This window comes from Pantoea sp. X-Soil-TKNS-1207 (genome assembly GCF_059730485.1).
In genome coordinates, this window is the sequence record NZ_AP035958.1 from 632,573 (window position 1) to 746,764 (window position 114,192).

General features: G+C 56.2%; 105 protein-coding genes, 4 tRNA genes and 1 other annotated feature (1 of these 110 running past the window's edge). Of the genes, 65 read left to right on the forward strand and 44 right to left on the reverse strand.

Annotated elements, in window-relative coordinates:
• Positions 1 to 190: 190 nt before the first annotated feature.
• Positions 191 to 1,291, forward strand: a complete 1,101-nt coding sequence (gene lptF / locus AC6I8V_RS02820) for an LPS export ABC transporter permease LptF (RefSeq protein WP_497844416.1) — start codon at positions 191 to 193, stop codon at positions 1,289 to 1,291.
• Complete coding sequence (gene lptG / locus AC6I8V_RS02825) at positions 1,291 to 2,367, forward strand: LPS export ABC transporter permease LptG (protein ID WP_497844417.1); 1,077 nt, start codon at positions 1,291 to 1,293, stop codon at positions 2,365 to 2,367. Before lptF ends, lptG begins: the two co-directional genes overlap by 1 nt.
• A 160-nt stretch (positions 2,368 to 2,527) precedes the next feature.
• Here lptG and AC6I8V_RS02830 read toward each other — a convergent pair whose 3' ends face one another.
• The 3 genes from AC6I8V_RS02830 to AC6I8V_RS02840 all read right to left on the reverse strand — a co-directional run bounded on the left by AC6I8V_RS02830 (position 2,528) and on the right by AC6I8V_RS02840 (position 7,020).
• Positions 2,528 to 3,805 (reverse strand): DUF445 domain-containing protein, encoded by a 1,278-nt coding sequence (locus AC6I8V_RS02830; protein ID WP_497844418.1) that lies wholly within the window; start codon positions 3,803 to 3,805, stop codon positions 2,528 to 2,530.
• 19 nt (positions 3,806 to 3,824) lie between these two features.
• Positions 3,825 to 5,327, reverse strand: coding sequence for a helicase HerA-like C-terminal domain-containing protein (locus AC6I8V_RS02835; RefSeq protein ID WP_497844419.1), 1,503 nt, complete (start codon positions 5,325 to 5,327; stop codon positions 3,825 to 3,827).
• A gap of 121 nt (positions 5,328 to 5,448) precedes the next feature.
• Complete coding sequence (locus AC6I8V_RS02840) at positions 5,449 to 7,020, reverse strand: ABC transporter substrate-binding protein (RefSeq protein ID WP_497844420.1); 1,572 nt, start codon at positions 7,018 to 7,020, stop codon at positions 5,449 to 5,451.
• 532 nt (positions 7,021 to 7,552) lie between these two features.
• On the opposite strand from AC6I8V_RS02840, the gene AC6I8V_RS02845 reads away from it, so the two are divergent.
• Genes AC6I8V_RS02845 through AC6I8V_RS02855 form a run of 3 tightly spaced genes read left to right on the forward strand, consistent with a single transcriptional unit; the run spans position 7,553 to position 11,351 of the window.
• Positions 7,553 to 8,284: a gluconate 2-dehydrogenase subunit 3 family protein gene (locus AC6I8V_RS02845; protein WP_497844421.1), complete on the forward strand. Its 732-nt coding sequence runs from the start codon at positions 7,553 to 7,555 to the stop codon at positions 8,282 to 8,284.
• Positions 8,285 to 8,320: 36 nt separating this feature from the next.
• Positions 8,321 to 10,090 (forward strand): GMC family oxidoreductase, encoded by a 1,770-nt coding sequence (locus tag AC6I8V_RS02850; RefSeq protein WP_497844422.1) that lies wholly within the window; start codon positions 8,321 to 8,323, stop codon positions 10,088 to 10,090.
• Positions 10,091 to 10,094: 4 nt separating this feature from the next.
• A complete protein-coding gene (locus AC6I8V_RS02855) occupies positions 10,095 to 11,351 on the forward strand; it encodes a c-type cytochrome (protein ID WP_497844423.1) in 1,257 nt (418 codons plus the stop codon).
• A 54-nt stretch (positions 11,352 to 11,405) separates the two neighbouring features.
• Here AC6I8V_RS02855 and AC6I8V_RS02860 read toward each other — a convergent pair whose 3' ends face one another.
• From AC6I8V_RS02860 to AC6I8V_RS02870, 3 genes are all read right to left on the reverse strand, one after another.
• Entirely contained in the window at positions 11,406 to 12,083 is a 678-nt protein-coding gene (locus AC6I8V_RS02860; protein ID WP_497844424.1) for a MarC family NAAT transporter, read from the reverse strand.
• Positions 12,084 to 12,178: 95 nt separating this feature from the next.
• On the reverse strand, positions 12,179 to 12,817 hold the full coding sequence (locus AC6I8V_RS02865) for a hypothetical protein (protein WP_497844425.1): 639 nt from the start codon (positions 12,815 to 12,817) through the stop codon (positions 12,179 to 12,181).
• 196 nt (positions 12,818 to 13,013) lie between these two features.
• Positions 13,014 to 13,520, reverse strand: a complete 507-nt coding sequence (locus AC6I8V_RS02870) for a YjjA family protein (protein ID WP_497844426.1) — start codon at positions 13,518 to 13,520, stop codon at positions 13,014 to 13,016.
• A 247-nt stretch (positions 13,521 to 13,767) separates the two neighbouring features.
• On the opposite strand from AC6I8V_RS02870, the gene AC6I8V_RS02875 reads away from it, so the two are divergent.
• The 4 genes from AC6I8V_RS02875 (at position 13,768) to AC6I8V_RS02890 (ending at position 15,927) form a co-directional block, all read left to right on the forward strand.
• Positions 13,768 to 13,852: transfer RNA gene (locus tag AC6I8V_RS02875), tRNA-Leu, on the forward strand.
• Positions 13,853 to 14,376: 524 nt separating this feature from the next.
• Entirely contained in the window at positions 14,377 to 14,874 is a 498-nt protein-coding gene (locus AC6I8V_RS02880) for a hypothetical protein (RefSeq protein ID WP_497844427.1), read from the forward strand.
• 94 nt (positions 14,875 to 14,968) lie between these two features.
• Positions 14,969 to 15,571 (forward strand): hypothetical protein, encoded by a 603-nt coding sequence (locus AC6I8V_RS02885; protein WP_497844428.1) that lies wholly within the window; start codon positions 14,969 to 14,971, stop codon positions 15,569 to 15,571.
• Positions 15,572 to 15,627: 56 nt separating this feature from the next.
• Positions 15,628 to 15,927 carry a hypothetical protein gene (locus tag AC6I8V_RS02890; protein WP_497844429.1) on the forward strand — a complete coding sequence of 100 codons (300 nt, stop codon included), beginning with the start codon at positions 15,628 to 15,630 and terminating at the stop codon, positions 15,925 to 15,927.
• 39 nt (positions 15,928 to 15,966) lie between these two features.
• Here AC6I8V_RS02890 and AC6I8V_RS02895 read toward each other — a convergent pair whose 3' ends face one another.
• Entirely contained in the window at positions 15,967 to 16,164 is a 198-nt protein-coding gene (locus tag AC6I8V_RS02895) for a hypothetical protein (protein WP_497844430.1), read from the reverse strand.
• Between the two features lie 987 nt (positions 16,165 to 17,151).
• On the opposite strand from AC6I8V_RS02895, the gene AC6I8V_RS02900 reads away from it, so the two are divergent.
• The 7 genes from AC6I8V_RS02900 to AC6I8V_RS02930 all read left to right on the forward strand — a co-directional run bounded on the left by AC6I8V_RS02900 (position 17,152) and on the right by AC6I8V_RS02930 (position 22,425).
• Positions 17,152 to 17,874 carry a hypothetical protein gene (locus AC6I8V_RS02900; RefSeq protein WP_497844431.1) on the forward strand — a complete coding sequence of 241 codons (723 nt, stop codon included), beginning with the start codon at positions 17,152 to 17,154 and terminating at the stop codon, positions 17,872 to 17,874.
• Between the two features lie 2 nt (positions 17,875 to 17,876).
• A complete protein-coding gene (locus tag AC6I8V_RS02905) occupies positions 17,877 to 18,344 on the forward strand; it encodes a hypothetical protein (RefSeq protein ID WP_497844432.1) in 468 nt (155 codons plus the stop codon).
• Positions 18,345 to 18,581: 237 nt separating this feature from the next.
• Positions 18,582 to 19,538 carry a nickel/cobalt transporter gene (locus AC6I8V_RS02910; RefSeq protein ID WP_497844433.1) on the forward strand — a complete coding sequence of 319 codons (957 nt, stop codon included), beginning with the start codon at positions 18,582 to 18,584 and terminating at the stop codon, positions 19,536 to 19,538.
• A gap of 93 nt (positions 19,539 to 19,631) precedes the next feature.
• On the forward strand, positions 19,632 to 20,027 hold the full coding sequence (locus tag AC6I8V_RS02915) for a DUF6088 family protein (protein WP_497844434.1): 396 nt from the start codon (positions 19,632 to 19,634) through the stop codon (positions 20,025 to 20,027).
• Positions 20,020 to 20,967, forward strand: a complete 948-nt coding sequence (locus AC6I8V_RS02920) for a nucleotidyl transferase AbiEii/AbiGii toxin family protein (protein WP_497844435.1) — start codon at positions 20,020 to 20,022, stop codon at positions 20,965 to 20,967. The genes AC6I8V_RS02915 and AC6I8V_RS02920 overlap by 8 nt, the downstream gene beginning before the upstream one ends.
• A gap of 114 nt (positions 20,968 to 21,081) precedes the next feature.
• A complete protein-coding gene (locus tag AC6I8V_RS02925) occupies positions 21,082 to 21,951 on the forward strand; it encodes an AraC family transcriptional regulator (RefSeq protein WP_497844436.1) in 870 nt (289 codons plus the stop codon).
• A gap of 144 nt (positions 21,952 to 22,095) precedes the next feature.
• Entirely contained in the window at positions 22,096 to 22,425 is a 330-nt protein-coding gene (locus AC6I8V_RS02930; protein ID WP_497844437.1) for a DUF1493 family protein, read from the forward strand.
• A 12-nt stretch (positions 22,426 to 22,437) separates the two neighbouring features.
• Here AC6I8V_RS02930 and AC6I8V_RS02935 read toward each other — a convergent pair whose 3' ends face one another.
• Complete coding sequence (locus AC6I8V_RS02935) at positions 22,438 to 23,217, reverse strand: NAD(P)H-dependent oxidoreductase (RefSeq protein ID WP_497844438.1); 780 nt, start codon at positions 23,215 to 23,217, stop codon at positions 22,438 to 22,440.
• A gap of 90 nt (positions 23,218 to 23,307) precedes the next feature.
• Here AC6I8V_RS02935 and AC6I8V_RS02940 point away from each other — a divergent pair, with 90 nt between their 5' ends.
• Positions 23,308 to 24,198 (forward strand): LysR family transcriptional regulator, encoded by an 891-nt coding sequence (locus AC6I8V_RS02940; protein ID WP_497844439.1) that lies wholly within the window; start codon positions 23,308 to 23,310, stop codon positions 24,196 to 24,198.
• Positions 24,199 to 24,279: 81 nt separating this feature from the next.
• Positions 24,280 to 25,329: a DUF1176 domain-containing protein gene (locus AC6I8V_RS02945; protein ID WP_497844440.1), complete on the forward strand. Its 1,050-nt coding sequence runs from the start codon at positions 24,280 to 24,282 to the stop codon at positions 25,327 to 25,329.
• 31 nt (positions 25,330 to 25,360) lie between these two features.
• Here AC6I8V_RS02945 and AC6I8V_RS02950 read toward each other — a convergent pair whose 3' ends face one another.
• The gene (locus tag AC6I8V_RS02950) at positions 25,361 to 26,035 is read right to left on the reverse strand and encodes a YecA/YgfB family protein (RefSeq protein ID WP_497844441.1); all 675 of its coding nucleotides are present in this window, start codon (positions 26,033 to 26,035) and stop codon (positions 25,361 to 25,363) included.
• Positions 26,036 to 26,215: 180 nt separating this feature from the next.
• Between AC6I8V_RS02950 and AC6I8V_RS02955 the strand changes: the two genes are divergently transcribed.
• The 5 genes from AC6I8V_RS02955 to AC6I8V_RS02975 all read left to right on the forward strand — a co-directional run bounded on the left by AC6I8V_RS02955 (position 26,216) and on the right by AC6I8V_RS02975 (position 31,231).
• Complete coding sequence (locus AC6I8V_RS02955; protein ID WP_497844442.1) at positions 26,216 to 27,271, forward strand: hypothetical protein; 1,056 nt, start codon at positions 26,216 to 26,218, stop codon at positions 27,269 to 27,271.
• A 160-nt stretch (positions 27,272 to 27,431) separates the two neighbouring features.
• Positions 27,432 to 28,451 (forward strand): isopenicillin N synthase family dioxygenase, encoded by a 1,020-nt coding sequence (locus tag AC6I8V_RS02960; protein WP_497844443.1) that lies wholly within the window; start codon positions 27,432 to 27,434, stop codon positions 28,449 to 28,451.
• Between the two features lie 17 nt (positions 28,452 to 28,468).
• Positions 28,469 to 29,251: a MetQ/NlpA family ABC transporter substrate-binding protein gene (locus AC6I8V_RS02965; RefSeq protein ID WP_497844444.1), complete on the forward strand. Its 783-nt coding sequence runs from the start codon at positions 28,469 to 28,471 to the stop codon at positions 29,249 to 29,251.
• Positions 29,252 to 29,401: 150 nt separating this feature from the next.
• Positions 29,402 to 30,595, forward strand: coding sequence for a serine hydrolase domain-containing protein (locus AC6I8V_RS02970; RefSeq protein ID WP_497844445.1), 1,194 nt, complete (start codon positions 29,402 to 29,404; stop codon positions 30,593 to 30,595).
• Positions 30,596 to 30,766: 171 nt separating this feature from the next.
• Complete coding sequence (locus AC6I8V_RS02975; RefSeq protein ID WP_497844446.1) at positions 30,767 to 31,231, forward strand: RcnB family protein; 465 nt, start codon at positions 30,767 to 30,769, stop codon at positions 31,229 to 31,231.
• Here the strand turns inward: AC6I8V_RS02975 and pdxR are convergent.
• Positions 31,221 to 32,672: a MocR-like pyridoxine biosynthesis transcription factor PdxR gene (pdxR, locus tag AC6I8V_RS02980; protein WP_497844447.1), complete on the reverse strand. Its 1,452-nt coding sequence runs from the start codon at positions 32,670 to 32,672 to the stop codon at positions 31,221 to 31,223. The genes AC6I8V_RS02975 and pdxR overlap by 11 nt on opposite strands.
• Before the next feature lie 104 nt (positions 32,673 to 32,776).
• Between pdxR and AC6I8V_RS02985 the strand changes: the two genes are divergently transcribed.
• Entirely contained in the window at positions 32,777 to 33,487 is a 711-nt protein-coding gene (locus AC6I8V_RS02985; protein WP_497845751.1) for a GNAT family N-acetyltransferase, read from the forward strand.
• Here the strand turns inward: AC6I8V_RS02985 and AC6I8V_RS02990 are convergent.
• From AC6I8V_RS02990 to AC6I8V_RS03005, 4 genes are all read right to left on the reverse strand, one after another.
• Positions 33,484 to 33,942 (reverse strand): hypothetical protein, encoded by a 459-nt coding sequence (locus AC6I8V_RS02990; protein WP_497844448.1) that lies wholly within the window; start codon positions 33,940 to 33,942, stop codon positions 33,484 to 33,486. The genes AC6I8V_RS02985 and AC6I8V_RS02990 overlap by 4 nt on opposite strands.
• A 185-nt stretch (positions 33,943 to 34,127) precedes the next feature.
• A complete protein-coding gene (locus tag AC6I8V_RS02995; protein ID WP_497844449.1) occupies positions 34,128 to 35,729 on the reverse strand; it encodes an APC family permease in 1,602 nt (533 codons plus the stop codon).
• 321 nt (positions 35,730 to 36,050) lie between these two features.
• Positions 36,051 to 38,348 (reverse strand): phosphatidylglycerol--membrane-oligosaccharide glycerophosphotransferase, encoded by a 2,298-nt coding sequence (opgB, locus tag AC6I8V_RS03000; protein ID WP_497844450.1) that lies wholly within the window; start codon positions 38,346 to 38,348, stop codon positions 36,051 to 36,053.
• A 212-nt stretch (positions 38,349 to 38,560) separates the two neighbouring features.
• The gene (locus AC6I8V_RS03005; RefSeq protein WP_497844451.1) at positions 38,561 to 38,950 is read right to left on the reverse strand and encodes a tautomerase family protein; all 390 of its coding nucleotides are present in this window, start codon (positions 38,948 to 38,950) and stop codon (positions 38,561 to 38,563) included.
• Between the two features lie 120 nt (positions 38,951 to 39,070).
• Between AC6I8V_RS03005 and AC6I8V_RS03010 the strand changes: the two genes are divergently transcribed.
• Positions 39,071 to 39,994 carry a LysR family transcriptional regulator gene (locus AC6I8V_RS03010; RefSeq protein ID WP_497844452.1) on the forward strand — a complete coding sequence of 308 codons (924 nt, stop codon included), beginning with the start codon at positions 39,071 to 39,073 and terminating at the stop codon, positions 39,992 to 39,994.
• Here the strand turns inward: AC6I8V_RS03010 and AC6I8V_RS03015 are convergent.
• The gene (locus tag AC6I8V_RS03015) at positions 39,968 to 40,987 is read right to left on the reverse strand and encodes a glycosyltransferase family 32 protein (protein ID WP_497844453.1); all 1,020 of its coding nucleotides are present in this window, start codon (positions 40,985 to 40,987) and stop codon (positions 39,968 to 39,970) included. The genes AC6I8V_RS03010 and AC6I8V_RS03015 overlap by 27 nt on opposite strands.
• Positions 40,988 to 41,391: 404 nt before the next feature.
• Here AC6I8V_RS03015 and AC6I8V_RS03020 point away from each other — a divergent pair, with 404 nt between their 5' ends.
• Entirely contained in the window at positions 41,392 to 42,345 is a 954-nt protein-coding gene (locus AC6I8V_RS03020) for a beta-propeller fold lactonase family protein (RefSeq protein ID WP_497844454.1), read from the forward strand.
• Here AC6I8V_RS03020 and AC6I8V_RS03025 read toward each other — a convergent pair.
• Positions 42,342 to 42,896 carry a histidine phosphatase family protein gene (locus AC6I8V_RS03025; RefSeq protein WP_497844455.1) on the reverse strand — a complete coding sequence of 185 codons (555 nt, stop codon included), beginning with the start codon at positions 42,894 to 42,896 and terminating at the stop codon, positions 42,342 to 42,344. The two genes, AC6I8V_RS03020 and AC6I8V_RS03025, sit on opposite strands and share 4 nt — an antisense overlap.
• Before the next feature lie 587 nt (positions 42,897 to 43,483).
• Between AC6I8V_RS03025 and AC6I8V_RS03030 the strand changes: the two genes are divergently transcribed.
• The 4 genes from AC6I8V_RS03030 to AC6I8V_RS03045 all read left to right on the forward strand — a co-directional run bounded on the left by AC6I8V_RS03030 (position 43,484) and on the right by AC6I8V_RS03045 (position 48,463).
• Positions 43,484 to 44,878 carry an MFS transporter gene (locus AC6I8V_RS03030; RefSeq protein ID WP_497844456.1) on the forward strand — a complete coding sequence of 465 codons (1,395 nt, stop codon included), beginning with the start codon at positions 43,484 to 43,486 and terminating at the stop codon, positions 44,876 to 44,878.
• A gap of 121 nt (positions 44,879 to 44,999) precedes the next feature.
• A complete protein-coding gene (locus tag AC6I8V_RS03035; protein ID WP_497844457.1) occupies positions 45,000 to 46,022 on the forward strand; it encodes a LacI family DNA-binding transcriptional regulator in 1,023 nt (340 codons plus the stop codon).
• Between the two features lie 8 nt (positions 46,023 to 46,030).
• The gene (locus AC6I8V_RS03040) at positions 46,031 to 47,014 is read left to right on the forward strand and encodes a nucleoside hydrolase (RefSeq protein WP_497844458.1); all 984 of its coding nucleotides are present in this window, start codon (positions 46,031 to 46,033) and stop codon (positions 47,012 to 47,014) included.
• A gap of 228 nt (positions 47,015 to 47,242) precedes the next feature.
• Complete coding sequence (locus tag AC6I8V_RS03045) at positions 47,243 to 48,463, forward strand: MFS transporter (protein WP_497844459.1); 1,221 nt, start codon at positions 47,243 to 47,245, stop codon at positions 48,461 to 48,463.
• Here the strand turns inward: AC6I8V_RS03045 and AC6I8V_RS03050 are convergent.
• The 3 genes from AC6I8V_RS03050 to AC6I8V_RS03060 form a co-directional block, all read right to left on the reverse strand.
• Positions 48,460 to 48,924: a YbaK/EbsC family protein gene (locus AC6I8V_RS03050; protein ID WP_497844460.1), complete on the reverse strand. Its 465-nt coding sequence runs from the start codon at positions 48,922 to 48,924 to the stop codon at positions 48,460 to 48,462. The genes AC6I8V_RS03045 and AC6I8V_RS03050 overlap by 4 nt on opposite strands.
• 95 nt (positions 48,925 to 49,019) lie before the next feature.
• Complete coding sequence (gene fhuF, locus AC6I8V_RS03055; RefSeq protein ID WP_497844461.1) at positions 49,020 to 49,814, reverse strand: siderophore-iron reductase FhuF; 795 nt, start codon at positions 49,812 to 49,814, stop codon at positions 49,020 to 49,022.
• Positions 49,815 to 49,924: 110 nt separating this feature from the next.
• A complete protein-coding gene (locus tag AC6I8V_RS03060) occupies positions 49,925 to 51,019 on the reverse strand; it encodes a diguanylate cyclase (RefSeq protein ID WP_497844462.1) in 1,095 nt (364 codons plus the stop codon).
• A 230-nt stretch (positions 51,020 to 51,249) separates the two neighbouring features.
• On the opposite strand from AC6I8V_RS03060, the gene AC6I8V_RS03065 reads away from it, so the two are divergent.
• Positions 51,250 to 51,534: a DUF1435 domain-containing protein gene (locus tag AC6I8V_RS03065; protein ID WP_497844463.1), complete on the forward strand. Its 285-nt coding sequence runs from the start codon at positions 51,250 to 51,252 to the stop codon at positions 51,532 to 51,534.
• Positions 51,535 to 51,615: 81 nt separating this feature from the next.
• Here AC6I8V_RS03065 and AC6I8V_RS03070 read toward each other — a convergent pair.
• From AC6I8V_RS03070 to rsmC, 4 genes are all read right to left on the reverse strand, one after another.
• Positions 51,616 to 51,702, reverse strand: a tRNA-Leu gene (locus AC6I8V_RS03070).
• Positions 51,703 to 51,730: 28 nt separating this feature from the next.
• Positions 51,731 to 51,817: transfer RNA gene (locus tag AC6I8V_RS03075), tRNA-Leu, on the reverse strand.
• A 33-nt stretch (positions 51,818 to 51,850) separates the two neighbouring features.
• Positions 51,851 to 51,937, reverse strand: a tRNA-Leu gene (locus AC6I8V_RS03080).
• Between the two features lie 142 nt (positions 51,938 to 52,079).
• Positions 52,080 to 53,111, reverse strand: coding sequence for a 16S rRNA (guanine(1207)-N(2))-methyltransferase RsmC (gene rsmC / locus AC6I8V_RS03085; RefSeq protein WP_497844464.1), 1,032 nt, complete (start codon positions 53,109 to 53,111; stop codon positions 52,080 to 52,082).
• Positions 53,112 to 53,217: 106 nt separating this feature from the next.
• Between rsmC and AC6I8V_RS03090 the strand changes: the two genes are divergently transcribed.
• From AC6I8V_RS03090 to yjjG, 3 genes are read left to right on the forward strand one after another with little or no spacing between them, the layout of a single operon-like run.
• Complete coding sequence (locus tag AC6I8V_RS03090; protein ID WP_497844465.1) at positions 53,218 to 53,628, forward strand: DNA polymerase III subunit psi; 411 nt, start codon at positions 53,218 to 53,220, stop codon at positions 53,626 to 53,628.
• Positions 53,600 to 54,040 carry a ribosomal protein S18-alanine N-acetyltransferase gene (gene rimI, locus AC6I8V_RS03095; RefSeq protein ID WP_497844466.1) on the forward strand — a complete coding sequence of 147 codons (441 nt, stop codon included), beginning with the start codon at positions 53,600 to 53,602 and terminating at the stop codon, positions 54,038 to 54,040. The genes AC6I8V_RS03090 and rimI overlap by 29 nt, the downstream gene beginning before the upstream one ends.
• Before the next feature lie 20 nt (positions 54,041 to 54,060).
• Positions 54,061 to 54,744 carry a pyrimidine 5'-nucleotidase gene (yjjG, locus tag AC6I8V_RS03100; RefSeq protein WP_497844467.1) on the forward strand — a complete coding sequence of 228 codons (684 nt, stop codon included), beginning with the start codon at positions 54,061 to 54,063 and terminating at the stop codon, positions 54,742 to 54,744.
• Between the two features lie 142 nt (positions 54,745 to 54,886).
• Here the strand turns inward: yjjG and AC6I8V_RS03105 are convergent, their stop codons facing one another.
• On the reverse strand, positions 54,887 to 55,552 hold the full coding sequence (locus AC6I8V_RS03105; protein ID WP_497844468.1) for a YtjB family periplasmic protein: 666 nt from the start codon (positions 55,550 to 55,552) through the stop codon (positions 54,887 to 54,889).
• Between the two features lie 107 nt (positions 55,553 to 55,659).
• On the opposite strand from AC6I8V_RS03105, the gene serB reads away from it, so the two are divergent.
• The 3 genes from serB to nadR all read left to right on the forward strand — a co-directional run bounded on the left by serB (position 55,660) and on the right by nadR (position 59,406).
• Positions 55,660 to 56,637 (forward strand): phosphoserine phosphatase, encoded by a 978-nt coding sequence (serB, locus tag AC6I8V_RS03110; protein WP_497844469.1) that lies wholly within the window; start codon positions 55,660 to 55,662, stop codon positions 56,635 to 56,637.
• A 13-nt stretch (positions 56,638 to 56,650) separates the two neighbouring features.
• Entirely contained in the window at positions 56,651 to 58,033 is a 1,383-nt protein-coding gene (radA, locus tag AC6I8V_RS03115; RefSeq protein WP_497844470.1) for a DNA repair protein RadA, read from the forward strand.
• Between the two features lie 134 nt (positions 58,034 to 58,167).
• Positions 58,168 to 59,406 carry a multifunctional transcriptional regulator/nicotinamide-nucleotide adenylyltransferase/ribosylnicotinamide kinase NadR gene (gene nadR, locus AC6I8V_RS03120; RefSeq protein ID WP_497844471.1) on the forward strand — a complete coding sequence of 413 codons (1,239 nt, stop codon included), beginning with the start codon at positions 58,168 to 58,170 and terminating at the stop codon, positions 59,404 to 59,406.
• A gap of 31 nt (positions 59,407 to 59,437) precedes the next feature.
• Here the strand turns inward: nadR and AC6I8V_RS03125 are convergent, their stop codons facing one another.
• The 3 genes from AC6I8V_RS03125 to ettA all read right to left on the reverse strand — a co-directional run bounded on the left by AC6I8V_RS03125 (position 59,438) and on the right by ettA (position 63,795).
• Positions 59,438 to 60,724 carry an MFS transporter gene (locus AC6I8V_RS03125; RefSeq protein WP_497844472.1) on the reverse strand — a complete coding sequence of 429 codons (1,287 nt, stop codon included), beginning with the start codon at positions 60,722 to 60,724 and terminating at the stop codon, positions 59,438 to 59,440.
• Positions 60,717 to 61,874, reverse strand: a complete 1,158-nt coding sequence (locus tag AC6I8V_RS03130) for a mandelate racemase/muconate lactonizing enzyme family protein (protein WP_497844473.1) — start codon at positions 61,872 to 61,874, stop codon at positions 60,717 to 60,719. The genes AC6I8V_RS03125 and AC6I8V_RS03130 overlap by 8 nt, the downstream gene beginning before the upstream one ends.
• 253 nt (positions 61,875 to 62,127) lie before the next feature.
• Entirely contained in the window at positions 62,128 to 63,795 is a 1,668-nt protein-coding gene (ettA, locus tag AC6I8V_RS03135) for an energy-dependent translational throttle protein EttA (protein ID WP_497844474.1), read from the reverse strand.
• Positions 63,796 to 63,981: 186 nt separating this feature from the next.
• Here ettA and AC6I8V_RS03140 point away from each other — a divergent pair, with 186 nt between their 5' ends.
• A complete protein-coding gene (locus tag AC6I8V_RS03140) occupies positions 63,982 to 64,929 on the forward strand; it encodes a 2-hydroxyacid dehydrogenase (protein WP_497844475.1) in 948 nt (315 codons plus the stop codon).
• 3 nt (positions 64,930 to 64,932) lie between these two features.
• Here the strand turns inward: AC6I8V_RS03140 and deoR are convergent, their stop codons facing one another.
• Together deoR and deoC are read right to left on the reverse strand one after the other, a co-directional pair.
• Positions 64,933 to 65,697 carry a DNA-binding transcriptional repressor DeoR gene (gene deoR, locus AC6I8V_RS03145; RefSeq protein WP_497844476.1) on the reverse strand — a complete coding sequence of 255 codons (765 nt, stop codon included), beginning with the start codon at positions 65,695 to 65,697 and terminating at the stop codon, positions 64,933 to 64,935.
• 16 nt (positions 65,698 to 65,713) lie between these two features.
• On the reverse strand, positions 65,714 to 66,394 hold the full coding sequence (gene deoC / locus AC6I8V_RS03150; protein WP_497844477.1) for a deoxyribose-phosphate aldolase: 681 nt from the start codon (positions 66,392 to 66,394) through the stop codon (positions 65,714 to 65,716).
• 178 nt (positions 66,395 to 66,572) lie between these two features.
• Here deoC and rbsK point away from each other — a divergent pair, with 178 nt between their 5' ends.
• From rbsK to AC6I8V_RS03165, 3 genes are read left to right on the forward strand one after another with little or no spacing between them, the layout of a single operon-like run.
• A complete protein-coding gene (gene rbsK / locus AC6I8V_RS03155; protein ID WP_497844478.1) occupies positions 66,573 to 67,490 on the forward strand; it encodes a ribokinase in 918 nt (305 codons plus the stop codon).
• Positions 67,491 to 67,499: 9 nt separating this feature from the next.
• On the forward strand, positions 67,500 to 68,825 hold the full coding sequence (fucP, locus tag AC6I8V_RS03160; RefSeq protein ID WP_497844479.1) for an L-fucose:H+ symporter permease: 1,326 nt from the start codon (positions 67,500 to 67,502) through the stop codon (positions 68,823 to 68,825).
• A complete protein-coding gene (locus tag AC6I8V_RS03165; RefSeq protein WP_497844480.1) occupies positions 68,822 to 69,835 on the forward strand; it encodes an aldose 1-epimerase family protein in 1,014 nt (337 codons plus the stop codon). The genes fucP and AC6I8V_RS03165 overlap by 4 nt, the downstream gene beginning before the upstream one ends.
• 27 nt (positions 69,836 to 69,862) lie before the next feature.
• Here the strand turns inward: AC6I8V_RS03165 and urtE are convergent, their stop codons facing one another.
• The 8 genes from urtE to atzF form a co-directional block, all read right to left on the reverse strand.
• Positions 69,863 to 70,561, reverse strand: a complete 699-nt coding sequence (urtE, locus tag AC6I8V_RS03170; protein WP_497844481.1) for an urea ABC transporter ATP-binding subunit UrtE — start codon at positions 70,559 to 70,561, stop codon at positions 69,863 to 69,865.
• A 1-nt stretch (position 70,562) separates the two neighbouring features.
• Positions 70,563 to 71,354 (reverse strand): urea ABC transporter ATP-binding protein UrtD, encoded by a 792-nt coding sequence (gene urtD, locus AC6I8V_RS03175; protein ID WP_497844482.1) that lies wholly within the window; start codon positions 71,352 to 71,354, stop codon positions 70,563 to 70,565.
• Positions 71,347 to 72,423, reverse strand: coding sequence for an urea ABC transporter permease subunit UrtC (gene urtC, locus AC6I8V_RS03180; protein ID WP_497844483.1), 1,077 nt, complete (start codon positions 72,421 to 72,423; stop codon positions 71,347 to 71,349). The genes urtD and urtC overlap by 8 nt, the downstream gene beginning before the upstream one ends.
• Positions 72,423 to 73,988 (reverse strand): urea ABC transporter permease subunit UrtB, encoded by a 1,566-nt coding sequence (gene urtB / locus AC6I8V_RS03185; RefSeq protein WP_497844484.1) that lies wholly within the window; start codon positions 73,986 to 73,988, stop codon positions 72,423 to 72,425. The genes urtC and urtB overlap by 1 nt, the downstream gene beginning before the upstream one ends.
• Positions 73,989 to 74,107: 119 nt before the next feature.
• Entirely contained in the window at positions 74,108 to 75,376 is a 1,269-nt protein-coding gene (gene urtA / locus AC6I8V_RS03190; protein ID WP_021184799.1) for an urea ABC transporter substrate-binding protein, read from the reverse strand.
• 30 nt (positions 75,377 to 75,406) lie between these two features.
• Positions 75,407 to 76,108: a GntR family transcriptional regulator gene (locus tag AC6I8V_RS03195; RefSeq protein ID WP_497844485.1), complete on the reverse strand. Its 702-nt coding sequence runs from the start codon at positions 76,106 to 76,108 to the stop codon at positions 75,407 to 75,409.
• A 9-nt stretch (positions 76,109 to 76,117) separates the two neighbouring features.
• On the reverse strand, positions 76,118 to 79,744 hold the full coding sequence (gene uca / locus AC6I8V_RS03200) for an urea carboxylase (protein ID WP_497844486.1): 3,627 nt from the start codon (positions 79,742 to 79,744) through the stop codon (positions 76,118 to 76,120).
• 2 nt (positions 79,745 to 79,746) lie between these two features.
• Positions 79,747 to 81,543, reverse strand: coding sequence for an allophanate hydrolase (gene atzF / locus AC6I8V_RS03205; protein ID WP_497844487.1), 1,797 nt, complete (start codon positions 81,541 to 81,543; stop codon positions 79,747 to 79,749).
• A gap of 259 nt (positions 81,544 to 81,802) precedes the next feature.
• Between atzF and sltY the strand changes: the two genes are divergently transcribed.
• Both sltY and trpR read left to right on the forward strand, forming a co-directional pair.
• Positions 81,803 to 83,722: a murein transglycosylase gene (gene sltY, locus AC6I8V_RS03210; RefSeq protein WP_497845752.1), complete on the forward strand. Its 1,920-nt coding sequence runs from the start codon at positions 81,803 to 81,805 to the stop codon at positions 83,720 to 83,722.
• 44 nt (positions 83,723 to 83,766) lie between these two features.
• Positions 83,767 to 84,090 carry a trp operon repressor gene (gene trpR, locus AC6I8V_RS03215; RefSeq protein ID WP_497844488.1) on the forward strand — a complete coding sequence of 108 codons (324 nt, stop codon included), beginning with the start codon at positions 83,767 to 83,769 and terminating at the stop codon, positions 84,088 to 84,090.
• On the opposite strand, the gene yjjX is transcribed toward trpR, so the two are convergent.
• The gene (gene yjjX, locus AC6I8V_RS03220) at positions 84,091 to 84,609 is read right to left on the reverse strand and encodes an inosine/xanthosine triphosphatase (RefSeq protein WP_497844489.1); all 519 of its coding nucleotides are present in this window, start codon (positions 84,607 to 84,609) and stop codon (positions 84,091 to 84,093) included.
• Between the two features lie 51 nt (positions 84,610 to 84,660).
• Between yjjX and gpmB the strand changes: the two genes are divergently transcribed.
• Positions 84,661 to 85,308, forward strand: coding sequence for a 2,3-diphosphoglycerate-dependent phosphoglycerate mutase GpmB (gene gpmB, locus AC6I8V_RS03225; RefSeq protein WP_497844490.1), 648 nt, complete (start codon positions 84,661 to 84,663; stop codon positions 85,306 to 85,308).
• 95 nt (positions 85,309 to 85,403) lie between these two features.
• On the opposite strand, the gene robA is transcribed toward gpmB, so the two are convergent.
• The gene (robA, locus tag AC6I8V_RS03230) at positions 85,404 to 86,285 is read right to left on the reverse strand and encodes an MDR efflux pump AcrAB transcriptional activator RobA (RefSeq protein WP_497844491.1); all 882 of its coding nucleotides are present in this window, start codon (positions 86,283 to 86,285) and stop codon (positions 85,404 to 85,406) included.
• 194 nt (positions 86,286 to 86,479) lie between these two features.
• Between robA and creA the strand changes: the two genes are divergently transcribed.
• Positions 86,480 to 86,953, forward strand: coding sequence for a protein CreA (creA, locus tag AC6I8V_RS03235; RefSeq protein ID WP_497844492.1), 474 nt, complete (start codon positions 86,480 to 86,482; stop codon positions 86,951 to 86,953).
• A gap of 80 nt (positions 86,954 to 87,033) precedes the next feature.
• Here creA and arcA read toward each other — a convergent pair whose 3' ends face one another.
• The gene (gene arcA, locus AC6I8V_RS03240; protein WP_497844493.1) at positions 87,034 to 87,750 is read right to left on the reverse strand and encodes a two-component system response regulator ArcA; all 717 of its coding nucleotides are present in this window, start codon (positions 87,748 to 87,750) and stop codon (positions 87,034 to 87,036) included.
• Between the two features lie 608 nt (positions 87,751 to 88,358).
• On the opposite strand from arcA, the gene AC6I8V_RS03245 reads away from it, so the two are divergent.
• From AC6I8V_RS03245 to thrC, 5 genes are all read left to right on the forward strand, one after another.
• On the forward strand, positions 88,359 to 89,063 hold the full coding sequence (locus AC6I8V_RS03245) for a tRNA/rRNA methyltransferase (protein WP_497844494.1): 705 nt from the start codon (positions 88,359 to 88,361) through the stop codon (positions 89,061 to 89,063).
• 186 nt (positions 89,064 to 89,249) lie between these two features.
• Positions 89,250 to 89,321, forward strand: a complete 72-nt coding sequence (gene thrL, locus AC6I8V_RS03250; protein ID WP_128601299.1) for a thr operon leader peptide — start codon at positions 89,250 to 89,252, stop codon at positions 89,319 to 89,321.
• Positions 89,257 to 89,379 (forward strand) — a sequence feature (Thr leader region). Its footprint overlaps the gene before it by 65 nt.
• A 26-nt stretch (positions 89,380 to 89,405) precedes the next feature.
• A complete protein-coding gene (thrA, locus tag AC6I8V_RS03255; RefSeq protein WP_497844495.1) occupies positions 89,406 to 91,868 on the forward strand; it encodes a bifunctional aspartate kinase/homoserine dehydrogenase I in 2,463 nt (820 codons plus the stop codon).
• Between the two features lie 2 nt (positions 91,869 to 91,870).
• Entirely contained in the window at positions 91,871 to 92,800 is a 930-nt protein-coding gene (thrB, locus tag AC6I8V_RS03260) for a homoserine kinase (RefSeq protein WP_497845753.1), read from the forward strand.
• A gap of 3 nt (positions 92,801 to 92,803) precedes the next feature.
• Positions 92,804 to 94,090: a threonine synthase gene (thrC, locus tag AC6I8V_RS03265; RefSeq protein WP_497844496.1), complete on the forward strand. Its 1,287-nt coding sequence runs from the start codon at positions 92,804 to 92,806 to the stop codon at positions 94,088 to 94,090.
• Positions 94,091 to 94,159: 69 nt separating this feature from the next.
• Here the strand turns inward: thrC and yaaA are convergent, their stop codons facing one another.
• Positions 94,160 to 94,936: a peroxide stress protein YaaA gene (yaaA, locus tag AC6I8V_RS03270; RefSeq protein ID WP_497844497.1), complete on the reverse strand. Its 777-nt coding sequence runs from the start codon at positions 94,934 to 94,936 to the stop codon at positions 94,160 to 94,162.
• A gap of 215 nt (positions 94,937 to 95,151) precedes the next feature.
• Between yaaA and tal the strand changes: the two genes are divergently transcribed.
• The 3 genes from tal (at position 95,152) to AC6I8V_RS03285 (ending at position 98,239) form a co-directional block, all read left to right on the forward strand.
• The gene (gene tal, locus AC6I8V_RS03275) at positions 95,152 to 96,105 is read left to right on the forward strand and encodes a transaldolase (RefSeq protein ID WP_497844498.1); all 954 of its coding nucleotides are present in this window, start codon (positions 95,152 to 95,154) and stop codon (positions 96,103 to 96,105) included.
• A gap of 123 nt (positions 96,106 to 96,228) precedes the next feature.
• Positions 96,229 to 96,816 carry a molybdopterin adenylyltransferase gene (mog, locus tag AC6I8V_RS03280; protein ID WP_497844499.1) on the forward strand — a complete coding sequence of 196 codons (588 nt, stop codon included), beginning with the start codon at positions 96,229 to 96,231 and terminating at the stop codon, positions 96,814 to 96,816.
• 112 nt (positions 96,817 to 96,928) lie between these two features.
• Positions 96,929 to 98,239 (forward strand): MFS transporter, encoded by a 1,311-nt coding sequence (locus AC6I8V_RS03285; RefSeq protein WP_497844500.1) that lies wholly within the window; start codon positions 96,929 to 96,931, stop codon positions 98,237 to 98,239.
• Positions 98,240 to 98,275: 36 nt separating this feature from the next.
• On the opposite strand, the gene satP is transcribed toward AC6I8V_RS03285, so the two are convergent.
• On the reverse strand, positions 98,276 to 98,842 hold the full coding sequence (satP, locus tag AC6I8V_RS03290) for an acetate uptake transporter (protein WP_497844501.1): 567 nt from the start codon (positions 98,840 to 98,842) through the stop codon (positions 98,276 to 98,278).
• A 291-nt stretch (positions 98,843 to 99,133) separates the two neighbouring features.
• Between satP and dnaK the strand changes: the two genes are divergently transcribed.
• From dnaK to nhaR, 4 genes are all read left to right on the forward strand, one after another.
• Positions 99,134 to 101,044, forward strand: a complete 1,911-nt coding sequence (gene dnaK, locus AC6I8V_RS03295) for a molecular chaperone DnaK (protein ID WP_497844502.1) — start codon at positions 99,134 to 99,136, stop codon at positions 101,042 to 101,044.
• 100 nt (positions 101,045 to 101,144) lie between these two features.
• Positions 101,145 to 102,287 (forward strand): molecular chaperone DnaJ, encoded by a 1,143-nt coding sequence (gene dnaJ / locus AC6I8V_RS03300; RefSeq protein WP_497844503.1) that lies wholly within the window; start codon positions 101,145 to 101,147, stop codon positions 102,285 to 102,287.
• A gap of 143 nt (positions 102,288 to 102,430) precedes the next feature.
• Positions 102,431 to 103,633, forward strand: a complete 1,203-nt coding sequence (nhaA, locus tag AC6I8V_RS03305; RefSeq protein WP_497844504.1) for a Na+/H+ antiporter NhaA — start codon at positions 102,431 to 102,433, stop codon at positions 103,631 to 103,633.
• Positions 103,634 to 103,654: 21 nt separating this feature from the next.
• Positions 103,655 to 104,554, forward strand: coding sequence for a transcriptional activator NhaR (gene nhaR, locus AC6I8V_RS03310; protein ID WP_497844505.1), 900 nt, complete (start codon positions 103,655 to 103,657; stop codon positions 104,552 to 104,554).
• 51 nt (positions 104,555 to 104,605) lie between these two features.
• Here the strand turns inward: nhaR and rpsT are convergent, their stop codons facing one another.
• The gene (gene rpsT / locus AC6I8V_RS03315) at positions 104,606 to 104,869 is read right to left on the reverse strand and encodes a 30S ribosomal protein S20 (protein WP_013507813.1); all 264 of its coding nucleotides are present in this window, start codon (positions 104,867 to 104,869) and stop codon (positions 104,606 to 104,608) included.
• Positions 104,870 to 105,187: 318 nt separating this feature from the next.
• Here rpsT and ribF point away from each other — a divergent pair, with 318 nt between their 5' ends.
• The 6 genes from ribF (at position 105,188) to dapB (ending at position 111,954) form a co-directional block, all read left to right on the forward strand.
• Positions 105,188 to 106,126 carry a bifunctional riboflavin kinase/FAD synthetase gene (gene ribF, locus AC6I8V_RS03320; RefSeq protein WP_497844506.1) on the forward strand — a complete coding sequence of 313 codons (939 nt, stop codon included), beginning with the start codon at positions 105,188 to 105,190 and terminating at the stop codon, positions 106,124 to 106,126.
• Between the two features lie 27 nt (positions 106,127 to 106,153).
• A complete protein-coding gene (gene ileS, locus AC6I8V_RS03325) occupies positions 106,154 to 108,973 on the forward strand; it encodes an isoleucine--tRNA ligase (protein WP_497844507.1) in 2,820 nt (939 codons plus the stop codon).
• Complete coding sequence (lspA, locus tag AC6I8V_RS03330) at positions 108,973 to 109,479, forward strand: signal peptidase II (protein WP_497844508.1); 507 nt, start codon at positions 108,973 to 108,975, stop codon at positions 109,477 to 109,479. Before ileS ends, lspA begins: the two co-directional genes overlap by 1 nt.
• A 3-nt stretch (positions 109,480 to 109,482) precedes the next feature.
• Complete coding sequence (gene fkpB / locus AC6I8V_RS03335) at positions 109,483 to 109,953, forward strand: FKBP-type peptidyl-prolyl cis-trans isomerase (protein ID WP_497844509.1); 471 nt, start codon at positions 109,483 to 109,485, stop codon at positions 109,951 to 109,953.
• A complete protein-coding gene (ispH, locus tag AC6I8V_RS03340; RefSeq protein WP_497844510.1) occupies positions 109,934 to 110,887 on the forward strand; it encodes a 4-hydroxy-3-methylbut-2-enyl diphosphate reductase in 954 nt (317 codons plus the stop codon). The genes fkpB and ispH overlap by 20 nt, the downstream gene beginning before the upstream one ends.
• 251 nt (positions 110,888 to 111,138) lie before the next feature.
• Positions 111,139 to 111,954 carry a 4-hydroxy-tetrahydrodipicolinate reductase gene (gene dapB, locus AC6I8V_RS03345; protein ID WP_497844511.1) on the forward strand — a complete coding sequence of 272 codons (816 nt, stop codon included), beginning with the start codon at positions 111,139 to 111,141 and terminating at the stop codon, positions 111,952 to 111,954.
• Positions 111,955 to 112,068: 114 nt separating this feature from the next.
• On the opposite strand, the gene AC6I8V_RS03350 is transcribed toward dapB, so the two are convergent.
• A complete protein-coding gene (locus AC6I8V_RS03350; protein WP_497844512.1) occupies positions 112,069 to 112,248 on the reverse strand; it encodes a hypothetical protein in 180 nt (59 codons plus the stop codon).
• A 177-nt stretch (positions 112,249 to 112,425) separates the two neighbouring features.
• On the opposite strand from AC6I8V_RS03350, the gene carA reads away from it, so the two are divergent.
• On the forward strand, positions 112,426 to 113,574 hold the full coding sequence (carA, locus tag AC6I8V_RS03355; protein WP_497844513.1) for a glutamine-hydrolyzing carbamoyl-phosphate synthase small subunit: 1,149 nt from the start codon (positions 112,426 to 112,428) through the stop codon (positions 113,572 to 113,574).
• Positions 113,575 to 113,587: 13 nt separating this feature from the next.
• Positions 113,588 to 114,192, forward strand: partial view of a carbamoyl-phosphate synthase large subunit gene (gene carB, locus AC6I8V_RS03360; RefSeq protein WP_497844514.1) — the 5' portion only. The gene runs 2,620 nt beyond the window's last position; the window shows 605 of its 3,225 coding nt (coding positions 1-605); its start codon is at positions 113,588 to 113,590; its stop codon lies off the right edge, out of view.

Sequence of the window (114,192 nt, forward strand, 5' to 3'; positions counted from 1 at the left end):
GATGCCATGACATTTAAACGCCGGCGGTCATAATGAGTTAAGGTGGCAATGTGTTGTTTTTTCACCACCCTGACGCGTTCGTTATACTATTTTAGCTGCGATGACGGCCATTGATGAAGAAAAATGGCTGATAAGCGTTGAAACTAGCGATTTTCCTGCAAAAAGACAAGTTATCACAGGCGTACTAAGCGTGATCATCATTAGATATCTGGTTCGGGAAACGCTCAAAAGCCAGCTGGCTATCCTGTTCATCCTGCTACTGATCTTCTTTTGTCAGAAGTTAGTGAGGATCCTGGGTGCAGCGGTGGATGGCGAGATCCCCACAAACCTGGTTCTGACATTGTTAGGACTTGGCGTGCCTGAAATGGCACAACTTATCCTGCCCCTAAGCCTGTTTCTGGCGATTTTGATGACCCTTGGGCGGCTTTACACCGAAAGTGAAATCACGGTGATGCATGCCTGTGGCCTGGGCAAAAGCGTGCTGGTGAAAGCGGCCATGATTTTGATGTTGCTCACGTCTATCGTGGCAGCCATCAACGTGACATGGCTGGGACCCTGGTCCTCGCGCTATCAGGACGAGGTCACGCAGAACGCCAAAGCTAACCCAGGCGCGGCGGCACTGGCGGCGGGTCAATTCCAAAGCTCCAGCGATGGCAATGCGGTGCTATTTGTCGAAGACGTGAAGGGCAATAAGTTCGGCAACGTCTTCCTCGCCCAGCTGCGTCCGAAGGGTAACGCCCGCCCATCCGTGGTGCTGGCAGATAGCGGGCATATGGAGCAGCGCGCGGACGGCTCACAAATCGTGACGCTGGATAAAGGCACGCGCTTTGAAGGCACGGCGATGCTGCGTGATTTCCGCATCACCGACTTCATCAACTATAAAGCGCTGGTTGGCTACAAAGAGGCGGTGCTCGATCCGAATGATTCCGATCAGGCGGATATGGTCACGCTGTTCAAAAACAAAACTCCGCAGTTCCAGTCTGAATTGCACTGGCGTCTGACGCTGGTGTTCGCGGTACTGGTAATGGCGTTGATGGTGGTACCGCTGAGCGTGGTGAACCCCCGTCAAGGGCGCGTGCTGTCGATGCTGCCAGCGATGCTGCTGTATCTGATTTTCTTCCTGCTGCAAAGTTCGCTGCGGTCCAACGCGGCCAAAGGTAAGTTCGATCCGGCCATCTGGATGTGGGTGGTGAACTTCTCTTATCTGGCGCTGGCGATTGTTCTGAACATGTGGGATACGGTGCCGATGCGTCGTCTTCGCGCCCGATTTAGCCGGGGAGGGTCAGTGTGATGTTTAAGGTACTTGACCGCTACATCGGTAAAACCATCTTTAACACCATCATGATGACGTTGTTCATGCTGGTGTCGCTGTCGGGCATCATCAAGTTCGTTGATCAGCTGCGTAAAACCGGGCAGGGCGCCTATACCGCGCTCGATGCGGGTTACTACACCCTGCTTAGCGTGCCGAAAGATATCGAGATTTTCTTCCCGATGGCGGCACTGCTCGGCGCGTTGCTGGGGCTGGGTACGCTGGCGCAGCGCAGTGAGCTGGTGGTGATGCAGGCATCGGGCTTTACCCGTATGCAGGTGGCCTTTGCGGTGATGAAAACCGCGATTCCGCTGGTGTTGCTCACCATGGCGATCGGTGAATTTGTCGCGCCGCAGGGCGAGCAGATGGCGCGTAACTATCGTGCGCAGCAGCTCTACGGCGGTGCGCTGGTCTCGACGCAAAACGGTCTGTGGGCGAAAGATGGCAACAGCTTTATCTATATCGAACGCATCAAGGGCGATAACGAGATCGACGGCGTCAGCATCTACAACTTCAACGATCAACGTCGCCTGCTGAGCGTACGCTATGCGGCCACCGCCACCTGGGATAACGCGAAGAAGCGCTGGATATTGTCGCAGGTGGATGAATCTGACCTGAACGATCCGAAGCAGATTAGCGGTTCACAGAGCCTGAGCGGCGAATGGAAAACCAACCTGACGCCGGACAAGCTGGGCGTGGTTGCGCTGGACCCGGATGCGCTGTCGATTCGTGGTCTCTACAACTACAGCAAATATCTGAAGCAGAGTGGCCAGGTGTCCGGTCGTTATCTGCTGAATATGTGGAGCAAAATCTTCCAGCCGCTGTCGGTGGCGGTGATGATGCTGATGGCGCTGTCGTTTATCTTCGGACCGCTGCGTAGCGTGTCGATGGGGGTACGCGTGGTGACCGGTATCAGCTTCGGCTTCCTGTTCTACGTGCTGGACCAGATTTTCGGCCCGCTGAGCCTGGTATATGGTTTGCCGCCGATTATGGGCGCGATTCTGCCAAGCGGGGCGTTCTTCGCGATAAGCCTGTTCCTGTTGCTGAAACGCCGTTAATTTCCGGTCGGCAATCAATGCCGACCCTACAGATTCCGCGATAACCGTCCGGTCGGCATCAATGCCGACCCTACAGATTCCGTGATAACCGTCCGGTCGGCATCAATGCCGACCCTGCAAATCGCACCGTTACCGTAGGGTCGCCATTGATGGCGACCTTTTAACTTAACCGCTGAATCAACCCCGGCAGCTGCGACAACAAAAACAACACCAATCCAATCGATCCCCCCACCAGCGTGCCGTTGATACGAATAAACTGTAAATCGCGCCCAATGTTCAGCTCAATCTGCTGCGACATTTCACGCGCATCCCAGCTTTTCACCGTATCGGTGATATGGCGTGTCAGGAACTCAGCGAACTCCGGCGCGACGCTGCGCGCGGCATCTTCCAGATGATGATTCATAGAGGTACGCAGCGCCTCATCCGCAGCGAGGGTTTCCCCCAGCCACAGCGCTGCCAGCCGTACACGCTCCTGCACGCGCGACTGGTCGCTATTCAGATCCTCTTTCAGCCAGCTGCGCAGATCCTGCCACAGCTCACCGATATAGCGATTCAGCGACTCATCTTCCTTCAGCCAGCTTTTGATTACCTCGGCGCGTTCCGCCATTGCTGGATCGTTTTTCAGCTTCACAATCAGCCGCTCCACCGCGCGGTTAAAACCGAGGCGGAATTCATGGCCCTGATCGAGTGCCACTTCGTCGAGAATGGAATCCACCGCATTAGCCACCAGGTCGGCGCTGTGTTCGCCCAGCCATTCGGTTGGCAGCATTTTGGCTTTGATGGGATGCTCGCGCTTCAGCCAGCGCACAATCTGCATGGCGATAAACTCACGCGTGCCGGGTTTATGCAGCACCCGCAACAATTGCTCTACGGCGGCATCCAGTAATTCCTGATGACGATTGTTTTTGGTCAGGCTTTCCAGCAACAGTGCGCCAGACTGGGTGAGATCAACCTTGTCGAGGGCGCGATGCACCGCGCGCCGCAGAAACTGCTGAATACGTGCATCGTCGGTGAGATCGAGAAAACCGCGCATCAGCTGCAACAGATGGCGGCCAATGCGATCGGCGTTGCCAGGCGCATTCAGCCACTGCGCCAGCATCTGCGACGGATCGTGGCGGCGGATCAGCGCCAGCAGCGAATCGGTATCGAGGAATTTCTCCTGCACGAAACGACCCAGGTTTTCGCCAATGCGATCCTTATTGCGCGGGATGATCGCCGTGTGGCGCGAAATAAACGGGACTGGCACCCGGCGAAACAGCGCCACCACGGCAAACCAGTCGGCCAGCGCACCGACCATCGCCGCTTCCGCAATTGCCTTGATGCCGCTGACCCAAAAATTGGGTGGCAGAAACAGCGTGATGACAAAAATCGCAGCGGCAATCAGCAGCAGCGACAACGCCAGGCGCTTGCTCCGTTTTAGTTGTTGATGTTTATCCATATTTTTTCCGTTTTATCGCTTAGCGACGACGTCCTCCCATCAGGCTGCCAAGTACGCCACGAATAATTTGATTGGTGATCTGTCGCGTGGCGCTTTTTGCCATGGTCTGCACCACGCCGTCATGTTTGCCGCCGCGCGGGCCGGTGCTGCCAAACAGAATCTCCTTCAGGCCACCGAGAATGCCGTCGTCGACGGCGACGTTATTGCCTTTGGCTTGCGGCGCGTTGGCCTGTTCAGTGGCGACCTGTACCCCTTTTTGCAGCATCTCAAAGGCGGATTCGCGATCGATTGCGGTGTCGTATTTGCCATACAGCGGCGAATGGTTGATCAAACCGTTGCGTTCATCGCTGCTGACGGGACCCATGCGGGAACCCGGCGCAATCACCATCGCACGCTCGACCATCGACGGGCTGCCTTTCTCATCCAGCAGCGAGATCAACGCCTCGCCGGTGCCCAAAGCCTGAATCGCCTCGACGGTATTAAATGCCGGATTGGCGCGCATGGTCTCGGCGGCGGTTTTCACCGCTTTCTGATCTTTTGGGGTGAAAGCCCGCAGCGCATGTTGCACGCGATTACCCAGCTGGCCGAGCACGCTGTCGGGAATATCGCCGGGATTCTGCGTGACAAAATAAACGCCAACGCCTTTGGAGCGAATCAGACGGATCACCTGTTCCACTTTTTCCAGCAGCACCGGCGGGGCGTCGTTAAACAGCAGGTGGGCTTCGTCGAAAAAGAACACCATTTTCGGTTTATCCAGATCGCCCGCCTCCGGGAGTTGTTCGTACAGCTCCGCCAGCAGCCACAGCAGGCTGGTGGCGTAGAGTTTCGGCATCTGATACAGCTTTTCGGCCGAGAGAATATTGATGAAGCCTTTGCCCTGATCGTCACAACGCATCCAGTCGCGGATATCCAGCATCGGCTCGCCAAAGAAATGCTCGGCTCCCTGCTGCTCCAGCGTCAGCAGACCACGCTGAATCGCCCCGACTGAGGCGCTGTTGATGTTGCCGTACTGCGTCTGGAACCCTTTGGCGTTATCACCGATATATTGCGTCATGGCGCGCAAATCTTTGAAATCGAGCAGCAGCAGGCCCTGGTCATCGGCGATGCGGAAGATAATTTGCAGCACGCCGCTTTGCACATCATTCAGGTTAAGCAGACGCGCCAGCAGCAGTGGCCCGAGATCGGACACCGTGGCGCGAACCGGGTGGCCTTTTTCACCAAAGATATCCCACAGCATCACCGGGTTGCGCTGCGGCTGCCAGTCGGTGACGCCAATCTTCGCCAGACGCGCCAGTAGCTTCTCCGACTCTTCGCCCTCGGCGGCCACGCCACTCAAATCACCTTTCACATCGGCCATAAAAACCGGTACGCCAATTGAGGAAAACGATTCCGCCAGTTTTTGCAGCGTCACGGTTTTGCCGGTGCCGGTCGCGCCCGTGATCAGGCCGTGGCGGTTGGCCATTTGCGGCAACAGCTGCAATTTCACTTCCGGTGTTTGTGCGATGAGCAACGGGGTGGTCATGATTTTTCTCTTTCAGGCAAGTGGTGATGCCTGAAAGGATAGCAAAGCTGGGCATTTGCCGTAGCGGCGCGATAAGTCGCGCGGGTTTTGACAGCGATAAATCGCGCCGCTACGGGAATGGTTATTGTTTAGTGACGGTATCGAAATACAGCAGGCTGACGCCGATGCCCTGCTGCACATGCTCAATATTGTTGCGCACCGCCACCTGCTGCGCGCCCTGTAGCGTGACCACAAACGGCGAGTTCTGCTGGAGTGACTGCTGCAATTCCGTGTAGAGCTGACGGCGTTTCACGGCATCGCTTTCGCCTGCGGCGGCGCGGGTTTTGGCGCTCAAATCCGGGATTTCCCAGCCGACGCGCCATGCGAGGGTTTTTGAGCCGCCTGGGACGTTGTAAGCAAAGGCGCTGGCGTTGGTGTTGGGATCGACATAGTCAGCGCCCCAGTAAATGAAGATCGACTGGAAATCGCGGCCGCGCATTTTGCTCCACAGCTCCGATTCCGCCACCGGTTGCAGCTCGATTTGCAGATCGGCTTTGGCAAAGCTGGCCTGCAACGCCTGGGCCACATCGATATAGGGCGGCTGGTTGATCACCGTCAGCGTAAAGTGGCTGCCCGGCTTGATGCCGCCTTGTTGCAGAATCTGCTTCGCTTTCGCGACATCGTAATGGAACGGCTGGTTCTCCAGCGCGCCGTCAAAGCCCTGCGGCAGGAAGCTCTGATGAATGCTGTACTGGCCTTTTAGCAACTGATCGGCGATGGCGTGGTAATCCACCAGCCAGCGCGCCGCCTGCCACAGCGCCGGATTACCCAGCGCGGGTTGCGCCTGGTTTTGCGTGTTGAAGCCGAGGTAGTACACCAGGCTGGACGGGAAGGCATCGATGCGCAGATTTTTATCGCTTTTCAGCGCGGCAATCTGGTCCGGGCCGAGCTGGTAAGCCACATCGACGTCGCCCTGCTGGATCAGCAGGCGACGCGCACCCGCATCGGCGACCCCTTTCAGCAGGATACGTTGCAGATGTGGCTGCGGTTGTGCCTGGGCATTGGCGTGCAGCACCAGCGCCTGCTGCGGTACATACTGCTGGATGACAAAGGCGGCGCTGCCTGCGGAATGGGTATGCAGCCAGCCATTGCCGAGATCGTTATTGCTGGCGTGTTGCTGCACGGTTTTGCTATCGACAATCGACGCCACCGGTGCGGTCAGCAGGCGCAATGCCAGATTTTGTCCAATCGCCGCGGGCCACTGAATTTCCAGCTGGTGGTCGTTCAGCACCTTAAACTGTCCGGCGATGTTATCCGGCGTCCAGCCAAACTCGGCGAGGATAAAAGAGGGCGCCTTGTTGAGTTGCACCGCACGGGTTAACGAAAACACCACATCCTGCGCGGTTACCGGATTGCCGCTGGAGAAATGCGCGCCAGGTTTCAGGCTGAATACCAGACTGTGCGGCGTGCTGCCGGGTTGCCAGTGGGTTGCCAGCAGTGGCGCGAGTTTCTGCGGGGTATCACGATCCGCTTCCACCAGCGTCTGATACAGGTTGCGCTGCACGCTGTTGCTGACGGTTTCAAAACTTTCGGCCGGGTCAAAGCTGATAATGCCGTCGAGCGGCACAGCGACAACCAGGGTATCTTTCGGCGTCGCCGCCTGTAGCGCAAAGGCGCTACCCCACAAGGCAAAAAACAGAATCAATGAGCGCATTATTGTCATCCTGAGTGATTGATTAACTGACTCTATCGCTGAGGCGGCGCTGGCAAAATGCCGGTTTGTTCTGAGCTGTGCCGGAAATTAACAATTCATTTCAGCTGGCAGTTATTCCGCTTATTTTGTGCGCGGTCTGTCATATTTCAGAAATAGATATTTGGAGTGTGTTTCTATCAGGTAAATAAGATGTTATTAATGAGAATAATTCTCTTGTATGGAAGTATGATTTCTTTTTATCGATTAATTTACGGTACTATTACATTCCGTGAACGATTTTGGTCATTTGCCCGTACCACGCGCACAAAAACCTGACATTTGTACGGTTAAAACGGAAATTCCCGCCACCAAAGCCCTTTACCAGCCTGTAACCAAAATTCAACATGATGATGGATTCTCATCAAAACACATTATTAATTCAATTTTTACACTCTGAAATATTTGTATCCCTAAGATTGCCAGGTTGTTTACCGATGAATTAAACCATTAACAAAAATAATTATCTTTCTTAGCAAGTGAGAGTCGTCAAGCCATGCTTCTACAAAAACCGACCACCAGACGAAAGTTTCTGCTTGGGTCGCTTTTGGCATTGCCATTAAGTGACCTGGTATTTAAGGGATTAACTGCGGCGCAGGCTGCGGAAATGGCAGCACCGGAACTTGCCGACTATAAACCGATCTTTTTCAGCGCCGACGAGTGGCAATTTATTCTTGCCGCCACCGATCGCCTGATCCCCGCCGGGGGGAGTGGCAAAGCGCCGGGCGCGCTGGAAACGAACGTACCGATCTTTATCGACCAGCAGCTGCACAACCCCGAGTTCGGCGACGAAATCTATATGCAGGGTCCGTTTAACGTTCATGCGCCCGCCACCATGGGCTACCAGATTCCGTTCACGCCGCAGCAGATGTATCACACCGGCATCCGGCTGGTGAATCAGTGGACGCAGGGCAGTTTCCAGAAAGCGTTCCACGAGCTGACGCTGGAAGAGAAAGACGCGGTTCTCACCAAAGTGAACAAAAATGACGGCATCGACTTCGCTGCACTCGGCGAACCGAACCTGAAAGCCTCCCAGTTCTTCAGCCAGCTGCTTTCAGATACCAAACACGGCTACCTCGCTGATCCGATGTACGGCGGCAACAAGGGCATGAAAGCCTGGATCGCCATCGGCTTCCCTGGCGCCCGCGCCAGCTTCACCGAGTGGGTTAAACAGCACAACGTACCTTACCCGCTTGGCCCGGTCAGCATCATGGGTGAACGCGCGTAATGGCGTTTCGCATCAGGTATTTGAGACAGGATTATCATGGCACAGATTACTAAAAAAGAAGTCGACGTCGTTGTCTGCGGCCTCGGCTGGGCAGGCTCGTTAATGAGCATTGAGCTGGCGCTGGCTGGCTTAGAAGTCCGCGCGCTGGAGCGCGGCGGTGAGCGCGATTATCCCGAGTTCGCCTACCCGAAACCGGCCGACGAATACGCCTACAACGTGCGTAACAAGGTGTTTGCCACCCCGAAAGAAGTGGCGGTTACCGTGCGTTACACCATGGATCAGACCGCGCTGCCGACCCGTAAATGGGGCGCGTTTGCGCCAGGCACCGGCGTTGGCGGGGCAGGTATGCACTGGACGGCGGTACTGATTCGTCCAACCCCGACCGATATCAAACTGAAAAGCTACGTCGATCAGGCGTACAAGCCGGGCATTTTGCAGGAAGATATGCGCGTGATGGACTTCCCGTTCACCTGGGAAGAGATCGAGCCGTATTACTACAAGTTCGAGCTGATTTGCGGCCAGTCGGGCAACACCGGCAACCTGCGCGGCCAGATCCTCGAAGGCGGCGACCCGTTTGAAGGCCCGCGTTCAGAGCCATACCCGCTGCCTGCGCTGGAAGACACGCTGAACAACGTGATGTTCAAAGAAGCGGCGACGAAACTGGGTTATCACCCGTTCCCGAACCCGTCGGCCTGCGTCTCGCGCGCCTGGAAAAACCCGTACGGTAACCAAATCGCCCCTTGTAACTACTGTGGTTACTGCTCGAAATATCCGTGCCTGAACTACTCCAAAGCCTCACCGCAGACTGCCGTGATGGACGCGCTGAAGCGGATGCCTAACTTCTCCTACGAAGTACACGCGGAAGTGGTGAAAGTGGTGCTGCACGACGATCAGAAAACCGCGAAGGGCGTGATTTACTACGACGTCGACGGCAACGAAGTGTTCCAGCCCGCGAAGATCGTGGTGCTCTCCAGCTTCCAGCTGTACAACGTGCGTCTGATGCTGCTCTCCGGCATTGGCAAACCGTACAACCCGATCACGGAAGAGGGCGTGGTGGGCCGTAACTACGCGTTTCTGTCGAACGGCGGCGCGACCCTGTTCTTTAAAGACAAAAACTTCAACTCCTTCGCCACCGCAGGCGCCACCGGCCAGATGTTCAACGACATCTCCCCAGGCAACTTCGATGGTCCGGGCCTTGGCTTCCTCGGCGGCGCGAAAATTCACAGTTCGCAGGCGACCGGTACGCCTATCGCTACCTCACTGCCGAAAGGCACGCCGAGCTGGGGGATGGGTTACAAAGAGGGTCTGGAGCAGTGGTACAACCATTCCATGAAGATCAGCATCACCACGACCTGCCAGTCGTATCGTGATATCTACCTGGATCTCGACCCGCATTACACCGACCACCGCGGCCTGCCGCTGCTGCGCATGACCTTCAACTGGAAAGAGAACGAGTTGAAACTGCAACAGCATCTGAAAGGCATCGTGGGCAACATCGCCAAAGAGCTGAATCCCGACAGCATGAGCATGGGCTTCCTGCCAATGGGCGCTGACTTTGACCTGACCAAATACGTTTCCACCCATAACGTGGGCGGCGCGGTGATGGGCGACAACCCGAAAACCTCAGCGCTGAACAAGTATCTGCAAAGCTGGGACGTGCATAACGTGTTTGTACCGGGCGGTAACGCCTTCCCGCAGAACTTCCAGGCGAACCCGACCGATACCATCGGCGCGATTACCCTGATGGCGGCACAGGCAATCAAAGAACAGTATCTGAAAAACCCCGGCCCACTGGTACAGGCATAAGCATATGAAATTAAAATCATTGTTAATGGCGAACGCCGTGTTGCTGGGAAGCATTGCGGCGCAGGCTCACGCGGCAGATGATGCGCAACTGATCAAAAAGGGTGAGTACCTGTCGCGACTCGGCGACTGTATGGCCTGCCACTCGGTCGCCGGGAAGCCGGATTACGCCGGTGGCCTGGCGATTGAGTCGAATCTCGGCACGATTTACTCCACCAACATCACGCCGGATAAAGAACAGGGTATCGGCAACTATAGCGAGCAGCAGTTCTCCGATGCAGTACGCAAAGGCGTGCTGCCGGATGGCTCGCGCCTCTACCCGGCGATGCCTTACCCGGATTACGCCAAAATCAGCGATGAAGATATGCACGCGCTGTATGTCTACTTTATGCAGGGCGTGAAACCGAGTGCGTCGCAGCCGCCAGAAACCCATCTGAGCTTCCCGTTCAGCCAGCGTTGGGGGATGCGCTTCTGGAATTGGGCGTTCACGGCGGACAAACCGTTCCAGCCAATTGGCGGGGCGTCGGAAGAGGTGAACCGCGGCGCGTATATCGTGGAAAGCCTCGGCCACTGCGGCAGCTGCCATACGCCGCGTGGCATCGGCATGAACGAGAAAGCGCTCGACAGCAGCGACGATCAGTTCCTCGCTGGCGGCAGCCTGAATAACTGGGATGTGCCGTCGCTGCGCGGTCTGCCGCGCTGGAGCGAGCAGGAGATTGTTGATTACCTGCAAACCGGTCGTAACGACAAAGCGGCGGTAGGCGGTGAGATGAAGTCGGTGATTGAGCACAGCAGTTCGCACATGACCGATGCCGATGTGAAAGCGATTGCCGCCTACCTGAAATTCCTCGGCGGCAACCCGCCGTTGCAGGCATACAACGTGCAGGCGCAGCAGGCGACGGAAGCGAAACTGACGGCAGGGAAAAATTTGTCGGAAGGTGAGCGTCTGTATCTCGACAACTGTGGCGCGTGCCACTTTGTCACCGGTAAAGGTGCGCCGGGCGCGTTCCCGGAACTGGATCAGGCAACCATTGTTAACGCCAATGATCCCACCGGGCTGATCCACACCATTCTGGCCGGCGCCCAGCAGCCATCAACGGCGAAAGCCCCGTCAGTGCTGATGATGCCAGGTTTTGCCAGCCGTCTGAGCGATGATGAAGTGGCGCAGCTGGCGACCTTTATCCGTCAGGGATGGAGTAACAAGGCACCGGCAGTGACCAAAGATCAGGTTGCTGATGTGCGCAAGACTCTGAAGCACGAATGATCGTTGGGGCGGCACTCAGGCCGCCCCTGTCATTCTTTATCGCGCAGGCAGGATTTAATGGTAGGTATGAATCACTTCCAGTACGCCGTTAATAATAAATTGCACGCCCATACACACCAGCAAAAAGCCCATCAGACGTGAGATCGCCTCGATACCGCCTTTTCCCACCAGCTTCATAATCGCCCCGGAACTGCGCAGCGAGATCCAGAGGATCAGCGCCACTAAAAAGAAGATCGTCACCGGTGCCACCATGATCACCCAGGGCGAGAAATCGACACCGCTTTTTATCGTCGAAGCCGAGCTGATGATCATCGCAATGGTGCCTGGCCCTGCGGTGCTGGGCATCGCCAGCGGCACAAAAGCAATATTTACCGTTTCGTGGTGGCTGTCGCTGGCGTCCAGCTCATCCTGCTTGTGCTCCGCCTCCACGGAATGTCCCACCGGCTTAGCGGGAAATAACATGCGGAAGCCGATAAACGCCACAATCAATCCGCCCGCCATGCGCAGACCGGGAATAGAGATACCAAAGGTATGCAGCACCGCATTGCCTGCGTACCAGGCGACCATCATGATAAAGAAAACGTACACCGACGCCTGAAAAGCCTGACGATTGCGTTCCTGGAAATTCATATCACCGGCAAGGCCAAGAAATAGCGCCACGGTGGTGAGCGGGTTGGCAAGGGGAAGAAGCACCACCAGCCCGAGGCCGATAGCTTTGAATAATTCCAGCATGTCGATTCCTTGTGATCAAAACGCGCCGATAGTATATCGACGCGTGGCACAGCTTAAGGAGACAGGGTGGGCAAATCTTGTTTAAAGGTGTGTGCTTAGTGTTTCGGGCGATCCAGCGCTTCGATCAGCTCCGGGAAAAAGTCTTCCAGCAGCTCCGGCGTCATCAGATCCGGATACTGAATCAGATGCTCGCGAATGCGTTCGTTCAGATCCGGCAACAGGCGTTGTGCCGCATCAGTGGCGCTGATTTTTTTCTGTTTCATCAGGCGCAGCACGTTGTCCGGCAGACCGTCTTCATCATCTTCGACGTCTTCCACCGCTTCCAGCTCGTCCAGTTCGTCCAGCAGATCCATCAGCGCTTCAATTTGCGGCGTGCGGGATTGATACTCAGGCGGCTTCTCGTTTTCCAGATAGCGCAGTAGGGCGCGCACTGGCGATCCATCCGGCGTGGACGGCGGTTCGCTGGCAAACCAGCTCAATAAATCATGTTGGGTCACCTGATGGACGTGATAACCATTGTCCACCAGCTCATCAGCGAGGATATCGGCCGTGTCATGTTCAATCAGGCAAATATGGGTGCGATTGGGTGTGAACTGCTCCAGCCACTGATAAATCGCTTCAATCACGCTGTCGTCGTAACTGAAATTCTGGCTGAGATAGCTGCCGTCCTGTTGATGTACGCAAATGCGAATCAGGTCGGGATCGAAGTAAATCGCAATGTTGATGCCTTTCATGCGCGCTGTCCTGTGAGTGCCAAAATGTCACTATAGCGTTAATGGAGAGGCGGGGAAATCATCGTGCATCGGGGGGCGGGTTTTTACTGCGGGACGGCGCCTTAGCGCGCTTTTTTGCGTTTGCGGGATAGGGGCAGCGCGCATGGTCGCCGGCAAGGGACAGCTTACCTGGCTCCCTGCGCTGCCCCGAACTCAGTTACATCCCGATATATTTCTTGCCCTGTTTCAGGACCACATCACAGGCTTTGGTTTTCAGCTTCTCGCCCATGGGGGAGTTGCTCAGACTTTGCAGGTTCAGCTGCTGACCGTTGCCGGTATTCAGCAAACCCTGTAAACCCTGCTGGTAATCCGTTTTCTGCTCCTGCGCGGCGCTGCTGCTCAGACCCAGTTTGCTCATCACCTGATCTTTCACCGATTGCACATTGTTTTGCACCACGTTGTGCTCAACGCAATACTGCATCACCCCTGCGGCATTGGTCATGCTGTTGGCGCTCACCGCTTTATCGCCGCCGTTCAGCAGCCCGGTTATGGACGAAAGCGACAGCCCGCCGCTCTGCGTATTGCTGGTGCCGCTGTTCTGCTGGCTCAGCTGCGATGCAGCGCTGCTCAGTTGATCCTGCCAGCTCGCCGCTGATGCGCTACCCGCAACCAGTGCCGCAGCGAGGCCCCACCCCCAAATCACGCGTTGTGTTGTGTTATTCATCTCAACCTCATTTTTTCTTTAATGGCTGACTGTTGTCAGTTTTGCTTAAGAGACGTCAGATCCGAGAAAGTTCCGGGCGGAAGGGGAGATTGGGAGTGTTCTGGTTTTAACGGGAAATAGCGACGGGACCGCTGGCGGCACGGGCAGCGCTGCTTTTTTCAACGCTTAGCGCACATCCCCATCGATTCCGGTTGCGCACCTTGTCTGTAACGGTATAATCCCCAACGTTTTCCGCATCCTCTTCAGTGCCGAAGTGGCGAAATCGGTAGACGCAGTTGATTCAAAATCAACCGTAGAAATACGTGCCGGTTCGAGTCCGGCCTTCGGCACCATTCACTTTAATTTCTTATTAAACAGTGAGTTAGACGTAAAATCCTATCTCTCTTGCATGTAAGAAATGATCTAAAGTTTCACCAGAAATTGCCGCTTGGTTAGTAGTGGCAGATCTTCGGGAATACTATCTCATAGCGGCGTGTAGTTCCAAGCTTCAAACACGTACAGTTCTCAACTTGAACAGCTATGACGTTGCCCACGTCTCTAAACCTCCCAAAACTTTCATTCGTTCCACACTTTGCGCGGTGTTCCGTAATGCCATGTCGTGAGACAGCACAGGGAATAAACAGGCGATAGATGGGAATCCTAACCAGATCGGGAAAGTATCTGGCTCTGCCACGGTTTCAGCCACCGGACTATAACGGCTACCTGATAAGAGAATGAGTGAAAGCAGAACACAGATGACGCCTACGGCACTGATCGATGGATACCCCATCACGGCGCATTAGGTTTCCTATGCCTTGATTTCGGCTGACTAAGTTTTAAGATGTTTCTTAAATCGACAAACTGTTAAGGAAGCGAAATGAAAAAAATCATGGTAGCAGCAGCTTTTCTTGTCATGCCTATGTTGGCTTATGCTGGCGGTGCTGGTTATGGCAATACCAAATGGGATATGAGACCGTCAGAAGTAGTAGCGGCCCAAGGAAACGGGGCACACTTGATTGCACCTGAAAAATACAAAGGTAGTGTTGGGAAGGTTCGTATCGACAATGTTGACATTGGCAGTGGGCTTTACAATGTTAACTTCCTTTTTGATAATTCAGATCGTTTAGTGCAGACGAATGTTACCAGTGTGGAACAGATGAATGAAGGTATCATTGTGCGTCAGTTTAACACTCTGAACCAATTGTTAACTCAGAAGTATGGTAAACCTGAGTTCGCTAATTCAGATAGCGTTACATGGAAGCTTCCCTCTACCACAGTCGAATTAAGCAAAATGGTTATTTCCGGGGTCATGGCACAAACGGTAATCCGCTACATTCCCACTAGCAGAGTTACTCATGATACGTCTAATCTTTAAGTCAACTAGAAATATTAAACAATTTGACTTTTAATCTAGCTGTAAAGTTATGCTTGTCTGTGATTATGGTAATGTTCTCAAAGGATAGGGGCGTATGTCAGATAGCTATATAGGATTAATTGGCGCGGTAGTTGGAGCTGTTATTACAGGTGGCTTCACTTTTTTCACCGACTGGCTTAAAAATAGAAACAAGAATAAAAAAGACTTGGAAGTTCTAGCTCTTAAGGTTACATACAAATTAGAACTATATGCAGCACAGTGTCTTGAATGTTATAAAGATGATGGAGAAGAGGCCTGCGAAGACCAAGATGGCGTTTGTTACGGGGGAATATTTAAAGGTTATGAGATCGATTTCCCAGATTTTACTCTTGGTAATCTGGGTGATATTGATTGGAAACTCCTTCCTGTTAAGTTAATGCATGAAATCTTCATTCTTCCGGCATCAGTCAGCAATGCAAAGGTGCGTGTGTCAAAAGAACTTGAAGAATATTTAACTCATGATAATAGTGAATACCCTACAACATTAAGAGCAAAGCAACTAATTGACGTAGCTTTAAATTTTTATGCTATCTCATATGAGCTACGGAAGGTTTCAGGCCTACCATTACCTAATGATTCAATTGTAATCGACACCCTGCATAAAAGTAAATCCACAACTGATGAAGATTATAATCGGTTGTTTATTAGAAAAGAATGAGTTTGTTTGGTCTGTAATAATACCTTTACCATCAACTTAAATTTGAGAATTAAAAAATGGATGAGAATAAAGATTGCTACGTGATACAACAGCAGGACGGTGGATTAGACTATGGTTGTCTTGTGAATGAGGATGATGAATGGTTCTATGAAAAGCCTGGATATTCCTCTTTTAGACCGAAACATAAGTTAAACAAGAATCAGTTTACACTTCAACCTAATGAAAAATATTTATCATCTTCAGTCATAAAATCTTCTGTAACTGCTCAAGTAGATTGGGAAAAGTTAGTTGTAACAGATGCTGATGGGAATGAATATAAGCTTTTACCCTGTTTGTCATCCCTTGATAGAGGCTGATATTTCCTTGACAGACATTCGAGGAGGTTAGCTGTATTATTAATCATCAAACGTTTTGGTGTGGTGGCAGGGCGCAGACTTTGCCACTTTGATTTCACGGCTCTCTTGAGCATTCTCATACACACATAATTTCCCATCTGACACTTCCACTTCTTCAGACAGAATCAATGTAACTTGCACCGCTGATACCTTAACAGCAGCCAGGCACAATAGAAGGGTGGTTAAGGTTCTTTTCATCTCTGTTCCTTTTCTATAGTCAATAACGGGTAATTAAGGGATATAAAAGCATATATTAAGCTATTTAAATATGAATTAATTCACACTTATATTGATGCGTACATAGTAATAATTACACTAAGATTTTATGTGAACATGAATAATATCAGTAACTTATGTTTATTTTTGGCATTGGCGGTTGAATCTTGTCTCCATCATACCCCCTCAATAAAAAATTATTTCTCCATTGTCTCATTCCTATCCTTTCCTTCTGTAAATATCCCGGCTCTATTGTTTCAGTATCGAGCATAACCCATACACGATTCTCATTTATGGTTGAATTGCAGAAATATCGTAGGCCTGTTTGCACGTTCTGAGAGCAATCTAAGGCACCTAACGCTGACTGCATTCAATAGCGTCTCAACACCGCCTGCACTGGTTAAATTAGTTTTAATGGTGTTTTTAGTGCACGAAAAGTGAGCCATTTAACATAATAGGCATTACAATGGCCATATTGTTTGTGTGTCTTTGTCAATCCGAGGGCATTCACGCGACGGCGTCACGCTGATGCATGTTTAATACCGTGATCACCATTGGTAGCCCCACTTTGCTGGCAAGATAAGTTGTTCAGTAATTTCGTTCGACATTTGGCGCACTGCACCGAATATCCAGTTTCAACCCGTTGGCGTCAGCCAAGTTACAGGCGGCACATTTCCATTACTTCACCTTCCGGCAGCGGCTGTATGAAGTCATCAACACAGTAATCGACGGTTCGCGGTTCGGCTGTTGGTTATTCCGATGATCGGTTGTGCGGTGCGTCGTCGATTTCTTCGCGGTTATCCGCCACCCTTTACTCATTCGTTACCACTTAATGCATTGTCTGATATTGATAAAATCGCAAAGCGTAGCGTGTGAAGGATTATTTGATAAATCTTTTTTAATGCTTCGTTTTTTTATTCTGTGTATGTTTTGCTAGAGTCGTTCCAGGCATAAGATAAGGAACCGAAAATGGATACTTCCCTTTTAAACTCAGTGAACAGCCAGGGACGTGAGCAGTTTGAATCTGCTATTAATGCTCTTCAGGGAGACATATCAGCTGCCGCTGCCCGCCTGCAAATTGATCCTCGTCTGCGTCTGGAGTATTCGAAACGCATTAAAGAGATGGCCGACGATCTCCGCTCAAGAGCAAATATTGGTCTCATCAGTTGGGAGCAGGCAGCACAGGAAGCGCAGGAAACACGCAATCTGATCATGGATCTGGTCAGAACGCGTAGTACTCCACTCGGACGTGCAATGGCTCAACAGATGAAGACATCGGGTAAAACACTCAATGAATTAGTGGCTAAGAAAGCTATTTCTCTGTTTGGACCTCGCACTAACTTCAACACGCTTTCCGAAGTTCAGAAAAATCAGGTTTATGCCGGCATTGTTGAATCTGCGGGGAAATCAAATCCCCTGGTTAACCTGAGAATGCTGAAGCTGTCGCGGGTGGGAAAAGGGCTTGTAGTCCTTTCAATCGCCGTGTCCCTTTACGAAATTTATACCTCGGATCATAAGGTCGCAGAAACTGGGCGTCAGCTGGCAATCAATGGCGCTGGTATTGCAGGAGGAGCGGCGGGAGGCATGGTAGCGGGTCTGGTGTGTGGTCCGGGAGCACCTGTTTGTGTTCTTATCGGTGGATTCATCGGTGGTGCGCTTGCCGCATGGGAAATGGGATATTTTTGGAGATAATCATGCAACAGCTCAGCACATTATCGCTGGTCGAACATGCCAGGCAAACAGAGTTCTCTCAGGCGCGTTCAGAGGTTTATTTTGATGGTAAGCCATCTGGAATGATTATTCCCGGAAAGGTACTGGAAGCGGCTTTTAGGGTGGATGAAGATAGATATTTGATCTTTACTACCGATGACGTTCTGTTTGAAGAGTCGCTGACTATTGCCTTGATAAGCCATGAACAAGGCGTTGTTGAGGTTGCCCATCTTGGCGGGGAATATGCTTCGGGCACTTTTGAAAATCCCTCCACAGATAAAGATGGTGTGCATTTTCAGTTTATTGATGATGTCAGATGGAGCATAAAAATTTCTAAATCAGCCCATTTGCGCATTCCTTTCCTGTCTGATCCGCGCGGTGTGAAACGCACCTCTGGATTAAAAACATACATGACATTTTCGACAAACCCGGTGCCGGAAAGTGTGAAATGAAAACCGAGAGGACCACTCAACCCGAAGCCGGTATGTTTGGCTGCCTGTGAGGCAGGTTAAATATCGGAGAGATTAGGCCCTGCATGCAAAATAAAGTCGCTAAACAGCGGCTTTTTTTTATGTCTGCAATTCAGCCCGCTTATCTCACCATCACTGCTAACAAAAACCCTATAGCATTCATTCCAAAGTGGTACTAGCATTCCCGACATCTTGTTGGTCATTTATCCAGGCAAAACCGTGACAACCCGAATCCTCACCCGAGACTGGCGCCTGCCCATCGCCGGATTATTAATCCTGACGTTGTTGATTATCGGCGGCACGCTTTACGCTCACTGGGGCGCATTTCTTCAGTGGAGCCTCGCCACGCAAATCTCGCTGCATCGCAGGCTGGTAACGCATCTGCTGCAACTCAATAGTCACGATTACAACGGCGGACTGTGGCTGCTGGTCGGCGCATTTATCTACGGTGTGCTCCATGCGATAGGGCCGGGCCACGGTAAATTTATTATCACTACCTACCTCAGCACCAATAAAGAGAGCGAGCTGGCGGCACGCGTGGTGCCTTTTCTCGGCAGCCTGATGCAGGGCATCAGCGCGATTCTGTTCGTCTATATTTTGGCGGTGGGATTTAACCTGGCCGCTGGCGATTTGAGTATCAGTCGCTGGTATGTGGAGAAAATCAGCGCGCTGCTGATTGGCGTTTTCGGCGCATTTGTTATCTATCACACGCTGAAAAACGCGCGGCCACGCAGCATGTCCATCACCTCACTCAAACCATTGCATCACCATTCCGATCAATGTGGCTGCGGGCATCACGGCGTGGGTGCGGATCTGACGCAGGGTGACTGGAAAACCCGACTGGGGGTGATTCTGGCGATTGGAGCCAGGCCCTGTAGCGGGGCGATAATGATTTTGTTGTTCTCGAATACGCTGGGGATTGTCAGCTGGGGCATTGCCGCGGTGATGACCATGTCGCTGGGAACTGCGGCGTCGATTTTGTCTCTGTCGCTGGCGGTGCGCTATGCGCGCAATCGTACCGTCACCTTCTTCAGCCGCGACAACGAAAATCTCAGCTGGCTGGTTCCGGCCGCCAAAATTGCGGGCGGCATCGTTTTGATCCTCTTTGCCACCGTGCTGTTTCTCACGGTGATCCCGATCAGTCCTAACGGCGATTATATTGCTGCGGGATGCTAAGAATAACGCCTGAGCCTATGTCTTGTGTCGTATGTTTGCTGTCAAAATTGTCGTATGTTTGCTATGATGAAAAAATGTTCAAAGGAGGATGGCATGACGATAAAAGCCGTTATTCAGTCACGACTGAAACGCTCAAAGCGTTATGTATTCACCCGTGACGATTTCAAAGATCTGGCAGGTTACGATCAGGTTGGCAGGGCACTACGCGAGCTGGTGAAGGAAGGGCTGTTGCTTAAAGTCGGCTATGGTGTCTACACCAAAGCCCGCCAGAATGCGATCACCGGTAAATTAATGCCTGCGGCACCTGGTGGATCGGCTGCGGTAGTCATCGAGGCGCTGGAACGGCTTAAAGTCGATTACCGGCTGGTTGGCGCGGCAGATGACTACAATAGTGGCAAGTCCACTCAGATTCCTGCTTCACTGGAAATTAAAACCTCTCCGCGGTTCAAAAGAATTTTGTCTGTAGGGAATAGCAAATTAAATGGATGATTTAACAAATTTATTTCCGGATGCGGCGGATGCATTGGGAATTGCATCCGTCGCAATTGTAGAGAAAGACCATTATATCGTTGAATTATTGCGTTTGATTCAGCCATTGACGTTTGATACTCATCAACTGGTTTTTGCTGGGGGGACTGCGCTATCTAAAGCGGGGATATCCTTGAACAGAATGTCAGAGGATGTCGATATCAAACTGGTTCCTTGTGCTGGTTTTACTCAGCAATATTCCAGAAGCCAGCGTAAGAATATCCGTAAAAGTATTATTCAGGTTATTAGCGAAACGATAAAAGCGTCAGATACGTTTCGTTTTGATGAGAACTATCCCAGCCTTGTTCGTGATGAGTATCGTTATGTTGAGATACCAGTGCGTTACCCGCAAGAGTTCGCACAAGCTCCCTGCTTGCGGCCATTTATCAAACTCGAGCTGATGGAAACGGATTTGCTTGAAGCCTCAGAATGTCGTGATGTTTACTCCCTGATAACGGCTCTGACAAAGAAGGGGGCAATCGTGGCAGCTTTTCCCTGTGCAACGATTGGCAGTACCCAGGCTGAAAAGCTGGTTTCGATGATGCGAAGAACCGCGGCTGGTTTGCGCAATCTGGAACAGGCTATCGACGAATCACTGGTGCGCCATATTTACGACAACTTTTGTATTGTCAGAGAAAAAGGGGCGGATATTCCGCGATTAAAACGCTTCGTGCAGGATTGTATTAAGCAGGATATTGAACGTTACGGTAATCAGTATCCACATTTCTGCGAAGCACCCATTGAAGAGTTAAAAATGGGGCTGGAGGAACTAATAAGGAATCCTGTCTATAAGCAGCGTTATCAACAGTTCGTCACGCCAATGGTGTTTGGTAAAGCTCCTGTGTCATGGGAAGACGCTTATGCTTGTTTCCGGCAAACAGCCCTGGATGTGCTGGTTTGAGGATGGGAGTCCCGTGGCATAATAAAACGTTTGATTGATTCCCCTCCAACTCCGCAAGATCCGTCAGGCCAGCCCCTCTCGCGCTCAGGCATAGTCAGCGGCAAGGAGAATGCTATGCCAGCCAACAAACCCGATACCTACCGTCAGCGCTTCAACAGGGTGTTCGATTATATCGATCAACATCTCGATGACGCGCTATTGCTGGAACGACTGAGTGAAGTCGCCCATTTTTCGCCTTACCACTTCCACCGGCAATTTAGCGGGTACTGTGGCATGACGCCGGGACGCTACATTCAGCTGATGCGCCTGAAACGCGCGTCGTATCGGCTGGCATTCAATCCCTCCGAGAAAATCATCGACATAGCGCTGGATGCCGGGTTTCAGCATGCCGAATCGTTCAGTCGTGCTTTCAAACAGGTGTTTGCGATGACGCCGAGCGAATTTCGTCAGCAGCCCGCCTGGGTGACCTGGCACCAGCGTATGCCGCCGCTGCAACCAAAACGGAGAGAGAGTATGCCCGTCGCAATTAACGATTTTCCCACCACCCCGGTGGCGATGCTGTCCCATTACGGCCAGCCGGAGCGCATTATGGAGACGGCCGCGCGTTTTATCGCATGGCGTAAAAGCAGCGGATTGTCGCCGATTGCCAGTAGCCAGACTTACGGCGTAGCCCCGCATGATCCCATCACCACGCCAGCGGAGACGTTCCGCTTTGATATCTGCGGCTCGGTGACATCGCCGATAGCGGAGGAGAACCCCTTTGGCGTGGTCAATGCGATCATTCCCGGTGGCCGTTGCGCCGTGCTGCGTCATCATGGTTCGCATGATGCGCTCACGGAAAGCGCGCGTTCGCTATATCGCGACTGGCTGCCCGCCAGCGGTGAAGAGTTACGTGATTTTCCGCTGTTCTTCCATTATCTGAACTTCATTCATGATGTACCGGAACATGAACTCATCACTGACATCTATCTGCCACTGAAATAACCGAAAATCCCGGCTGCCTGCGCAGTCGGGAGCACCACATTTACCCTGCGTGCGACACCCGGCGCCTTAATCGATACGTTTCGCTCATAACGTGGCAGAATAGCCGCCCGCCCCATCACAATTCGCGCGAGGAGAGGAGAGGTTATGTCAGATGAAATCGAACAGCGTATCTATGAGCTGGTCCGTCGTTACGATGGCGTATATCTGTTTAAGCAAAAATTGCTGACGCCACAGATAGATATCGATACCGATCTTAACTTTGAACACGAAGAAGCCGCCGCGCTGATGGACGAATTTTTTGCCGAATTTAATGTGGCGCGCGACGGATTTACTATCGAGACCTATTATCCGCCTGAGCCTTCCCTGAGCGCGATCCTGAATCCGTTCAATAAACGCGAAGTGCCGGTGGTGCCGGATTTCACGCTGGGGATGCTAATCGAATCCGCTAAGGCCGGGCGCTGGTTATATGAATAAGTCGATTGCCGGTTAGCGCTGCCGATGCACGCTATATCCGGTTTCGCCGGGTGCAATCTCTTCCTTCAGCGTCAGTGCCGGAATCACATAATCACCGCCATTCTGCCGACGAAAGGCAATCGGCTCGCACTGCCACAGCCTATCCAGTCGTGTCGCCAGCGTATCGCACCAGCTGCGGTAACGCGTTTCGGCAGATTTCTGCACCTGATAAAACACCACCGGCGGTAGCACGCTGAAGCCAGGATAGAACAACATGCCGTGCTGAATCGGGAACAGCAGATCATCGATGGGGCCATTGATGCCGCGCGGGCTGAAGTGCGATTCCCAGCCGCCGGTGGTGACCACTAACATCGCCCGTTTGCCCACCAGATTGCCTTCTCCGTAGCGCTCGCCCCAGCGCTCCTCGCTGTGCTCACCCACGCCATAGGCAAAACCACAGGCGTAGACACGGTCAAACCAGCCTTTCAGGATGGCGGGCATCGAAAACCACCACAGTGGAAACTGAAAAATCACTGCATCAGCCCAGCGCAATTTTTCCTGCTCGGCGGCGATGTCAGCGGCCTGCTGCTGGTGGTCATAGGCAAATCTGGAATCCAGCGAAGCCTGAAAATGCGCACCCACCAGTGGGGCAAGGGTGTCAGCGGCATCCAGCTGCGCTTTCCAGTTCATGGCATAGAGATCGGAGACCTGTACCTGATGACCGGCGTTTTGCAGATGCTGCACGCTAAAATCTTTTAACGATCCGTTGAGCGAATGCGCTTCCGGATGGGCATACACAATCAATACATTCATGGCGTAATCCTGTTGGAAGAAATCAGGTGCAGGCTACGGCAGGACTACCTATAGTAGAAATCAATTACTGTTATTTAAGGTATAGTTACAGTGAATATCGGCACCCTGGATTTAAATCTCCTTCTTACCCTTGATGTGCTGCTGACGGAGCTGAACGTGACGCGTGCGGCGCGGCGTCTGCATCTGTCGCAGCCGTCGGTGAGCGCGCAGCTGGCGCGGCTGCGTACCCTTTTCGACGATCCGCTGCTGCTGCCAGGGCCGCGCGGCATGTTGCCGACAGCGCGCGCCGCGGCGCTGCGGGAGCCTTTACGGCTGGCGCTGGCATCGCTGCAACAGGCCGTTGCGCCACCGCAGGCGTTCAATCCGGCCACGGCGCAGCTGACCTGGCGTATTGCCGCCACCGATTACACCTCTTCTGCGGTTATGTTGCCTGCGATCAGCAACTTACGCGTCGCAGCGCCAGATTGTCGGGTGGCGATATTCAGCCTTAACCCGCCGCAGGTGGCGCAACAGCTGGAGAAGGGCGAGCTGGATGTGGTTTTTCATACCGGCGAACGCGTGCCACAGACGCTGCACCAGCGCAGATTATTCACCGAACGTTACGTGCTGGCCGGGCGTATTGATCATCCACGGCTGCACGCGAAAATTACCCTCGATGAGTTTTGCCAGCTGGAACATCTTATCGTTTCACCCGACGGCGGTGGCTTCAGCGCCGCCACCGACAGCGCACTGGCGCAGCTGGGCCGTTCGCGCCGCGTGGTGCTGTCGGTGCCGCATTTTCTTTTTATGCTGGAGATGCTGGCGAATAGCGATTTGGTGGCGGTGTTGCCGGAGCGGCTGGTGCGATCATCGCCGCTGTTGCAGGTGATCGCTCCGCCGGTTGCGGTGCCAGGGTTTGAGATTCTGATGTTGTGGCACGAACGCGTGCAGCGCGATCCGGCGCATCAGTGGCTGAGGCAGCAGATTATGGCGGTGGTTTAGCCACAAAATCGCCAAAAATTCACTTCTCCCCGCCCGAAAAACTGCGCAAACTAGCCGCCTTAACCATTAAGGAGAGATGGCATGAAATCCCCCTACCTGCTGGCGTTTATGCTTCTGAGCAGCGTCAGTATGCCGTTGCTGGCAGACGACAGCGGCGTTTCCTTTAGCCATAAAGACTGGGAACTGGCGTGCGATAACACACTCACCTGCCGCGCGGCGGGCTATAGCACCGAAGAGGGCGCGGGTGGATCGGTACTGCTGACGCGCCAGGCGGGGCCGAATACCGCCGTAAGCGGCCGGGTGGTGCTGGCGGACGCGATGGATGAAGATCCCAAGCCGGTGGATGTCCTGTCGTTGTGGATCGATGAGGAAGAACAGGGTGAGCTGCAAAAAGTCGATATCGACGAATGGCGCTTAACCGACGCTCAGACCCAGGCGGTGATCGCCGCCGTGAAAGGCAATGGCAAAGTCGAGTTTCGCGGCGGTGAAGAACCCTTCGAGCTTTCCGATAATGGCGCGTTCGCCACTTTGCTGAAGATGGACGAGGCGCAGGGCCGTCCCGATACGCCGGGCGCGCTGATCAGAAAAGGCGACAAGCCGGAGAGCAGCGTACTGGCGGCGGTTGTTCCGCCGATCATTCAGCAGGTTAAAGTCGCAGACGCCCAGCCACGTCCGTTAAGCGCGCAGGAGCTGGCTTCGGTCAAACCGCAGCTGATTGCCTCACTCACCGACGATGACAGCTGCGACACATTGCAGCCCTCCGACGACCAGCCGGAAGAGGGTGCCGAACCCATTACCCTGACGCCGGTAGACAGCAGGCATGTGCTGATTTCCGCGCTATGCTGGCGCGGGGCCTACAACGAAGGTTATGGCTACTGGCTGATGGATAAGCGATTGCAGCAGAAGCCGGAGTTGATCACGGATTCCGCTTCGGATTACAGCGAAGGCGTAATTTCGCTGGCGCAGAAAGGGCGCGGCATCGGCGATTGCTGGAGCACCGCCGACTGGGTGTGGGATGGCAAAGATTTCCAGCAGAGCAGCGAAGCCACCACCGGCATGTGTCGCGCCATCCGCGCAGGTGGGCCGTGGCAGTTGCCGACGCTGGTGACGGATGTGAAACCCGCCAAATAAAAAAGGTGCGCTCAGCGCACCTTCTTCGTCCTTATTTCATGCAGCACTGCTTGTACTTTTTGCCGCTGCCACAGGGGCAGGGATCGTTGCGGCCAACCTTCTCACCCGCGAAGTAGGGCAGCTGAGGTTCCGGTTCCGGCTGCGCCAGGCGCTGTTCCTGCCAGTAATCATGCAGTTGTAGAGCCGCAGGGCGAATCGCTTCGATGCTGGCTTCGAACTGCTCCGGGGTGAAGCCGTCCAGCGTGGCGAAATTCGCCTCGCTGCCGTGCAGGGCAATGGCATCCAGCGCCGGTTGCTGCGCTTCCGGCAGCGCCGACCAGTCATCCAGCGCGATACCGCGCATATAACCGAAGCACCACTCTTCCACCACGGTGAACTCCTGGCCTTCCATCTCCTGGGTGCCAAACAGCGGATCAAACTGCTCCGGGAATTCACTCAGACGCTCGGCGATATCATTCATATGCTGGAAGGTCAGGGTCATAAAGCGGTCCATTTCGCGTTCACTGGACCATTTCGGAATGAATTTCTGGCCGCCCCACATCGCCACCAGCCACTCGCTCGGTTCGATGTCATTCGGGCCAGAGAGCAGCGCCGTCAGCATCCCATCGAGTTCGGCAACATCGACGACGGAGTGTTCGTTGCCGTATTTCTCCAGCATCTCTTCAAGCCAGTTCAGCTCTTTTTCGGTTAACGGGCCCTGGTTCATACGGCGTCTCCTGCGGTGTGTGCTTATTGGCGGGCAAGCTGCCCAAAGTCGATAACGCGGGATTATAGCCGGAAGAAGGGGGGTGTGACAGGGCGGGCGAGATTTGACACACCCGATCAGGATGATTAGTTTTGAGGCTGCGCACTGACACAGATTACTTCGTCTCTTAGGGAAAAGAATATGGATAAAAAGCGGGAAGATAATAAGCCCAGCCGTGGTTACGAAACCTTTAAAGAGTATCTCGATATTATCGGTAAACTTATTCCGGTCGTTATCTTCGTCTCAACGCTGTATGGCGCATGGCAACTCTTCTCCTTTGCGCGGACTTACGGCATTCGGTTTATCGATCTGGTAAAAAGTAATGTGGTGATCACCTTTGGTACTTTGTCATTCTTTCTGATTATCGTTATGGCGATGGTGGTTATCGCGGTGATGTTTGTACAGCATATTGAAGCGCGTTTTGTGGTGCGTAATCTTATTCAGAAATCTAAATTTCCCCTGATTCGACGCCACAGAAAAATCGCGATTCTGGCGTTAAGTATCCTGATGTCATTATGGGGATTTATTTTCCTCTTGCCGAATGGTAAAGCCGTATCATGGGTGGCTGCGGCGGCAGTTATTTTGCTGTTTCTGTATATTTTCTTTGGTACTTATCGCCGGGCCGATAACCCACAGCGCTGGCGTCACCTTTTTCATAGCGTCTACTGCCTGCTGACGCTGATCGCCCCGGTGTTTTTCTTTATGCTGGCGATGGCGATTCTGGCGACGTTGTTTGAACAAAAGCTGCATGGCGTCTCGGTCCTGACGGGCGTGTTGTGCATGGTGTCTGGCTACTTTATTCTGACGGTGCTGCCCTTAATTCTCTCGCTGAAGAAGCCGACGCATCAGGGATCGCTATTCCTGTGCGGTTGTTTCGCCCTCTGCCTGTTCTTGCTATTTACGTTTCCGTTCTCGCAGGTGATCTCGGGCAAAATTGCCGATATAGCCGGGCTGGGATTTAAAACTCAGTGCTACCTGAAAAAGGACGTTCTGTTAAGTCAGGTGCCGGCGCGATTTATTCACTCTTACCACAATGACGCCGTCGTCAGGCTGAATGTGATAGCGAATCTCGATGATATTTATTATCTCACCACCGAAATGAAAGAAGACGCGGTGGCTGAGTTCCGCTTTAAATCGGACCAGCTTAAAGCGATCGCCTGTTCGCTGGAGAATATGGCGGGGGTGGATGAGCGCTGATTAAAATCATCGGCAATGGCTTTGCCATTTTTCAGCTATCCATTGCCGAACCTGTCCTAAAAATTATTTCCCATAACATATTTCCCAACATTATTGGCCCTGATCCGCGACCAATGTCAGCGTAAACACAGAAACTCGCTGCATAAAGGACGCAAATATCATGGGCGCAAGCACCTTGCCGGTACTGGATTTGGCGCTGCTGGAATTACCGGCAGACGAACAGGCGGAACACCTGACCGCGCTGCGGGAAACCGCGCGCGATGTCGGTTTCTTCTATCTGGTCAATCACGGCATCAACGCGCAGCTGCTGCAAAATGTACAAAGCATCACGCGTGCTTTTTTCGCGTTGCCAGACGCGGAGAAGCAGCGCGTGTCGATGATCCACTCGCCACACTTTCGCGGCTACAACCGGGCCGGGGTGGAATACACCCGTGAACAGCGCGACCAGCGTGAGCAGTTTGATATCGGCGCCGAACGCGCTGCGCTGACGCTATTGCCGGGCGATCCGGCATGGAAACGTATGCAGGGGCCGAACCTGTGGCCGCAGGCGCTGCCGCAGCTGCGTCCGGTGATCCATGCCTGGCAGCAGGCGATGACCGGCGTGGCGCTGCGTCTGCTGCGGGCTTTTGCCAAATCGTTATCGTTGCCCGCCGATGCCTTTGATGCGCTGTACGGCACCTATCCCAACGAGCACGTAAAGCTGATTCGCTATCCGGGCCAGGCCGCTCATGAGAGCCAGCAGGGCGTTGGCGCGCATAAGGACTCCGGCTTCCTCACTTTCCTGTTGCAGGACGATCAGCCCGGTTTGCAGGTGGAGGTGACACCCGGCAACTGGGTGGATGCCGTACCCAAACCTGGTGCTTTTGTGGTGAATATCGGCGAGCTGCTGGAGCTGGCCACCAACGGTTATCTGCGCGCCACCGTGCATCGCGTGATCTCACCGCCGGCGCGCAAAGAGCGTATCTCCATCGCCTTTTTCCTCGGCGCTCAGCTGGACGCACAGGTGCCGCTGTATCAGTTACCGGCAGGGCTGGCAGCCGAAGCGCGGGGGCCGACCAGCGATCCGGCTAACCCATTGATTCGTGACGTTGGCTGGAATTACCTGAAAGGACGTCTGCGATCACATCGCGATGTGGCGCAGCGTTATTACGCCGATGCACTTAATACCGTTAAATCATAAAAAAGTAAGGAAAACCTATGCATAAAAAGGTGATAGCAGCGCTGGTTTTATTTTCTGTGGTCAATACCTACGCGGCGGCAGCGGCGTTGCGCGTGGCCGCCGATCCGGTGCCGCACAGCGAAATTCTCAACCACATCAAACAGAGCGACAAAAAGCTCGATTTGCAGGTGATTGAACTGAACGGCAACCTCAATGCCAACGAACTGCTGGCGCGTGGCGACGTTGATGCCAACTATTTCCAGCATGTGCCTTATCTGCGCGATCAGGAAAAAGCGCTGGGCGAGAAATTTGCCGTGGTGGCCACGGTGCATATTGAGCCGCTGGGGATTTATTCGCACAAAATCACATCGTTGAAAGCGGTGCCGGATGGCGCGCAGGTGGCGGTGCCAAATAACGTCACCAATCTGAGCCGTGCGCTGTATCTGTTGCAGGCTCATGGGCTGATTACCCTGAAAAGCGACAGCGCCAGTACGCTGGTGACTACCGCTGACATCAGCAGCAATCCCCATCATCTGAAGATTATTGAGATCGAAGCGCCGCAGCTGCCTCGCGCGCTGGATGACGCCACCCTGGCGATCATCAACGGCAACTATGCGTTGCAGGCCGGACTGGTGCCGTCAAAGGATGCGCTGGCGCTGGAACAGGCGAAGGGCAACCCCTACGCCAACGTGCTGGTCACTACGCCAAAGCTGGCGCATGACCCGCGTATCCTCGAACTGGCGCAGGATCTTGAGTCAAAACAAACAGCTGACTTTATCGAGCAGCAGTACAAAGGATCGGTGATTCCGGTACATCAATAATTCCTGCCGCCACCTGCACTCGGCGGGTGGCGATCCGGCGCTTCTGTGTTATATTTCGCCACATTCTTCTGCGGCAGCGCCCGCGTAACTCATTAATTTAAATTAATAAATAACGTTGATGTGCATTTTTGAACCTGAGATGGTCGCGTGATGCGGCTCAGAATCTGCGCCTGCTTCTCACGACTGCTCGGGCTGGTGGCGGCTGTTTTTCTGCTCAGCGCCTGCGGCACCCTGTCGCAAACCTCGGCTCCGGTGGAGGATAGCGTTTATCTCTCCCATGCTTCCTTCCATGAAAATGTTGATGACATCGTGCGGCATTACATGCAGCAGAAGCAGGTTTCAGGCATCAGCATCGCCATTATTCACCAGCGCGGCGCCCCGCAGTTCTACAGCTTTGGCGTGACTGATGCGGTGCATCGTTATCCGATAACCCCCGATACGCTGTTTGCGCTGGGATCGCTGAGTAAAGGCGTGACCGCCGAGGTGATCATCCAGCTGGTGAATCGCGGTGAGCTGCACTGGAACGATACGCTGGCAACCCTGCTGCCCGCATCGGTGCCGCTCAGCGCCGATGCCCGCCGTATAACGCTGCTGCAACTGGTGACTCACACCTCAGGGCTGCCGCGTCAGGACATGGATTTAGCGATGTTTATCAAGTTCATGCGCTATCTCTCCAGTGGAGAGAACTTTTACGGCAATCTGGATAGCGATGCGGTACTGGGTTATCTGGCTGATTTCCGCGCGCCTGCCCATCCCGGTGCGCAATATTCCAATCTTGGCTATGCGCTGCTCGGCTATATCCTGCAACATCGTTTTCACCACAACATTGCAACCCTGGCGCAGCGTACCCTGTTCGAGCCGCTGGGCATGACCAGCACCAGCTTTGACGCGCCGCATCTGCGCAATTTTCCCTATCGCGCACTCGGCCATGCGGGCGATCAACCCAAGTTGATCCCGCGCGGGCAAGTGACGCCGGACTGGCACTTTAACCACAACATGGTGGCGGCCGCCAGTTTGTACAGCAACGCGCGAGATTTGATCCGCTACCTACAGGCGCATCTGGTGGATACGCCCGATGTCGCGATTAATCAGGCGTTTGCGCTGCTCGGCAACGGTTACGATCAGCATGGCAATCAGTCGCAAAATATCGCCTGGGTGACCGATCGCGACGGTGAGCAACTGATCACCTATCAGGTGGGTTATATTGGCGGCTACTCCAGTTTTATTGGTTTTGATAAGCGCAACGGCAATGCCATTGTGGTGCTGCAAAACGCCTTTAACTGGAGCAACTACCTTGGCATTGCACTGCTGATGGATTTGGCACAGAAGGATCGTCAGCCCTGATGCAACACGGTTGCTTGCAATTTTGCTTAGCGGAAATACGCAGCGGCTGTTGTATGCTGTCCGGCGAAATTCGACGCGCAGTTCGCGGTAGTCAGCCTACCGGGGAACCTTCTGCGTGCCGCACTTGTCAGTAAATTGAACAGTTAATAGTTAACCAGAGTGGAAATCACCATGCGCAGGACTCACGTCGTACTTCTTTCTGCAGGACTTTTTCTGGGCTTATTAAGCCTGACGCCCGCCGCGCTGGCCGAAGGCGAGCAAACTGATAATGTGCCGCCGCCGCCGCAGGTTGAGCAAACCGCACCGGATGCGCAGGCACAAACCCCGGCTACCGACGCCCCGGCCGCAGTCGCTCCGGCACAGCCGCAGGACAACGCCGCAGCGCAGCCTGCCGCTCCGAACAACTACGATCTGACCACTATCGTCATCGACTACAAAGAGTACAAAGTCGGCGATGTGGTGCCGGATGAGTATCGTGGTAAATCCTACATCATCAGCCAATGGCAGCCGCGTCATCTGCCAGCGCCGCAGGACAATACCCACTGGGCGTATATCAACGCCAACTACATCCTGATCACCAATGACACCGGCAAAATCGTGATGGCGAAATCCGGTGACATCTTCTTTAAAGGCTAATCAGCAAGCGCGCTAACTGCGTGACTGCACTGCCGATCTGACTGGTGCTGGTGTTGCCATACCCCAGCACCAGCCCTTGTTGTTTCTCCTCGCCCAGATAGAAACCCGATAGCGCGCCTGGCGCATACCCGGCCTGAATCAGTCGATCGACCAGCGCGATATCCTGCACTGGCGGCGGCAGCTGCATCACCAGATGCATACCACATTCTCCCCCCAGCAGTGACAGCTGCGCGCCAAAGGCCTGCACCAGCGCCGCGCGTAAGGTGGCCTGACGCTGACGATACAAACGCCGCATTTTGCTCAGGTGGCGGCTGAAATCTCCGCTGCGCAGAAAATGCGCCAGCGCCTGCTGCTCGGGGCGATTACCGCCGCGCAGCAGCTCCTGCAACGCCGGACGCAGCGGCGGCAGCAGCTGTGGCGGCAGCACCATAAAACCGAGGCGCAGCGCCGGGAACAGGGTTTTACTGAACGACCCGACGTAAATCACCGGCGTGTGCTGTGCCATGCCCTGCATCGCCGCAATGGGTTCGCCGCTATAGCGGAAATCACTGTCGTAGTCGTCTTCGATGATCCACGCCTGATGCTCGCGTGCCGCAGCCAGCAATGCCAGCCGCCGTGCCGCGCTCATCACTACGCCGGTGGGATACTGGTGAGTTGGGGTGGTATAGATCAGGCGTGGCGGGCGCTGCTGCCAGTCTTCCGGCTGTGGCGCCAGCCCCTGAGCATCCACAGCCACCGGTTCGACACGCATATCGCCCGCGCGCATCGCCGCTTTGGCACCGCGATAGCCCGGTTCTTCCACCCAGCCGATCTCACCGGGATTACTCAGCAGCAGGACGCACAGGGAGAGCGCCTGTTGCGCCCCTTCGGTGATGACAATTTGTTCCGGGGTGCAGCGCACGCCGCGCGCCATGCCCAGATGCTGCGCCAGCGCTTCGCGCAGGGTGCGTTCGCCGAAGGGATCGCCATAGCCCAGCAGCTGTTGGGGCTGATGCTGCATCACGCGATTAAAGGCACGCCGCCACCGGGCGAGTGGGAAGTGCGACAGCGCCGGAATGCCGGGCCGCAGCGCCATCTCCTGGCTGGTGGTGCGGTGCGAGGAGCGCAGCTGCGCAACACGGGATGCCAGCCGAAGCTCGCTGCCGCTGCCGACAGCCGCAGGATGTTCGGGAAGTTGCGCGATGGGGCTGACGCGGCTGCCCTGACGATCGCTGACCAGAAAACCTTCCGCCTGCAACTGCGCCCATACTGCAATCACCGTATTCCGCGAGACCTGAAGTTCAGCGGCCAGCTGGCGCGTGGCGGGCAGGCGTGCGCCCGCAGGCAGCTGGCCAGTCAGTATCGCCTGACGAATACGCTGGAACAGCTGCTGTTGCAGCGTCATAGTCTGATCGGCTGCCAGCGGTGCCAGCAGTAGGGTGCTGAGGTCGAAATCGTGCATGATGCGCTCGCGTGGATCTATCAATAAGTCTGATTGTGGCGCTTTTTAACAAGCCAGCAAAGTGGCAATCTGCATATCTACCTTATCCAGCGACAGGAAAAATGATGTCTCAGAACAGCAATGAATACGGACAACCGATTGGTTTTGCCCTGCCAGACTGGCAACCACGCGCGTGGCCTGAGGCGGAAACCTTCAGCGGCACTTATTGCCGTCTTGAGCCACTCAGCGCGGAACGCCATGGGCGGGAGCTTTATGCCGCCTATGCCGAGGCGGGAGATGGGCGTGACTGGACCTATATGTTCGCGGAACCCTTTGCCGATGAGGCTGCCTATCTGGCGTATGCCCGCCAGATTGAGAACGGGCGCGATCCGATCCATTTCGCGGTAATCGATCTGCAAAGCAACCGCGCCGTGGGTACGCTGGCGCTGATGCGCATCGAACCGAAACATGGTGTGCTTGAGGTCGGGCATGTGGCGTTTTCACCGCTGCTGAAGCAAACCCGTATGGCTACCGAAGCGCATTTTCTGCTGATGCGTTATGCGTTTGCGCAGCTCGGCTATCGCCGCTATGAGTGGAAATGCGACAGCTGTAATCAGCCATCGCGTAACGCGGCACTGCGTCTTGGATTCCAGTTTGAAGGGATATTTCGTCAGGCCATTGTCTATAAAGGCCGCAGTCGCGATACCTGCTGGTTTTCCATTATTGATAGCGAGTGGCCGCAGGTAAAACGGGGCTTTGAACGTTGGCTGGCGGCGGACAACTTTAACGCCGAAGGTATGCAGCGCAACCGACTGGATGCGCTGCGCCAGGGTTAACTGATAAAGATATATTTGCTGGCGGCGAGAATGAGGGTACCGGTTGCCGCCACCATTACCCGCTTCAGCCATTGCAGCTCTTTCTTCAGGCCGATGATGTCAAGATTGATGTTGTTGATGCGGGTATCCATTTTGTCGAAACGCGCGTCGATTTTATCGAAACGGTTGTCGACCTGTTCAAAACGCTTGTCGATCTGTTCGAAGCGCTTATCAACCAGGGAAAAGCGTTCATTAACGTTTCTCTCAAACTGATCAACGCGTTCTTCTAAACGGTCGACGCGTTTATTGAGTGCGTGTTGTTCATGTACTACACCTTCCATCGCCTGTGCCAGGTCCGCTTTGGTGAGCGAATGTTCCTGCTGCATTTCGGCAAAAATTTCGACCAGCACCTCAGCCTGCCGATCTTCCACGCCTGCCTGTTGCAGGGATTTATACGCCTTATGAGTGTTCATCATCGCCAGTGTCATCCTTGTTCTCCCTGAATGTTATCCCGTAATACGCGGATATTATTCATTGGGTGATAATTACGCTACGCAACCATGTGCATTTTGCGCGCGCTCTCGAAAAAAATCAATTAGTACAACAAGTAACGAGGATGTGGCGGGAAGGCAGCCTGCGCGCGGGCGCAGGCTGGATAGGGTTAATTGTGCGCGTATTTGCCGCTGATTTTATCATCGGATGACGGGGTTTCATCTTCTTCATCGGTGATCGCCGGAACCGACAGGCTGGCTTTCACGCCCCAGAAGTAGCAGACCAGAGCAGCGACGACGATGAGAATCATATCCAGCGGGCTGCTGATGGCGCCGCTGCCGCCGTAGGTGCCGAGCATCGAAATCACCATCACGGCGATGTAGTAAGCCAGCAGCCACCAGGCACAGTGCAAATCGCGGCTGAACTGACTGTTTTTCTTGCCAAATATCGCGTAACCAATCCAGGAAACGATCAGGATTGGGATGAGGATTTCATTCACCGACCAGCCGCTCCAGTAGATCAGCAGGGTACTGGCGACAAACGCCAGCGGGCTTAAAAGCGCGGCCACCGGCAGACGGAACGGGCGCTGCATATCCGGCAGGTGATTGCGGAACGCACCCAGGGTCACCGGACCCGGCATATAGGTGAACACGGTCGCGGAGGTCACCGCGCCAATCAGACCGCCCCAGACCTGAAATTCTGACGGCAGCGTCCAGACAATGGCGAGGATCAGCGACAGCCACAGCGCGCCGCGCGGTACCCCGGATTTTGCATCCACCTCGCCGAAAACCCTGAACAGGTGGCCATTACGCGCCCAGGCAAACAGCACGCGCGCGGCGCCGGCCAGATAGATATTGCCGGTCCCCGCAGGTGAAATCACCGCATCGATCAGGATCAGGTTAATCAGCCAGGTGAGGCCAAGGCTGCGTGCCAGGTCAGCATAGGGAGACTGGAACACCTGCTTCAGGCCCGCCCAGCCATGCTGCGACAGCAAATCCGTTGGCACGGCGCCCATAAAGGCATATTGCAGCGCCAGATAGATCACGAAGCTAACGGCAATGGCGATACCAATCGCCAGCGGCACGTTGCGCTGCGGATTTTTCGCTTCACTGGCAAAATCCACCGCCTGACGAAAACCGAGATAGGCGAAGACGATACCGGCACCGGTCAGTGAGCTGAACACGCCATGCGCGCCGCCCGGCGGGGCCGGTGGCACATCAAGGTTTGGCGCGTGGAAGTAAAGCAGCAGCGTGACGATGGTCAGCAGCGGCACGATGAATTTAAAGGTGGTAACGATAGTATTAACGCGGCCAAAAAAGCTGACGCTCCAGTAGTTCAGCAGGAAAAACGCCACCAGCAGTCCAATCTGCACCACAAAACCGAGACCGGTTGGGCTGCCGTCGGCGTGGCCCAGCGCAGGCCACCAGTAAATCGCATACTGACGTACCGCTTCCACTTCCACCCCGGCGGTGCTGGTGTAGGCCAGCAGCGAGCTGACGCCAATCACAAAGCCGACGATATTACCGTGCGAGTAGTTAGGATAACGCACGAAGCCGCCCGCCCGCGGAATCGCTGACGAAAGCTCCGCATAAACCAGGCCAATCAGCAACACGATTACCGCCCCTAATACCCACGCCCAGCCGGTATGGCTCCCCGCGTAACCGGAGCTGTTGAGCGCCGCATACAGCCAGCCGGAGCCGATCATCGATCCAATGCCGAGTAACGACAGATCGACCAGCCCCAATTTCTGTTTGAGTCCACTTGACGCCATATAATGCCCCTGTGATGTGTATTAGCTGAATAGCATTCAGCTTTGTTTATTCGATGTCGCGACAGGGGAAATAAGCATATTGCGTGCCATGATTATTTTAATGTTGTGATAGTAATTCAGGGGAATAATTGTGGTGAGGGAGGCGGGAAATAATCAGCGTTGGCGTTTTATTATGGCGGGGAAATAAGCGCTGGAAAGAGATGCTATCTGGTATCAGGCCCCGGAACGCGGTGCAGGGCGCACCGCGATGATCCGAAATATATATTCTGATAGCAGTTGAAACATTATGTCATCCCATTATCAGGAATGACATAATTCCGCTTAGCTCTGCGGTTGGGGAACGATTTTAATATCCACCATGCCGATACCTAATTTGCGTGGGTCCTGGCCGATGATATTTCCTTCATTCGACAGCTGCGGTTCCGGCGGCGCGATAATTAAATTATGGCTGCCAGCGGGATTAGTAAAATGCAGCGTAGTGGTAGAGATATCATCCCCCAGATTCAGTATCTGCTGCTGGTCGCCCACGCGCACTGGTATCGGCCGATGCGCATTCGGACCAAAGGCGCGTGCGGTGATCACCACATCAAACCGGCCAGGCAGCGCATCGACATATTCAATATTCACTTCAGGCGCGAGGTTGGCGTTGGACCAGCGTCCCCACAGCTCCGGACGTGAGATACCGGCAAAGCTTTTCACGCTCTGCGGTGCGCCGGGCACGTTAAGCATAAAGCTGTCGGCGCTGTAGCGAATGGCGTTATCTTCGATGCGGATCTGCTGCTCGTTGTGCTGATACTGCGCATCGCTGATCGCCGTTTGCGGGAAGGTGACTTTGCCTTTCCATACCGGCTTGTCGATGTGCGTCACCACCGGCTGGCCGCCCAGCTGTCCCGTCGCTAAACAAAGATCGCCGGAGAGTGCCAGCGCAGGTTGCCACAGGCGACCCATCTTGAAGCAGCGGTCAACCCAGACGAATTTATCGGCGGCGGTAAAATCCGCCAGCTGGTAGCGCAGCGGCGCGGAATACTCGCCTTCCGGCAGCGGCTCGACGCGTTTATCGCCCACGCGGAACAGGATAGGCAGCTTGAACGTAGTGCCTGAGAAGCTGAAGGTATTTTTCTGTTGATCGATGGTGAACGCATTGAGTTTAGTGGGGAAGTTCCACAGCTGGATGATATCCGGTTTCCACGCCAGAACCTTCTGCGTCATGTTGGCAAACTGCGCCGACAGCGAAGGGGAGCTGAGACCGCTACGACCGAGGCCGATAGCCTTATCACCGCCAAGAATATCCAGCACCGTGGCACCGTTATCCAGCGTACTGCGCTTGCCGTCGATCACTTTAGCCTCAGGCTGATCGCCACGGATCACCATAAACAGGTCATGGCGCGGTTGCTGGATCAGATACTGATGCGCGGTGTTGTTCATCGCCAGGTGATCAGAGGTCACCACAATGATGGTGTTCTTAAACCAGGGCGAGGCTTTGATGCGTGCAATCAGTCGCGCCACATGCTCCTGCGAACAGGCCACGGCGCTGAACGACTGATTCGGCTTGCCATCATAGCTGTAGCTTTTGTGCTGACAGGTACGGGAAATAAAGCCATCCGGGTGATGGGTATCGACGGTGAGGGTAAACAGCGCGAAGCGTTTTTGCTGACGCGACAGCTCCTCATACTTCTTAAACACTTCATCCATCACAGTGTCATCGTAGTAACCCCAGTTGTTACGGTAGTCAGGGTCAGCCACCCGTTCTTTCAGCTCCTGCGAGCCATACATATGCGCCGGGTCAAAACCGTGTGATTTCAGGAACGTGTCTTTACCGGCAAAGCGCAGATCGGCCCCCTGAATAAACCAGTTTTCATAGCCGGAGTTTTTCAGGATATCGCCCAGGCAGATATTCTGCGGGAAGAAGCTGGAAAGCGCCGCTGAGGCGTTATCCTGGAAGGGGGCAAACAGCGGGATGCCGCACTGCGAACCGACCATCCCGGCGATGGTGTAATCGGTGCCTGGCAGCTGCTCGGTGTTGCTGAAATCGAGGCTTTGATCTTTTTCGCGGCTCAGCTCGGGCGCCAGGCCAGGAAAGGTTTGTTCATTGAAATAGGTGCGTTCCAGACTTTCGCCATAGATATAGACCAGATTGAGCTTCGGTTCGGCAATCACCGATTTTGGCGTTTTGTAGTAGGTTTCGAAGTCGGAATCGGCCTGGCGATTGTGGGAGGCGATCAAATCTTTTACCTGACGGAATGCCGGGGTGGTTTGTACCGATCCGGCGGCACAGGCGATCGCCAGCAGGCTCCAGCCAAGCTGGTGCTGTTGTTTGCGATGGCGCAGTAGCCAGGTGAGCAGGCAGAACAGCAAAAATAAGCCAATGATTACCCCGATAGCAGGCACCACGTATTTGCTGATGCCAGCGCCGGTCAGGCTGTTGGTCAGGGTATATAGCACCGCGTCATTGATGCCGTCGCCGGTAAAATAGTTGCTGGCGAACAGGGTGATGTTCAGCACGATAAACAGCGTAAGGAGCAATAAAATCAACGTAAACCAGAATTTATTTCGCCCGGCTTTCCAGGAATAGACTGCGATCGCAGCCAAAAAAAGTACAACCGATGCTAGTTCGGACAAGGTCAGATCCTCAGGCTAATTGGAAACGCAATCCCTGCGCTAACGACCCTCTGGGGGGTTTTTGCGTCAATCTATATTGGCTGTCACATGGCTGCAACATGACCAGTCAGATTTGTGCGGCTGATTTGAATTCGTTTATAGCGGGTTTAGGTGGGCTATGGTTTACGCTGGCAGCAAAGGGATTGCTGCCAGAGGTGGGGCAGGAAAGAGGATCAGAGTTTGCCAGTCAGATACTGCGCCTCGCCATCGGCAAAGCTCCAGTCGCCCTTACTGTTTGTAATAAAGCTGATCATCAGGTCGTTACCCTGCACGCCACAGTTTTCCTGCAACTCGCGAGCTAACTCTGCCATGAACAACATTTTCTGTTCTTCACTTCTTGGGCTGGTGTAAACGCGCACCATCACAAGATTGTCACTGCGCTCGAAGCCCAGGCCGGTGTCCTGAAAGACCATCTGGTATCTTTTATTTTCGTGAACAATCTGATAACGATCGCGCGCGGGAACCTTAAAGGCGGTTAATACCGCGCGGTGGGCTGCATCCAGCAGGGTGCGTAATTCTGATTCAGAACGGCCCTGAATCACGTCAAATTGCAGTAACGGCATAAATAAACCCTCGTTTTTGCTCACATGGAAATATTATGATGTGGCTCTATGCTGCCGCGTGCCGCTGCAAAGAAAAAGCGCGCTGCCTGAAATGATTATTTATTATTTTGAACAATCATCATGAAAGAAATCAAAACCGATGCCCTCTGGGTGCACCTGCACTGGCTAACGGTGCTGGCTGAACTCGGCAGTTTTACCCGCGCAGCTGAACGGCTGGACGTCAGCAAAGCGGCGATGAGTCAAAAAATTAAAGAGCTGGAAGAGATGGCCGGAGTCTCGCTGGTGCAGCGCACCACGCGCAGCGTCCGCCTCACCTCTGCCGGAGAAAAACTGGTGGATGAGCTACGCGATCCCTTTGCGCGCATCGCTCAGAGTTTTTTCAGCGTGCGTGATGAGGCAGGCCCGGTACGCGGAATGGTGCGCGTCAGCGCGCCGGTGGCGTTTGCCCGTCAGCAGCTGGTGCCGATCATCGGTGATTTTCTGCGTGAATACCCACAGGTACGCCTGCAACTGGATGTGACCGACCGGCTGGTCTCGCTCGGCAGCGAAGGTTTTGATCTGGCGATTCGCCACAGCCAGGTGCTGCCGGAAACTCACGTTGCGCTGCCGCTGTGCGAAACTCACACCCTGCTGGTGGCTTCCCCCGCTTATCTGGCGCAGAGCGGCACCCCGCAAACGCCGCAGGATTTGCCGCAGCATAACTGCCTGTATTATCCGCGTGGGCTGGAATCGCCACAGTGGCGCTTTCGTCAGCTAAGCGACAGCAGTGAAACGGTGCAGGTGAAGATTCAGGGGAATTTTGCCACCAACAACAGCGAATCAATTCGTGATGCGGCGCTGCAAGGGCTGGGTATCGCCATGCTGCCGGATTTCAGTGCCAGCGCGGCGCTGGCGGCGGGAACGTTGCAGCAGGTGCTGCCGCAGTGGCAGTCGGTGGAGGCTTTTGCCGAGCGATTATGGGTGGTGCGCCCTTATGCGGCCCAGGTGCCGCGGGCGGTCACCACCTTTATTCACTGGCTACGCGCGCGCTTTGTTGATGGTTGAGGGTGATGCCAGCGCCACCGGCGCGTGCGGCTGCATCATCTCTCCCAGCAGGCTGGTGCGGTTGTAGTTGCCGAGGCGCAGGTTGAAGTCGAGGTGCAGGCGCTCGTTGCCGCTCAGCTTAATCACCGGCGGCGGGGTGTGCGGGCGCTGATGGAATAACACCGCACGGGCAAAAGCCGCGCTGTTCCAGCCGCTCAGGCGCTGATAAAAAAACGCATTGGCTTCCCCTTTGCGCAAATAGACATTCGCCCGACGATATTCGCGCATGGCTGCCTGCTGTGCCAGCGTGCACAATTGCTGTTCCGGCTGGGGGATTTTCTGCATCAGCAGCGGATAATCATCGCGCTGTGCCATGTCGTGGAAATAGCGCTGCTCGCCGAGATGTTTGATCGGCGCATAATGCTTTTGCCACTCGCGGATATAGGGATTATTGGGTGGGGCGGCGAGGAACCAGTTTTCCATCACCGGCGACAGAAAATTCAGGGTCGACACTTCACAATAGTAACCAATCACATCCATGCGCCGTTCCTGATGTACCCGGTGCACCCAGCTGAGATCTTCAAACAGCAGGGTGCTGCAATCAATGGCGATGCCACCGTAGCGCAACAATAATTCCAGACGAATGGCTTCGCTTTTTTGTTTCAGGCTTAATTCGGCAGAGGTAAATATAAAATCCGGCAGTACTTCATTGACGGTCTGGCGATTTAACAGATGCACCTGATGATCGGGATTATCTTTGCGAATTTTTTGAATATTTAACAGCATTGATTTTGGTAAATATTCATCGTCCCAATACATCCAGACTATTTTTGGAATTTCCGGCAGATCTTTCTGCGCGGAAATTAACACCACATTATCCTCTTCGCTGGGATCGTATTCCGGCGCGGTTACGGTATTTTGCTGCCTTTTTTGCCATAACATCTGACTGGTAAAAGAAATTTTTTGCCAGTTGTGCCACAGCATACGGGCAGTGTGTAGGCGTTTTTTTGTCATGGTGCACCTGATTATTGTGATTATACGGTAGTGGATTCCCTGATGCTGGCGCGTGGGCGCGCTTCTTGTTTCCTCACGGCTGTGTGTAAAAGACTCACCCTTGCTTAATAAAACATTCCTGCGCGCGAGGCTATCATTTTCTTTCTCTTTCAGATAAACCGGAAAATGAATGAGCCGACGGCGTTAAAGTTATCGTGGAATTAATTAATGTGAGGCTGATTTTTTAATTTATCCGCTTTAAGACTATTCCTAATAAAATAACATCCGGGGGTGGCAGAGCGTGGCGTGGGTTAAAAAATGCGCTTCAATACACCGGTTAACGAGACTGTATTTTTCACTGGCCTGGCCCACCGCCGATGCAGGTTAGCTACGCTTAAAGGCAGATGTTAAAAAAAGGAGAAGCTATGCAGCCACACCACCATGGATTACTGGCGGTCGACAAGCAGGGCAATCGCGTGCTGTTTCTTAACCCGGATACCTTTGCCGTGGAGCAGGAGCTGAATGCTTTTCCACCGCGTCCGCACGAATTACTGATGCTGCCACAATGGGAGAAGGCCTATGTCCCGATTTACGGCGATGGCGTCCACGGCGACAACCCTCATCCCGGCCACAAAGTGGCGGTGATTGACCTGCGTCAGCGCGCCATCAGCGGCTTTATCGATCTCTCGCCGTTGCAGTCGCCGCACAGCGGCCAGCTGGGGCGCGACGGCAAAGTCTATCTCTGCTGTGAAAACAGCGCGGCGGTGGCGGTGATTGATCCTGCCAGCGATCGGCTGGAGAAAACCATCGCGCTACCCTCGCATAACGCACACCGGCTGGCGCTCTCCCCCAGCGGACGTAAGCTGTTTACCGACAACGAAGAGGACGCCAGCATTACGGTGGTCGATCTGTGCGAGGCAGAAGGGCGGGTCATCGATACCATTCTGCTGCCCGGTCCGATTGCCGGTATCGCGGCATCGCCGAAACATCCCTATCTGGTCGCCAGCGCGGCTGATGTACCGCTGCTGTATGTGGTGGATCGCCAGAGCCATCGCATCCGTCAGCGGCTGCGGCTGCCGGGACATCAGCAGCCATGCCAGGTAGTGCGCTTCAGCGCTAACGGTGAGCGGCTGGTGGCGATTGGCGATCACGAGGCGGTAATCACCCTGTTTGACGATCTGCTCAATCCGCTGGGCGACATTGCGGTGGGAAATAAGCCGATGGATGGCTGCTTCAGCGACGATAATCGCACGCTGCTGATCGCCAATGAGGGCGATGGCTCGCTGAGCGTGATCGATTTGGCGCAGATGAAGGTGATTGCCACGCCACAGGCCGGTACCGGCTGTGAAGTGCTGAGCTACTTCACTCTCAGCGGCTAGATAAAGGGCCGATGATAGATGGCGCTGCTCCAGTGGCGGCTGCTGGCGTGCTTTTCGGCCTGCCAGCCACGTTTGCGCAGCTCACGGGCGATCAGTTTATTCATGATGCCGTGACCGACCAGCAACACGGTGCCGCTGTTCGACAGCACAATCAGTTTGTCGGCGGCCTGCTGCGCACGCTGGCGCGCATGTTGCACCGATTCCACTTTTCCTGCGTAGCCGCACAACCACAGCAGGCGCAGTAGCGCCAGCCAGACGTTAAGCGGCAGATGCAGCCGTTCAAACGGCAGATGAGGAATCGCCACTTCGCTGAACAACGCATCCACCGCATCAGGCTGCAATCCTAATCGCGCCAGTGATGAGCGGGCGCGCGGCAGCGGGCTGGAGGCGATCACACTGGCCAGGCGCGCAATCGCTGCGCTGCGGGGCGGCGGTGAATCGCAGATATCCGCCTGGTCGTAACCTTCGCACCAGTCGGCCAGCGCCCGCGCCGTGAAGCGCCCGCTTACCGGATGATCGGGTTTGCCGTGTCGCATAAGGATGATGGTCATAACGCTCCTGAATATTTTCTCCAGTGTAATGCAGATGGCCGTGGAACCAGCCAGGCCGGTAGGATTTAGGACAAATTCGCATCTGTCATCAAAACTTAACTGAAATATGCGACAAGAAGCGCGATGCAGGTTCAGCCGCCACCTCGTTAATGATAAGCAAAAATCGTTAATTACACCCGTCAGGGATGCTATTTTGTACACGGGCACTGAGTGTAATGTCATGAATTGCCGCCATTTTTATCGCTAATCTCTGAATGATAGTAAAGATAAATTAATTATTTTTGCTCAGATCACTTGATTTATCTACGCGCGTAGATAGACTGTGCGCACAGTGATAGCTCACGGTGCCAGAGACGAAGTTGGCCTTGAGATGACGCAGTTACATTTGCCCTATTAATGCGACCGATGGAAAAAACATCGGCGAAGTCCGGCGAATAGAAGAATTCCAACACCAGGGAATCCTTTACTGAACTTTCATCCAGGTATGCCCACTCTACGTCGCCACCGTGGCGTTCCGCTTGTTGCAAGGGAACCTACCCACGGAAGGGCGTTTGTTTGATCGATCTTCATCTATCAGGGAAATGGTTATGACGGTACATCAATCCGTTTCGCAACAACGCGCACTGTCTTCTTCTTCGGCTGCCGATGCGCGGCTCGAAACCTCCTCCGGCCGCAAAGATTTCTGGCGCGCCACCTTATCCTGCTGGCTGGGCACGGCAATGGAGTACGCGGATTTCGCGCTCTATGGCCTGGCGGCCGGTATCATTTTTGGCGATGTCTTCTTCCCCGAAGCCAGCCCGACTATGGCGCTGATGTCCAGTTTCGCCACCTGGTCGGTGGGCTTTATTGCCCGTCCGATTGGTGCGCTGCTGTTTGGCTGGATAGGCGACCGTAAAGGACGCAAGGTGGTGATGATCACCACCATCATCCTGATGGGCGCTTCCACCACGCTGATTGGTCTGATTCCTTCCTACGCCACCATCGGCGTGTGGGCGCCGGCGTGTCTGGTGCTGCTGCGTTTTACCCAGGGGCTGGGCGCGGGGGCGGAGCTGTCCGGCGGGACGGTGATGCTGGGCGAATATGCGCCAGTTGAACGTCGTGGGCTGGTTTCGTCAGTGATTGCGCTCGGTTCCAACAGCGGCACGCTGATCGCCTCGCTGGTCTGGCTGGCGGTGGTGCAGATGGACCAGCAAAGCCTGCTGGCCTGGGGCTGGCGTATTCCGTTCCTCAGCAGCGTGCTGATTGCGCTGGTCGCCTTGTGGCTCCGCCGTCATCTGCGCGAAACCCCGGTGTTTGAACGTCAGCAAGCCGTATTGCAGGCGGAACGTCACGCCACGCTGGCGAGCCAGCCAGCCGAGGTTGATAACCGTAGCTTCTGGCAGCGCAGCCGTTCTTTCTGGACCATGATAGGCCTGCGTATCGGCGAAAACGGTCCTTCCTATCTGGCGCAGGGCTTTATCGTCGGTTACGTGGCGAAAGTGCTGATGGTGGACAAATCGGTACCCACCACTGCGGTGTTTATCGCCTCCCTGCTGGGCTTCCTGATTATTCCTTTCGCCGGCTGGCTCTCCGATCGTTTCGGCCGTCGCATCACTTATCGTGTCTTCTGCCTGCTGCTGATGTTCTATGCGTGGCCCGCTTTCCATCTGCTGGACAGCCGTGAGCCGGCGATCGTTATTCCGGTGATTGTGGTGGGGATGGCGCTGGCCTCGCTCGGCATCTATGGCGTGCAGGCGGCGTGGGGCGTGGAATTGTTTGGCGTAAAACATCGTTACACCAAGATGGCGGTGGCGAAAGAGCTGGGGTCTATGCTTTCAGGAGGCACTGCGCCTTTAGTGGCGGCGGCGCTGCTGTCGTATACCGGCCACTGGTGGGCGATTGCCGTCTATTTCTCCGTGATGGCGACCATCGGTTTCCTCACCACCTTTGTGGCGCCGGAAACGCGTGGGCGTGACCTGAACCTGCCGGAAGATGCTATCTGACGGCAGTAAATTTGTTGAGCAAAACGTACCTGTCCTGTAACGGCGCGATTTGTCACGCATCTCAGCGCCGTCAGCAAAAACCTGCGCGATAAGTGCTACAGGGCAGAACAGAGGTAAGGTATTGGCAAAATCATCATCCGGTAATGTAACCCGCAGCGATGTGGCGAAAGCCGCAGGCACGTCAGTGGCTGTGGTGAGTTACGTTATCAACAATGGACCGCGCCCGGTGGCGGAAGCCACCCGGCTGCGCGTGCTGGCTGCGATTGAGCAAACCGGTTATCGGCCAAATGCCGTAGCGCGTGCGCTGGCATCCGGCAGCACCAAAACCTTCGGCCTGATTGTGCCGAACATTGCCAACCCCTTCGTCGCCTCGATGGCGCACCTGTTATTGCAGGAATCACTGCATCACGGCCACGTAATGTTGCTGGGCGATGCCGGTGATGACCGTCAGCGCGAGCTGGAATTAATTCAGGGTCTGCTGAACCGGCAGGTTGATGGCCTGTTTTACAATAGCGTCGATCGCCACCCCTATATTGATGTGATCAAAGCCAGCGGTACGCCCTTTGTCATGCTGGATCGCGTCGAGCCGCAACCCGGCGTGAGCATGTTGCGGGTGAATGAGCGTGAAGCGGCGCGTCAGGTGACGGCGCATCTGCTGAGCCACGGTTATCAGCAGGTGGGGATGATCAGTGGTCCGCTGGAGATGCTGAATGCTCAGGATCGTATTCAGGGCTGGCGCGATGCGATGGCGGAGCAGGGGTTGCAGGCGGATGATGCGCTGATCTACCCCGCCAGCTATTCACGTCAGGGCGGTTACGATGCGGCACGGCGGATGCTTGAGACTGGCCATGTTCCGCGCGCCCTGTTCGCCAGCAATGAAGGGCAGGCGATTGGCTGTATTCGCGCCTTTTCCGAGCGCGGGCTGCGTGTCCCGCAGGACGTCGCGCTGGTCTGCTTTAACGGTACCGAGCAGTCGGCATTTCATGTGCCGACGCTGACAACGGTACGCCAGCCGCTGCGCGAAATGGCGCAGCGCGCGATTGCCATGCTGAAAAACTGGAATGGCGAAGCGGAGCTGGCGGAATTTCCTCACCATCTTGAAATCGGTGAGTCCTGTGGTTGTCAAATCATCAGCCGAAAATAAATAACATTATGAAAAGATTGATTATTGATTGTGATCCGGGGAATGGTATTGCCGGTGCAAACACCGATGACGGCCTGGCGCTGGCGTTAGCGCTGGCATCGCCGTCGTTGTCGCTCGAGTTAATTACCACCGTCAGCGGCAATACGCCGAGTGCGGTGGGGGCGCAGGTGGCGAAAGATCTGCTGCAACGGCTGGGCCAGAATATTCCGGTCATGCAGGGCGCGTTGCAGGCGCTGCGTGAAGATCCGGCGCCGTGGCGTGCGCGTCTTGATGGCGTGAAGGATGAAAAGCTGGCGGAACTGTGGCGCGGTGTCCGTCAGCCGCAGCTGATCCCGGCCGATGGCAATGATGCCGCAGGCGTGATGGGCCAGCTGATTTGTGACAATCCCGGCGAATTCACGCTGGTCGCCATCGGCCCGTTAACCAACGTGGCGCTGGCTCTGCAACGTTATCCTGAGATGGCTGAAGCGGTGGCGGAGATTGTGATTATGGGCGGCGTGTTTGCGCTGGACGATTACGTCAAAGACACCAATTTCGGCCTCGACCCGGAAGCCGCGCATCAGGTGCTGCACAGCGGCGCTACCATCACGCTGGTGCCGATGGATGTCACGACGCAAACCCTGCTGACGCATCAGGATCTCAACTGTCTCACCGGCTGCGATCATCCGCTGACGCAGTTTGTGCGTGAAACCCTGCGACCCTGGATTGATTACTCGATCCGTACCCGCCATCTGCCGGGCTGCTGGATTCACGATGCGCTGGTGGTGGCCTGGCTGCTAAATCAACGCGTTGCCGACGGCATGGATTATCACGTCGATGTGGAGCTGCGTGCCGGTGCTACGCGCGGTAAAAGCTGGCGCTACCGCACCCCGCTGCGGCTGGATATTGGCGTGCCCGAAAATAGCGGCGCGCTGGTACATGTGTTGCACAGCGTGGACAATCCGCTGCTGCTCAATATTATCGAACAGGCTTTTAACGATCTGAATCGCTAAATGAATGGCGGTCATCCCTCGGGTGATGGCCGTCATTTACGCCTGTGTCCGATGACATGCCTTCTTACATCCCGATGCACTCGCTGACAATTCCCCGCCACAACCCGCCTTTCTGACATGCTATATACAAATGGTTAACATAATAATAACCGTTGCAATCATTCGCACGGTAACGTTCACAAAAATGTCCGGCCAACGAACCGGACGCTGTCAGACAGGATACCCCCTATGTTTAACTGGACTGCGACGCAGCGAAATGTGGCTTTTGCCAGTTTCGCCAGCTGGACGCTGGATGCGTTCGACTTCTTTATCCTGGTGTTTGTACTCAGCGATCTTGCCCAGTATTTTCACACCAGCGTTTCTGATGTTTCTCTCGCGATTATGCTCACGCTGGCGGTGCGACCGATTGGCGCGCTGGTGTTTGGTCGTCTCGCGGAAAAATTTGGTCGTCGGCCGATTCTGATGCTCAACATCGTGATGTTCTCGCTGTTTGAGTTGCTATCGGCCTGGTCACCCAACTTTGCCGCCTTCCTGACGTTCCGCGTGATTTACGGCGTGGCGATGGGCGGGATCTGGGGCGTGGCCTCGTCGCTGGCGATGGAAACCATCCCGGACCGCTCGCGCGGTTTGATGTCGGGCATTTTCCAGGCGGGTTATCCGTGCGGTTATCTGCTGGCGTCGATCATCTTTGGTCTGTTCTTCGAGAGCGTTGGCTGGCGTGGCATGTTTATGATTGGCGCGCTGCCGATTCTGCTGCTGCCGTTTATCTATTTTAAAGTGCCGGAATCGCCGGTATGGCTGGCGGCACGCGCGCGCAAGGAGAGTACTGCGCTGCTGCCGATTATTCGCCAGCACTGGAAAATCTGCGTGTATATGGTGCTGCTGATGGCCTGCTTTAACTTCTTCAGCCACGGGACGCAGGATCTCTATCCCACCTTCCTCAAAGTACAGCACCAGTTTGATCCGCATACCGTGAGTATTATCGCCATCAGCTACAACATCGCGGCGATGCTCGGCGGCGTGTTCTTTGGTTCGCTGTCGGAACGTATCGGACGTAAAAAAGCCATCATCCTGGCGTCGTTTCTGGCGCTGCCGGTGCTGCCGCTGTGGGCGTTCTCCAGCGGTTCATGGATGATTGGCATTGGCGCGTTTCTGATGCAGTTTATGGTGCAGGGCGCATGGGGCGTGGTGCCGACCTATCTGACCGAGCTGGTGCCCGCCAATGCGCGTGCGGTGCTGCCAGGCTTTGTTTACCAGCTGGGTAACCTGATTGCCTCGGTCAATGCGACCTTGCAGTCGCGCATTGCCGAGGCACATGACGGCAACTATGGCCTGGGAATGGCGATTGTTGCCGGGACGGTCGCGGTGCTGATTTGCGTGTTTGTCGCCTTTGGGCGTGAAACGCGCGGCATCGAAATTTCCGGTGCCGTGACGCGCGAGCAGCGTTAACGCGCCTCGCAGACGTCTATCCATTTTGCCGCAGTGAGATCGGCCATACGCTGCGGCGAAATGCGTATCGCGCTATGAATCGAGCCGGCTGCGGGCAGCACTTCCGCAAAGCTGCGCAGTGAGACATCGCAATATACGGTCAGCGGATTTTCCAGCCCGAACGGGCAGACGCCGCCGACCGGATGACCCGTCCAGTTCACCACTTCATCGACGCTCAACATGCGGGCTTTGGCGCCGAGCGCCGTTTTCAGTTTGCGATTGTCGAGGCGTGCATCGCCGCGCGTGACAATCAGCACCACGCTATTTTTCACTTTTAGCGACAGGGTTTTGGCGATCTGCCCCGGCTCTACGCCGTGGACGCGAGCGGCCAGTTCAACGGTGGCGGTGCTTTCCGGCATCTCGATGATGTCGATATCCGGTGCATGTTCGGCAAAGAAGTGCCGTACCGACTCCAGGCTCATTTTTTTCTCCGGCAAAAACGAAGCCTAAAAGCTGCCATAAGCCTTTTCAGCTGTAAACGGGAGAAAAAGAGAATCTGTAACAGAATGCGCGAACTCTACACCACTTTTAATGTGCAGTTACCACAACGCTCAATATCGGGGATGCGGTAGCGCTGGCAGCAGCTGCGACGCTCCATCTCGCCGTTACGCGGGATCATGGTGCGATACAGCGGATTGTCGCTGCCATCCAGCAGCGTGCGGGTAAAGAACAGCGCCTGCTCCAGTTGCTGCACCAGAGGGGCGGGCAGCAGGGTTTTCAGCTCGCCGAGGAACCAGTGAAAGGAGAAACCCATATTATTCCAGATCAGTTTGGCGTTGATGTCGCCGTGCTGCGCCATGCCGTTGACCGCCGGGATCAGGTGCTGCTGAATCAGGCGATCGATGCGCTGCTGTGGGCTGAGGTAGCGTGCCTCGTCATCTTCCCGTACATCAATCCAGAAGGCGCAGGGATGGCCGGTTTCATGGAATTCCACATGAATGAAATGCGGGTCGCAGTTTAGCGCGCGCGGTTCCAGCAACAGCGCCAGCATCAGCGGCGGCAACAACAGGCCGAAATACCACTGCGCCCAAAGCGACTGGAGCGGCTTCGCTTCATGCGGGACATCAGGATGGTTGCGATACAGCTGATCGCTGTAGCGCTGGGTCAGGCGGCGATAATGCTGCGGGCTGGACCAGTCGGCCAGCGTCAGGGTGCCGGCGGGGGCGGTCTGGCCGAGTTTTATCGTTTCCAGCATGTAACTGCGCTGCTCACGCATCAGATCTTCCAGCGTGCTCGCCAGGGAGCGGTCGCGCTGCATAAAGATCAGAGGATGTTCGCTGAAGCGATGATCCTGACGGGTGATAGTAGGCATACCGGTCCTGAGTGAAAACGGGAAGCGAAGAACGAATGATAATCGTTCCCGCTTAAGCCTACAAGCCAGCGCAGAGATTCACCGTCGCAGGGCGGTGAATCTCTGTGGCGTCAGACAAAATCTTTGCTGGCTAACGACGTCTTCGGCAGATCTTCCCAGGCAAGAATGGTGTTGCGCCCCTGATTTTTCGCCACATATAACGCACGGTCAGCGTTGGAGACCGCCTGGTCAAAATCATCATCAAAGATCGGCGCAATGCCCGCGCTGATGGTGACGTGGGTCGAGACCTTCTCATTAAAACGATGGGGGATTTCCAGATCGACCACGTACTGGCGAATGCGCTCAGCCAGTTTCATGGCAATCGAGGCGTTGACGTTGGTCATCAGCACCAGAAACTCCTCGCCGCCATAACGCGTGACCACATCGCGTGAGCGCACCGCATCGCGAATCGCTACCGAGACGCGCGCCAGTGCCTGATCGCCCATCGCATGGCCGTAGTTGTCGTTATAGGCTTTGAAATGGTCGATATCCAGCAGCAGCACAAAGTGGCTGCCCGCGTGGTTTTCCAGAATGGTATCGAGCCGGTTTTTAAGCCCGCGCCGGTTATACAGGCCGGTTAGCGGGTCGAGCATACTTAAATCGCTGAAACTCTCTTTCTCTTCATATAGCTGACGCACCAAACGGCGGGTGAAATGGTCGAAGCGACGGCGCATCAGGTGGTGCAATGAAAACCCGCTTAACGGCAGGGCGATGGTGAACAAAATCATCACTAAATGCTGGCCATCATCCAGCAATAAAACCGTTAATACCGGCGGCGTGATGTGTAAGCAGAATGCGACTAAATAATCACTGAGCGCAATCGCACTGACAAAAAATACGCTTAACAGGCTGATTATTAAAAAGCTGCCATCGAAATAAAAAACCAGATGGTACTTGTGGTTGATGTGCCATGCCCATAATGCACCGAATAACAGCGCGACAGGATTTAATAGCGGTAATTTCCGTTTTGGGCTGATTAAGCAGATGAGCAGCAACGTGATGCTACAGCCCGCTACCAGTGCGGCCGGCAGCGAATGGGCGCTGGACTCTTCCCCTAAAAATGGCAACAAACAAAATAGTGAAACAGCGACATTTAAAAACAGAAAAAGCATCAGCGAGAGACGATATTTGCTGTGTTTCAATTCTTCATAAGATTGTAAATTCATTATTATTACTCGTGACAGCCCTGAAATATCAAAGCGCTACCAGGCCGGGATATTCTCCCTGCCAGGATAGTGAGCACATTATTGCTGTGTTATCTAAATAGTTATCGGCGGCAATTTAGCATTTTCCAGTAGCACTGTCATCCGCATGACGGTTCGTCTGAAAAAACCGCTGCAAGATGAGAAATATTATCATATGATAATGGGAATACTTATCATTTGAGGGTTGCGCGATGATCATGGCGATGATGGCTGCCTGCGGCTTATGGGGCGTGAGCTGGATTATGGGTAAACGTCTGGACAGCGGCTGGGGCGTGCTGTTGCCTTGTGCGGCTATGCCGGTCTTCGCGTTATGGGAACCCAGTTTCAGCCAGTGGCGGGTAGTGATGATTGTGGCGCTGCTGCTGACGGTGGTGATGCTGTTTCATCATCGCCTGCGTCATTATCTGTTGCTGCCATCCTGCCTGGCGCTGGCCGGTGGTGTAGCGGCGGTGTCGGTGAATTTTCACATTATCTGAAACGCAGAAACGACAAAATCACGCATAAGCGTGAGGGATGTCGTTCAAATCGGGAAATATTACCAGGCAGGGTGACAACGTTGGTGCGAAGAGAGGGACTTGAACCCTCACGTCCGTAAGGACACTAACACCTGAAGCTAGCGCGTCTACCAATTCCGCCACCTTCGCATCGAGTTGTCTGTTCATATCACCGCATTGGTGCGAAGAGAGGGACTTGAACCCTCACGTCCGTAAGAACACTAACACCTGAAGCTAGCGCGTCTACCAATTCCGCCACCTTCGCTCAGTGCAGTGCGATATGAACTATCATGGTTTTTGGTGCGAAGAGAGGGACTTGAACCCTCACGTCCGTAAGGACACTAACACCTGAAGCTAGCGCGTCTACCAATTCCGCCACCTTCGCATACCTGCAATACCTTAAGTATTGCTAACCACGGAGGCGCATTTTAGAGATTTTACTCAGTGCGTCAACACATATTTCGCGACGGTGAAACGATTGCTGCAAAAAGCAACGTTTCTGCCGCCGCGCCAGCAAAATCGCTGAATTAACGTGCTTTAGCGCCGCGACCGTAAACCGCGCGATACACTTTGAAGCGTCCGGTTTGCGCCAGCACTTCATGGTTGCCGAAGGTTTCATCCAGCACCTGCGGGTAAGGCAGGAAGGCGTTGGCGACAATACGCAGCTCGCCGCCGCTGTTGAGATGTTTTACCGCGCCACGGATCAGCGTGTTGGCGGCGTCCAGGCTGGTTTGCAGACCATCATGGAACGGCGGGTTGGAGATAATCAGATCAAAGCGGCCGGTCACATCCGAGAACACGTTGCTGGCAAACACTTCGCCCTCAAGGCCGTTGGCCGCCAGCGTAGCTTTACTGGCTTCTATCGCCGCAGCCTGCACATCGCACAGCCACAGACGCACTTTCGGCGAATGCTGAGCCAGCACCGTGGCCAGCACGCCGCTGCCGCAGCCGAGATCCAGCACTTTGCCTTTGGTGTGCGGCGTCAGGGTGGAGAGCAGCAGGGCGCTGCCGGCGTCGAGGCCATCACGGCTGAACACGCCCGGCTGGGTGTGAATGGTGAGGTGATCCAGCATATAACTGTCGCCAAAGTCGGCGGCATCGAAGCCCGGCTGCTGTTCCAGCTGGCCGTGATACAGGCCGCAGCGGCGCGCGCTGTCGATCTTCTCCAGTTTAACCCAGGACTCCAGCATCCCTTCGGCGCTGCGCACGCCGCTGCGGTTTTCACCCACCACAAAGATATCGCTGCCAACCGGCAGCAGCGAAAGCAGGTTTTGCAGCTGGAACTGCGCTTCCGGTTTGTTCTTCGGCCAGAAGTAGACCAGGGTATCGCAGCCTTCAACATCTGCCGCACTTGCGACCAGGCCATACACCGCGCGCTCTGCGAGGCGACGGCTGAGGTTCTGCCAGTGATGATATTGCTGGGTGTGCACGCGGGTTGACGCGGTTTCAAGCTGAGCGGGCAGGTCATCCTGCAAATCGCCAGCAAACAAAACATGGCGGGCGGTAAATTCATCACTGTGGCGCAGAATCACTTCGCTGGCCGGGGTAAAAGCAGACATGGATGGCTCCTGTTAAATCAGAGCGGGGATTATAGTGCTTTGTTGGCGCATGTTCGATGGGTTTGCTAGCATAGCGTCGCATTAGGGCGGCACAACGGGTAACAGCATGACTTCAAGGCGCGACTGGCTTTTACAGCAAATGGGGATTACGCAGTATCAGCTGCGGCGTCCGCGCGTGCTGCAAGGCGAAATTGCGGTTCGGCTGTCGTCAGACACCCGACTGGTGCTGGTGGCTGAACATGCGCCTGCGCTGCATGAACCGCTCATCCGCGATGTACTGCGTACGCTGAATCTTCAGCCCGCACAGGTGATGGCGCTGACGCCCGAACAGTTGCAGATGCTACCGGAACAGGTGGATTGTGCTGGCTGGTTGCTGGGTGTCGAGAGCGAATATCCTTTTAATGGCGTCACGTTTGCGACCGCCTCCTTCAATGAATTAGTCAGCAGCGGCGCGGCAAAACGCGCCCTGTGGCAACAGATGTGTGACCATGACAGCCATCTCTTTCATCACCCCTGAAGACCAGCCGCAGCTGCTGGCAATTGAACGCCGCAGCCATGCGTTTCCCTGGAGCGAGCAGACGTTTGCCAGCAATCAGGGTGAGCGTTTTTTAAATTTCCGCTTCGAGGCGGAAGGCAGGCTGGTCGGTTTTGCCATCACCCAGGTGGTGCTGGATGAGGCTTCGTTATTCAATATCGCGATAGACCCGGATTTTCAGCGCCGTGGTTATGCGCGCCAGCTATTGCAGCATCTGATTGACGAGCTGGCCAGGCGCGACGTGATGACGCTGTGGCTGGAAGTCCGCGCCTCAAATCAGGCGGCGATTGCGTTATATGAGCAACTGGAGTTTCACCAGGTAAGCCGCCGTCCCAATTATTACCCCACTGCCAGCGGACGAGAAGATGCCATCATCATGGCGTTAACGCTGTAGCGTTTTGTCTTAGGAGATCTATGTTAAACGACTGGGACTGCATCCTGTTTGATGCGGATGACACACTCTTCCACTTCGACGCCTATGCCGGTCTGCAACGACTGTTTGCCGGTTATGACGTGCAATTCACCGATCAGGACTACGCCGATTATCAGGCGATCAACAAACCGCTGTGGGTCGATTATCAGAACGGTACGATCTCAGCGTTGCAGCTACAGACGCGCCGCTTTACCGGCTGGGGCAAAAAGCTGAGCGTGGCGCCGGAAGTGCTGAACCACGGGTTTCTTAGCGCGATGGCAGAAATCTGCCTGCCGTTGCCCGGCGCAGCCAGTTTGCTCAACGCGCTGCACGGCAAAGTGAAGATGGCGATTATCACCAATGGCTTCACCGCGTTGCAGCAGGCGCGGCTCGAACGCACCGGTTTCCGCGACTATTTTGACGCGCTGGTGATTTCAGAGCAGGTTGGCGTGCCGAAGCCCGATCGCAGCATCTTCGATCATACGTTGCAGCTGCTTGGTAATCCGCCGCGTGAGCGGGTGCTGATGGTGGGCGACACACCGGAATCCGATATTCTGGGTGGCATGAATGCCGGGCTGAAAACCTGCTGGCTTGACCACGGCACCCGACCCTTACCGGCAGCGATCACGCCGGACTGGCAGGTAAGTAGCCTGCCAGAGCTGGAAACCTTGCTGACAAAATCGTAAGAGTATCTATTCATCAACAGGATGAACCATCCCTGATAAGGCCCGCTGAGCGGGCTTTTTTTTATGCAAGTATCTATTCATCCGGGGGCGCAATGGCGGATATCACTTCACTGCTGCTGGCGGTGACGCTGGCAAAGATGGCTTAAGGCGTTTGTTCTTTTTCCGCTTCCGCCTCTTCTTCCTCTTTGTCTTCCTTCACCGGGGTGCTGGCGGTGAGCAGGAACGGTGACTGCTGCCAGCGGGTGCGGCGGTCGCGCAGCAGGGTACGGGTAAGGATGATGCCAATCGCCAGCGCCAGCAGCATCATCAGACGCAGGATATTGGTGGTGTTATCCACCTGACGCGATTCGGTGACCAGCACATGGGTATCCAGCGTGACGCGCAGAAAGCCCAGCGGGCCGTCTTTGCCATTCAGCGGCTGTACAATCTGATGGTTGAAGTAGCTGCCCGCGCGTTTGCCGTCGAGCGCCAGGCGGTCGCGCACGTTGATGCTTTCGCCGCTGTGCGCCACCAGGTTGCCATCATCGTCGTAAACCGAGGCATCCAGAATGCGGCTGTTGTCCGTGAGCTGTTGCAGGATGGCTTCAATCTGCGGGCGATTGTCGTCGCTATTATCCATCAGCGGATTGAGGCTGAACGCCACCTGTTTCGTCAGGGTGCGCGCCAGCTCCTCCACCTGTTCGGAGCGCGCCATTTGATGGCCGAGACTAAACCAGGATGCACCCTGCATCAGCACCACTAACAGGGCCAGCGAGATAAGAACAATCACCGTGCGATGCAGGCGAAATTTCAGTGCGGTTTTAACCATCAGAAACCCGTGTGACGTAACAGCAGAAAGGCTGGCAATTATGTTGCCAGAACCCGCGCAGACAAGGTAGCCTCTTGCGTGGTTTTGTTGTCCCTACAGGAGCTGTAATGCCAAATCGTCTTACCTGGTGCGATCTGCCCGCCGATGTCTCACTCTGGCCGGGCTTACCCCTTTCCCTCAGCGGTGATGAAGTGATGCCGCTGGATTACCGTGCCGGTCGGACTGGCTGGTTACTGTATGGGCGCGGGCTTGATAAACAAAAGCTTACCGACTATCAGCATCAGCTGGCGGCGGCGATGGTGATCGTCAGCGCCTGGAATGTTGATGAGTATCAGGTGATTCGCCTGGCTGGCTCACTGACGGCGCGCGCCGCCAGACTGGCTCACGAGGCGGGTTTTGACGTGGCGCCGCTCGGCAAGATCCCGCATCTGAAAACGCCGGGCCTGCTGGTTATGGACATGGATTCCACCGCTATCCAGATCGAATGTATCGATGAGATCGCTAAACTGGCGGGCAGCGGTGAGCGCGTGGCGGAAGTGACCGAGCGTGCGATGCGCGGCGAACTGGATTTTAAAGCCAGTCTGCGCGAACGCGTCGGCACTCTGACCGGGGCGGATGCCAATATCCTCAGGCAGGTTCGCGATGCGCTGCCGCTGATGCCGGGCCTGACCACGCTGGTGCAAAAGTTGCAGGCGCTGGGCTGGCAGGTGGCGATTGCCTCTGGCGGCTTCACCTATTACGCCGACTACCTGCGCGACACGCTGCATCTCTCTGCGGCGGTGGCGAATGAACTGGAAATCCGCGACGGCAAACTGACCGGCCAGGTGCTGGGGCAGATTGTCGATGCGCAACATAAAGCCGATACCCTGAATAATCTGGCGCAGCGTTTCAATATCGCCGCCGATCAGACCGTCGCCATCGGCGATGGCGCCAACGACCTGCCGATGATTAAAACCGCGGCGCTGGGTATCGCCTATCATGCTAAACCCAAAGTGAATGAGCAGACGGAAGTCATCATCCGTCACGCTGACCTGATGGGGGTGTTCTGCATCCTGAGCGGCAGCCTGATTCACGAAGAGCGTTAATTAAGGAACTGATTTGGCCAAAGCGGCAAAACGCGCCTTTGTCTGTAATGAATGTGGCGCTGACTACCCGCGCTGGCAGGGGCAATGCAGCGCCTGCCACGCGTGGAATACCATCACCGAGGTGCGCATTGCCGCCTCGCCTGCCGCTGCGCGCAATGAGCGTCTGAGCGGCTACGCTGGTAGCGCTGGCCCCAGCCGGGTGCAGAAGCTGTCGGAGATCAGTCTTGAGGCGTTGCCGCGCTTCTCCACCGGCTTTAAAGAGTTCGACCGCGTGCTCGGCGGCGGCGTGGTGCCTGGCAGTGCCATCCTGATTGGCGGCAACCCTGGCGCCGGTAAATCGACGCTGCTGTTGCAGGTGATGTGCAGGCTGGCGGAAGGGATGAAAACCCTGTACGTCACCGGCGAAGAATCCCTGCAACAGGTGGCGATGCGCGCCCATCGTCTGGGATTACCGACCGAAAATCTGAATATGCTGTCGGAAACCAGCATCGAGCAGATCTGCCTGATCGCCGAGCAGGAACAGCCGAAGCTGATGGTGATCGACTCGATCCAGGTGATGCATATGGCGGAGATCCAGTCCTCGCCCGGCAGCGTCGCCCAGGTGCGTGAAACCGCAGCCTACCTGACGCGCTTCGCCAAAACGCGCGGCGTGGCGATTGTAATGGTGGGTCATGTCACCAAAGATGGCTCGCTGGCCGGTCCAAAAGTGCTGGAGCACTGCATCGATTGTTCGGTGATGCTGGATGGCGATGCCGATTCACGTTTTCGTACCCTGCGCAGCCATAAGAACCGCTTCGGCGCGGTGAATGAGCTGGGGGTGTTCGCCATGACCGAGCAGGGGATGCGCGAGGTCAGCAACCCGTCTGCCATCTTCCTGTCACGCGGTGATGAGATCACCTCGGGCAGTTCGGTGATGGTGGTGTGGGAAGGCACACGTCCGCTGCTGGTGGAGATCCAGGCGCTGGTGGATCACTCGATGATGGGCAATCCACGCCGCGTCGCCGTAGGGCTGGAGCAGAACCGTCTGGCGATTCTGCTGGCGGTGCTGCATCGTCACGGCGGTTTGCAGATGGCGGATCAGGATGTGTTCGTCAACGTCGTCGGCGGCGTTAAAGTCACGGAAACCAGCGCTGACCTGGCATTACTGCTGGCGATGGTCTCCAGCCTGCGCGATCGTCCTCTGCCGCAGGATCTGGTGATCTTCGGCGAAGTCGGGCTGGCCGGTGAGATTCGCCCGGTGCCGAGCGGTCAGGAACGTATTTCTGAAGCGGCCAAGCACGGTTTTAAACGCGCGATTGTGCCTGCGGGCAATGCGCCGAAAAAGCCGATGGACGGTATGAAGGTATATAGCGCGAAGAAGCTGGCCGATGCGCTGGCGATTCTGGATGAGCTTTAGCAGGCCTGGTCGGCATCAATGCCGACCCTACGTGTCGGTAGGGGCGCTATTTATGGCGACCGTAGCAATGGCCGCACGCAATGGAATCACGCCATTTATGGCGACCATATCAATATCTATGCAGGAGGCACCAGATGTCATCATTTGACTACCTGAAAACCGCCATTCGCCAGCAGGGTCACACACTGCAACAGGTGGCGGATGCCAGCGGGATGACCAAAGGCTATTTAAGCCAGCTGCTGAATGCAAAAATCAAAAGCCCGAGCGCACAAAAGCTGGAAGCGTTGCACCGCTTTCTCGGCCTGGAATTTCCGCGCCGCGAGAAAACCGTCGGCGTGGTGTTTGGCAAGTTCTATCCGCTGCACACCGGACATATCTATCTGATCCAGCGCGCCTGTAGCCAGGTCGACGAGCTGCATATCATCATGGGGCATGACGATCCGCGCGATCGCGAGCTGTTCGAAAACAGCGCCATGTCGCAACAGCCGACCATCAGCGACCGTCTGCGCTGGCTGCTGCAAACCTTCAAATACCAGAAAAATATCCGCATCCACTCCTTCAATGAAGAAGGCATCGAACCTTATCCGCACGGCTGGGATGTGTGGAGCAAAGGGGTGAAAACCTTTCTGGCGGAGCAGGGGATTGAGGCGGATTGCGTATATACCAGCGAAGCGCCGGATGCGCCGATGTACCAGCAGCATCTCGGTATAGAAGCGGTGGTGCTCGATCCCAGCCGATCGTTTATGAGCATCAGCGGCGGCCAGATTCGCCAGGATCCTTTCCGCTACTGGGAATATATCCCGACCGAGGTGAAGCCGTTCTTTGTGCGTACCGTGGCGATTTTGGGCGGTGAGTCGAGCGGCAAATCGACGCTGGTGAATAAGCTGGCGAATATCTTCAACACCAGCAGCGCGTGGGAGTATGGCCGCGATTATGTCTTCTCGCACCTGGGCGGTGACGAGATGGCGCTGCAATATTCCGACTACGACAAGATCGCGCTTGGGCAGGCGCAGTACATCGATTTTGCCGTTAAATACGCCAACAAAGTCGCTTTTATCGATACCGATTTTGTCACCACCCAGGCGTTTTGCCTGAAGTACGAAGGGCGTGAACACCCCTTTGTGCAGGCGCTGATTGATGAATATCGTTTCGACCTGGTGATCCTGCTGGAGAATAACGTACCCTGGGTGGCGGATGGTTTGCGCAGCCTCGGCAGTTCGGTGGATCGCCGCGAGTTTCAGTCGCTGTTAGTGACCATGCTGCGTGAGAACAACATCGAATTCGTGCATGTGAAAGAAGATGACTACGACACGCGCTTCCTGCGCTGTGTCGAATTAGTGAAACAGATGCTGGGCGACGACGTTCCGCGTTAAAGATTGCCGGACGCCCTGTCCGGCAAACCCGTTAATGGCTGGCTAACGCGCGCAGGGTATTGACCGCGTTTTGCCGCACCAGCAGCGCCAGCAGCAACATCCCCGTTAACGCCAGCACGCTCGCCAGCACAAACGCGGTGTGGTAGCCGCCGCCGTACTGGATCAGGAAGCCGGTGATGCCCGGCGACAGAATCCCCGCCAGATTCGCCAGCAGATGCACAAAACCCCCTGCGGTACCGATTCGACCTGCCGGAACGATATCCTGCAACAATGACCAGCACGCCTGCGGCGTCATATAAGCAAACACGCTCGCGAGGGTAATCAACGTCACCGCCATCGCCAGGCTCTGGCTCCAGGCGGTGAGCAGCACGCACAACGCGGCGACGGCCAGGCCGACAAAAATCACCAGCTTGCGCGACAGCAGGAAGTTCTGCGTGCGGCGGAACAGCATGTCGCACACCACGCCGCCGCCGAGGAAACCCAGGGTGGCGCCCAGCCACGGCAGGATGCCGATAATGCTCATGCTTTTGATGTCGAGATGCTGGAAATCGGTGAGATAGCTGGGCAGCCACGAGAGGAAGAAATACTGGATGTAGTTAAAGCAGAAGAAGGCGCTGGCAACCCCAAGCACCGGCAGCGACAGCACGTAACGCCATAGCGAATGCTGATCCTGCTGGGGTGAACGCTGGCTCTGACTGGCCGGGCGCGCCTGCATAATCAGCTGGCTTTCCGCCGCGCTGACGCGCGGATGCAGCTCCGGTTTGTCACGAAACAGCAGCAGCCAGCAGGCCACCCAGATAAAGCCCAGCGCGGCAATCACCACAAAGGCGATGCGCCAGCCAAAATTCAGTCCCACCAGCCCGACAATCGGCGCGGCAATCGCCGCACCCAGCGGTTGTCCGGCGTTGGTAAAGCCCACCGCGCGGCCCACTTCCTGACGCGGAAACCAGTTAGCAATCGATTTATTGGTGGTGGTGCCCATCGGCCCTTCACCGATGCCAAACAGCATACGCACAATCAGCAGGTGGGCGAAACCGGTGACCAGCGCGGTTGCGCCACAGAATAGCGACCAGATAGTGGCGGCCCAGGCGTAGACGCGGCGCGGGCCAAAGCGGTCGGCTGCCCAGCCGCCGAGAAAGCAAAACAGGCAGTAGCCAATAAAGAAGCAGCTGAACAGAATGCCCATCTGCGCATCATCGATCCCCAGATCCTTTTTCACCAGCGGGGCCATCACCGACAGCGCAGCGCGATCAAGGTAGTTCAGCATCCCGGCGCAGAACAGCAGCAGGGCGATCACCACGCGATAATTTTTAAACATGACGATGCACTCCCCGTTGATCAATGCGCAGATGGGATATCCGGTAATCCTGCAAGACCTGCTCATCCGGCAGATAACCAAGGCCAGGGCGATCGCTCAGGGTGAAACTCACGTCACGCGGCAGATCGGGATAGAGTTGGGCGGCGAAATCGATCCACGGGATCTCCATTTTGACGCTGTCCGGCAGCAGCGCCACCAGATGAGCGGTCGCCAGCATCCCTGCGCCGTAGTAGAAGCAGTGCGGCACCACGCGCACCCGATATTGCTGCGTCAGCTCGAATACCCGCAGCGCGGCGGTGATGCCGCCCACTTTGGCGACGCTCGGCTGCGCCACATCAACCGCGCCACTCTCCAGCAGATTGACGAAGCCAAAATCGCCATCGACATTTTCCCCGGCCGCCAGCGGCACCCCGATGCGCCGCAGCTGGGATAAACCGTCAAAATCATCCGGCGGCCAGATCGGTTCTTCCAGCCAGCCCAGTTCCAGCGAGCGCAGTTCATGCGCCTGCGCATTGGCCTGCTCGCGCGTCCACGGACAGTTCACGTCCACCATCAGTTCCACCCCGGCTGGCAGCGCGGCGCGTGCGGCGGCAATGGCGGGGTAGGTGGTTTCATGCAGCTTGAGGGTGCTGAAGCCCTGCTGATGGGCGCGCTGCACCTGTGCCGCCACGTCGGCGGGATCGTTGGCGTAGCTTACCAGGCTGGCGTAGCGTTCAATCCGCTGTCGCGGGGCGCCAAGCAGCTGCCACAGCGGCTGCTGACGCTGCTGGCCGAGCAGATCCCACAGGGCGATATCAATGCCCGACAGCGCGTAACGCACCGGACCGCTGCGCCCAAAGGCGTGCAATGCCTGTTCGGCGCTTTGCATCAGCGTGCTGATGGCCTGCGGGCTGGCGGGCAGCTCGCGTTGCAGGAAAAAAGGGGCGACTAAGCTGCATAGCGCCTGTTCGCTTACCGGATTCGCCAGATGCCCAAACGCCTCGCCCCAGCCCACCAGGCCGCTATCGCTGGTGACTTTGACCAGCAGCGTTTCCATACGGCTCAGGGACGGTGAGGCCGCGTTAAACGTGGTTTCCTGCTCCGCTGGTGGACGGCGATGCGCATCAAAGGGGATCGCGAGGCGCATCACTTCGATCAACGATATCTTCATGCCATAGACCTCGTAAGGGTTACGCCCGGCGTGAAGAGTTATGGAGAAGGCCGGGACTGAGAGGGATAAATCAGGTCAACAGCGAGTATAAAAAGCGCATCGAGGCGCAGCATCGGGCAACAGCCCAGGAGTGAAGGCAGATTCAGGCGGCTTTTTGGGCCGATCAACGGGGGTGGGTGCAGGGGATCACAAATTGCGGTAATAAAACAAAAAGGCACCCAAAAGGGTGCCTTTTATCATTGCCTTAGCGCAATTACTTCGCCATACGCTTGTACTTGATACGCTTCGGCTCCAGCGCGTCAGCGCCGAGGGTGCGTTTCTTGTACTCTTCGTATTCGGTGAAGTTACCTTCGAAGAACTCCACTTTACCCTCATCCTGGTAATCGATGATGTGGGTAGCGATACGGTCGAGGAACCAGCGGTCATGCGAGATCACCATGGCACAGCCTGGGAATTCCAGCAGGGCGTTTTCCAGCGCGCGCAGGGTTTCGATGTCGAGGTCGTTGGTCGGTTCATCGAGCAGCAGCAGGTTGCCGCCCACCTGGAGCAGTTTCGCCAGGTGCAGACGACCACGCTCACCGCCGGACAGCTCGCCAACGCGTTTGCCCTGGTCGGTGCCTTTAAAGTTAAAGCGACCCACGTAGGCACGGCTCGGCATCTCGGTGTTGCCGATACGCATAATATCCTGACCGCCGGAGACTTCTTCCCACACGGTTTTGGTGTTGTCCATCGCGTCACGGAACTGATCAACAGACGCCAGCTTGACGGTTTCGCCCAGCTCGATAGAACCGGAATCCGGCTGCTCCTGGCCCGACATCATGCGGAACAGGGTCGATTTACCGGCGCCGTTCGGCCCGATGATGCCGACAATCGCGCCTTTCGGCAGCGAGAAGGAGAGGTCATCAATCAGTACACGATCGCCATAGGATTTGCTCAGATGGCTGACTTCCACCACCTTGTCACCCAGACGTGCGCCTGGCGGAATGAACAATTCGTTGGTTTCGTTACGTTTCTGGTATTCGGTGCTGTTCAGTTCTTCGAAGCGTGCCAGACGGGCTTTGCCCTTCGACTGACGGCCTTTCGCGCCCTGACGCACCCACTCCAGCTCTTTCTCAATGGATTTGCGACGTGCCGCTTCGGAAGAGGCTTCCTGCGCCAGACGCTCATCTTTCTGCTCCAGCCAGGAAGAGTAGTTACCTTCCCATGGAATACCTTCGCCGCGGTCCAGCTCCAGAATCCAGCCAGCAACGTTATCGAGGAAGTAACGGTCGTGGGTAATCGCCACCACGGTGCCTTCGAAGTCGTGCAGGAAGCGTTCCAGCCAGGCCACGGATTCGGCATCCAGGTGGTTCGTCGGTTCGTCGAGCAGCAGCATGTCCGGCTTTTCCAGCAGCAGACGGCACAGCGCGACGCGGCGACGCTCACCACCGGACAGGTTGCCGATAATCGCATCCCACTCCGGCAGACGCATGGCATCTGCGGCGCGGTTCAGCTGGGTTTCCAGGTTGTGACCATCATGGGCCTGGATCACTTCTTCCAGACGACCCTGTTCGGCGGCCAGCTTGTCGAAGTCGGCATCCGGGTCAGCGTACAGCGCGTACACTTCGTCGAGACGCTTCAGCGCGCCAACCACTTCGGACACCGCTTCCTCAACGGATTCACGCACGGTGTGTTCCGGGTTGAGCTTCGGCTCCTGCGGCAGGTAGCCCACTTTGATACCAGGCTGTGGACGGGCTTCCCCTTCGATATCGGTATCGATACCGGCCATGATGCGCAGCAGGGTAGATTTACCCGCGCCGTTCAGGCCGAGGACGCCAATTTTTGCCCCAGGGAAAAAGCTGAGAGAGATATTCTTCAGAATATGACGCTTCGGCGGAACGACTTTGCCGACGCGGTGCATGCTATAGACGAATTGAGCCACGTTGTAATGAGCCTCTTGGTCTGTGGAGGTGAACGTCAGATGCTGAAGTTTAGCCGTTTTCCCGGTTCAATCACAGCCGCGCGGCGGCGAAACTTCCGCAAGCGCCTGCGGAAATGGATAACTGTTTGATTCTCACTCAACGACCGGACTATGCTGGTTTTTTGCCTTAAAACCGGAGGAGGTTCGATGAGAGTGCTGATTGCTGCGGATGAACATGCCTGGGGCGGATTGATTCCTTCAATCCGTCAGACGTTGCCCGATGTGGAATTTGTCGCCTCGGCGGGCCATGCGGCGGAGAGTCTGGCCGGATTTGATGCGCTGGTGCCGGGCATGTGCCGGGTTGATGCGCGGCTGCTGGCGACGGCAGATCGCCTGAAACTGATTCAGCAGGCTGGCGTCGGGCTGGAAGGCGTCGATATCGACGCGGCAAAAAAGGCCGGAATTATGGTGGCCAATGTGCCCTCGGATCACTCCGGCAATGCCGATTCGGTGGCGGAGCTGGGTATCTGGATGATGATCGGCCTGGCGCGCCGCCAGCAGGAGATCGCTCAGTGTCTGGCGGCGCAGCGGCTAGGGCAGCCTATTGGGATGGGACTGATGGGCAAAACCGTCGGCCTGGTGGGGCTGGGCGGCATCGGCAAGGCGCTGGCGAAACGCCTCGCGCCCTTTGGAATGCGGATGATTGGCGTGAAGCGCGAGGCCGATGAGGCGTTTGCCCGTCAGCATCAGCTGGCGTGGGTGGGCAGCATCAGCCAGCTGCCGCAGCTGCTGGCGGAGTCGGATTTTGTGGTGCTCAGCCTGCCGCATAACAGCGAAACCCATCAGATCATCAATGCCGCCGCGCTGGCGCAGATGAAGCCGGACCGTTTCCTGATTAACCTTGGGCGCGGTGGCCTGATCGACAAGGCCGCCTTCCTCGCCGCGCTGGAAAACAAAACGCTGGCCGGGGCCGGTCTGGATGTGTTCTGGCAGGAGCCGCCGGACCCGCAGGACCCGGTGTTCCGGCATAACGTGATTGCCACGCCACATATCGGCGGCGTCACCGACATCTCGCTGGCGGGCAATATCAAAGGCGTGTGCGATAACCTGCGCCGCCTGCGTGACGGCGAAGCGGTAGTCGATCGCTGGGCTTAACGGCTAAGGCAGACGCAGCGGAATATTTTGTTGCGTCAGCCAGTTTTTCAGGGCCTGGTCTGGTGCGCTGTCGCTCACCAGCAGGTCAAAACGACGCAGCTCACCAATACGCGCGGGGAGCACTTTGCCATATTTACTGCTGTCAGCCACCAGAATACGCTGGCGTGCACGCAGCATCGCGTGATGTTTCATCGCCAGTTCATTGGTGTTGTAGCAGGTGGCACCCTGCTCCTGGTCGATACCTGCCGCTGAGATAAACGCCAGCGTTGGACAGAGATCGTCGAGGATTGAATGTGCGCCAATCGGTGTAAACAGCGCATTATCGGCATGGAATTCGCCGCCGCTTAAGATGACATTGCAGGCCGGTTTCTCTTTCAGCGCCAGAAAGGTGTTCATGGCACAGCAGATGGCGGTAAAAGGCAGGGTATCGGGAATGGCATCCACGATGTAGGGCAGCGTGGTGCCGCAGTCAAAAAAAACCGTATCATTTTCACTGATCAGACTGGCAGCGACCTGGGCAAGACGTTGCTTGCGGGCGGCGTTCTGCCCATGTTGATCGGAGATAAAATAGTGCCCGGCGTGGCTTTTCGGATCGCTGACGATGTAACCCCCTAGCAGCACCACCGTGGAGGCAGGGTCCGTCAAATCACGACGGATGGTCATCTCGGAAACGCCCAGCAACTGCGCCGCATCTTTCAGGTGCAGTTTGTCGGTGCGTTTAAGTGCCTGAGCCAGCTTGTGAATGCGTTCGTCGCGCCGGGTTTCCATGAGCATCTCTGTGTAATTAGTATCCTGAACCCGACGCTGCGTGGCCGGTGACGATCGCCACACCAGAGCTGGTGCCAATGCGTGTGGCGCCTGCATCGATCATCGCCTGGGCCGTCTGGCGATCACGTACCGCACCAGAGGCTTTTACCGCGACATCGTAACCTGCGCTGGCTTTCATTAACCGCACATCTTCCACGCGCGCGCCGCCATGACTGAAACCGGTGGAGGTTTTCACAAAAGCAACCTGCAAATCACGACAAATCTCACAGATTTTAATGATTTGCGACTCATCCAGCAGACAGGTTTCTAATATTACCTTTAATGGGATCGGCCCGCAAACTTCGCGCACCGCCGCAATATCCGCCGCCACGGCGGGGATATTACCGCTCTTCAGCCAGCCCACGTTAATCACCATATCAATTTCCTGCGCACCAGCGACGATCGCCGCACGCGCTTCAAACGCTTTGACCTCGGTTAGCGTGGCACCCAGCGGGAAGCCAATCACGGCACACACCTTCACCTGACTCTCCGCCAGGCATTGCGCAGCCAGTGGGACATAACCCGCATTAACACACACGGCGTAAAAGTGATGTTGCCTGGCTTCAGCACAGAGTTGGCGAATTTGCCCGTCGGTGGCGTCGGCGGCGAGCTGGGTGTGATCGATGTAGCTGGCATAGTTGGGGGTTGACGTCGTCATAGCATTCTCCTGGTGAGTGTCATTTTGTTAAAATAATCACATGAAGGTGGCGCGTCAATCACCGCTTTCCGTTTATTTTCTCTTTTTACTCTGTGGTTTTTGTCACAAAAATAACTTTATCGAACTGATATTGTGATTTTCATAACATTAAAGATTGAAAATTGACCGGGAGAAAACGATGAAAATAGCGGTGATTGGGTCAAACATGGTGGACCTCATAACTTACACCAACAGTTTGCCGAAAGCGGGAGAAACCCTCGAAGCCCCTGATTTTGCGATCGGTTGTGGGGGTAAAGGCGCTAACCAGGCCGTTGCAGCAGCGAAGCTGGGTGGCAACGTGATGATGGTCAGTAAGGTGGGCGACGATCTGTTTGCGCCGAATACTGTCGCGAATTTGCAGCAGCAAGGCGTGGACACGCGCTTCGTAACCACCGCGCCGGGGACCTCCAGTGGCGTCGCGCCGATCTTTGTTGATGATCATTCGCAAAACCGCATCCTGATCATAAAAGGAGCCAATCAGCAGCTGAAACCGGCCGATATTGATGCGGCGGCAGAGGCGCTGAAAGCCTGCAAGTTAATGATTTTGCAGCTGGAAATCCCGCTGGAAACGGTCTATTACGCCATCGATTTTGCCCGTCAGCATGACATCAAAGTGATCCTCAATCCTGCTCCTGCGGTCGCCTCCCTCGATATTCACTATGCCTGCAAATGTGACTTCTTTATGCCGAATGAAACCGAACTGGAGATTCTGACGGGGATGCCGGTCAGTACCGATGCGGAGGTTCAACTCGCCGGTCAGTCGCTGCTTAAACGCGGACTGAAAAACCTGATCATTACCCTCGGCAGCCGGGGATCGCTGTGGATGACGGGTGATGAGGTGCATCAGGTTGCTCCGGTTGTGGTGCAGGCGGTGGATACCAGCGGGGCCGGAGATGCCTTTATCGGCTGTTTTGCCCAGGTGCTGGTGAAAACCGGCGACATCCTGGCGGCGATGCAGCAGGCATCCGCCTACGCCGCCTGTAGTGTGACCGGCCGTGGCACGCAACGCTCTTATCCAGACGATGAGACTTTTCAGCGTTTTATCAACATTCACTGAGGTCGCGTTATGCAACAGAACATTGTTCAGCAGCCTGATGGCTACTTGAGTAAAACTCCGCTGTTCCAGTTCATTTTGCTCTCCTGCCTGTTCCCCTTATGGGGGTGTGCCGCGAGCCTGAACGACATTTTGATTACGCAGTTTAAAAGTGTCTTTGCCCTGAGTGATTTTGCCAGCGCGCTGGTACAGAGTGCGTTTTATGGCGGTTATTTCCTGATTGCCATCCCGGCTTCACTGGTGATTCGCAAAGCCAGTTATAAGCTGGCGATTCTGATGGGACTGACGCTGTACATTGTCGGCTGCGTGCTGTTTTATCCGGCTTCGCATATGGCGACTTACACCATGTTCCTCGCGGCCATTTTCGCTATTGCCATCGGCCTGAGTTTTCTGGAGACCGCGGCAAATACTTACAGCTCAATGATTGGTCATCGCGACCACGCCACGCTGCGCCTGAATGTGAGCCAGACCTTCTATCCGGTGGGGGCGCTGATGGGTATTGTGCTGGGTAAATATCTGGTGTTTCAGGACGGCGAAAGTCTGCAAAGCCAGCTGGCGGTGATGAACCCAGAGCAGGCACATGCCTTTCGTCTGAACATGCTGGAGCACACGCTGGAGCCGTATAAGTATCTGGTGATGGTACTGGTGGTCGTGATGCTGCTGTTTATGTTCACCCGCTACCCGCGTTGCAAACCCGAAAGTCGCGGGAAATCGCTGCCGTCACTGGGTGAAACGTTCCGTTATCTGGCGAACAACCGTCATTTTAAACGCGGTATCGTGGCGCAGTTCCTGTACGTCGGTATGCAGGTGGCGGTGTGGTCATTCACCATTCGGCTGGCGCTGACGCTGGGTGCGGCCAACGAACGTCATGCCTCTAACTTTATGATCTACAGCTTTATCTGTTTCTTTATTGGTAAGTTTGTCGCGAACTTCCTGATGACCCGCTTCCGGGCGGAAAAAGTGCTGATCGCCTATTCGGTGCTGGGCGTGCTGACGCTGGCCTACGTGATGCTGGTGCCGAATTTCACCGCCGTCTATGCCGCCGTGTTTGTGAGTGTGCTGTTTGGACCCTGCTGGGCCACCATCTATGCGGGTACGCTGGCGACGGTGGAGAACAAGTACACCGAAGTGGCGGGTGCCTTTATCGTGATGGCGATTGTCGGCGCGGCGTTTGTGCCCGCGTTGCAGGGTTTCGTCTCGGACCATACGGGTTCGATGCAAATGGCATTTGGCGTCTCCCTGCTGTGTTTTGCCTGGGTCGGATTCTATTTCTGGGGTGAGCTGCGTCATAAAAATCAAGCCATTGCGGCGGGACGTCTGGTGGAGGAGCTGCAATGAAAACGCGTTTACCCTTAGATCGCGAGCAGTTTCAGGCAACCCCCAGGACGCTGCTGCACAATGATGATTTTCAGGTCGAACTGTTTCGTTATCCGGCAGGTGTTGAGGCGGTCCGCATCACCAACAAGCGCGGCACGGTCATCGTGCTGCCTTATTATGGCCAGATGATCTGGGACGTGAATTTTGACGGCCATGCTCTGACCATGGGGCACAGTTTTAAGCAGCCGCTGCCGGGCAGTTCCATCATCGATACCTACGGCTGTTTTGCCTTTCACTCTGGCCTGCTGGCGAACGGCTGTCCTGCGCCGGATGACGACCATCCGCTGCATGGCGAAATGGCCTGCGCCCGTATGGACAGCGCGTGGCTGGTGCTGGAGGATCAACGCGTATCGCTGGAGGGAGAGAGCGAATATGTCAAAGGGTTTGGTCATCACTATCTTGCCACGCCAGCCGTGCGGGTGCAGGCGAATGCCGCGCGGCTGCATATTGAGATGACGGTCACCAACCTCGCGGGTGCGCCGATGCCGTTGCAGTACATGTGCCATATCAACAGCGCCTGGCTGGATCAGGGGCGTTTTCGCCAGTCGATCCCGGATGATGCATTTCAACTGCGCACTTCGATTCCGGCCCATGTGCGGCCAACGCCGTCGTGGAGCGCTTACACCGCACAACTGGCGCGCGATCCGCAATCCTTCCATCAGTTGGATCAGCCAGAGTTGTGTGATCCGGAGATTGTGTTTTTCGCCGATAATCTTCGGCAATATGGCGATGAAATGCAGTTTGAGCTGCATTCACCGCAGGGATATGCCCTGATGACGCGTTTTTCCAGTGCGCAGTTTCCTCATGCCACGCGCTGGATGTTGCATAATCGCGACCAGCAGGTGGCAGCCTATATTTTGCCCGCCACCTGTCGGCCAGAAGGGTTCCGTGCGGCGCAGCGCGCTGGCAGCCTGATCGAACTGGCTGCGGGTGAGCAGCGCCATTTTTCGGTCGAAACCGGTTTGCTGTAATCCTCGTCAGGCAGCCGCAAGGCTGCCTTAAATCGCCACCAGCCCGCGCACGCCATCGGCTTCCATGCTGGTGCCACGCCCGCGCTGCACGATTTCCCCGCGCGACATCACCAGATAGCTGTCGGCCAGTTCGGCGGCGAAGTCGTAAAACTGCTCCACCAGCAGGATCGCCATATCGCCGCGCTGCGCCAGCTGGCGGATCACCGCACCGATCTCTTTGATCACCGACGGCTGGATCCCTTCGGTTGGCTCATCGAGGATCAGCAGCTGCGGTTTGCAGGCGAGGGCGCGGCCAATCGCCAGCTGCTGCTGCTGACCGCCGGAAAGATCGCCGCCGCGTCGTGCTTTCATCTCGCGCAGCACCGGAAACAATTGATAAATCTCCTCCGGCACCGCTTTGGCCTGCGCCCCGGAGAAGCGCGCCAGCCCCATCAGCAGGTTCTCTTCCACCGTCAGACGCGGAAAGATTTCGCGCCCCTGCGGCACGTAGGCAATACCGGCCTGCACGCGCTGGTGCGGTTTGCGGCCGTTAATCACTTTATCCTGCCAGCGGATTTCGCCGGATTTGGCCGGGATCAGCCCCATCAGGCACTTCAGCAGCGTGGTTTTGCCCACGCCGTTGCGCCCCAGCAGGCAGGTGATCTCGCCGGGTTTAGCCTCAAACGACAGACCGCGCAGAATATGGCTGCCGCCATAATATTGATTCAGTTCCGATACCTGTAACATCTCAGCGCCCCAGATAAACGTCGATAACCCGATCGTCGGCCTGCACTTCACGCAACGATCCCTCGGCCAGAACCTGACCCTGATGCAGCACCGTTACGTGGTCGGCGATGGTCTCGACAAAGCCCATATCGTGTTCCACCACCATCAGCGAATGCTTACCGGCGAGGCTGCGGAACAGTTCGGCGGTGTACTCGGTTTCCGCATCGGTCATGCCTGCCGCGGGTTCATCCAACAGCAACAGATGCGGGTCCTGTACCAGCAACATACCGATCTCAAGAAACTGTTTCTGGCCGTGCGACAGCAAACCCGCTTTGCGCTGGCGCTCGCCGCCGAGCCGCAGCAGTTTCAGCACGTCATCGATGCGATCCTGCTGCTCGCCGCTGAGGCGGGCGCGCAGGCTGGCCCAGACCGACTTGTCATTTTTCAGTGCAATTTCAAGGTTTTCGAATACCGTCAATGCTTCAAAGACCGTGGGTTTCTGGAACTTGCGGCCAATCCCGGCGCGGGCGATCTCTACCGGCGACAGGGTGGTGAGATCGGTATCCTGGTCGTAAATCACCCGGCCATTATCCGGCCGCGTTTTGCCGGTGATCACATCCATCAGCGTGGTTTTGCCTGCGCCGTTCGGGCCGATCACGCAGCGCAACTCGCCGACGCCAATCTGCAACGACAGATCGGTGAGCGCGTGGAAGCCGTCGAACGACACGTTGATATTTTCCAGCAACAGCACCGGATCGCTTTGATCGCGATGGCGATCGGAAGGGTGGGGTTGGGTAAACAGTTGTTCAGTCATCTTTCCTCCGGCGCAGCAGGCCAATCACTCCACGCGGCAGGAACAGCGTGACGAGGATAAACATCAGGCCAAGGAAGAACAGCCAGTATTCCGGGAACGCAACGGTGAACCAGCTTTTCGCGCCATTGACAATCGCCGCGCCGAGCAGCGGGCCAATCAGCGTGCCGCGTCCGCCCAGCGCCACCCAGATTGCCGCTTCGATGGAGTTGGTGGGGGACATTTCGCTCGGGTTGATAATGCCGACCTGCGGCACATATAACGCCCCCGCCAGCCCGCACAACACCGCGGAGAGAGTCCAGACAAACAATTTAAAACCACGCGGATCGTAACCCACGAACATCAGACGGTTTTCCGCATCGCGCACTGCGGTCAGCACCCGGCCAAACTTGCTGCGCGCCAGCGCAAAGCCGATGCCAAGGCTCGCCAGTAACAGCAGCACGGTGGCGACAAACAGCCCGATGCGGGTGCTGGTGGCGGTGACGTTAAAGCCGAGCAGGGTGGTAAAACCGGTGAAGCCATTGTTGCCGCCAAAGCCGGTTTCGTTGCGGAAGAACAGCAGCATCCCGGCATAGGTCAGCGCCTGAGTCATGATCGAGAAGTAGACGCCTTTAATTTTCGAGCGGAAGGCAAAGAAGCCAAACACCAGCGCCAGCAGGCCGGGCACCAGCACAATCAGACACAGCGCCCAGGCGAAGTGCTGGGTGCCGGCCCAGAACCACGGCAGTTCATTCCACGACAGGAACGACATAAACGCCGGTAGCCCGGTACCTGAGGCCTGGCGCATCAGGTACATCCCCATGCCGTAACCGCCGAGGGCGAAAAACAGGCCGTGACCGAGCGACAGCAGCCCGGCATAGCCCCACACCAGATCGAGCGCCACCGCGACGATGGCATAGCAGAGGATTTTGCCGACCAGCGTCAGCGTGTAGGTGGAGATCGCCAGCGGGTGGCTGGCGGGCAGCAGCGCAAAGAACGGCATGATCAACAGCAGCAGCACGACGATCGCGCCGAGGCTGAGGGTCAGGCGGGGAGCTTTGCGCGCCGCGCGTAACGTTAGCGGCTGGCTCATCAGTCAATCACCCTCCCTTTAAAGGCAAACAGGCCCTGCGGACGCTTCTGAATAAACAGCACGATCAACACCAGGATGAGGATTTTGCCCAGCACTGCGCCAATCTGCGGCTCCAGCACTTTGTTGAGAATGCCGAGGCCGAAGGCCGCCACCACGGTGCCCGCCAGCTGGCCGACGCCACCCAGTACCACCACAAGGAAGGAGTCGATGATGTAGCCCTGACCCAGTTCCGGGCCAACGTTGCCAAGCTGCGATAGGGCGACGCCCCCCAGCCCGGCGATGCCGGAACCGAGGCCAAAGGCCAGCATATCGATGCGTCCGGTGGGTACGCCGCAGCAGTCGGCCATGGCGCGATTTTGCGTCACGGCGCGCACGCTGAGGCCGAGGCGGGTTTTGTTCAGCAGCAGCCAGGTCAGCGCCAGCACCGCAAACACAAACAGGATCACCGCGATACGGTTATACGGCAGCACCAGATTGGGCAGCAGCTGCCACCCGCCGGAGAGCCAGTCCGGGTTGGCGACTTCCAGGTTCTGCGCGCCAAACAGCATACGCACCAGCTGGATCAGCATCAGGCTGATGCCCCAGGTGGCGAGCAGCGTTTCCAGCGGGCGTCCATACAGATGGCGGATGATGGTACGCTCCAGCACCATGCCCATCACTGCGGTGATCAGGAAGGCCACCGGCAGCGCCAGTACCGGATACCACGCCAGCCACTGCGGCGCGAACTGCTGGAACAGGCTTTGCACCAGCCAGGTGGCGTAAGCGCCCAGCATCAGCATTTCGCCGTGCGCCATATTAATTACGCCGAGCAGGCCGTAGGTGATCGCCAGACCGAGGGCGGCCAGCAGCAGGATCGATCCGAGCGACAGGCCGGTAAACGCCTGACCGATCAGATCGCCCCACATCAGGCGGTGTTTGATCTGTTGCAGGCTGTCCGCGGCGGCGGCGCGCACCTGGGCATCGGGTTCGTTGCCGGGCTGCGTCAGCTGTTGCAGGCTGGCCTGCATATTGGGGTCGCTCGATTCACCCAGCAGTTTTACCGCCTTCAGGCGCACCTGCGCATCCGCGCTGGCGAGTTGCAGGTTGGCGGCAGCCATCGCGAGGGTGGCGTGCACCTGGCTGTCCTTTTCGCTGGCGAGGCGTTGTTCAATCAGCGGCAGCTGGTCGGCGGCATCGTCATTTTGCAGCTGCTGGGCGGCGCGCAGGCGGATCGCCGGGTCAGCGCTGACCAACTGATGCGCGGCGAGGGCGCTGGCAATCAGCACACGCAGCCGGTTGTTCATAAAGAGTTTTTTGGTTTCCCCGCTCGGCTGCTTCGCGCTGTCGAGCGGGAGGATGTTGTCGCCCTGCTTGCTGAAGGGCTGTTTGTTCTGGTCGGCGACCACGGTTTCATTGCGCAGCGCTTCCAGCAGCGGCAGACGGCTGGCCTGCGGCGCCGCGGCCCATTGCTGGAGCAGCGTGGCCTGCTGGGTACGGCTGGCGGCGATGAAATCTGCGCCATCGCCCGCCTGTGCCAGCCACGGCAGGAGCAACAGCAGACAGCAGAGAAAGCGGCGAATTATCATGGTTCTGGCCCTGTGGTTGCGGTTTGGTGCCATGCGGTGATTGACCAGGTCGGCATTAATGCCGACCCTACATTCGTGCACACCTGTTGTAGGGTCGCCATTTATGGCGACCGCCAACATTACTGGGTTGATTTCACCGGATAATCAGGCTTCTTGTCGTTACCGGCGATATACGGACTCCACGGCTGGGCGCGTACCGGTTTGTCGGTCTGCCACACCACGTTGAACTGGCCGTTCTCTTCCACTTCACCAATCATCACCGGCTTATGCAGATGGTGGTTGGTTTTATCCATGGTCAGGGTAAAGCCGTCCGGCGCTTTGAAGGTCTGTCCGGCCATTGCCGCACGGACTTTATCCACGTCGGTAGTGCCTGCTTTCTCCACCGCCTGCGCCCACATATGGATGCCGACATAGGTCGCTTCCATCGGGTCGTTGGTGACCACGGTATTGGCGTTCGGCAGGTTATGCGCTTTGGCATAGGCTTTGTAATCGGCGACAAACTTCGCATTGGTGGGGTTATCCACCGACTCAAAGTAGTTCCACGCCGCCAACTGGCCCACCAGCGGTTTGGTGTCGATGCCGCGCAGCTCTTCTTCGCCTACCGAGAAGGCAATCACCGGAATGTCGGTGGCTTTAATGCCCTGGTTAGCCAGCTCTTTGTAGAACGGCACGTTGGAGTCGCCGTTGATGGTGGAGATCACCGCGGTTTTACCCCCGGCGGAGAACTTCTTGATATTGGAAACGATGGTCTGGTAATCGCTGTAACCAAACGGCGTATAGACTTCCTGGATATCTTTATCCTGTACCCCTTTCGAATGCAGGAAGGCGCGCAGGATCTTGTTGGTGGTGCGCGGATAGACGTAGTCGGTGCCCAGCAGGAAGAAGCGTTTGGCGCTGCCGCCATCTTCGCTCATCAGGTATTCCACCGCCGGAATCGCCTGCTGGTTCGGGGCGGCGCCGGTATAGAACACGTTCGGCGACATCTCTTCCCCTTCGTACTGCACCGGATAGAACAGCAGGCCGTTCAGCTCCTCAAACACCGGCAGCACCGATTTGCGCGATACCGAGGTCCAGCAGCCAAACACCACCGCCACTTTGTCCTGCGTCAGCAGCTGACGGGCCTTCTCGGCAAACAGCGGCCAGTTGGAGGCGGGATCGACCACCACCGGCTCCAGCTTTTTGCCCAGCACGCCCCCTTTGGCATTGATTTCATCGATGGTCATCAGCGCCACATCTTTCAGCGGTGTCTCCGAGATCGCCATGGTGCCGGAGAGCGAGTGCATGATCCCCACCTTGATGGTGTCAGCAGCCTGAGCACCAAAGGCAAAGCCCATGCTGACGACGGTAGCGGAGAGAGCGAAAGCCTTAAGCAACGAACGTCTTTTCATCGTTTAAACCCCTAAATGTGTCATATGTTGTTATTCAATGGGTTGAAGCCGGGCCTGCTGTAACATGTGTAAAGTGATTTTCCTGACCTCCGCCTTACTGACGGCGATATGCTCGGTCAGAATGCGCTGTGCCTCCTCGGTGCGTTGCTGAAAAATCGCCCGTAAAATCTGAGCGTGCTCGCGGTACGTGGCATCGACCCGGTCGTCACGCGTGAAGTCGAGACGACGGATGATGCGAATCTTTTCGGTCAGTTCGGCGTGAATCCGCGCCATTTCCCGGTTGCCGGTGGCGCTGACCAGCGCCATATGAAAGGCTTCGTCGTACTGCGACACCGCTTTGCCGTCTTCCAGCCGTGCATCATCGATCCAGAACGCCTGCAATTCGGTCAGCGTTGCAGCGCACTGCGCGGGCGGCAGGGCGCAGAGGCGGCGCACCGCTTCGCACTCCAGCACGGTGCGGAAGTCATACAGTTCTTCGAAATATGCAAAATCGAACGGCTTAATCTGCCAGCCGCTGCGGAACCACACCTCGACATAGCCCTCGCGCTCCAGCCAGAAAAGCGCCTGACGCACTGGCGTGCGGCTGACCTCCATCCGTTCAGCGATTTCGCTCTCGCTAAAGCGGTCGCCAGGCATCAGGCGAAACTCGAAAATATCGTTCTTCAGCGCCTGGTAAACTTTTTCGGCCAGCGCTTCCGGACGGCCTTTGCTGCGTTGCGGGCTTGTGCTCATGCGAATTCCTTATTCCAGCCACAACAGGGTGTCGCCCGGACTCACCGGACGGCCTGCCTGGCAGGCGATGCGTTTCACCGTGCCTGCCTGCGGCGCGACAATCGCCAGTTCCATCTTCATCGCTTCAACGATGATCAGCGTCTGACCGGCGGCCACCGTATCGCCCGGCTGCACCAGCACTTTCCAGATGTTGCCGTTCATATCGGCGCTCACCGCCAGCGCCGCGTCGTCGTCCACGTCCACGTCAGCGGCCAGCGGCGTCGCATCGCTGGCCGCTGGCGCGTTCTGTTCTTCCTGCGCCCATAGCGTCACTTCCTGCTCGAAAGCCGTGGCCTGACGGGCGCGGAATTCCGCGATGGAGGCCGCGTTTGCCGCGAGGAATTGCTGATGCGCCGCAAAGTCGAACAGCGTCTCTTCAATGCGGATGTGTGTCCGCCCGGCACGAAAGTCGTCGCGCAACTGGTTCAGCTCCTCCTCAGTGACCGGATAGAAACGCACCTGATCGAAGAAGTGCAGCAGCCAGGGTTCGTCGGCGGCGAACTGATCGTTTTGCAGGAATTTGTTCCAGATCGGCAGCGTGCGGCCCACCAGCTGATAGCCGCCGGGCGAGTCCATGCCGTAGATGCACATGTACATGCCGCCGATGCCCACGGTGCCTTCGGCGGTGAAGGTGCGCGCCGGGTTGTATTTCGAACTCAGCAGGCGGTGGCGGGGATCGATCGGCACCGCGCAGGGCGCGCCGAGATAAACATCGCCGAGGCCCAGAATCAGGTAGCTGGCATTGAAAAGGGTATCGCGCACGGCCTCGCGGCTGGCTAAGCCATTAATGCGCTGGATAAAATCGACGTTGTTGGGCAGCCAGGGCGCGCTGGCGCGCACCGTCTCCTTGTAGCGCTCTACCGCGCCGAGGGTGGCGCTGTCTTCAAACGCCATCGGCATCCAGACAATGCGTGACGGCACTTTCAGCTGGCTGACATCGCCGAGTCCGGCTTCCAGTTCCAGCAGCAGCGCCATCAGCTGCGACTGGCTGAGGATCAGGCTGTCATAGCGTATCTGCAACGAGCGCACGCCAGGCGACAGCTCCTCTACGCCGGGCACGGCGCGCGCGCGCAGCGCATTCATCAGCAGATGCACGCGCAGACGCAGCGCCAGATCCAGTACGTTGTCGCCGTATTCAATCAGTACGTATTTATCACCGGCCTGGCGATAGGCCACGGCAGGGGTGCTGGCGGTCGCTGGCAACCCGGCCAGCAGGGTAGCGGAGCCGATGTCGCTGGCGGTCAGAGACGGCACCGCAAAGGCTGGCGCGTGCGTGCTGCGCAGGGTTGCCACGCTGTGCGCCTGGGCTTTCTCCAGCGCCACCGCTTCGTCAGCGCTGATGGGGTGGAAACGGATGCGATCGCCCGGCTTCACCTGGCCGACCTTCCACAGTTCCGCTTTGGCGATGGTCACCGGGCAGACGAAGCCGCCAAGGCTTGGGCCGTCATGGGTGAGGATCACCGGGAAGTCACCGGTGAAGTTCACCGCGCCGATAGCGTATTCACAGTCGTGGACGTTGGAGGGGTGCAGCCCGGCTTCACCGCCGTTGGCGCGCGTCCAGCTCGGTTTCGGCCCCACCAGGCGCACGCCGAGGCGGTTGGAGTTGTAGTGCACCTGCCAGTCGCTGGCGAAGAAGGTGTCAATGGCGTCTTCGGTGAAGAAATCCGGTGCGCCATGCGGTCCGTACAGCACGCCGATGCGCCATTCGGTGCCGTAGTGCGGCACCAGCGCATGATCGATGGCCTGCGGCTCGCTGACCGGCGCGGGGGTGGTGCAGGCCGGAAGCTGAGGCTGGGAGATCGGCAGCATATCGGCCACGCGCAGGGTGCGTCCGGCATGACCGCCAAACTGGCCGAGCGAGAAGGTGGCACGGCTGCCGAGGTATTCCGGCACATCAAAACCGTTGCGTACCGCCAGATAGGTGCGGCAACCGCTCTGCGCACGGCCGAGCGTCAGGGTCTGACCGGCGCAGACCGACACCGGCTGCCAGTAGCTGACGGGTTCGCCATCAAGGTCGGCCGGGCAATCGGCGCCGGTCAGGGCAATCACCGCAGCGCTGTGGAAACGCAGCGTGGGGCCTTGCAGGGTAAATTCCAGACCCGCCGCGGCAGCATGGTTGCCGACAATGCGGTTGGCGAGGCGAAAGGCGAAATCATCCATCGGGCCGGAGGGCGGCACGCCGATGTCCCAGTAGCCGAGGCGGCCAGGGAAATCCTGAATGGTGCTGAAGGTGCCCGGTTGCAGCACTTCAATCACGCTGGCGGCCGGGGTGAAGCCATCGAGAAAGCGGGTCCAGACGTGGCCGCTGCGGAAGGCGTCGGTGGCGACGATCTGGCGCAGATAATCGAGGTTGCTGGCGATGCCGTGCAGCTGGGTGGCCGCCAGCGCCTGCTGCATTTTTTCCAGCGCGGCTGCGCGGCTGTCGGCATGGACGATCAGCTTGGCGACCATCGGATCGTAATACGCCGAGACCTCGGTGCCGGTGGCGATCCAGCCGTCAACACGCACGTCGTCCGGGAAACTGACGCCGGTCAGCACGCCAGGGCTGGGCTGGAAGTTTTTTAGCGGATCTTCGGCATACAGGCGCACTTCAATCGAGGCTCCCTGCGGCGCCTGCTGCATCCGCGCCCAGTCAGGGCTGTCGCCCGCCGCCACCTGCAACATGCACTCCACCAGATCGAGGCCGGTAACGCACTCCGTCACCGGGTGCTCTACCTGCAAGCGGGTATTCACTTCGAGGAAATAAAATGCGTCCTGTTCGGCATCGTAGATATATTCCACCGTGCCCGCGCTGCGATAGTTCACCTGTTCGCCAAGACGGACGGCGGAAGCCAGCAGCGCGTCACGCGTCGCCTGCGGCAGGTTAGGGGCCGGGGTCTCTTCCACCACTTTCTGATTCCGGCGTTGCAGCGAGCAGTCGCGTTCGCCGAGGGCGATCACCTTGCCGTTGCCGTCGCCAAAAATCTGTACCTCGACGTGGCGGGCGCGATCGATGCAGCGTTCGAGAAACACGCCGGCATCGCTAAAAAACTGTTCACCGAGGCGACGCACGCTCTCCCAGGCGTTACGTAAGGCGTCAGCGTCGGCGCAGCGCGTCAGGCCGATACCGCCGCCGCCAGCGGTGCTTTTCAGCATCACCGGATAGCCGATGCGCTCAGCGGCGTCCAGCGCCTCCGTCAGCGAGCTGAGCAGCGCGGTGCCGGGCGTCATTGGCACCCCGGCGCTGGCCGCCAGTTCACGGGCGCGATGTTTGAGGCCGAATTCGCCAATCTGCCGGGCCGTCGGGCCGACAAAGACGATGCCCGCTGCTTCGCAGGCGGCGGCAAACGGCAGGCTTTCGGAGAGAAAACCGTAGCCCGGCCAGATGGCCTCCGCCCCGGTTGCCTGTGCGGCGGCGAGAATTTTGTCAATCTTAAGGTAGCTGTCGCTGGCTTTGTCGCCGCCGAGGGCAATCGCCACATCGGCGTCTTTCACATGGCGCGCGTTGCGATCCGCATCGGAATAGACGGCTACGCTTTTGATGCCAAGGCGTTTCAGCGTGCGGATGGCGCGGCAGGCGATTTCGCCCCGGTTGGCAATCAGAACGGTACTGAACATGATTATTTACTCCCCTGCGCTGCCAGCCATTTACGCCAGCCACCAAATTCGGTGATCTCCAGTGCCTGCTTCAGCACCGCCGGTTCACAAATAAAGCCTTTCACCACGCGGCCATCGGCCAGCGTCAGCGAACCTATTCCCAGCGGCGCGGGGATTTCCACCACGAACTCGCCGAAGCGCGCCAGCGGGATATCCCACAGCTCAACGGTGATGGCCGCTCCCTGCTCATCACGCAGCAGACCCGGTTTTTTGATCGGGCCATCGAGCAGGGCAAACAGCCGGTAGTGGCTGGCGGTGGTGGTCTCCTCCACCAGAACCGCCTGGCGGGTGGTGAGCTGGAAATTGAGCGGCATACCGGTCAGGTGCGCGCCGACCACCGCCACCCGGACGTGATCGGCGGAGAGCGGCAGCGCGGCGTGCTGAGCCGGTTGCGCTTTGCCGGTGGCGCCGAGCGGCAGCGCCAGCTGTTGCTGCCAGCGCAGGCCAAACTCAACCAGCGCACGGTCGTGCCAGGCCGGTGCCACCAGCGTGATGCCCGCAGGCAGACCATCAGCACGGAACGGGCCAGGCAGCGCCAGTGCGCTGAGATCGGCAAGGTTGGTGAAATTGGTGTAGGTGCCGAACTGCGAGTTGTAATGCACCGGCTCCTGCTGCATCTCTGCCAGCGTGTGGATGGTGGGCGAGGTCGGCACCACCACGGCATCGAACTGCGCCAGGGTTTGCTGAATCTGGCGCGTCAGTTCGGCGCGCAGGTATTCGGCTTTATAGGCATCCACCGCGCTGTAGTTCAGGCCGCTGCTGACGATGCCGTACACCACCGGGTCCATCTCTTCCGGGCGGTTGATCATCTCGCCGACCGCCACGGTGCGTTCGGCTACCCACGGGCCGTAATAAAGCTGCTCGGCCAGCTGGTGGAAGGGAGTGAAGTCGATAGGATGCAGGGTCGCACCGCTCGCCAGCAGACGTTCCAGCGCGCTGTCCCACGCGGCTTCGGCCAGTTTATCATTGAAAAATTGCGGATTAGCCGGGATGGCAAAGTCAGGGTGTGCCTTCATGCTGGCCGGAGCGGTGTGCGGATTGCTGCGCGAATAGGCATCGTCCGCGTCATAACCTCCGGCGGCGCTGGCCACGGCAAAGGCATCTTCCACCGTCAGGGCAAATACCGAGATGGTGTCGTTCAGGCGACAGGCGGGCAGTAAACCGCTGGCGGAGAACCAGCCTTTGGTCGGCTTCAGGCCGACAATATTGTTGAACCCGGCCGGTACGCGCCCGGAACCCGCGGTATCGGTGCCGAGGGAGAAGCCCACCAGACCACGCGCCAGCACTGAGGCTGAGCCGGAGCTGGAGCCGCCGCTGACGTAGGCCGGGTTGAAGGTGTTGCTTACCGCACCATACGGCGAACGGGTGCCGACCAGGCCGGTGGCGTATTGGTCGAGGTTGGTTTTGCCGATCAGCACCGCACCGGCTGCTTTCAGGCGCGCGACGACGACAGCATCGGCGTCGGCGGTGTAGGTCAGCGCCGGGCAGGCGGCGGTGGTCGGCCAGCCTGCGACATCGATATTGTCTTTAACCGCAAAGGGCACGCCAAACAGCGGCAGCGCGGCCGGGTTGCGCAGATAGCTGGCCAGCAGCGGCTCAATCTGCGCCTGTAATTGCGCGGGCGTCGCCAGATAGATCCAGGCGTTGTCCTGCTTATCCATTGCGGCGAGGTGCGCTTCCAGCAGGGCGGTAATTTGTTGCGGTTCCTGTTGGTAGCGCTGTTGCCAATCCTGAATCGTAAAGCCAAAAGTCGATGCCATGGGTGAATTCCAACTGGTATACAAGATGGAATTCAACAGAGCAAAGGGCGTGCCATTTTTGTAACAGGATGATCAGGCAGCATTAATGGTTTTACGATAAGTTTTTGTGATGAATTAATGCACAATCGCAGCGCACCAACTGGTCGATAGCGGTGCGCCAGCGTAAATTTTATGAAGAACATGGCAAGAGACGGTTGGCCTGGTTAGCATGAAGGAAGTCTGGCATGCAGCCGGATCGCAGCACAAAGAGGAGAGCGTAGTGGAGAAGTGGCGTAACTGGATGATAGGGATCTGTCTGGTCAGTGCGGCCGGCAGCGTGTGGGCCGATTCGCTTGATCAGCAACGACAGCGTTATGCCCAGATCAAACAAGCCTGGGATAACAAGCAGATGGATACCGTGGCACAGCTGATGCCAACGCTGCAGGATTACCCGCTCTATCCTTATCTGCAATACCGGATGCTGGCGCAGGATCTCGATCAGGAGACGCCGCTGGCGGTGAAAAACTTTATTCAGCAATACCCGACGCTGCCGCCGGCGCGCTCGCTCTCCACCCGTTTTGTCAATGTGCTGGCGCATCGCCAGGACTGGCAGGAATTGCTGAGTTTCAGCCCGGAAGAACCCAAACCGGTACAGGCGCGCTGTAACTGGTACTACGCCAAATGGGCGACCGGCCAGCAGCAGGCGGCGTTTGACGGCGCCAAAGCCATCTGGCTGCGCGGCACGTCGCTGCCCAACGATTGCGACCAGCTGTTCTCCGTCTGGCAGGCCTCCGGGCAACTCTCGCCGATCACTGTCCTCGAACGTATCCGTCTGGCGATGAAAGAGGGCAACGACAGCCTGGTCAACTTCCTCGCGAAGACGCTACCGGCGGATTACCAGACCATGGCCAATGCGGTGATGACGTTGCAGCAGAATCCGCAAACCATCACCAGCTTTGCCAGCAGCGTCGGGCCAACCGATTTTACCCGTCAGGCCACCACCTATGCCTTTGCCCGCGTGGCGCGTCAGGATGTGGAAAATGCCCGGCTGATGATTCCGATTCTGGTGCAGTCGCAGAAGATGGGGCCGGAGGATGAACAGGCGCTGAAGGAGATCGTGGCCTGGCGTCTGATGGGTAACGATGCCACCCCGGAGCAGGCGCGCTGGCGCGACAACGTGGTGATGAACAGCGAATCGACCACGCTGATTGAGCGGCGCGTACGCCTGGCGCTGGGCAACGACGATCGTCGCGGACTGAATACCTGGATTGCCCGTCTGCCGGTGGAGGCCAAAGAGAAGGATGAGTGGCAGTACTGGCAGGCCGATCTGCTGATCGCCCAGGGGCGCAAAGATGAAGCCGACGAGATCCTGCGTAAGCTGATGCAGGCGCGTGGCTTCTATCCGATGGTGGCGGCGCAGCGGCTGGGCGTGGATTATCCGTTGCAGGTGGATAAAGCCCCGACGCCGGACAGCAGCCTGGTGCAGGGCGCGGAGCTGGCAAGGGTGCGCGAGCTGATGTACTGGGGGATGGATAACCTGGCGCGCAGCGAGTGGGCCAACCTGATTTCCAGCAAAACCCGCGAACAGCAGCAGATGCTGGCGCGTTACGCCAACGAACAGGACTGGTGGGATCTCAGCGTGCAGGCGACCATCACCGCCAAAATGTGGGACAGCCTGAAAGAGCGCTTCCCGCTGGCGTGGCAGAATCTGTTCCAGCAGTACACCGGCGACAAAGGCATTCCGCAAAGCTATGCCATGGCGATTTCGCGCCAGGAGAGCGCGTGGAACCCGAAAGCGCGTTCACCGGTGGGCGCCAGCGGCCTGATGCAAATCATGCCCGCCACCGCGACCCACACCGTGAAGATGTATAACATCCCCGGCTATGTGAACAGCAGCCAGCTGCTGGACCCGCAGACCAATATCCAGGTCGGTACGCAGTATCTGGAGTATGTCTATCAGCAGTTTGACCAGAACCGTATCTTCGCCTCGGCGGCCTACAATGCCGGACCATCGCGCGTGCGCAGCTGGCTGAATAACAGCGGCGGTCGCCTCGATGCCGTGGCCTTTATCGAGACCATCCCGTTCTCGGAGACGCGTGGTTATGTGAAGAACGTCCTCGCCTACGACGCCTACTATCGCTACTTCATGGGCAAGCCCGATAAGATTCTGGCCGATGGCGAGTGGAATCGCCGCTACTGACTGTGCTATGCTTCCGTACTCGCTAATGAGTACGGAAGCCCTTCATGAGCCAACCCCTTTCTTCCCAGCCGGAATCGGCACAGCCTGTTGAAGATAACTGGCTGCGTTTTGTCGAACTGATGCAAAATGCCTTCGCCGATGGCGTGGCGCTGCCGTTGCTGCATCTGATGATGACGCCGGACGAGCGTGAATCTTACGGTACGCGTCTGCGTATCATTGAAGAACTGATGAACGGTGAGATGAGCCAGCGCGAGCTGAAGAATGAACTTGGCGTGGGCATTGCGACCATTACGCGCGGCTCGAACAGCCTGAAAGAGGCGCCGCCAGAGCTGAAGCGCTGGCTGGAAGCGCGTCTCGGACGCGCCTGATTACTGCTGATACAACGGGTGGGTGAACGGGCACAGGGCCAGAATCAGCGCCTGATGATAGACGCTGGAGCGCGTCAGTAACCCGTGGGTAAACGCACCAATCGCGCCACCTTTCTGTTTGATATTTTCCACGCCGGTTAAGCGCGCCATCTCGTCCCCCAGCTCGCGTCCGGCAGCTAATCCATCCAGCACCACCGGCGGCAGCGTAAAGCTGGCGGAGCGGGATTCTCCACGCTGCTGCGCGTTCTCTACCACCATCCAGGCAAAGGCGCTATCGCCTTCAATACCCGCTTCAATCGCCACCCAGAAGTCCGCCCCGGCCTTCAGTTGCCGAGCATGGGCCACGCGCTGACGTGCGCCAGTTCGCGTTTCAACATCACTTAATGGCTGAGCAGCAACGCCACTCTCGACCTCGACCCCCTCAATATGGCAGGATCCTTCGCCGAAAACGTCGCTGAACGCCTGCGCAATCGCGCGGATTTTTGCCGGATTGATGGTGGCTGCGACAACATGGTACATAATTGTTTGAACCCTCAAGGCAAATTTGTCGCAGTATAACGGAAATTAAGCATGCTACAGGTCTATCTTGTTCGTCACGGTGAAACGGTTTGGAATGCGGCCCGACGCATTCAGGGGCAGTCCGACAGTCCGCTGACGGAAACAGGTGAGCAACAGGCCCATCAGGTGGGCGAGCGCGTTAAATCGCTGGGCATTACCCATGTGATTGCCAGCGATTTAGGACGTACCCGTCGCACCGCAGAGATCATTGCGGATGCCTGCGGCTGTAAGGTCACGGTCGATGCGCGTCTGCGTGAATTGAATATGGGCGTGCTGGAACAACGCCCGCTCGACGGTCTGACGCCGGAAGAAGAGAGCTGGCGTAAAACGCTGGTGGACGGCACGGAAAACGGCCGTATTCCGGGGGGCGAGACCATGGCAGAGATGGCGGCGCGGATGCATGAAGCGCTGAATGCCTGCCTCGCGTTGCCGGAAGGCAGCCGTCCGCTGATTGTCAGCCACGGTATGGCGCTGGGCGTGCTGGTCAGCACCATTCTCGGCTTACCGGCCCATGCGGAACGTCGTCTGCGCCTGCGTAACTGCTCGATCTCGCGTGTTGATCATCAGCAGAGCGCCTGGCTGGCGGCGGGATGGGTGGTTGAGACGGCGGGGGATGTGTCGCACCTCGCGGCACCGGCGCTGGATGAATTGCAACGCTGATGGCCGCCCTGCGGTAATGAGTGAACGGATATAAGGTCGGCATTTATGCCGACCTGGTTAATCACCGCACCCATATCTATGAAGGGATTTTGCGTTTAGCGGTCCTGAGCCGGACGAATCGGAATCAGATATTCGCAGCGAATTTCCGCAGGCGGCTCGCTGCGTTTCTTCCCACCGTGGGTGAAGAAGCGTTCGATATCCTGACCCTGACGGCGCACCAGTCCCAGCGTTGGCATACAGGTGCCGTACAGCAGCAGAATAAATTCCTGTAGCCCGTTACGCGGCCCGGTGTAGGCAAACTGCACGTAATCACCCGCTTCCAGAATCACACTCTGATTAGAGTGCATGCTTTTCGCCAGCTGATCGGCAGGCACCGCCGTGGTGTAGAGAATCTCCTGCTCATCATCCTTTTCATGACTGGCGCGCACCTGATGCAGGCCGTAGAGCACCGGTGGAACGGTGTCGGTCTCCAACAGGAACTGCTTCCAGAAATGCACGCGCATTTCGTCACGATAGCTGGAGATTTGTTCCAGCGTACAGGTGTAGTTTTGCGTCTGGCCGACCAGCACGGTTTCCGGCAGCGTGACGAACTGCGGCTCCGGTACGTTGTTGTCGTCGAGGCGAATCGGCGGGCGAACGCCGAAGGAGTTCCAGTCTGATGAACGACGATACCAGGCGGGCGTTTGGTTAAACTGCTTTTTGAACGCACGGGTAAAGGTCTGCTGGGAATCGAAACGGTATTGCAGGGCGATATCGAGAATCGGGCGGCTGGTGAGACGTAAAGCCACCGCGGCCTTCGATAGCCGGCGCGCGCGGATATAAGCGCCGATCGCGTGGCCTGTCACGTCTTTAAACATGCGCTGCAGATGCCATTTGGAATAACCGGCTTTCAGGGCGACATTATCCAGTGAAAGGGGTTGATCCAGATGGCTCTCCAGCCAGACAAGCAAATCGCGAATGATACCGGCTTGGTCCATAAAACATCCTCATAACTCTCTGGTGGCGCAACTTATGAAGTCGTCGAATAATAGCACGAAATGCAAAAAGGCGAGAGGCGGTTTTGTAAGTCTACTGTGCTACTTCAATGCGGGTTGTGACCCATTTGGTTTGGTTCTGTTATCGATTGACAGTACATTACATTCTCATCTATTCCGTTTGCAATGGTAACTCCATGACAATAACTCGCCTTCTTATAGTCACCCTGGCAACATATGCCTTCGCAGGATCCCTCCAGGCAGAGGAGATCGGCTCAGTTGACACGGTGTTCAAGATATTTGGCCCCGATCATAAGATCGTGGTGGAAGCCTTTGATGACCCCGATGTAAAAAATGTAACCTGTTATATCAGCCGGGCAAAAACCGGTGGGATCAAAGGCGGACTGGGCCTGGCGGAGGATACTTCCGACGCGGCGATCTCCTGTCAGCAGGTTGGACCGGTAGAGCTTAGCGATAAAATTTCGCATGGCAAGGCGCAGGGGGAGGTGGTGTTCCAAAAGCGCACATCGCTGGTTTTCAAGAAACTGCAGGTTGTACGCTTTTATGACCAAAAGCGCAACGCGCTGGTATACCTCAGCTATTCCGATAAAGTGGTAGAGGGTTCGCCGAAGAATGCGCTCAGCGCCGTGCCTATCATGCCCTGGCACTGACTTTTCACTTTCCTGGCTAAAAGAAAGGCTGCCGTTTCTCAGAAAGGGCAGCCTTTTTGTTTACTGAGCGATTGGGGGACTTAGTCCTGCAACTCGCCGCAGAAGCGATAACCTTCGCCGTGAATGGTGGCGATGATTTCCGGCGTATCCGGCGTTGATTCGAAATGCTTACGGATGCGGCGGATGGTGACATCCACGGTACGGTCATGCGGCTTCAGCTCGCGACCGGTCATCTTCTTCAGCAAGTCAGCACGCGTCTGGATTTTGCCTGGATTTTCGCAGAAGTGCAGCATGGCGCGGAATTCACTGCGCGGCAGCTTGTACTGGTCACCGTTCGGGCTGATCAGCGAGCGGCTATTGATATCCAGCTCCCAGCCGTTGAAACGGTAACTTTCCACCTGACGGCGTTCTTCATTCGGCATCGCCAGATTCATGGTGCGCGACAGCAGGTTGCGCGCGCGGATGGTCAGCTCACGCGGGTTAAAAGGTTTGGTGATGTAATCATCCGCGCCAATTTCCAGACCAAGGATTTTATCCACTTCATTATCACGTCCGGTCAGGAACATCAGCGCCACGTTTGCCTGTTCACGCAGTTCGCGTGCCAGCAGCAAGCCGTTTTTACCGGGCAGGTTGATATCCATGATCACCAGATTGACGTCGTTATCCGTCAGGACCTGATGCATTTCGGCGCCGTCGGTGGCTTCATAGACCACGTAACCTTCCGCCTCAAAGATACTTTTGAGGGTGTTACGCGTGACCAGTTCGTCTTCAACGATAAGAATGTGCGGGGTCTGCATGTTTCGCTACCTAAAATTTGCCAACAAATCGAAAACAGGGCGTACGGCGGTTGTTCTTGCTGTTGGTTAAACAGCATGCCGTTCACAACCGGTGTACGAAATAATCTTCGGAATACACCATCCATCTACGTCAACTTCAGTGTTAGCTCAGCCAGTCAGGATGAATATTTGCGTGCCCCGTGGGTATCGGACTGGCGCTTATCCTAACCGTATTAACAGCAACCTAACAGCACCAACAACAACCGATAAGCATAAAAACAACGCTTCGTTGACTTATATCAAATGCAAGTGTAGCACGTTAACACTTTTATGAAAAACTTCTCCAGGAATGCCAGCTTAGCTCACAAAAAGCAGCATTTTTGCTACATTTTAGCTGCATAAGCGTAAAACCAAAACCTGCGGAAAATTATATTTCAATAAGATGATATCTAATGTTTTTATATTAAAACGGCGCGGAAATTTCACTTTAATCCGTTAATTTGTGCTGCCGATGGATTTTATTGGCTTTTAACATCCTTAACATCTTATTTTCTTATACCCGCACGGTTGGTATTTTTCAGTCTCCATGCCAACATACGCCGAGTTGTTAACAGTTCGATGGAAAAATCATGCATTTCCCCCTCATTCTTGTCTCTCCCGCCCGACCAGAAAATATCGGTGCGGCAGCCCGCGCGATGAAAACCATGGGCTTTAGCGAGTTGCGGATCGTCGCCAGCGATGCCTGGCAGGACCCCGCCGCCCGCCGCGTTGCCCACGGGGCGGGTGAGATCCTCGATAACGTAAAAACCTATGACACGCTGCGCGATGCGCTACAGGATGTGGACTTCTCGGTAGCGACCACCGCGCGCAGTCGGGCGAAGTTTCGTTACTACGCCACGCCGACGCAGGTGGAAACCATTTTGCAGGAGAAGCGCCAGTGGCTGAGCCGCATCGCGCTGGTGTTTGGCCGTGAAGACAGCGGACTGAGCAATGAGGAGCTGGAGCAGGTGGATCTGCTTACCGGTATCCCGATGGCCAATGACTATCCCTCGCTCAATCTCGGCCAGGCGGTGATGGTCTACTGCTACCAGCTTGCGGCGCTTAATCAGGTGGCGGCACCACCCGTCGCGGCAGCCGACGGCCAGCAGTTGCAGGCGCTGCGCGAACGTTTCCATCAGCTGCTGGTACGTCTGGAGGTGAGCGACGATGCCAAGATGGCCGACTGGATCGATCAGCGCATCGGTTTGCTGGAGCAGCGCGACAGCGCCATGCTGCACCGCCTGCTGCACGACGTAGAAAAAAAACTTATAGATAATTGCTCGGATAAATCCTGACTTTGCAGTGACAGATCGGGGCTTGTGGCTAATCTGTGAACGATCCCGATAGCATTTCCGCGCTGAAGCGCAGCAGTGCGCAGTGGTGAAAAAGTCGCCAGCAGGACAAATCCGTTGACTTAACGTGCGCTTTGCTTTACTTCTGGAAGGCAGACGGACAATCAAAGACAGACAGAAAAAATCTAAATGCGTAACCACAGCCTGAATACCACCATTATTATTACCACCACCATTACCACAGGTAACGGTGCGGGCTGACGCATACAGGAAAAACAAAAAAAGAAGCCCGCACCTAAACAGTGCGGGCTTTTTTTTCGGCATAAATTCAGGAGAGCTTTAACCATGCGAGTGCTGAAATTCGGCGGAACCTCGGTAGCCAATGCGGAACGTTTTCTCCGCGTGGCAGACATTCTGGAAAGCAATGCGCAACAGGGACAGGTCGCCACCGTACTCTCTGCGCCAGCGAAAATTACCAATCATCTGGTCGCGATGATTGAGAAAACCATTAGCGGGCAGGATGCTCTGCCGAATATCAGCGATGCCGAACGAATTTTTGCCGATCTGCTCCAGGGGCTGGCCGATGCGCAGCCTGGCTTCGATTACGAAGGGCTGAAAACCCGCGTCGATCTCGAATTCGCTCAGCTGAAACAGGTGCTGCACGGCATCAGCCTGCTGGGTCAGTGCCCGGATGCGGTCAATGCCGCCATCATCTGTCGCGGTGAAAAGCTGTCCATCGCCATTATGGAAGCGCTGTTGCAGGCGCGTGGTCACAAAGTCACGGTGATCGACCCGGTAGAGAAACTGCTGGCTATCGGCCATTACCTGGAATCTACCGTCGATATCGCCGAATCCACCCGCCGTATCGCCGCCAGCCAGATCCCGGCCGATCATATGATCCTGATGGCCGGTTTCACCGCCGGTAACGAACGGGGTGAGCTGGTGGTGCTGGGACGCAACGGCTCTGATTACTCAGCGGCGGTGCTGGCGGCGTGCTTACGTGCCGACTGCTGTGAAATCTGGACTGATGTTGATGGCGTCTACACCTGCGACCCGCGTCAGGTGCCGGATGCGCGCCTGCTGAAATCGATGTCCTACCAGGAAGCGATGGAGCTGTCGTACTTCGGTGCCAAAGTCCTGCACCCACGCACCATCGCCCCGATTGCCCAGTTCCAGATTCCCTGTCTGATCAAAAACACCGCCAACCCGCAGGCGCCGGGCACCTTAATCGGTGGCGAAGGCGATCATGATGAAAACCCGGTGAAAGGCATCACCAACCTGAACAACATGGCGATGTTCAACGTTTCGGGTCCGGGTATGAAAGGCATGGTCGGCATGGCCGCGCGCGTGTTTGCCGCGATGTCACGTACCGGCATTTCGGTGGTGTTGATCACCCAATCCTCTTCTGAATACAGCATCAGCTTCTGCGTACCGCAGAATGAACTGGCGCGTGCACGTCGTGTGCTGGAAGAGGAGTTCTATCTTGAGCTGAAAGATGGCCTGCTCGATCCGCTGGAAGTGATGGAGCAACTGGCGATCATTTCTGTGGTCGGCGACGGTATGCGCACGCTGCGCGGCATCTCGGCCAAATTCTTCTCAGCGCTGGCACGCGCCAACATCAATATCGTGGCGATTGCGCAAGGCTCGTCTGAGCGCTCCATCTCCGTGGTGGTCAGCAATGATGAAGTCACCACTGGCGTGCGCGTGGTGCACCAGATGCTGTTTGCCACCGACCAGGTGATTGAAGTGTTTGTGGTCGGCGTCGGCGGTGTCGGCGGCGCGCTGCTGGATCAGCTGTATCGTCAACAGGCCTGGCTGAAGCAGAAACATATCGACCTGCGCGTCTGCGGTATCGCCAATTCCCGTGCGCTGCTGACTAACGTACACGGTATCGATCTCAGCAACTGGAAAGCGGCGCTGGCGGAAGCCAAAGAGCCGTTCAATCTCGGCCGCCTGATACGTCTGGTGAAAGAGTACCATCTGCTGAACCCGGTGATTGTTGACTGTACTTCCAGCCAGGCGGTGGCCGATCAGTACGCCGACTTCCTTGCTGACGGTTTCCATGTGGTTACGCCGAACAAAAAGGCCAATACCTCGTCGTGGAATTATTACCAGCAGATGCGTGCGGCAGCGGCTAAATCGCGCCGTAAGTTCCTGTACGACACCAACGTCGGCGCGGGCTTGCCGGTGATCGAAAACCTGCAAAACCTGATGAACGCCGGTGATGAGTTGATTAAATTCTCCGGTATTCTGTCCGGCTCGCTGTCGTTTATTTTCGGCAAGCTGGATGAGGGGGTATCCCTGTCCGCAGCCACCACCATGGCGCGGGACATGGGCTTTACCGAACCGGACCCGCGTGACGATCTGTCCGGCACCGATGTGGCGCGTAAACTGCTGATTCTGGCGCGTGAAGCGGGCCATCAGCTGGAGCTGAGCGATATCGAGATCGAACCGCTGCTGCCTGCCAGCCTGACGGAGATTGCCGATGTTGAGCAGTTTATGCAGCGTTTGCCGGAGCTGGATAACGCCTTTGCGGCGCGCGTTGCCAAAGCGCGCGATGAAGGTAAAGTGTTACGCTTCGTCGGCGCCATCGAAGAGGGTGGTGTCTGCAAAGTAAAAATTGATGCGGTAGACAGTAATGATCCGCTGTTTAAAGTAAAAAATGGCGAAAACGCGCTGGCGTTCTACAGCCGTTATTATCAGCCGATCCCGCTGGTTCTGCGGGGATACGGCGCCGGGAATGATGTGACGGCAGCAGGCGTATTCGCCGATCTGCTGCGCACTCTGTCGTGGAAGTTGGGAGTTTGATGATGGTAAAAATTTATGCACCGGCCTCGATAGGTAACGTCAGCGTCGGCTTTGATGTGCTAGGCGCGGCGGTCTCGCCGGTGGATGGCACCCTGCTGGGTGATTGTGTGTCGGTCGTAGCGGCCGACAGCTTTAGCCTGGTGAATGAAGGGCGCTTCGTCAGCAAACTGCCAGCTAATCCGCAGGACAACATTGTTTATCAGTGCTGGCAGCGTTTTTGTGAAGCCATTGGGAAAGAGATCCCGGTGGCGATGACGCTGGAAAAAAACATGCCGATCGGTTCCGGCCTCGGTTCCAGCGCCTGTTCGGTGGTGGCGGGCCTGATGGCGATGAACGAATTCTGCGGCAAGCCGCTGAGTGATACCGCGTTGCTGGCGCTGATGGGCGAGCTGGAAGGGCGTATCTCCGGCAGCGTGCATTACGACAACGTGGCACCCTGCTTCCTCGGTGGCGTGCAGCTGATGATTGAAGAGAATGGCATTATCAGCCAGTCTGTGCCGTCGTTTGATGAGTGGCTGTGGGTGATGGCCTATCCGGGCATTAAAGTCTCCACCGCGGAAGCGCGCGCCATTCTGCCCGCGCAGTATCGTAAGCAGGACATCATCAAGCATGGTCGTCTGCTGGGCGGCTTTATTCACGCCTGCCACACCCGTCAGCCGGAGCTGGCGGCTAAACTGATGCAGGACGTGGTGGCCGAGCCGTATCGCACCAAACTGCTGCCGGGCTTTGCCGAGGCGCGCAAAGCGGCGGCCGATATCGGTGCGCTGGCCTGCGGTATTTCGGGTTCCGGCCCGACACTTTTCGCTGTTTGCAACGAGATGGCAACGGCACAGCGGATGGCGGACTGGCTGAGCCAGCACTATCTGCAAAATGAAGAAGGTTTCGTCCATATCTGCCGTCTTGATACGGCTGGCGCACGTAAATTGGGATAACGCATGAAACTCTACAACCTTAAGGATCATAACGAGCAGGTGAGCTTCGCTCAGGCGGTGAAGCAGGGCCTCGGCTCACAGCAGGGGCTGTTTTTCCCGCTTGAACTGCCGGAATTTGAACTGACCGACATCGATGCGATGCTGGAGATGGATTTTGTCAGCCGCAGCAGCAAAATCCTCTCGGCGTATATCGGTGATGAAATCGCCGCTCATCAGCTGGCCGAACGCGTCAAAGCGGCATTTGCGTTCCCGGCTCCGGTCGCCACCGTGACTGACGATGTGGCCTGTCTGGAGCTGTTCCACGGCCCGACGCTGGCGTTTAAAGACTTCGGCGGCCGCTTTATGGCGCAGATGCTCTCCTATGTCAGCGGTGCGGATGAGAAAATCACCATCCTGACCGCCACATCCGGCGATACCGGCGCCGCCGTGGCCCATGCGTTTTACGGCATGGAAAACGTCCGCGTGGTGATCCTCTATCCGCAGGGCAAAATCAGCCCGTTGCAGGAAAAGCTGTTCTGTACCCTGGGCGGCAACATTGAAACCATCGCTATCGACGGCGATTTCGATGCCTGTCAGGCGCTGGTGAAGCAGGCGTTTGATGATGAAGAACTGAAAAAGGCGATTGGCCTCAACTCCGCCAACTCCATCAACATCAGCCGTCTGCTGGCGCAGATTTGCTACTACTTTGAAGCCGTGGCGCAGCTGCCGCAGGAAAAACGCAATCAGCTGGTGGTGTCGGTGCCAAGCGGCAACTTTGGCGATCTGACCGCAGGCCTGCTGGCGAAATCGCTCGGCCTGCCGATCAAACGCTTTATCGCGGCGACCAACGCCAACGATACCGTACCGCGTTTCCTCGCCAACGGTGAATGGCAGCCACACGCCACGGTAGCGACGCTGTCGAATGCCATGGATGTGAGCCAGCCGAACAACTGGCCGCGCGTGGAAGAGTTGTTCCGCCGCAAAACCTGGCGTCTGACCGATCTGGCCTACGGCGCGGTAACGGATGAAACCACCAAAGCCACCATGCGTGAGCTGGCGGACATCGGCTATATTTCGGAGCCGCACGCGGCGATTGCTTATCGTGAACTGCGTGATCAATTGCAGGATGGCGAATACGGCCTGTTCCTCGGCACCGCGCATCCGGCGAAGTTTAAGGAGAGCGTGGAAGCGATTCTGGGTCAGCAATTGCCGCTGCCGGCTGAACTGGCTGAGCGCGCTGAGCTGCCGCTGTTATCGCATGATATGCAGGCGGATTTCGCCGCGCTGCGTGCGTTTTTGCTGAAGAAATAAACCGTTATAACCAGGTCGGGATAAATCCCGACCCTACGACCGCAGGGTGCGCATTTATGCGCACCTGGATTATTTCAGCTCGTGACGTTTAAACACCAGCTCGTTGTCGCTGCTCTCTCCCGCCGCAAAAAAATACCCATCAACATCGAATTTCTTCAACTGCTCGGGTTTGCTCAGGCGGTGCTGAATCACATAACGGCTCATCAGGCCACGCGCTTTCTTGGCGTAGAAGCTGATCACCTTGAATTTGCCGTTTTTCTCGTCGAGGAACACCGGTTTGATCAGACGTCCCGCCAGCTTCTTCGGTTTGATGGCTTTGAAATATTCGTCCGACGCGAGGTTAATCAGCACGTCGTCGCCTTGCTCGGCCAGCGCCGCGTTCAGCTTTTCAGTCAGCAGATCGCCCCAGAAGCCATAGAGATCTTTAGCGGCCGGGTTGGCCAGTTTGATCCCCATCTCCAGGCGATATGGCTGCATCAGATCCAGCGGACGCAGCAGGCCATACAAACCCGATAGCATACGCAGATGCTGCTGCGCGAAGGCGAAATCCTTCTCGCTAAAGGTTTCCGCCTGCAAACCGGTATACACATCGCCTTTAAACGCCAGAATCGCCTGACGCGCATTCTCCAGCGAGAAGGGCGGCTGCCAGTCGTTAAAACGGTCGGCATTGAGGTGCGCCAGTTTGTCGCTGATGCCCATCAGCGAAGCGATTTGCGCCGGTGACAGATCGCGTGCCACATCAATCAGCTGTTGTGACTTTTCTAACAGCGCTGGTTGGGTAAATTTTTGCGTCGCCAGCGGGCTTTCAAAATCCAGTGTCTTGGCTGGTGAGATGACCATCAGCATCGTTTCGTCCTCGGTTGACCCGCAGGTTTATCAGGGTATTAACGGAAAATTTGTCACGGCGAGTGTAGCAAAAAAGCTGCACGGATCGGCAAATCGCTCCCATTTGTTGGCGCTATCGTAAAGGGCACGTCACGACCTTGCGCCTGGGTTGCTGCGTGATATTATCGCAACAGCCTTTTTACACCCTGACAGTCAACCTAAGAGAAAAGAGAACCATGACGGACAAACTTACTTCCTTGCGTCAGCTGACTACCGTGGTCGCCGACACCGGTGATATCGCGGCGATGAAACTTTACCAGCCGCAGGATGCGACCACGAACCCCTCTTTGATCCTCAACGCCGCTCAAATTCCTGAATACCGCAAACTGATTGACGAAGCCATTAGCTGGGCGCGTCAGCAGAGCAGCAACAAAGAAGATCAGCTGCAGCTGGTTTCTGACAAGCTGGCCGTCAACATTGGTCTGGAAATTCTTAAACTGATCCCGGGTCGTATTTCGACTGAAGTGGATGCGCGCCTGTCTTACGACACCGAAGCGAGCATCGCCAAAGCCCGTAGCCTGATCAAACTGTATAACGATGCGGGCATCAGCAACGATCGTATCCTGATCAAACTGGCTTCAACCTGGCAGGGTATCCGCGCGGCGGAGCAGCTGGAAAAAGAAGGCATCAACTGTAACCTGACCCTGCTGTTCTCCTTCGCCCAGGCGCGTGCCTGTGCTGAAGCGGGCGTGTTCCTGATCTCTCCGTTCGTTGGCCGTATCCTCGACTGGTACAAAGCCAACACCGATAAGAAAGAGTACGCAGCGCACGAAGATCCGGGCGTGGTTTCTGTTTCTGAGATCTACGATTACTACAAACAGCACGGTTACGAAACCGTGGTGATGGGCGCCAGCTTCCGTAACGTTGGTGAAATCATCGAGCTGGCGGGCTGCGACCGTCTGACCATCTCCCCGAACCTGCTGAAAGAGCTGGCGGAGAGCGAAGGGTCTGTTGAGCGTAAACTGAGCTACAAAGGCGAAGTGAAAGCGCGTCCGGCAAAAATGACCGAATCTGAGTTCCTGTGGCAGCACAACCAGGACCCGATGGCGGTGACCAAACTGGCTGAAGGCATCCGTAACTTTGCCATCGACCAGGGCAAACTTGAGAAGATGATTGCCGAACTGCTGTAAGTGATTGCACCGTGGCGGCGCCGTCCGCCACGGTTTTAGCTTTTCTCTCCGTTTAGCTTTGTATTATCCTTCTTTGTATTCCCCTTCATGCGCCGCGTTGCGGTCAACCACAGCGATAACTCTATGGATACTTTACGTATTGGATTAATTTCTGTTTCCGATCGCGCTGCGAACGGCATCTATCAGGATCAGGGCATCCCGGCACTGGAAAGCTGGCTGAGCAGCGCGCTGACCACGCCGTTTGAAATCGAAACCCGTCTGGTGCCAGACGAGCAACCCATGATCGAGCAGGCCATCTGTGAACTGGTGGATGAGCGCTTCTGCCATCTGGTGCTGACCACCGGCGGCACCGGTCCGGCACGGCGTGATGTGACGCCCGATGCCACACTGGCAGTGGCTGACCGCGAAATGCCGGGTTTTGGTGAGCAGATGCGCCAGATCAGCCTGCAATTTGTGCCAACGGCGATTCTGTCGCGTCAGGTCGGGGTGATCCGTAAACAATCGTTGATCCTGAATCTGCCCGGCCAGCCGAAATCGATCAAAGAGACGCTGGAAGGATTGAAAGGCGACGACGGGGCGACGAAAGTGCCAGGCATCTTTGCAGCTGTACCGTATTGTTTACAACTGCTGGACGGGCCATATGTGGAGACCGATCCGCTTGTCGTAGCAGCATTTCGCCCAAAAAGCGCGAGGCGTGAGACAAACGTCTGAATATCGCCGTTTTCAGGGATAAAATTCAGTCCGGCTGGTGTGGCAAAATATTGACGGTATAGTAAGCCTTACTTTACAACAAGACCGTTTTGCCTCTGGATACCGGTACGTTATGGATTCGCACACGACTCGTCGACTCAACCGACAGGATTATAAAACCCTGTCGCTGGCGGCCCTTGGCGGGGCGCTGGAATTTTACGATTTCATCATCTTTGTCTTCTTCGCTGCGGTGATTGGCGAACTCTTCTTCCCGGCCGATATGCCGGAATGGCTGCGTCAGGTGCAGACTTTTGCCATCTTTGCCGCCGGTTATCTGGCGCGTCCGCTGGGCGGCATCGTGATGGCGCACTTTGGCGACAAAGTGGGGCGCAAGAAGATGTTCAGCCTGAGCATTCTGCTGATGGCGCTGCCAACGCTGGCGATGGGCGCGTTACCGACCTACGACAGCATTGGTATTGCGGCACCGCTGCTGATGTTGCTGCTGCGCGTGTTGCAGGGGGCGGCGATCGGTGGCGAAGTGCCTGGCGCCTGGGTATTTGTTGCCGAACATGTGCCTTCAGGTCGCGTGGGTTTTGCCTGTGGCACCCTAACTGCGGGCTTAACCGCCGGCATTCTGCTTGGATCGCTGGTGGCGACCATCATCAATACCTCGCTGACGCCGGCGGCGATTGCCGATCACGGCTGGCGCATTCCGTTCTTCCTCGGCGGCGTGTTTGGCCTGCTGGCGATGTATCTGCGCCGCTGGCTGCATGAAACGCCGGTGTTCCGGCAGATGCAGCAGCGCAAAGCGCTGGCGGATAAGCTGCCGCTGCAAACCATTCTGACGCAGCATAAACGCAGTATCGTGATTTCGATGCTGCTGACCTGGCTGCTCTCCGCCTGCATCGTGGTGGTGATTTTGATGGCCCCGACGCTGATGCAAAAACAACACGCGATTCCGGCGGCGCTCAGCCTGCAAGCCAACAGTTTTGCCACCGTGATGCTGCTGTTTGGCTGCGTCATCGCGGGCTGGCTGGTGGACCGCTTCGGCGCGGCACGCACGCTGGTGGTGGGATCGCTGCTGCTGGCTATTTGCAGCTGGAACTTTTTCCATCAGTTGGGAAATGCGCCTGAGATGCTGTTTGTCTGGTATGGCGTGGCGGGATTGAGTGTTGGCGTGGTGGGGGTGGTGCCGTTTGTGATGGTGCGTGCCTTCCCGGCCGCGGTGCGTTTCACCGGAATTTCCTTCTCCTACAATCTTGCCTACGCCATCTTTGGCGGTCTGACGCCAATCAGCGTCACGCTGATGATGCGCCTGACGCCGATGGCACCGGCATGGTATGTCCTGGCGCTGGCGGGCATCGGCCTGGTGGTGGGCATCTGGCTGTTGCGTGATAATCGCCAGCAAAGCGTGCAACCTGATACACCGCTTCACACCTTATAAACGTTAACGCGGAGCCGACAGGCTCCGCGCTGCTATTCAGCGTGGCTGACCAATTGGCAGCACCGTCCGGCCCCATTGCTCATTCAGCACTTCTCCCATCGCCAGATAGATCGCGCTGGCACCACATATCAGACCAACCCAACCCGCAATGCGTATCAGCAGGGCGTTATCCAGCAGATGTCCCACCGCCAGCAAGGCAAACAGCAGCGTCAGGCTGGCAAACACACATTGCAGCATGGTTGGCCCGGTGAGGGTGCCAAAGAACAGGAATAGCGTAAACACGCCCCATAAACCGAGGTATGCGCCAAGCAAATGCGTGTCGGCGGCCTCTGCCAGCCCCATTTTCGGCAGCAGCAGAATCGCGACCAGCGTCAGCCAGAAGCTGCCATAGGAAGTAAAGGCGGTCAGGCCAAAGGTATTACCTTTCTTAAATTCCAGCAGACCGGCAAAGATTTGCGCGATACCGCCATAAAAGATGCCCATGGCCAAAATGGTGATGTCCATCGGGAAGATGCCGGAGTTGTGCAAATTGAGCAGAATGGTGGTCATGCCGAAGCCCATTAAGCCCAGCGGTGCGGGATTCGCAAGGGTGGTGTTGTGCATAATTCCTCAGAGGTGATTTTTGCTATCTGGTTGTTGTTTTTGCCCGTCATCCTGACGGGGCGCTGCATAATAATCAGCCGCCAGAAAGCCAGCTTTGATCTGAGTGGGGTGAGATAATTAAATTTTTTTTGTTTTAACCCTTGATGCGCTTCGAAGCGGCCCCATTTAGTTGTCATCGAGAGTTGTGAGGCAGGAAAAAAAGCCTGCTCAGGCAGTTGAAAGCGACAAGATTTGTCCGCATCTCTGCTTCACAACCCAATTTGGCAAAGAATTTAAGTGGGAGACGTTTAGATGGGTAAGATTATTGGTATTGACCTGGGTACAACCAACTCTTGTGTTGCGATTATGGACGGCACTAAAGCACGCGTGCTGGAAAATGCCGAAGGCGATCGTACCACGCCTTCAATTATTGCTTATACACAGGATGGCGAAACTCTGGTCGGTCAACCGGCTAAACGTCAGGCTGTGACTAACCCGCAGAACACCCTGTTCGCGATTAAACGCCTGATTGGCCGTCGTTTTCAGGACGAAGAAGTGCAGCGTGATATCAAAATCATGCCGTACAAAATCACCCAGGCTGACAACGGTGATGCATGGCTGGAAGTAAAAGGCCAGAAAATGGCTCCGCCGCAGATCTCTGCCGAAGTGCTGAAAAAAATGAAGAAAACCGCTGAAGACTTCCTCGGCGAGCCGGTGACTGAAGCGGTTATTACCGTACCGGCGTACTTCAACGATGCACAGCGTCAGGCGACCAAAGATGCGGGCCGTATCGCAGGTCTGGAAGTGAAACGTATTATCAACGAACCGACGGCTGCGGCGCTGGCTTACGGCCTCGACAAAGGCCAGGGCAACCGTACCATCGCGGTTTATGACCTGGGCGGCGGTACTTTTGATATCTCCATCATCGAAATCGATGAAGTTGATGGCGAAAAAACCTTTGAAGTGCTGGCAACTAACGGTGATACCCACCTCGGTGGTGAAGACTTCGATAGCCGTCTGATCAACTACCTCGTTGCCGAGTTCAAGAAAGATCAGGGCATCGATCTGCACAACGATCCGCTGGCGATGCAGCGTCTGAAAGAAGCAGCAGAGAAAGCGAAAATCGAACTCTCTTCTGCACAGCAGACTGACGTGAACCTGCCGTACATCACTGCGGATGCGACAGGCCCGAAACACCTGAACATTAAAGTGACCCGTGCGAAACTGGAATCACTGGTTGAAGACCTGGTTGCGCGTTCTATCGAGCCGCTGAAAGTGGCACTGCAGGATGCTGGTCTGTCTGTATCAGACATCAACGACGTCATTCTGGTGGGTGGTCAGACGCGTATGCCGCTGGTGCAGGCCAAAGTAACTGAGTTCTTTGGTAAAGAACCGCGTAAAGACGTGAACCCGGATGAAGCGGTTGCCGTTGGTGCGGCAGTGCAGGGTGGCGTACTGGGTGGCGAAGTGAAAGACGTGCTGCTGCTGGACGTTACGCCGCTGTCGCTGGGTATCGAAACCATGGGTAGCGTGATGACTTCGCTGATCAGCAAGAACACCACCATCCCGACCAAACACAGCCAGGTGTTCTCGACCGCTGAAGACAACCAGTCTGCCGTGACCATTCATGTGCTGCAGGGTGAGCGTAAACGTGCCAGTGACAACAAATCACTGGGTCAGTTTAACCTCGACGGTATCCAGGCTGCACCGCGCGGTATGCCGCAGATTGAAGTCACCTTCGACATCGATGCGGATGGTATCCTGCATGTGTCAGCGAAGGACAAAAACAGCGGTAAAGAGCAGAAAATCACCATTAAAGCCTCTTCTGGTCTGAACGAAGAAGAGATCGAAAAAATGGTACGTGATGCTGAAGCGAATGCTGAGTCTGACCGTAAGTTCGAAGAACTGGTGCAGACGCGTAACCAGGGTGACCAGATTGCGCATAGCACCCGTAAGCAGCTGGACGAAGCCGGTGACAAGCTGTCTGCCGATGACAAAGCACCGATCGAAGCTGCGCTGAACGATCTGAACACCGCGCTGAAAGGCGAAGACAAAGCCGACATCGAAGCGAAGATGCAGGCGCTGATGCAGGTTTCCAGCAAACTGATGGAAATGGCACAGCAGCAGGGTCAGGCGGGCGCAGCAGACGCTGGCGACGCTTCCGCGAAGAAAGATGACGACGTTGTCGACGCTGAATTCGAAGAAGTTAAAGATAAAAAATAATTGCCCCTGACCGGGCGCGACGGCTGGCCTGACAGCCGTTGAAACCAGCACGGGCGTCGGAGATCTCTCCACGCCCGTGCGATCATGTTAAGGGCAGAAAATGGCGAAGAGTGATTTATACGAGATCTTAGGCGTCTCTAAATCAGCAGATGAACGCGAAATCAAAAAGGCTTATAAGCGCCTGGCGATGAAGTATCACCCGGACCGCAACCCTGGTGATAAAGAAGCCGAAGCAAAATTTAAAGAGGTCAAGGAAGCCTACGAAATTCTGACCGATGCGCAGAAGCGTGCGGCCTACGATCAATACGGTCATGCGGCGTTTGAACAGGGCGGCATGGGCGGCGGTGGATTTGGCGGTGGTGGCTTCGGCGGCGGTGCCGACTTCAGCGATATCTTTGGCGACGTATTTGGCGATATTTTTGGTGGTGGTCGCCGTCAGCGCGCTGCCCGCGGCGCCGATTTACGCTACAACATGGAGCTGACGCTGGAAGAAGCGGTACGCGGCGTGACCAAAGAGATCCGCATTCCAACCCTGGAAGAGTGTGATGTCTGCCACGGCAGCGGCGCGAAAGCGGGTACCCAACCGCAAACCTGTCCGACCTGTCATGGTGCCGGTCAGGTGCAGATGCGTCAGGGCTTCTTTACCGTGCAGCAGGCGTGTCCGACCTGTCATGGTCGTGGTTCGGTGATTAAAGATCCGTGCAACGCCTGTCATGGTCACGGCCGTGTTGAGCGTTCGAAAACCCTGTCGGTGAAAATCCCGGCGGGTGTGGATACCGGCGACCGTATCCGTCTGAGCGGTGAAGGCGAAGCGGGTGAGCATGGCGCACCGGCTGGCGATCTCTACGTTCAGGTATCGGTGAAAAAACACCCGATCTTCGAACGTGAAGATAACAATCTGTACTGCGAAGTGCCGATTAACTTTGCGATGGCAGCGCTGGGCGGCGAGATTGAAGTGCCAACCCTTGATGGCCGTGTGAAGCTAAAAGTGCCGTCAGAAACCCAGACCGGCAAGCTGTTCCGTATGCGTGGTAAGGGTGTGAAATCGGTGCGCGGCGGTGCGGTCGGTGACCTGCTGTGCCGCGTGGTGGTTGAAACGCCGGTTAGCCTGAATGACAAACAGAAAGCGCTGCTGCGCGAACTGGAAGAGAGTTTTGGTGGCCCGACCGGTGAGAAAAACAGCCCGCGTTCGAAGAGTTTCTTCGACGGCGTGAAGAAGTTTTTCGATGATTTAACCCGCTAAGTCCGACATCCTCTCTGAAGCCAGCGCAACGTCGCTGGCTTTTTTTTGCCTGGCCGCGGGGAATTGCTCGGTTTTTACGAGTCTAATCTCATAAATAATCTGTTTTTTTCGAGCTAATATTGTCGTTAAGCTAACCCCTTTTCATGATTCGCTGTGCGAAAAGGAACCTGGACGTGAATATCAGACTGAAAAAAATCCTTCATAGCGACGCCACCAGCGGCGTCGTTCTTATTCTTGCTGCGGCAGTTGCCATGCTGCTGGCTAACAACCTCAGCACCCAGCAAGGCTATCTCGACCTGCTCAATATCCCGGTGGAATTCCGCTTCGGGGCGCTGGATATCAGCAAGAACCTGCTGCTGTGGATCAACGATGCGTTGATGGCGGTGTTCTTCCTGATGATTGGCCTGGAAGTGAAACGTGAGCTGGTGATGGGCGCGCTGGCGCGGCGCGAGCAGGCGATTTTCCCGCTGATTGCCGCCATCGGCGGCATGGTGGTGCCCGGCTTGTTGTTTCTGCTGTTTAATGCCGGCGACGCGGCGACGCGCAGCGGCTGGGCCATCCCGACCGCTACCGACATTGCGTTCGCGCTGGGTATTCTGGCGCTGCTGGGTAGCCGTGTGCCGCCTGCGCTGAAGATCTTTCTGATGGCACTGGCGATCATCGACGATCTCGGCGCTATCGTGATTATCGCGCTGTTCTATACCAGCGATCTTTCGCTGCTGTCGCTTGGCGTAGCCGCTGGCGCGATCGTGGTGCTGGGCATCATGAACCTGCTGAATGTGCGCAACACTGGCTTGTATCTGCTGGTGGGGATGGTGCTGTGGACGGCGGTGTTGAAATCGGGCGTACACGCCACGCTGGCAGGTGTCGTCGTCGGTTTCCTGATCCCGCTGGAGAAGAAGCACGGCCACTCTCCCGCTATTCACCTGGAACACGCGCTGCATCCGTGGGTACGCTGGCTGATTCTGCCGCTGTTTGCTTTTGCCAATGCCGGTGTCTCGCTGGCTGGCGTAACGCCGGGCAGCCTGTTTTCGCTGCTGCCACTCGGCATTATGGTCGGGTTGTTTGTTGGTAAACCGCTGGGCATCACCCTGTTTTGCTGGCTGGGGGTGAAGACCGGGCTGGCAAAATTGCCGCAAAACACCTCGTTACGCGATATTTCGGCGGTCGGCGTGTTGTGCGGTATTGGTTTTACCATGTCGATCTTTATCGCCTCGCTGGCGTATGGCGATGTCGATCCGCAGCTGATTACGCTGGCGAAGCTGGGCATTCTGCTTGGCTCAATTATTTCGGCGGTGGTGGGCTATCTGCTGCTATGGCGACGCCTGCCACGTCAGACGGCCTGAACCAACTCAGGGAGAGCGCGGATGTCGCATATCAATTACAACCATCTGTATTACTTCTGGCATGTGTGTCGTGAGGGATCGATAGTCGGTGCGGCGGAGGCGTTGTTCCTCGCGCCGCAAACCATCACCGGACAGATTAAGGCGCTGGAAGAGCGACTCCAGGGCAAGCTGTTTCGCCGTCAGGGGCGCGGGCTGGTGCCGACGGAGCTGGGGCAGCTGGTGTTTCGTTACGCCGATCGCATGTTTATGCTCAGCCAGGAGATGCTCGACATCGTCAACTATCGCAAAGAGTCACATCTGTTGTTTGATGTCGGCATTGCGGATGCGCTCTCCAAACAGCTGGTCAGTAAGGTGCTGGAAACGGCGGTAGTCGCGGAGGAGAAGATCCATCTGCGCTGTTTTGAGTCGACGCATGAGATGCTGCTGGAGCAGCTTAGCCAGCACAAGCTGGATATGATCGTCTCTGACTGCCCCATCGACTCCACGCAGCAGGAGGGGCTGTTCTCCATCAAGCTGGGCGAGTGTCCGGTGAGTTTCTGGTGCAGCGCGCCGTGGCCGGAGCAGCCTTTCCCGCAATGTCTTGAGCATCGTCGATTACTGATTCCGGGACGGCGTTCGATGCTGGGGCGTAAGCTGCTGAACTGGATGCACGGGCAGGGATTACAGGTGGAGATTCTCGGCGAGTTTGATGATGCGGCGCTGATGAAGGCATTCGGCGCGCAGCATAATGCGATTTTTGTCGCACCAACGTTCTACGGTGAAGCGATTTACCGTGACGATACCATTCGGGAAATTGGCCGACTGGACACGGTGATGGAGGAGTACCACGTAATTTTTGCCGAACGAATGATTCAGCATCCGGCGGTGCAGCGTATCTGCCACGGCGACTTCAGGGCGTTGTTCAGTGAATTGCAGGCATAAAAAAACCGGCTAAGCGCCGGTTCTTTCACAAAGCGATTAACAGACGGGCGATTAAGCCAGTTTGTTGATCTGTGCAGTCAGGTTTGCTTTATGACGTGCAGCTTTGTTTTTGTGGATCAGACCTTTAGCAGCCTGACGGTCCACGATCGGTTGCATTTCGTTGAATGCGTTCTGCGCAGCAGCTTTGTCGCCTGTTGCGATAGCCGCGTATACTTTCTTGATGAAAGTACGCATCATAGAACGGTTGCTCGCGTTATGCTTGCGACGTTTCTCAGATGTTACGGCGCGTTTCTTAGCTGATTTGATATTAGCCAAGGTCCAACTCCCAAATGTGTTCTATATGGACAAATCAAAGGCCGAGGACTATGCCTTTTGCGCCTTCTTTTGTCAATGGATTTGTGCAAATAAGCGTCGTTTTACAAACAACACCCGGTTACGTAATTGATGGCGCAAGATTCTACCAGCAACACCGCGCTGAATACAGTATTTCGCAACAAAATTCTTCCAGTCTCTGCTAAGCCCCTGCCTGCACGCGGAATATGCGGTGACAGAAGCAGGAAAGGCACGCAGACGGGTTAACCTGAACGCTATTCAAGGGTATAATCCGCCGATTTCCACCGGTTTGAGTCAGCCATGAAGTTTATCCGCGGTATTTATAATCTCAATGAGCAGCATCGCGGCTGCGTCCTGACCATTGGTAATTTTGACGGTTTCCATCGTGGCCATCAGGCCCTGATGGCGGAGCTGATCGAAGAGGGACGTAAGCGCCAGTTACCGGTGATAGTGATGCTGTTCGAACCGCAGCCGCTGGAGTTGTTTGCGGGCGATAAAGCCCCGGCACGCCTGACGCGTCTGCGTGAAAAACTGAAGTATCTTAAGCAGGCTGGCGTGGATGCGGTGCTGTGCGTGCGCTTCGATCGCCGCTTCGCCGCCCGTTCGGCGCAGAGCTTCATCACTGAACTGCTGGTGGAGCAACTGAACGTCAAATTCCTTGCCGTGGGGGATGATTTCCGCTTTGGCGCTGGTCGCCAGGGGGATTTCCTGTTATTACAGAAAGCCGGTGCGGAGTATGGCTTTGATGTCATCAGCACCCAGACTTTTTGTGATGATGGCAAACGCATCAGCAGTACCGCGGTGCGGCAGGCGCTGGCGCAGGATGATTTTGACCAGGCGCAGGCGTTGCTGGGCCATCCCTTCAGCATTTCTGGCCGCGTGGTGCACGGTGATGCACTGGGGCGCACCATCGGTTTTCCCACCGCGAACCTCCCTTTACGCCGTACGGTAACGCCGGTGAAAGGCGTGTTTGCGGTTGAAGTTTTGGGCCTGGGTGAGCAGCCGGTGCCGGGCGTAGCCAACATTGGCACGCGTCCGACGGTAAAAGGTCTGCGTCAGCAGCTTGAAGTTCACCTGCTCGACACAAATATGAATCTCTATGGGCGCCACATTGAAGTGGTGCTGAAGCATAAGATTCGCAGCGAACAGCGTTTCGCCTCGCTGGACGCCCTGAAAGAACAAATAGCGAAAGATGTGGTGACGGCCCGACAATTTTTTGGGCTAAAAACACCGGTTTAATGACCGAAATACGGAACCGAGAATCTGATGAGTGACTATAAATCTACCCTGAATTTGCCGGAAACGGGGTTCCCGATGCGTGGCGATCTGGCCAAACGCGAACCGGGAATGCTGCAACGTTGGTATGATGACAACCTGTACGGCATCATCCGCGAAGCCAAAAAAGGGAAAAAAACCTTTATTCTGCATGATGGCCCTCCCTACGCGAACGGCAGCATTCATATTGGTCACTCCGTTAACAAGATTCTGAAAGACATTATCGTTAAGTCGAAAGGCATGGCGGGCTTCGATTCGCCTTACGTACCGGGCTGGGACTGCCACGGGCTGCCGATCGAACACAAAGTTGAGCAGATGATTGGCAAGCCGGGCGAGAAAGTCAGCGCGGCGGAATTCCGTGAAGCCTGCCGTAAATACGCGGCGGAGCAGGTGGAAGGGCAGAAAAAAGACTTTATCCGTCTTGGCGTGCTGGGCGACTGGGATCGTCCGTACCTGACCATGAACTTCCAGACCGAAGCCAATATCATCCGGGCGCTGGGCAAAATCATCGGCAACGGCCACCTACACAAAGGCGCGAAGCCGGTGCATTGGTGTCTGGACTGCCGTTCGGCGCTGGCGGAAGCGGAAGTCGAATACTACGACAAAACCTCACCCTCCATTGATGTGATGTTCAATGCGCTGGATGCCGATACGGTGCGCGCGAAATTTGGCGTAACCACGTCGGAAGGCCCGGTTTCCGTTGTTATCTGGACCACCACCCCGTGGACCATGCCGGCTAACCGCGGTATCTCGCTGCATCCGGAATTTGACTACCAGCTGGTGCAGATTGAAGGCCGCAGCCTGATCCTCGCGAAAGATCTGGTGGAAAGCGTGATGAAGCGCGCGGGTATCAGCGACTGGCGTGTGCTGGGCGAGTGCAAAGGCGCTGCGCTGGAGCTGCAACTGTTCCAGCATCCGTTCCTCGAACAAATCCAGTCGAAAGTGGTGCTGGGCGAACACGTTACCCTCGACGCGGGTACCGGTGCGGTGCATACCGCGCCAGGCCACGGCCCGGACGACTACGTGATCGGCCAGAAATACGGTCTGGAAACCGCTAACCCGGTTGGACCGGATGGCGCTTACCTGCCGGGCACCTATCCGACGCTGGACGGCGTCAACGTATTTAAAGCCAACGATATGATCGTTGAGCTGCTGAAAGAGAAAGGCGCGCTGCTGCACGTAGAAAAACTGCTGCATAGCTACCCGCACTGCTGGCGTCATAAAACGCCGATCATCTTCCGTGCTACGCCGCAGTGGTTTATCAGCATGGATCAGAAAGGTCTGCGTGCGCAGTCGCTGAAAGAGATCAAAGGCGTGCAGTGGATCCCGGACTGGGGCCAGGCGCGTATCGAAGCGATGGTAGCCAACCGTCCTGACTGGTGTATCTCCCGTCAGCGCACCTGGGGTGTGCCGATGGCGCTGTTCGTGCATAAAGACACCGAGCAGTTGCACCCGGATACGCTGGCGCTGATGGAAAAAGTGGCGCAGCGCGTTGAGCAGGATGGCATTCAGGCGTGGTGGGATCTCGATCCGCGCGATCTGATGGGCGATGACGCTGACAATTACACCAAAGTGCCGGATACGCTGGATGTGTGGTTCGATTCCGGATCAACCAGCTATGCCGTCGTGGATGCGCGCCCGGAATTTGAAGGCCACAGCCCGGACATGTATCTGGAAGGCTCGGATCAGCATCGTGGCTGGTTTATGTCTTCTCTGATGATCTCGACGGCGATGAAGGGCAAAGCGCCGTATCGCCAGGTACTGACCCACGGTTTCACCGTTGATGGTCAGGGCCGTAAAATGTCGAAATCCATCGGCAACACCGTAGCGCCGCAGGACGTGATGGACAAACTGGGCGCCGACATTTTGCGTCTGTGGGTGGCCTCAACGGACTACTCCGGCGAAATGGCGGTGTCTGATGAGATCCTCAAACGCTCGGCCGATGCTTATCGTCGTATCCGTAACACTGCGCGTTTCCTGCTGGCTAACCTGAGCGGCTTCAATCCGGCGACCGACAAAGTCAGCCCGGAAGAGATGGTGGTGCTGGATCGCTGGGCGGTAGGACGTGCGCAGGCAGCGCAGGCTGATATCATCGCCTCATACGCCAACTACGACTTCCATGAAGTGATTCAGCGTCTGATGCAGTTCTGTTCCGTAGAGATGGGGTCGTTCTACCTCGACATCATCAAAGACCGTCAGTACACCGCGAAGGGCGACAGCCTGGCGCGTCGCAGCTGCCAGACCGCGCTGTGGCATATCGTCGAAGCGCTGGTACGCTGGATGGCGCCGATCATGTCCTTCACTGCGGATGAAATCTGGGGCTACCTGCCGGGCGATCGCGCGAAATACGTGTTCACCGAAGAGTGGTACGACGGCCTGTTTGGTCTGGCGGAAGACGAAGCGCTGAATGATGCCTACTGGGCTGAGCTGCTGAAAGTGCGCGGCGAAGTGAACAAGGTGATTGAGCAGGCGCGTAGCGATAAACGTATCGGTGGTGCGCTGGAAGCGACGGTCACCCTGTACGCCGACACCGCTCTGGCGGCGAAATTGCAGGCACTGGGCGATGAACTGCGCTTTGTGCTGCTGACTTCCGGCGCAACCGTAGCGGATTACGCCACGGCGAGCGACGAAGCCCAGCAGAGCGAAGGGTTGAAAGGTCTGAAAATTGCGCTGCACAAAGCAGAAGGTGAGAAATGTCCGCGCTGCTGGCATTACACTACCGACGTCGGCCAGAACCCGGAACATGCTGCGGTCTGCGGACGTTGCTACACCAACGTGGCCGGTGACGGCGAAAAGCGTAAGTTTGCCTGATGAGTAAGCCTATTTTCTCAACCGGATTGCGCTGGCTGTGGCTGGTGCTGGTAGTGATTGTTGTCGACTTCGCCAGTAAGCAGTGGGTCATGAACAACATGATGCTGCACGAAACGCGGTCGCTGATGCCGTTTCTGAACCTGTTCTACGCGCACAACTACGGCGCGGCGTTCAGTTTCCTCGCGGACAAAGGCGGCTGGCAGCGTTGGTTCTTTGCGGGTATCGCCATTGCTATCGTGGTGGCGTTGCTGGTGATGATGTATCGCAACCCTGCCCGCAACAAATTAACTAACATCGCCTACGCACTGATTATCGGCGGGGCATTAGGTAACCTGTTTGATCGTGCCTATCACGGTTTTGTGGTCGATTTTATCGACTTCTATATCGGTGACTGGCACTTTGCGACATTCAATATCGCTGACTGTGGCATCTGCATCGGTGCAGCGCTGGTGGTGCTGGAGGGCTTTTTCAGCCCGAAAGGCAAGCAGGAAAAACTGAAAGGGTAAGAGATGACAGACTCTGTACAGCGCGACAGCGCGTTGCTGGTGCATTTTACGCTGAAGCTGGAAGATGGCTCGACAGCGGAATCGACGCGCGCCAACGGCAAACCCGCGCTGTTTCGTCTGGGCGATGGCAGCCTGTCGGCGGCGCTGGAGCAGGAGCTGCTGGGACGTAAAGTGGGCGACAAGCACAGCTTTACCCTGGCCCCGGAAGATGCCTTTGGTGGCATCAGCCCGGACCTGATCCAATACTTCTCGCGTCGTGATTTTATCGATGCGGGAGAGCCGGAAGTCGGCGCCATTATGCTGTTCAGCGGCATGGGCGGCAGTGAAATGCCGGGGGTGATCCGTGAGATCTCCGGTGACTCGATCACCGTGGATTTCAACCATCCGCTGGCGGGTCAGCATATTCAGTTCGATGTTGAAGTGCTGGAGATCGATCCTGTGCTGGAGGCAAGCGATGCAAATCCTGTTAGCTAACCCTCGTGGTTTCTGCGCGGGCGTGGATCGCGCCATCAGCATCGTCGAGCGCGCGCTGGAGATGTACGGCGCGCCGATTTATGTTCGCCATGAAGTGGTGCATAACCGCTACGTGGTGAGCAGCCTGCGCGAGCGCGGCGCCATCTTTATCGAAGAGATTGGCGAAGTGCCGGATAACGCCATCCTGATCTTCTCCGCCCACGGAGTTTCTCAGGCAGTGCGTGCTGAGGCGAAGGCGCGTAATCTGACCATGCTGTTTGACGCCACCTGTCCGCTGGTGACCAAGGTACATATGGAAGTGGCGCGCGCCAGCCGTAAAGGCGTGGAAGCGATTCTGATTGGCCACGCTGGCCACCCGGAAGTGGAAGGCACCATGGGGCAGTACAGCAACCCCAACGGCGGCATGTATCTGGTGGAATCGCCGGAAGATGTGTTCAAACTGCATGTCAAAGACGAAAGCAATCTGTGCTTTATGACGCAGACCACGCTGTCGGTAGATGATACCTCGGACGTTATCGACGCGCTGCGTCAGCGTTTCCCGGCCATCATCGGCCCGCGTAAAGATGACATCTGCTACGCCACCACCAACCGCCAGGAAGCCGTGCGCGTGCTGGCACGCGATGCCGAAGTGGTGCTGGTGGTCGGTTCGAAAAACTCCTCCAACTCCAATCGCCTGGCCGAGCTGGCGCAGCGTGCCGGTAAACTGGCGAAGCTGATCGACTCTGCTGATGATATTCAGGAAGAGTGGGTGAAAGGCGTGACGACCATCGGTGTCACTGCGGGCGCCTCCGCGCCGGATATTCTGGTGCAGCAGGTGATTCAGCGTCTGCGTGAGTTCGGTGGTGAAGCGGCGATTGAGCTGATTGGCCGCGAAGAAAACATCGTGTTTGAAGTGCCGAAAGAGTTGCGCGTGGAAGTGCGCAACGTGCAGTAATAATCACTGCATATTCCGTAGCGGCGCGATTTATCGCGCCTTTTTTTCGGCTTTTCAAAAGATGCGCGATAAATCGCGCCGCACCAATTCCGCGCAGAACCACTTCCACCTGGTGAGATTGCTTTTACTGATAATCTTTCGCGGCTGGCATAAAATTCTTATTATCCTTTTTTTATTGTGGCGTGACTGTTATCTGACCGTTAACCTGTTTGCGCTTTGCATGCATAGTTTTGTATCAGGAATGAATAAATATGAGTGAAATCCGCATTGCTATTGTTGGTGCGCCGGGTCGCATGGGACGCAATTTGATTCAGGCTGCGCAGCAGGCGGAAGGCGTGGTGTTAGGTGCCGCACTGGCCCGCAGCGGTTCATCGCTGATCGGCAGTGACGCCGGTGAGCTGGCGGGCATAGGAAAAACCGGCGTGCTGGTCAGCGACGATTTGCAGCAGGTAGTGAATGATTTCGACGTGTTGATCGATTTCACCCGCCCGGAAGGTACGCTGGAATATCTGGCTTTTTGCCGTCAGCACCAGAAAGCGATGGTGATTGGCACTACCGGTTTTGATGAAGCCGGTAAAGCGGCGATTCGCGCCGCAGCGGAAGAGATTGGCATCGTGTTCGCGGCTAACTTCAGCGTTGGCGTTAACCTGGTGCTGGAGCTGCTGAAGCAGGCGGCGAAGGTGATGGGTGATTATGCGGATATTGAAATCGTTGAAGCGCACCATCGTCACAAAGTTGATGCACCATCAGGTACGGCGCTGGCGATGGGTGAAGCGATTGCCGAGGCGATGGAGTGGAAGCTGGACGAACACGCTGTCTACGCGCGTGAAGGCCATACTGGCGAGCGCAAAGCTCAGACCATCGGTTTTGCCACCGTGCGCGCTGGCGATATCGTCGGTGAACATACCGCGATGTTTGCAGATAGCGGTGAACGCGTAGAGATTACCCACAAGGCTTCCAGCCGCATGACCTTTGCAAATGGAGCCGTTAAAGCCGCTTCCTGGCTTAAAGACAAGAAATCTGGCCTTTATGATATGCGTGATGTGCTGGATTTATCGATGTTGTGAGTGTTGTGAACCATCGTGATGTGGTTATTTCAATCGGTAAGACATTGATTGATCAAGGGCAATAATATTATTGCCCTTTATTTTGTCTTAAAAACAAGGCTTATCATCATTGTTTTATGTGAGTGGTTTATTTCTCTGGCTTTGTGATGATTTTTCCATCATAAAAATGCTATTTTTGACCATTTGGTCAAAAATATTATCCCCGTAGCACGCTTTTAAGATTATTTCCGGCCCGCAACCGTTTATTTTTCCAGGTTGTCTCGCTCTTTTACCGCTTATTGCTACTTTTAACATTCAGTTGCCCGAAAAAAGCAAAAAAATGCCGCATCAGGGTAGACAAGGTGCAGGTCGATCATTAGAATGCGCGCAATTTGCCAAAAATCGACCCTATAGGCGGTTTTTGCATTGATTCAGGGTGGTATTTTGAATTAATATGCAAATATTGTGACTGTTTATTCCCTGGAGGATGTTTTGATTAAGTCAGCGCTCTTGGTTCTGGAAGACGGAACCCAATTCCACGGTCGGGCCATCGGGGCAACGGGGTCGGCAGTGGGGGAGGTCGTTTTCAACACGTCAATGACCGGTTATCAAGAAATCCTCACTGATCCCTCCTATTCCCGCCAGATCGTCACCCTCACTTATCCCCATATCGGCAATGTTGGCGTTAATGCCGCCGACGAAGAATCCAGCCAGATTCATGCACAGGGCCTCGTTATTCGCGACCTGCCGCTGATTACCAGCAACTTCCGTAGCGAAGAGAGCCTGTCAGCCTATCTGCAGCGCAACAACATTGTCGCCATTGCCGATATCGATACCCGTAAGCTGACCCGTCTGCTGCGTGAGAAAGGGGCACAGAACGGCTGCATCATCGCCGGTGACAACCCGGATGCTGCGCTGGCGTTGCAGAAGGCGCAAGCCTTCCCTGGCCTGAAGGGGATGGATCTGGCGAAAGAAGTGACCACCGCAGAGTCCTACGCATGGCAGCAGGGTAGCTGGACGTTGCAGGATGACCTGCCGGAGCAGAAGTCAGCCGAAGAGCTGCCGTTCCATGTAGTGGCTTACGATTTCGGCGCCAAGCGCAACATCCTGCGTATGCTGGTGGATCGTGGCTGCCGCCTGACGGTGGTTCCGGCGCAGACCCCGGCCGAAGACGTCCTGAAGCTGAATCCGGACGGCATTTTCCTCTCTAACGGTCCCGGTGACCCGGAGCCGTGCGATTACGCCATCAGCGCCATTCAGTCATTCCTGACGACCGATATCCCGGTCTTCGGCATCTGCCTCGGCCATCAGCTGCTGGCGCTGGCGAGCGGTGCGAAGACGATTAAGATGAAGCTGGGCCACCACGGCGGTAACCATCCGGTTAAAGACCTCGACAACAATACGGTGATGATTACCGCACAGAACCACGGCTTCGCCGTAGATGACAGCCAGTTGCCGGCAAATCTGCGTGTAACTCACGTTTCTCTGTTCGACCAGACCGTGCAGGGCATTCACCGTACCGATAAACCGGCCTTCAGCTTCCAGGGACACCCGGAAGCCAGCCCAGGCCCGCACGATGCGGCGCCGCTGTTCGATCACTTTATCGAACTGATCGAAGCCTACCGTTCTAACGCGAAGTAATCAGGAGCCAACGATGCCAAAACGTACAGACATAAAATCCATCCTGATCCTTGGCGCAGGTCCGATTGTTATCGGCCAGGCATGTGAATTTGACTACTCCGGTGCACAGGCGTGTAAAGCGCTGCGTGAAGAGGGTTACCGCGTCATTCTGGTGAACTCCAACCCGGCAACCATTATGACCGACCCGGAAATGGCCGATGCCACTTACATCGAGCCGATTCACTGGGAAGTGGTACGTAAAATCATTGAAAAAGAGCGCCCGGATGCGGTGCTGCCGACCATGGGCGGCCAGACGGCGCTGAACTGTGCGCTGGAGCTGGAGCGTCAGGGCGTGCTGGCAGAGTTCGGCGTCACCATGATTGGTGCGACCGCCGATGCCATCGATAAAGCCGAAGATCGCCGTCGTTTTGACGTGGCGATGAAAAGCATCGGTCTGGATACCGCGCGTTCAGGTATCGCGCACACCATGGAAGAAGCGCTGGCGGTTGCCGAAGACGTTGGCTTCCCGTGCATCATCCGTCCGTCCTTTACCATGGGCGGCACCGGTGGCGGTATCGCCTATAACCGAGAAGAGTTTGAAGAGATTTGCGAACGCGGTCTGGATCTGTCGCCGACCAA

Bases quoted from the DNA above. Each gene is read 5' to 3' on its own strand.
- thrA (WP_497844495.1), top strand. From the start codon at position 89,406: ATGCGAGTGCTGAAATTCGGCGGAACCTCGGTAGCCAATGCGGAACGT.
- fucP (WP_497844479.1), top strand. From the start codon at position 67,500: ATGCAACAGAACATTGTTCAGCAGCCTGATGGCTACTTGAGTAAAACT.
- AC6I8V_RS03090 (WP_497844465.1), top strand. From the start codon at position 53,218: ATGACTTCAAGGCGCGACTGGCTTTTACAGCAAATGGGGATTACGCAG.
- AC6I8V_RS03245 (WP_497844494.1), top strand. From the start codon at position 88,359: ATGCATTTCCCCCTCATTCTTGTCTCTCCCGCCCGACCAGAAAATATC.
- dnaK (WP_497844502.1), top strand. From the start codon at position 99,134: ATGGGTAAGATTATTGGTATTGACCTGGGTACAACCAACTCTTGTGTT.
- serB (WP_497844469.1), top strand. From the start codon at position 55,660: ATGCCAAATCGTCTTACCTGGTGCGATCTGCCCGCCGATGTCTCACTC.
- AC6I8V_RS02945 (WP_497844440.1), top strand. From the start codon at position 24,280: ATGAAATCCCCCTACCTGCTGGCGTTTATGCTTCTGAGCAGCGTCAGT.
- AC6I8V_RS02950 (WP_497844441.1), bottom strand. From the start codon at position 26,035: ATGAACCAGGGCCCGTTAACCGAAAAAGAGCTGAACTGGCTTGAAGAG.
- arcA (WP_497844493.1), bottom strand. From the start codon at position 87,750: ATGCAGACCCCGCACATTCTTATCGTTGAAGACGAACTGGTCACGCGT.
- urtC (WP_497844483.1), bottom strand. From the start codon at position 72,423: ATGAGCCAGCCGCTAACGTTACGCGCGGCGCGCAAAGCTCCCCGCCTG.
- AC6I8V_RS02935 (WP_497844438.1), bottom strand. From the start codon at position 23,217: ATGAATGTATTGATTGTGTATGCCCATCCGGAAGCGCATTCGCTCAAC.
- yjjX (WP_497844489.1), bottom strand. From the start codon at position 84,609: ATGTACCATGTTGTCGCAGCCACCATCAATCCGGCAAAAATCCGCGCG.
- AC6I8V_RS02955 (WP_497844442.1), top strand. From the start codon at position 26,216: ATGGATAAAAAGCGGGAAGATAATAAGCCCAGCCGTGGTTACGAAACC.
- AC6I8V_RS02865 (WP_497844425.1), bottom strand. From the start codon at position 12,817: ATGAAAGGCATCAACATTGCGATTTACTTCGATCCCGACCTGATTCGC.
- AC6I8V_RS03130 (WP_497844473.1), bottom strand. From the start codon at position 61,874: ATGAAGATATCGTTGATCGAAGTGATGCGCCTCGCGATCCCCTTTGAT.
- ribF (WP_497844506.1), top strand. From the start codon at position 105,188: ATGAAGTTTATCCGCGGTATTTATAATCTCAATGAGCAGCATCGCGGC.
- AC6I8V_RS03005 (WP_497844451.1), bottom strand. From the start codon at position 38,950: ATGCCGTTACTGCAATTTGACGTGATTCAGGGCCGTTCTGAATCAGAA.
- AC6I8V_RS02885 (WP_497844428.1), top strand. From the start codon at position 14,969: ATGTCAGATAGCTATATAGGATTAATTGGCGCGGTAGTTGGAGCTGTT.
- urtE (WP_497844481.1), bottom strand. From the start codon at position 70,561: ATGTTACAGGTATCGGAACTGAATCAATATTATGGCGGCAGCCATATT.
- AC6I8V_RS02890 (WP_497844429.1), top strand. From the start codon at position 15,628: ATGGATGAGAATAAAGATTGCTACGTGATACAACAGCAGGACGGTGGA.
- dnaJ (WP_497844503.1), top strand. From the start codon at position 101,145: ATGGCGAAGAGTGATTTATACGAGATCTTAGGCGTCTCTAAATCAGCA.
- AC6I8V_RS02915 (WP_497844434.1), top strand. From the start codon at position 19,632: ATGACGATAAAAGCCGTTATTCAGTCACGACTGAAACGCTCAAAGCGT.
- yjjG (WP_497844467.1), top strand. From the start codon at position 54,061: ATGTTAAACGACTGGGACTGCATCCTGTTTGATGCGGATGACACACTC.
- tal (WP_497844498.1), top strand. From the start codon at position 95,152: ATGACGGACAAACTTACTTCCTTGCGTCAGCTGACTACCGTGGTCGCC.
- AC6I8V_RS03060 (WP_497844462.1), bottom strand. From the start codon at position 51,019: ATGAATTTACAATCTTATGAAGAATTGAAACACAGCAAATATCGTCTC.
- AC6I8V_RS03125 (WP_497844472.1), bottom strand. From the start codon at position 60,724: ATGTTTAAAAATTATCGCGTGGTGATCGCCCTGCTGCTGTTCTGCGCC.
- AC6I8V_RS03015 (WP_497844453.1), bottom strand. From the start codon at position 40,987: ATGACAAAAAAACGCCTACACACTGCCCGTATGCTGTGGCACAACTGG.
- AC6I8V_RS02830 (WP_497844418.1), bottom strand. From the start codon at position 3,805: ATGGATAAACATCAACAACTAAAACGGAGCAAGCGCCTGGCGTTGTCG.
- AC6I8V_RS02975 (WP_497844446.1), top strand. From the start codon at position 30,767: ATGCGCAGGACTCACGTCGTACTTCTTTCTGCAGGACTTTTTCTGGGC.
- AC6I8V_RS02850 (WP_497844422.1), top strand. From the start codon at position 8,321: ATGGCACAGATTACTAAAAAAGAAGTCGACGTCGTTGTCTGCGGCCTC.
- ispH (WP_497844510.1), top strand. From the start codon at position 109,934: ATGCAAATCCTGTTAGCTAACCCTCGTGGTTTCTGCGCGGGCGTGGAT.
- urtA (WP_021184799.1), bottom strand. From the start codon at position 75,376: ATGAAAAGACGTTCGTTGCTTAAGGCTTTCGCTCTCTCCGCTACCGTC.
- AC6I8V_RS03025 (WP_497844455.1), bottom strand. From the start codon at position 42,896: ATGACCATCATCCTTATGCGACACGGCAAACCCGATCATCCGGTAAGC.
- mog (WP_497844499.1), top strand. From the start codon at position 96,229: ATGGATACTTTACGTATTGGATTAATTTCTGTTTCCGATCGCGCTGCG.
- AC6I8V_RS03040 (WP_497844458.1), top strand. From the start codon at position 46,031: ATGAAAAGATTGATTATTGATTGTGATCCGGGGAATGGTATTGCCGGT.
- AC6I8V_RS03285 (WP_497844500.1), top strand. From the start codon at position 96,929: ATGGATTCGCACACGACTCGTCGACTCAACCGACAGGATTATAAAACC.
- AC6I8V_RS03140 (WP_497844475.1), top strand. From the start codon at position 63,982: ATGAGAGTGCTGATTGCTGCGGATGAACATGCCTGGGGCGGATTGATT.
- AC6I8V_RS03050 (WP_497844460.1), bottom strand. From the start codon at position 48,924: ATGAGCCTGGAGTCGGTACGGCACTTCTTTGCCGAACATGCACCGGAT.
- rimI (WP_497844466.1), top strand. From the start codon at position 53,600: ATGACAGCCATCTCTTTCATCACCCCTGAAGACCAGCCGCAGCTGCTG.
- nhaA (WP_497844504.1), top strand. From the start codon at position 102,431: ATGATTCGCTGTGCGAAAAGGAACCTGGACGTGAATATCAGACTGAAA.
- atzF (WP_497844487.1), bottom strand. From the start codon at position 81,543: ATGGCATCGACTTTTGGCTTTACGATTCAGGATTGGCAACAGCGCTAC.
- lptG (WP_497844417.1), top strand. From the start codon at position 1,291: ATGTTTAAGGTACTTGACCGCTACATCGGTAAAACCATCTTTAACACC.
- AC6I8V_RS02860 (WP_497844424.1), bottom strand. From the start codon at position 12,083: ATGCTGGAATTATTCAAAGCTATCGGCCTCGGGCTGGTGGTGCTTCTT.
- urtB (WP_497844484.1), bottom strand. From the start codon at position 73,988: ATGATAATTCGCCGCTTTCTCTGCTGTCTGCTGTTGCTCCTGCCGTGG.
- AC6I8V_RS02835 (WP_497844419.1), bottom strand. From the start codon at position 5,327: ATGACCACCCCGTTGCTCATCGCACAAACACCGGAAGTGAAATTGCAG.
- AC6I8V_RS03020 (WP_497844454.1), top strand. From the start codon at position 41,392: ATGCAGCCACACCACCATGGATTACTGGCGGTCGACAAGCAGGGCAAT.
- AC6I8V_RS02965 (WP_497844444.1), top strand. From the start codon at position 28,469: ATGCATAAAAAGGTGATAGCAGCGCTGGTTTTATTTTCTGTGGTCAAT.
- nhaR (WP_497844505.1), top strand. From the start codon at position 103,655: ATGTCGCATATCAATTACAACCATCTGTATTACTTCTGGCATGTGTGT.
- AC6I8V_RS03010 (WP_497844452.1), top strand. From the start codon at position 39,071: ATGAAAGAAATCAAAACCGATGCCCTCTGGGTGCACCTGCACTGGCTA.
- AC6I8V_RS02990 (WP_497844448.1), bottom strand. From the start codon at position 33,942: ATGATGAACACTCATAAGGCGTATAAATCCCTGCAACAGGCAGGCGTG.
- AC6I8V_RS03030 (WP_497844456.1), top strand. From the start codon at position 43,484: ATGACGGTACATCAATCCGTTTCGCAACAACGCGCACTGTCTTCTTCT.
- AC6I8V_RS03045 (WP_497844459.1), top strand. From the start codon at position 47,243: ATGTTTAACTGGACTGCGACGCAGCGAAATGTGGCTTTTGCCAGTTTC.
- AC6I8V_RS02905 (WP_497844432.1), top strand. From the start codon at position 17,877: ATGCAACAGCTCAGCACATTATCGCTGGTCGAACATGCCAGGCAAACA.
- thrB (WP_497845753.1), top strand. From the start codon at position 91,871: ATGGTAAAAATTTATGCACCGGCCTCGATAGGTAACGTCAGCGTCGGC.
- AC6I8V_RS02960 (WP_497844443.1), top strand. From the start codon at position 27,432: ATGGGCGCAAGCACCTTGCCGGTACTGGATTTGGCGCTGCTGGAATTA.
- AC6I8V_RS02880 (WP_497844427.1), top strand. From the start codon at position 14,377: ATGAAAAAAATCATGGTAGCAGCAGCTTTTCTTGTCATGCCTATGTTG.
- AC6I8V_RS03165 (WP_497844480.1), top strand. From the start codon at position 68,822: ATGAAAACGCGTTTACCCTTAGATCGCGAGCAGTTTCAGGCAACCCCC.
- rsmC (WP_497844464.1), bottom strand. From the start codon at position 53,111: ATGTCTGCTTTTACCCCGGCCAGCGAAGTGATTCTGCGCCACAGTGAT.
- urtD (WP_497844482.1), bottom strand. From the start codon at position 71,354: ATGACTGAACAACTGTTTACCCAACCCCACCCTTCCGATCGCCATCGC.
- AC6I8V_RS03195 (WP_497844485.1), bottom strand. From the start codon at position 76,108: ATGAGCACAAGCCCGCAACGCAGCAAAGGCCGTCCGGAAGCGCTGGCC.
- ileS (WP_497844507.1), top strand. From the start codon at position 106,154: ATGAGTGACTATAAATCTACCCTGAATTTGCCGGAAACGGGGTTCCCG.
- pdxR (WP_497844447.1), bottom strand. From the start codon at position 32,672: ATGCACGATTTCGACCTCAGCACCCTACTGCTGGCACCGCTGGCAGCC.
- AC6I8V_RS02930 (WP_497844437.1), top strand. From the start codon at position 22,096: ATGTCAGATGAAATCGAACAGCGTATCTATGAGCTGGTCCGTCGTTAC.
- AC6I8V_RS02995 (WP_497844449.1), bottom strand. From the start codon at position 35,729: ATGGCGTCAAGTGGACTCAAACAGAAATTGGGGCTGGTCGATCTGTCG.
- AC6I8V_RS02855 (WP_497844423.1), top strand. From the start codon at position 10,095: ATGAAATTAAAATCATTGTTAATGGCGAACGCCGTGTTGCTGGGAAGC.
- thrC (WP_497844496.1), top strand. From the start codon at position 92,804: ATGAAACTCTACAACCTTAAGGATCATAACGAGCAGGTGAGCTTCGCT.
- AC6I8V_RS02900 (WP_497844431.1), top strand. From the start codon at position 17,152: ATGGATACTTCCCTTTTAAACTCAGTGAACAGCCAGGGACGTGAGCAG.
- AC6I8V_RS02985 (WP_497845751.1), top strand. From the start codon at position 32,777: ATGTCTCAGAACAGCAATGAATACGGACAACCGATTGGTTTTGCCCTG.
- fhuF (WP_497844461.1), bottom strand. From the start codon at position 49,814: ATGCCTACTATCACCCGTCAGGATCATCGCTTCAGCGAACATCCTCTG.
- satP (WP_497844501.1), bottom strand. From the start codon at position 98,842: ATGCACAACACCACCCTTGCGAATCCCGCACCGCTGGGCTTAATGGGC.
- dapB (WP_497844511.1), top strand. From the start codon at position 111,139: ATGAGTGAAATCCGCATTGCTATTGTTGGTGCGCCGGGTCGCATGGGA.
- rbsK (WP_497844478.1), top strand. From the start codon at position 66,573: ATGAAAATAGCGGTGATTGGGTCAAACATGGTGGACCTCATAACTTAC.
- uca (WP_497844486.1), bottom strand. From the start codon at position 79,744: ATGTTCAGTACCGTTCTGATTGCCAACCGGGGCGAAATCGCCTGCCGC.
- fkpB (WP_497844509.1), top strand. From the start codon at position 109,483: ATGACAGACTCTGTACAGCGCGACAGCGCGTTGCTGGTGCATTTTACG.
- AC6I8V_RS02845 (WP_497844421.1), top strand. From the start codon at position 7,553: ATGCTTCTACAAAAACCGACCACCAGACGAAAGTTTCTGCTTGGGTCG.
- gpmB (WP_497844490.1), top strand. From the start codon at position 84,661: ATGCTACAGGTCTATCTTGTTCGTCACGGTGAAACGGTTTGGAATGCG.
- creA (WP_497844492.1), top strand. From the start codon at position 86,480: ATGACAATAACTCGCCTTCTTATAGTCACCCTGGCAACATATGCCTTC.
- AC6I8V_RS02925 (WP_497844436.1), top strand. From the start codon at position 21,082: ATGCCAGCCAACAAACCCGATACCTACCGTCAGCGCTTCAACAGGGTG.
- deoR (WP_497844476.1), bottom strand. From the start codon at position 65,697: ATGGAAACCCGGCGCGACGAACGCATTCACAAGCTGGCTCAGGCACTT.
- AC6I8V_RS03065 (WP_497844463.1), top strand. From the start codon at position 51,250: ATGATCATGGCGATGATGGCTGCCTGCGGCTTATGGGGCGTGAGCTGG.
- AC6I8V_RS02895 (WP_497844430.1), bottom strand. From the start codon at position 16,164: ATGAAAAGAACCTTAACCACCCTTCTATTGTGCCTGGCTGCTGTTAAG.
- nadR (WP_497844471.1), top strand. From the start codon at position 58,168: ATGTCATCATTTGACTACCTGAAAACCGCCATTCGCCAGCAGGGTCAC.
- AC6I8V_RS03350 (WP_497844512.1), bottom strand. From the start codon at position 112,248: ATGTTAAAAGTAGCAATAAGCGGTAAAAGAGCGAGACAACCTGGAAAA.
- deoC (WP_497844477.1), bottom strand. From the start codon at position 66,394: ATGACGACGTCAACCCCCAACTATGCCAGCTACATCGATCACACCCAG.
- AC6I8V_RS02840 (WP_497844420.1), bottom strand. From the start codon at position 7,020: ATGCGCTCATTGATTCTGTTTTTTGCCTTGTGGGGTAGCGCCTTTGCG.
- AC6I8V_RS02870 (WP_497844426.1), bottom strand. From the start codon at position 13,520: ATGAATAACACAACACAACGCGTGATTTGGGGGTGGGGCCTCGCTGCG.
- trpR (WP_497844488.1), top strand. From the start codon at position 83,767: ATGAGCCAACCCCTTTCTTCCCAGCCGGAATCGGCACAGCCTGTTGAA.
- AC6I8V_RS02920 (WP_497844435.1), top strand. From the start codon at position 20,020: ATGGATGATTTAACAAATTTATTTCCGGATGCGGCGGATGCATTGGGA.
- robA (WP_497844491.1), bottom strand. From the start codon at position 86,285: ATGGACCAAGCCGGTATCATTCGCGATTTGCTTGTCTGGCTGGAGAGC.
- yaaA (WP_497844497.1), bottom strand. From the start codon at position 94,936: ATGCTGATGGTCATCTCACCAGCCAAGACACTGGATTTTGAAAGCCCG.
- AC6I8V_RS03105 (WP_497844468.1), bottom strand. From the start codon at position 55,552: ATGGTTAAAACCGCACTGAAATTTCGCCTGCATCGCACGGTGATTGTT.
- AC6I8V_RS02970 (WP_497844445.1), top strand. From the start codon at position 29,402: ATGCGGCTCAGAATCTGCGCCTGCTTCTCACGACTGCTCGGGCTGGTG.
- lspA (WP_497844508.1), top strand. From the start codon at position 108,973: ATGAGTAAGCCTATTTTCTCAACCGGATTGCGCTGGCTGTGGCTGGTG.